84 protein-coding genes, 2 tRNA genes and 2 pseudogenes (1 of these 88 running past the window's edge) are annotated in these 115343 nt (G+C 68.4%); 60 read left to right on the top strand and 28 right to left on the bottom strand.

Annotation, left to right across the window (positions count from 1 at the left end; genetic code table 11):
• The 6 genes from RF646_RS04820 to pyk form a co-directional block, all read left to right on the top strand.
• Positions 1-1088 carry the 3' portion of a bifunctional phosphoribosylanthranilate isomerase/tryptophan synthase subunit beta gene (locus RF646_RS04820; RefSeq protein WP_368835353.1) on the top strand. It extends 1078 nt beyond the left edge of the window, so 1088 of the gene's 2166 nt are visible here — the last part of the coding sequence; its start codon lies beyond the left edge, outside the window; its stop codon occupies positions 1086-1088.
• 38 nt (positions 1089-1126) lie between these two features.
• Positions 1127-1933: a tryptophan synthase subunit alpha gene (trpA, locus tag RF646_RS04815; RefSeq protein ID WP_312797240.1), complete on the top strand. Its 807-nt coding sequence runs from the start codon at positions 1127-1129 to the stop codon at positions 1931-1933.
• Entirely contained in the window at positions 1933-2796 is an 864-nt protein-coding gene (gene lgt, locus RF646_RS04810; RefSeq protein ID WP_368835352.1) for a prolipoprotein diacylglyceryl transferase, read from the top strand. The genes trpA and lgt overlap by 1 nt, the downstream gene beginning before the upstream one ends.
• 327 nt (positions 2797-3123) lie before the next feature.
• The gene (gene gltB / locus RF646_RS04805) at positions 3124-7839 is read left to right on the top strand and encodes a glutamate synthase large subunit (protein ID WP_368835351.1); all 4716 of its coding nucleotides are present in this window, start codon (positions 3124-3126) and stop codon (positions 7837-7839) included.
• Positions 7832-9295, top strand: a complete 1464-nt coding sequence (locus RF646_RS04800; protein WP_035962101.1) for a glutamate synthase subunit beta — start codon at positions 7832-7834, stop codon at positions 9293-9295. Before gltB ends, RF646_RS04800 begins: the two co-directional genes overlap by 8 nt.
• 182 nt (positions 9296-9477) lie before the next feature.
• Positions 9478-10980, top strand: coding sequence for a pyruvate kinase (pyk, locus tag RF646_RS04795; RefSeq protein WP_368835350.1), 1503 nt, complete (start codon positions 9478-9480; stop codon positions 10978-10980).
• A gap of 602 nt (positions 10981-11582) precedes the next feature.
• On the opposite strand, the gene RF646_RS04790 is transcribed toward pyk, so the two are convergent.
• Positions 11583-11664 (bottom strand) — tRNA-Leu (locus RF646_RS04790).
• A 195-nt stretch (positions 11665-11859) separates the two neighbouring features.
• Here RF646_RS04790 and RF646_RS04785 point away from each other — a divergent pair.
• The 4 genes from RF646_RS04785 (at position 11860) to rpsA (ending at position 18801) form a co-directional block, all read left to right on the top strand.
• The gene (locus RF646_RS04785; protein WP_035962094.1) at positions 11860-12594 is read left to right on the top strand and encodes an ANTAR domain-containing response regulator; all 735 of its coding nucleotides are present in this window, start codon (positions 11860-11862) and stop codon (positions 12592-12594) included.
• 136 nt (positions 12595-12730) lie between these two features.
• On the top strand, positions 12731-15619 hold the full coding sequence (gene polA / locus RF646_RS04780; protein WP_368835349.1) for a DNA polymerase I: 2889 nt from the start codon (positions 12731-12733) through the stop codon (positions 15617-15619).
• A 129-nt stretch (positions 15620-15748) separates the two neighbouring features.
• Positions 15749-17146, top strand: a complete 1398-nt coding sequence (locus RF646_RS04775) for a GNAT family N-acetyltransferase (RefSeq protein WP_098054468.1) — start codon at positions 15749-15751, stop codon at positions 17144-17146.
• 185 nt (positions 17147-17331) lie between these two features.
• On the top strand, positions 17332-18801 hold the full coding sequence (gene rpsA / locus RF646_RS04770) for a 30S ribosomal protein S1 (protein ID WP_035962088.1): 1470 nt from the start codon (positions 17332-17334) through the stop codon (positions 18799-18801).
• Positions 18802-18887: 86 nt separating this feature from the next.
• On the opposite strand, the gene RF646_RS04765 is transcribed toward rpsA, so the two are convergent.
• Positions 18888-19610: a YigZ family protein gene (locus RF646_RS04765; protein WP_368835348.1), complete on the bottom strand. Its 723-nt coding sequence runs from the start codon at positions 19608-19610 to the stop codon at positions 18888-18890.
• A 159-nt stretch (positions 19611-19769) separates the two neighbouring features.
• Between RF646_RS04765 and RF646_RS04760 the strand changes: the two genes are divergently transcribed.
• The 5 genes from RF646_RS04760 (at position 19770) to RF646_RS04740 (ending at position 27967) form a co-directional block, all read left to right on the top strand.
• Positions 19770-22142, top strand: coding sequence for a dephospho-CoA kinase (locus RF646_RS04760; RefSeq protein ID WP_368835347.1), 2373 nt, complete (start codon positions 19770-19772; stop codon positions 22140-22142).
• Complete coding sequence (gene coaE, locus RF646_RS04755) at positions 22135-22761, top strand: dephospho-CoA kinase (protein WP_368835346.1); 627 nt, start codon at positions 22135-22137, stop codon at positions 22759-22761. The genes RF646_RS04760 and coaE overlap by 8 nt, the downstream gene beginning before the upstream one ends.
• A 62-nt stretch (positions 22762-22823) precedes the next feature.
• Positions 22824-24971, top strand: coding sequence for an excinuclease ABC subunit UvrB (gene uvrB, locus RF646_RS04750; protein ID WP_368835345.1), 2148 nt, complete (start codon positions 22824-22826; stop codon positions 24969-24971).
• 104 nt (positions 24972-25075) lie between these two features.
• Entirely contained in the window at positions 25076-26287 is a 1212-nt protein-coding gene (locus RF646_RS04745) for a TerC/Alx family metal homeostasis membrane protein (RefSeq protein WP_368835344.1), read from the top strand.
• A 297-nt stretch (positions 26288-26584) separates the two neighbouring features.
• Entirely contained in the window at positions 26585-27967 is a 1383-nt protein-coding gene (locus RF646_RS04740; RefSeq protein ID WP_206478528.1) for a TerC family protein, read from the top strand.
• Between the two features lie 60 nt (positions 27968-28027).
• Here RF646_RS04740 and RF646_RS04735 read toward each other — a convergent pair whose 3' ends face one another.
• From RF646_RS04735 to RF646_RS04715, 5 genes are all read right to left on the bottom strand, one after another.
• Positions 28028-28528 carry a hypothetical protein gene (locus RF646_RS04735; protein ID WP_368835343.1) on the bottom strand — a complete coding sequence of 167 codons (501 nt, stop codon included), beginning with the start codon at positions 28526-28528 and terminating at the stop codon, positions 28028-28030.
• Positions 28525-29253: a sigma factor-like helix-turn-helix DNA-binding protein gene (locus RF646_RS04730; RefSeq protein ID WP_368835342.1), complete on the bottom strand. Its 729-nt coding sequence runs from the start codon at positions 29251-29253 to the stop codon at positions 28525-28527. The genes RF646_RS04735 and RF646_RS04730 overlap by 4 nt, the downstream gene beginning before the upstream one ends.
• Positions 29254-29338: 85 nt before the next feature.
• Complete coding sequence (locus RF646_RS04725; RefSeq protein ID WP_368835341.1) at positions 29339-31951, bottom strand: DEAD/DEAH box helicase; 2613 nt, start codon at positions 31949-31951, stop codon at positions 29339-29341.
• Between the two features lie 198 nt (positions 31952-32149).
• Positions 32150-33130 (bottom strand): bile acid:sodium symporter family protein, encoded by a 981-nt coding sequence (locus RF646_RS04720; RefSeq protein ID WP_368835340.1) that lies wholly within the window; start codon positions 33128-33130, stop codon positions 32150-32152.
• Positions 33127-33783: an MBL fold metallo-hydrolase gene (locus RF646_RS04715; RefSeq protein WP_144931006.1), complete on the bottom strand. Its 657-nt coding sequence runs from the start codon at positions 33781-33783 to the stop codon at positions 33127-33129. Before RF646_RS04715 ends, RF646_RS04720 begins: the two co-directional genes overlap by 4 nt.
• Before the next feature lie 68 nt (positions 33784-33851).
• Here RF646_RS04715 and RF646_RS04710 point away from each other — a divergent pair, with 68 nt between their 5' ends.
• From RF646_RS04710 to secG, 13 genes are all read left to right on the top strand, one after another.
• A complete protein-coding gene (locus RF646_RS04710; RefSeq protein ID WP_368835339.1) occupies positions 33852-34640 on the top strand; it encodes a MarR family winged helix-turn-helix transcriptional regulator in 789 nt (262 codons plus the stop codon).
• Positions 34637-36445: an MDR family MFS transporter gene (locus RF646_RS04705; RefSeq protein WP_368835338.1), complete on the top strand. Its 1809-nt coding sequence runs from the start codon at positions 34637-34639 to the stop codon at positions 36443-36445. Before RF646_RS04710 ends, RF646_RS04705 begins: the two co-directional genes overlap by 4 nt.
• Positions 36446-36660: 215 nt before the next feature.
• Positions 36661-39744, top strand: coding sequence for an excinuclease ABC subunit UvrA (gene uvrA / locus RF646_RS04700; protein WP_368835405.1), 3084 nt, complete (start codon positions 36661-36663; stop codon positions 39742-39744).
• Positions 39741-40427 carry an HAD family hydrolase gene (locus tag RF646_RS04695; RefSeq protein ID WP_368835337.1) on the top strand — a complete coding sequence of 229 codons (687 nt, stop codon included), beginning with the start codon at positions 39741-39743 and terminating at the stop codon, positions 40425-40427. Before uvrA ends, RF646_RS04695 begins: the two co-directional genes overlap by 4 nt.
• 11 nt (positions 40428-40438) lie before the next feature.
• Entirely contained in the window at positions 40439-41128 is a 690-nt protein-coding gene (locus RF646_RS04690) for a lysophospholipid acyltransferase family protein (RefSeq protein WP_368835336.1), read from the top strand.
• Positions 41121-43184: an excinuclease ABC subunit UvrC gene (uvrC, locus tag RF646_RS04685; protein ID WP_368835335.1), complete on the top strand. Its 2064-nt coding sequence runs from the start codon at positions 41121-41123 to the stop codon at positions 43182-43184. The genes RF646_RS04690 and uvrC overlap by 8 nt, the downstream gene beginning before the upstream one ends.
• 58 nt (positions 43185-43242) lie before the next feature.
• On the top strand, positions 43243-44160 hold the full coding sequence (gene rapZ, locus RF646_RS04680; RefSeq protein ID WP_162228980.1) for an RNase adapter RapZ: 918 nt from the start codon (positions 43243-43245) through the stop codon (positions 44158-44160).
• 27 nt (positions 44161-44187) lie between these two features.
• Entirely contained in the window at positions 44188-45261 is a 1074-nt protein-coding gene (gene yvcK / locus RF646_RS04675) for a uridine diphosphate-N-acetylglucosamine-binding protein YvcK (protein ID WP_094067113.1), read from the top strand.
• A gap of 51 nt (positions 45262-45312) precedes the next feature.
• Positions 45313-46302, top strand: coding sequence for a DNA-binding protein WhiA (gene whiA, locus RF646_RS04670; RefSeq protein ID WP_035962064.1), 990 nt, complete (start codon positions 45313-45315; stop codon positions 46300-46302).
• Positions 46303-46539: 237 nt separating this feature from the next.
• The gene (gene gap / locus RF646_RS04665; protein WP_035962062.1) at positions 46540-47547 is read left to right on the top strand and encodes a type I glyceraldehyde-3-phosphate dehydrogenase; all 1008 of its coding nucleotides are present in this window, start codon (positions 46540-46542) and stop codon (positions 47545-47547) included.
• Positions 47548-47632: 85 nt separating this feature from the next.
• Entirely contained in the window at positions 47633-48856 is a 1224-nt protein-coding gene (pgk, locus tag RF646_RS04660) for a phosphoglycerate kinase (protein ID WP_206051972.1), read from the top strand.
• Positions 48857-48952: 96 nt separating this feature from the next.
• A complete protein-coding gene (tpiA, locus tag RF646_RS04655; RefSeq protein ID WP_035962058.1) occupies positions 48953-49771 on the top strand; it encodes a triose-phosphate isomerase in 819 nt (272 codons plus the stop codon).
• Between the two features lie 57 nt (positions 49772-49828).
• The gene (secG, locus tag RF646_RS04650) at positions 49829-50083 is read left to right on the top strand and encodes a preprotein translocase subunit SecG (RefSeq protein WP_035962057.1); all 255 of its coding nucleotides are present in this window, start codon (positions 49829-49831) and stop codon (positions 50081-50083) included.
• A 193-nt stretch (positions 50084-50276) separates the two neighbouring features.
• On the opposite strand, the gene pgl is transcribed toward secG, so the two are convergent.
• From pgl to tkt, 6 genes are all read right to left on the bottom strand, one after another.
• On the bottom strand, positions 50277-51083 hold the full coding sequence (gene pgl / locus RF646_RS04645; protein ID WP_144996623.1) for a 6-phosphogluconolactonase: 807 nt from the start codon (positions 51081-51083) through the stop codon (positions 50277-50279).
• A complete protein-coding gene (locus RF646_RS04640; RefSeq protein ID WP_368835334.1) occupies positions 51076-52098 on the bottom strand; it encodes a glucose-6-phosphate dehydrogenase assembly protein OpcA in 1023 nt (340 codons plus the stop codon). Before RF646_RS04640 ends, pgl begins: the two co-directional genes overlap by 8 nt.
• Positions 52095-53633, bottom strand: a complete 1539-nt coding sequence (gene zwf / locus RF646_RS04635; RefSeq protein WP_064845169.1) for a glucose-6-phosphate dehydrogenase — start codon at positions 53631-53633, stop codon at positions 52095-52097. The genes RF646_RS04640 and zwf overlap by 4 nt, the downstream gene beginning before the upstream one ends.
• A 33-nt stretch (positions 53634-53666) precedes the next feature.
• Entirely contained in the window at positions 53667-55271 is a 1605-nt protein-coding gene (locus RF646_RS04630; RefSeq protein ID WP_368835333.1) for a glucose-6-phosphate isomerase, read from the bottom strand.
• A gap of 120 nt (positions 55272-55391) precedes the next feature.
• A complete protein-coding gene (gene tal / locus RF646_RS04625; RefSeq protein ID WP_131332898.1) occupies positions 55392-56498 on the bottom strand; it encodes a transaldolase in 1107 nt (368 codons plus the stop codon).
• Between the two features lie 78 nt (positions 56499-56576).
• Entirely contained in the window at positions 56577-58688 is a 2112-nt protein-coding gene (gene tkt / locus RF646_RS04620) for a transketolase (protein WP_085107489.1), read from the bottom strand.
• 370 nt (positions 58689-59058) lie between these two features.
• On the opposite strand from tkt, the gene RF646_RS04615 reads away from it, so the two are divergent.
• Both RF646_RS04615 and RF646_RS04610 read left to right on the top strand, forming a co-directional pair.
• Entirely contained in the window at positions 59059-60006 is a 948-nt protein-coding gene (locus tag RF646_RS04615) for a heme o synthase (RefSeq protein ID WP_368835332.1), read from the top strand.
• 174 nt (positions 60007-60180) lie between these two features.
• On the top strand, positions 60181-61104 hold the full coding sequence (locus tag RF646_RS04610; protein WP_085107486.1) for a dihydrodipicolinate synthase family protein: 924 nt from the start codon (positions 60181-60183) through the stop codon (positions 61102-61104).
• 16 nt (positions 61105-61120) lie between these two features.
• On the opposite strand, the gene RF646_RS04605 is transcribed toward RF646_RS04610, so the two are convergent.
• From RF646_RS04605 to RF646_RS04595, 3 genes are all read right to left on the bottom strand, one after another.
• Positions 61121-62146 (bottom strand): heme A synthase, encoded by a 1026-nt coding sequence (locus RF646_RS04605; protein ID WP_368835331.1) that lies wholly within the window; start codon positions 62144-62146, stop codon positions 61121-61123.
• Between the two features lie 95 nt (positions 62147-62241).
• Entirely contained in the window at positions 62242-63042 is an 801-nt protein-coding gene (locus RF646_RS04600) for an ABC transporter permease (protein ID WP_368835330.1), read from the bottom strand.
• Entirely contained in the window at positions 63039-63974 is a 936-nt protein-coding gene (locus RF646_RS04595; RefSeq protein ID WP_094067117.1) for an ABC transporter ATP-binding protein, read from the bottom strand. The genes RF646_RS04600 and RF646_RS04595 overlap by 4 nt, the downstream gene beginning before the upstream one ends.
• 291 nt (positions 63975-64265) lie before the next feature.
• On the opposite strand from RF646_RS04595, the gene RF646_RS04590 reads away from it, so the two are divergent.
• The 6 genes and pseudogenes from RF646_RS04590 to RF646_RS04565 form a co-directional block, all read left to right on the top strand.
• Positions 64266-65027 carry a metalloregulator ArsR/SmtB family transcription factor gene (locus RF646_RS04590; protein WP_064845268.1) on the top strand — a complete coding sequence of 254 codons (762 nt, stop codon included), beginning with the start codon at positions 64266-64268 and terminating at the stop codon, positions 65025-65027.
• Positions 65024-66499 (top strand): Fe-S cluster assembly protein SufB, encoded by a 1476-nt coding sequence (gene sufB, locus RF646_RS04585; RefSeq protein WP_064845266.1) that lies wholly within the window; start codon positions 65024-65026, stop codon positions 66497-66499. The genes RF646_RS04590 and sufB overlap by 4 nt, the downstream gene beginning before the upstream one ends.
• A gap of 1 nt (position 66500) precedes the next feature.
• Entirely contained in the window at positions 66501-67793 is a 1293-nt protein-coding gene (sufD, locus tag RF646_RS04580) for a Fe-S cluster assembly protein SufD (RefSeq protein WP_193519521.1), read from the top strand.
• A gap of 98 nt (positions 67794-67891) precedes the next feature.
• The gene (gene sufC, locus RF646_RS04575; RefSeq protein ID WP_064845264.1) at positions 67892-68656 is read left to right on the top strand and encodes a Fe-S cluster assembly ATPase SufC; all 765 of its coding nucleotides are present in this window, start codon (positions 67892-67894) and stop codon (positions 68654-68656) included.
• Between the two features lie 31 nt (positions 68657-68687).
• The gene (locus tag RF646_RS04570; protein ID WP_035962032.1) at positions 68688-69047 is read left to right on the top strand and encodes a metal-sulfur cluster assembly factor; all 360 of its coding nucleotides are present in this window, start codon (positions 68688-68690) and stop codon (positions 69045-69047) included.
• 322 nt (positions 69048-69369) lie between these two features.
• Positions 69370-69519: pseudogene (locus RF646_RS04565) on the top strand (alpha-hydroxy-acid oxidizing protein); the annotation flags it as partial.
• A gap of 93 nt (positions 69520-69612) precedes the next feature.
• Here the strand turns inward: RF646_RS04565 and RF646_RS04560 are convergent.
• The 4 genes from RF646_RS04560 to RF646_RS04545 all read right to left on the bottom strand — a co-directional run bounded on the left by RF646_RS04560 (position 69613) and on the right by RF646_RS04545 (position 72608).
• On the bottom strand, positions 69613-70518 hold the full coding sequence (locus RF646_RS04560) for a neutral zinc metallopeptidase (RefSeq protein ID WP_144996633.1): 906 nt from the start codon (positions 70516-70518) through the stop codon (positions 69613-69615).
• Between the two features lie 99 nt (positions 70519-70617).
• Positions 70618-71235, bottom strand: a complete 618-nt coding sequence (locus RF646_RS04555; protein WP_368835329.1) for an energy-coupling factor transporter transmembrane protein EcfT — start codon at positions 71233-71235, stop codon at positions 70618-70620.
• Complete coding sequence (locus tag RF646_RS04550; RefSeq protein WP_368835328.1) at positions 71232-71975, bottom strand: energy-coupling factor ABC transporter ATP-binding protein; 744 nt, start codon at positions 71973-71975, stop codon at positions 71232-71234. Before RF646_RS04550 ends, RF646_RS04555 begins: the two co-directional genes overlap by 4 nt.
• Positions 71976-72608: a biotin transporter BioY gene (locus RF646_RS04545; protein ID WP_368835327.1), complete on the bottom strand. Its 633-nt coding sequence runs from the start codon at positions 72606-72608 to the stop codon at positions 71976-71978.
• 347 nt (positions 72609-72955) lie between these two features.
• Here RF646_RS04545 and RF646_RS04540 point away from each other — a divergent pair, with 347 nt between their 5' ends.
• Positions 72956-74554 carry an ABC-F family ATP-binding cassette domain-containing protein gene (locus tag RF646_RS04540; protein WP_098053392.1) on the top strand — a complete coding sequence of 533 codons (1599 nt, stop codon included), beginning with the start codon at positions 72956-72958 and terminating at the stop codon, positions 74552-74554.
• A gap of 116 nt (positions 74555-74670) precedes the next feature.
• Here RF646_RS04540 and RF646_RS04535 read toward each other — a convergent pair whose 3' ends face one another.
• The 4 genes from RF646_RS04535 to RF646_RS04520 form a co-directional block, all read right to left on the bottom strand.
• Complete coding sequence (locus RF646_RS04535) at positions 74671-75780, bottom strand: alcohol dehydrogenase catalytic domain-containing protein (protein ID WP_144931037.1); 1110 nt, start codon at positions 75778-75780, stop codon at positions 74671-74673.
• A 109-nt stretch (positions 75781-75889) separates the two neighbouring features.
• Positions 75890-76864 carry an SURF1 family protein gene (locus tag RF646_RS04530; RefSeq protein WP_064845364.1) on the bottom strand — a complete coding sequence of 325 codons (975 nt, stop codon included), beginning with the start codon at positions 76862-76864 and terminating at the stop codon, positions 75890-75892.
• On the bottom strand, positions 76864-77259 hold the full coding sequence (locus RF646_RS04525) for a hypothetical protein (protein WP_239318668.1): 396 nt from the start codon (positions 77257-77259) through the stop codon (positions 76864-76866). The genes RF646_RS04530 and RF646_RS04525 overlap by 1 nt, the downstream gene beginning before the upstream one ends.
• 56 nt (positions 77260-77315) lie before the next feature.
• Positions 77316-77786: a DUF3099 domain-containing protein gene (locus RF646_RS04520; protein WP_255458084.1), complete on the bottom strand. Its 471-nt coding sequence runs from the start codon at positions 77784-77786 to the stop codon at positions 77316-77318.
• A 160-nt stretch (positions 77787-77946) separates the two neighbouring features.
• Between RF646_RS04520 and fabG the strand changes: the two genes are divergently transcribed.
• The 3 genes from fabG to RF646_RS04505 all read left to right on the top strand — a co-directional run bounded on the left by fabG (position 77947) and on the right by RF646_RS04505 (position 79703).
• The gene (gene fabG / locus RF646_RS04515) at positions 77947-78672 is read left to right on the top strand and encodes a 3-oxoacyl-ACP reductase FabG (RefSeq protein WP_064845278.1); all 726 of its coding nucleotides are present in this window, start codon (positions 77947-77949) and stop codon (positions 78670-78672) included.
• A gap of 43 nt (positions 78673-78715) precedes the next feature.
• Positions 78716-79471 carry an SDR family oxidoreductase gene (locus tag RF646_RS04510; protein ID WP_368835326.1) on the top strand — a complete coding sequence of 252 codons (756 nt, stop codon included), beginning with the start codon at positions 78716-78718 and terminating at the stop codon, positions 79469-79471.
• A 146-nt stretch (positions 79472-79617) separates the two neighbouring features.
• A tRNA-Leu gene (locus RF646_RS04505) sits at positions 79618-79703 on the top strand.
• A 224-nt stretch (positions 79704-79927) separates the two neighbouring features.
• On the opposite strand, the gene RF646_RS04500 is transcribed toward RF646_RS04505, so the two are convergent.
• Positions 79928-80683, bottom strand: a complete 756-nt coding sequence (locus RF646_RS04500) for a TVP38/TMEM64 family protein (RefSeq protein WP_368835325.1) — start codon at positions 80681-80683, stop codon at positions 79928-79930.
• A gap of 178 nt (positions 80684-80861) precedes the next feature.
• Here RF646_RS04500 and RF646_RS04495 point away from each other — a divergent pair, with 178 nt between their 5' ends.
• The 5 genes from RF646_RS04495 (at position 80862) to RF646_RS04475 (ending at position 86820) form a co-directional block, all read left to right on the top strand.
• Positions 80862-83093, top strand: coding sequence for an MMPL family transporter (locus RF646_RS04495; RefSeq protein WP_368835324.1), 2232 nt, complete (start codon positions 80862-80864; stop codon positions 83091-83093).
• Positions 83094-83203: 110 nt separating this feature from the next.
• The gene (gene serB / locus RF646_RS04490; RefSeq protein WP_368835323.1) at positions 83204-84133 is read left to right on the top strand and encodes a phosphoserine phosphatase SerB; all 930 of its coding nucleotides are present in this window, start codon (positions 83204-83206) and stop codon (positions 84131-84133) included.
• 66 nt (positions 84134-84199) lie between these two features.
• Entirely contained in the window at positions 84200-84982 is a 783-nt protein-coding gene (locus RF646_RS04485) for an ABC transporter ATP-binding protein (protein WP_368835322.1), read from the top strand.
• Between the two features lie 9 nt (positions 84983-84991).
• A complete protein-coding gene (locus RF646_RS04480; protein WP_270257335.1) occupies positions 84992-85897 on the top strand; it encodes a sulfite exporter TauE/SafE family protein in 906 nt (301 codons plus the stop codon).
• Between the two features lie 92 nt (positions 85898-85989).
• On the top strand, positions 85990-86820 hold the full coding sequence (locus tag RF646_RS04475) for a TrmH family RNA methyltransferase (RefSeq protein WP_368835321.1): 831 nt from the start codon (positions 85990-85992) through the stop codon (positions 86818-86820).
• A gap of 353 nt (positions 86821-87173) precedes the next feature.
• Here RF646_RS04475 and RF646_RS04470 read toward each other — a convergent pair whose 3' ends face one another.
• Complete coding sequence (locus tag RF646_RS04470; RefSeq protein WP_368835320.1) at positions 87174-89111, bottom strand: S8 family serine peptidase; 1938 nt, start codon at positions 89109-89111, stop codon at positions 87174-87176.
• A 259-nt stretch (positions 89112-89370) separates the two neighbouring features.
• Entirely contained in the window at positions 89371-89631 is a 261-nt protein-coding gene (locus RF646_RS04465; protein WP_035962003.1) for a type B 50S ribosomal protein L31, read from the bottom strand.
• A gap of 150 nt (positions 89632-89781) precedes the next feature.
• Between RF646_RS04465 and RF646_RS04460 the strand changes: the two genes are divergently transcribed.
• The 15 genes from RF646_RS04460 (at position 89782) to RF646_RS04390 (ending at position 114646) form a co-directional block, all read left to right on the top strand.
• On the top strand, positions 89782-91812 hold the full coding sequence (locus RF646_RS04460) for a hypothetical protein (protein WP_368835319.1): 2031 nt from the start codon (positions 89782-89784) through the stop codon (positions 91810-91812).
• The gene (locus RF646_RS04455; RefSeq protein ID WP_145004617.1) at positions 91813-92877 is read left to right on the top strand and encodes a lipoate--protein ligase family protein; all 1065 of its coding nucleotides are present in this window, start codon (positions 91813-91815) and stop codon (positions 92875-92877) included.
• A gap of 145 nt (positions 92878-93022) precedes the next feature.
• The gene (locus RF646_RS04450; RefSeq protein ID WP_368835404.1) at positions 93023-94045 is read left to right on the top strand and encodes an LCP family protein; all 1023 of its coding nucleotides are present in this window, start codon (positions 93023-93025) and stop codon (positions 94043-94045) included.
• 122 nt (positions 94046-94167) lie between these two features.
• On the top strand, positions 94168-95577 hold the full coding sequence (locus tag RF646_RS04445; RefSeq protein ID WP_368835318.1) for a glycosyltransferase family 4 protein: 1410 nt from the start codon (positions 94168-94170) through the stop codon (positions 95575-95577).
• A complete protein-coding gene (locus tag RF646_RS04440) occupies positions 95574-97550 on the top strand; it encodes a glycosyltransferase family 4 protein (RefSeq protein WP_368835317.1) in 1977 nt (658 codons plus the stop codon). The genes RF646_RS04445 and RF646_RS04440 overlap by 4 nt, the downstream gene beginning before the upstream one ends.
• Positions 97543-98445 carry an ABC transporter permease gene (locus tag RF646_RS04435; protein ID WP_368835316.1) on the top strand — a complete coding sequence of 301 codons (903 nt, stop codon included), beginning with the start codon at positions 97543-97545 and terminating at the stop codon, positions 98443-98445. Before RF646_RS04440 ends, RF646_RS04435 begins: the two co-directional genes overlap by 8 nt.
• A complete protein-coding gene (locus RF646_RS04430; protein ID WP_286738246.1) occupies positions 98435-99397 on the top strand; it encodes an ABC transporter ATP-binding protein in 963 nt (320 codons plus the stop codon). The genes RF646_RS04435 and RF646_RS04430 overlap by 11 nt, the downstream gene beginning before the upstream one ends.
• Complete coding sequence (locus RF646_RS04425; protein ID WP_368835315.1) at positions 99394-101319, top strand: glycosyltransferase; 1926 nt, start codon at positions 99394-99396, stop codon at positions 101317-101319. The genes RF646_RS04430 and RF646_RS04425 overlap by 4 nt, the downstream gene beginning before the upstream one ends.
• Positions 101320-101407: 88 nt before the next feature.
• Positions 101408-102655: a UDP-N-acetyl-D-mannosamine dehydrogenase gene (gene wecC, locus RF646_RS04420; RefSeq protein ID WP_368835314.1), complete on the top strand. Its 1248-nt coding sequence runs from the start codon at positions 101408-101410 to the stop codon at positions 102653-102655.
• A 98-nt stretch (positions 102656-102753) separates the two neighbouring features.
• On the top strand, positions 102754-107187 hold the full coding sequence (locus RF646_RS04415; protein ID WP_368835313.1) for a glycosyltransferase: 4434 nt from the start codon (positions 102754-102756) through the stop codon (positions 107185-107187).
• On the top strand, positions 107184-107540 hold the full coding sequence (locus tag RF646_RS04410) for a hypothetical protein (RefSeq protein WP_368835312.1): 357 nt from the start codon (positions 107184-107186) through the stop codon (positions 107538-107540). Before RF646_RS04415 ends, RF646_RS04410 begins: the two co-directional genes overlap by 4 nt.
• Entirely contained in the window at positions 107531-110257 is a 2727-nt protein-coding gene (locus RF646_RS04405; protein WP_368835311.1) for a glycosyltransferase, read from the top strand. The genes RF646_RS04410 and RF646_RS04405 overlap by 10 nt, the downstream gene beginning before the upstream one ends.
• Entirely contained in the window at positions 110251-112179 is a 1929-nt protein-coding gene (locus RF646_RS04400) for a heparinase II/III family protein (RefSeq protein ID WP_368835310.1), read from the top strand. Before RF646_RS04405 ends, RF646_RS04400 begins: the two co-directional genes overlap by 7 nt.
• Positions 112176-113384, top strand: coding sequence for a hypothetical protein (locus tag RF646_RS04395; protein ID WP_368835309.1), 1209 nt, complete (start codon positions 112176-112178; stop codon positions 113382-113384). The genes RF646_RS04400 and RF646_RS04395 overlap by 4 nt, the downstream gene beginning before the upstream one ends.
• Before the next feature lie 11 nt (positions 113385-113395).
• A complete protein-coding gene (locus tag RF646_RS04390; protein WP_368835308.1) occupies positions 113396-114646 on the top strand; it encodes a hypothetical protein in 1251 nt (416 codons plus the stop codon).
• 170 nt (positions 114647-114816) lie between these two features.
• On the opposite strand, the pseudogene RF646_RS04385 reads toward RF646_RS04390, so the two are convergent.
• Positions 114817-115286 (bottom strand): annotated as a pseudogene (locus tag RF646_RS04385) (transposase); the annotation flags it as partial.
• Positions 115287-115343 lie beyond the last annotated feature (57 nt).

Below are 115343 nucleotides of genomic sequence, written 5' to 3'. Positions count from 1 at the left end.
CCTCCCTGCTCACCGAGGCCGAGCGCTTCGGCGCGGAACTCGGGGTGCGCGTGTTCCTCAAGCGTGAGGACCTCAACCACACCGGTTCCCACAAAATCAACAACGTGCTGGGGCAGGCCCTGTTGGCCCGGCGCATGGGCAAGACACGGCTGATCGCCGAGACAGGCGCGGGCCAGCACGGTGTGGCCACGGCCACCGCAGCGGCTCTGTTCGGCATGGAGTGCTGCGTGTACATGGGCGAGGAGGACACGCGCCGCCAAGCGCTCAACGTCGCGCGCATGCGGCTGCTGGGCGCGGAGGTCGTGGCCGTGAAGAACGGTTCCCGCACCCTCAAGGACGCGATCAACGAGGCCCTGCGGGACTGGGTCGCGTCCGTGGAGACCACTCACTACCTGCTCGGCACCGCCGCCGGACCGCACCCGTTCCCGGCTATGGTCCGCTACTTCCACGAACAGATCGGTGAGGAGGCCCGCGCGCAGATCCTCGAGCAGACAGGCCGCCTCCCGGACGCCGTGACCGCGTGCGTGGGCGGCGGGTCCAACGCCATCGGGATCTTCCACGGCTTCCTGGACGATGAGTCCGTGCAGCTCTACGGCAACGAGGCCGGGGGTGACGGCGTGCAGACCGGCCGCCACGCCGCGACCATCACACTGGGCCGACCGGGCGTGCTGCACGGCGCCAAGACGTTCCTCATGCAGGACCCGGACGGGCAGACCGTGGAGTCCCACTCGATCTCCGCCGGCCTGGACTACCCCGCCGTGGGGCCGGAACACTCCTACCTGCACTCGATCGGGCGCGTGAACTACGAAGCGGTCACGGACGTCCAGGCCATGGACGCCTTCCGGCTGCTGTGCCGCACCGAGGGCATCCTCCCGGCCATCGAGTCCTCCCACGCGCTCGCCGGCGCCCGCGAGGTCGCTGCCCGCTGGGTCGCGGAACTCGGGCCCGAGGAAGCGGCGCAGAAGATCATCGTGGTCTCGCTCTCCGGGCGCGGCGACAAGGACGTGGCCACCGCGGGGGAGTGGTTCGACCTCCTCCCGCAGGACAGCCACGAGGAACGCGTGGCGCAGAAAGGCGAACAACTGTGAGCACCACCGAGCACACCCCTGCGGGCTTGACCGAACGCATCGTCCCGCGTGACCTCACGCGCAGCGCGGACTCCGCGCTCTCGCGGCGGATCGAACAGTGCAAGGCCGAGGGCCGCCCGGCCCTCGTGGGCTATCTGCCCGCCGGGTACCCCACCGTCGAGGAGTCCGCCGCCGCCGCCGTGGCCCTGGGTCGCAACGGCGCGGACATCATCGAGATCGGCATCCCCTACTCGGACCCCGTGATGGACGGACCGGTCATCCAGGCGGCGACCACCCAGGCGCTCGCCAACGGTTTCCGGGTCGAGGACGCGTTCACCGTGGTGCGCGCCGTCGCCGAGCAGACGGACGCGGTCCCCGTGGTGATGACGTACTGGAACCCCGTGCTGCAGGCGGGCGTGGACGAGTTCGCGCGCCGGCTCAAGGACGCCGGGGGAGCCGGGATCATCACCCCGGACCTGATCCCGGACGAGGCCACGGAATGGTTCGCGGCCTCCGAGGAGCACGGTCTGGACCGGATCTTCCTGGTGGCCCCGTCCACCACCCGTGAGCGCATGGACATGACTGTGAGCGCGGCCTCCGGCTTCGTGTACGCGGTGTCCGTGATGGGCGTGACCGGGGCCCGGGACCAGGTGTCCTCGGCCGCCGAGGACGTCGTCGCCCGCGCACGCGGGGCCGGTGCGGAGCGGGTGTGCGTGGGCCTGGGGGTGTCCAGCCGCGAGCACGTGCTGGAGATCGGGGCGTACGCGGACGGCGTGATCGTGGGCACGGCTCTCGTGCGCGCGCTCGGTGAGGGCGGGCCGCAGGCCGTGGGTGAGCTCGCCGCGCACCTCGCGGGACGCGACTGATGCCGCCGGTGCTGCCCGCCTCCATCCCGTCCCCGAGCATCAGCAGCATCCACCTGGGGCCGCTCACGGTGCACTTCTACGCGCTGTGCATCCTGCTCGGCATGGCCCTGGCCATCTGGCTCACCATGCGGCGCTGGAAGCAGTGCGGTCAGGACCCGGACGTACTGTGGGACATCGTGTTCTGGGCGGTGCTCGCCGGGATCGTGGGGGCGCGCGCCTACCACGTGCTGATCACGGACCCCGCCGGGTACTTCGGGCCCGGCGCGGACCCCCTGGCCGTCTTCCGGATCTGGGAGGGCGGACTCGGCATCATGGGTGCCGTGCTGTTCGGCGCCGTGGCCGCGTGGTTCGTCTCGCGCATGAACGGGTTGTCGCTCGCCGTGTTCGCGGACTGCGTGGCCCCCGGACTCCTGCTTGCCCAGGCCGTGGGACGGTGGGGCAATTGGTTCAACCAGGAACTGTTCGGCAGACCCACCACACTGCCGTGGGGGCTCGAGATCTCCCCGGCGTCCCCGAACTTCCCCGCGGGGCTGCCCGCGGACACGCTGTTCCACCCCACGTTCCTGTATGAGAGCCTGTGGAACCTGCTGGGTGTGGTGCTGCTGCTCGCCATCGACCGCCGCATGCGGGACCCGCACGGGCGGATCTTCGCGCTGTACATGATCTATTACGGGATCGGGCGACTGCTCATCGAGCTGTTCCTGCGCGTGGACCCGGCCCTGATGATCGCCGGTGTGCGCGTGCACGTGTGGACCTCGCTGCTGATCGTCATCGCGGGCATCATCCTCTTCGCGGTCCTGGGTAGGCGTGCCCGCTCTCGTGCCGGGGCAGCGGCCGAGCCTGCCCGGGCCGTGCGTTCCTGACGCGTCTTCCGGGTCTCCGACCACGACGCCGCACGCGGACCCCGCAGAGCTCTTCACGACTCCGCGGGGCCCGCGTCGTCGTCCGTGCGATCCGTCACGCATGTTCATGTGACATGGCCTACGTGGTAAATTACCCGAGCACCGTGCCTGTCCCGCTCATCCGTGGGACCCGCCGGTTCGATCCACGGCCCACGGGCCGCTTCCTTCCGCAACGGGGCGGACACGCGCGTCACCTGGATCCCGCGTCGCCCGCTGCGCACCCACCGAGTGCTCCCCGGGCCTCGTCCGACGCATTCGACCTGCCGGCCCTTGGTGAGGAGTACCGCCATGAGCAGTGACCAGATAGCAGCCCCGAACTCCCGCGAGCAGCATCGCGTGAGCACCACGGATCCCGTCCACCGGGATGCACCCGAACCACGCGACGCCGCCGAACCGGTGTCCCCGTTCGAGCGTTTCTCGGCGGTGCCCGAGGATCAGGGCCTGTACCGCTCGGAGGACGAGAAGGACGCGTGCGGTCTGGCCGTCGTGGCCACCCTGGACGGCGTGGCCTCCCACGACATCGTGGACGCCGCGCTCACGGCCCTGCGCAACCTCGAGCACCGCGGTGCGGTAGGTGGGGACGAGGGCACCGGGGACGGCGCCGGTCTGCTGACCCAGATCCCGGACGAGTTCCTGCGCGAGGTGGTGGACTTCCCGCTGCCGCCCCAGGGGGCCTACGTGGTGGGCACGGCGTTCATGCCCACCGGCGGTAAGCACCTCGAGGAGCTCAAGCGCTCGCTTGAGGAACTCGCCCGCATGGAACGCCTCACGGTCCTGGGCTGGCGGGACGTCCCCGTGGTCGACGACGCCGTGGGCGCGTCCGCGCGCGCCGTGATGCCAACGTTCGTGCAGTTCTTCGTCTCCGACAGCAGTCACAACGAGCGGGCGGCGTCCCTGTTTGCGCAGGACGCAACGTCCTACGATCCCGTGGCCGCCCAGCTCGAACTGGACCAGAAGGCGTTCCGCGTGCGCAAGCGCGCGCAGAACAAGTTCGGGGTGTACTTCCCGTCCTTCTCGTCCCGCACGCTCGTGTACAAGGGCATGCTCACCACGGCTCAGCTCGAACCGTTCTACCCGGACCTGTCCGATCCGCGGTTCACGACCAAGCTCGCGGTGGTGCACTCGCGCTTCTCCACCAATACGTTCCCGTCCTGGCCGCTCGCCCAGCCCATGCGAACGCTCGCGCACAACGGTGAAATCAACACCGTGGTGGGCAACCGCAACTGGATGCGCGCACGCCAGTCCACGCTGTCCGGGGCCGTGCTGGGCCGCCAGCCCGAGGACCTGTTCCCCATCTGCTCGGAGGGCGCGTCCGACTCGCAGTCGCTCGACGAGGTCGCCGAGCTGCTCCAGCTCGCGGGCCGGCCCGTGACCGAGACCATGCTCATGCTGATCCCGGAGGCGTGGCAGAACCATGAGACCATGGATCCGCAGCTCAAGGCGTTCTACCAGTACCACGCCACGCTCATGGAGCCGTGGGACGGTCCCGCGTGCGTGTCCTTCACGGACGGCGTGCGCGTGGGCTCGGTCCTGGACCGTAACGGGTTGCGCCCGGGGCGGTTCTGGCAGACCGACGACGGTCTGGTGATCTTCGCCTCCGAGGTGGGCGTCGTGGACGTGGGGGAGCGCGTCGTCGTCCGCAAGGGCCGGGTGTCCCCGGGGACCATGTTCCTCGTGGACACGGACGAGGGCCGGATCGTGGAGGACAGCGAGATCAAGGCCGAACTCGCCGCCACCAAGCCGTGGCAGGACTGGGTGCGGGACTCGGTGCTGCCCATCACGGAGCTGCCCGAACGCGAGCACATGACCCACCCGCCGCACTCCATCCGGTTGCGGCAGAAGACCTTCGGCTACACCGAGGAAGAGCTCAAGCTGATCATCGGTCCCATGGCCGTAGCCGGCGCCGAGCCCATCTACGCGATGGGCACGGACACGCCCGTGGCGGTGCTGTCCAACCGCTCGCGGCTGTTGTTCGACTACTTCGTGCAGTCCTTCGCGCAAGTGACCAACCCGCCGCTCGACGCGATCCGCGAGGAACTCGTCACGTCCATGGCCGGTGCCGTGGGGCCCATGGCCAACATGCTCTCCACGCAGCAGACCCGGACGCGCCAGATCCAGCTGAACTTCCCGGTGATCGACAACGACCAGCTGGACCAGTTCGTGCACCTGGACGACGACGGCGTGCCCCTGAGCCTGCGCGTGCGCGGGCTGTACCGCCCCGTGGACGGTGCGGACTCGCTGCGAGCCAGGATCGCGGAGATCTGCGAGAAGGTCTCCGCGGCCGTGAACCGCGGGGTGCAGTTCGTCATCATTTCCGACCGGGATTCCAACGGCGTGTGGGCTCCCATCCCGTCCCTGCTGCTGACTTCCGCCGTGCACCACCACCTGTTGCGCTCGGCGACCCGCACCAAAGTGGCCCTGATCGTGGAATCGGGGGACGTGCGGGAGGTCCACCACGTGGCCCTGCTGCTGGGCTACGGGGCGTCGGCCGTGAACCCCTACCTGGCCATGGAATCCGCCGAGGAACTCGTGCGCCGCGGGGAGATCCGGGGGGTCACGGAAGAACAGGCCGTGGCGAACCTCATCAAGGCGCTGGGCAAGGGCGTGCAGAAGATCATGTCCAAGATGGGCATCTCCACCGTGCAGTCGTACTGCGGTGCGCAGACGTTCGAGGCCCTGGGCCTGTCGAGCGAGCTCGTGGACGACTACTTCGCGGGCACACGGACCCAGATCGAGGGTGTGGGTCTGGACGTGATCGCCGCGGAGATCCAGTCCCGACACCGCCTGGCCTATCCGGAGGACGGCGTCACCGAACCGCACCGGGACCTCGCCACGGGCGGCGAGTACGACTGGCGCCGCGAGGGACCGCGGCACCTGTTCGACCCGCACACGGTCTTCCGGTTGCAGCATGCGACCCGCACGGGCCGCTACGACATCTTCAAGTCCTACACGTCCCGCGTGGACGACCAGGCCAAGGAGCTCGCGACCCTGCGCGGACTCATGAGTTTCGCGTCCACGCGCGAGCCCGTGAACATCGACGAGGTGGAGCCCGTGAGCGAGATCGTCAAGCGGTTCTCCACGGGTGCCATGAGCTACGGCTCGATCTCCGCGGAGGCCCACGAGACGCTCGCGATCGCCATGAACCGTCTGGGCGCCAAGTCCAACACGGGCGAGGGCGGTGAAGACGTCGAGCGGCTGATCGACCCCGAGCGGCGTTCGGCGATCAAGCAGGTGGCCTCTGGCCGGTTCGGGGTCACGAGCCTGTACCTCGCGACCGCGGACGACCTGCAGATCAAGATGGCCCAGGGCGCCAAGCCCGGCGAGGGCGGGCAGCTCATGGCGCAGAAGGTCTACCCATGGATCGCGCGCACGCGCCACGCGACCCCGGGGGTTTCGCTGATCTCCCCGCCGCCGCACCACGACATCTACTCGATCGAGGACCTCGCGCAGCTGATCTACGACCTCAAGCACGCCAACCCTCGCGCTCGCGTGCACGTCAAGCTCGTGTCGGAACGCGGGATTGGCACGGTCGCGGCGGGCGTGACCAAGGCCAAGGCCGACGTCGTACTGGTCTCCGGTCACGACGGCGGCACGGGCGCGGCGCCCCTGAACTCGCTCAAGCACGCGGGCATGCCGTGGGAGCTGGGACTCGCGGAGACGCAGCAGACCCTGCGGCTGAACGGGCTGCGCGAGCGCGTGGTCGTGCAGGCGGACGGCCAGCTCAAGACGGGGCGCGATGTCGTCGTCGCCGCGTTGCTGGGCGCCGAGGAATTCGGCTTCGCCACGGCGCCGCTCGTGGTGGAGGGCTGCATCATGATGCGCAAATGCCATCTGGACACGTGCCCCGTGGGAGTTGCCACGCAGAACCCCGAACTGCGCAAGCGCTTCACGGGCAAGGCCGAGCACGTGGTGAACTTCTTCGAGTTCATTGCTCAAGAGGTGCGCGAGATCCTCGCCGAACTCGGGTTCCGCAGCATCGCGGAGGCCGTGGGGCACGCCGAGGTACTGCGCACGCGGGAGGCCGTGGCGCACTGGAAGGCCAAGGGGCTGGACCTGAGCCCCGTGCTCGATTCGTTCCGCGCAGAAGGGGTCACGGACGGACTGCGCAACACCGGCGTCCAGGACCACGAACTCGAGAAACACTTCGACACGAAGCTCATCCCGCTTGCGCAACCGGCGATCGAACGCGGTGAACCCGTGCGCGTACAGGAACGCGTGATCAACACGGACCGCGCCGTGGGCACGATGCTCGGATACACCGTGACCAGCGCGCTCGGGACCCGGGAACTGCCGGATGACACGATCGACGTGACCCTGACCGGTCAGGCCGGCCAGTCGCTGGGCGCCTTCGTGCCCCGCGGTATCACGCTGCGGCTCGAGGGGGACGCGAACGACTACACGGGCAAGGGCCTTTCCGGCGGACGGATCGTCGTGCGGCCCCCGCGCGACGCCGGATTCGTGGCCCACGAGAACGTGATCGCGGGCAACGTGATCGGTTACGGCGCCACGAGCGGCGAGATGTTCTTCAACGGCACCGTGGGGGAGCGCTTCCTGGTGCGCAATTCCGGGGCCACCGCGGTGGTCGAGGGCATCGGTGACCACGGCTGCGAGTACATGACCGGGGGTGTGGCCGTGGTGCTGGGTGAGACGGGCCGCAACTTCGGGGCCGGGATGTCCGGCGGTGTGGCATACGTGCTGGACCTGGACGAGCGGGACGTGAATAAGCAGGCCCGCGAGAGCGGTGAACTGCACCTCGAGCACCCGGACGCCAACGACCGTGAGTTGCTCGCCGACCTCATCAAGCGCCACGGTGAGGAGACCGGGTCCGAGTTCGCGCGTCAACTGCTCGCGGACCCGGACCGCACGATGTCGCGCTTCACCAAACTGCTGCCGCGGGACTACTCCGCGGTGCTCGCACTGCGCAATGAGGCCGAAGCCGCCGGGGACGACCCGGACGGCGACGGCACCTGGCACAAGATTCTGGAGGTGACCGGCCGTGGCTGATCCCCGTGGTTTTCTCAAGGTCCGCACACGCGAGGACCGTCCCAAGCGCCCCGTCCCGGTGCGCCTCATGGACTGGGCGGAGGTGCAGCAACGCCAGGAGGCGGGGACGCTGCACGAGCAGGCCGGGCGCTGCATGGACTGCGGTGTGCCGTTCTGTCACCAGGGGTGTCCCCTGGGCAACCTCATCCCCGAGTGGAACGACCTCGTGTGGCGTGACCGGTGGGACGAGGCCTCCGAGCGGATGCACGCGACCAACAACTTCCCGGAGTTCACCGGGCGCGTGTGCCCCGCGCCGTGCGAGTCCTCGTGCGTGCTCGGGATCAATCAGGAGCCCGTGACCATCAAGCAGGTCGAGTACGCGATCGGCGAGAAGGCGTTCGACGACGACCTCATCAAGCCCTACGTCCCGCAGCGGCTCGTGGGCAAGACGATCGCGGTGGTCGGTTCCGGTCCCGCCGGACTCGCGGCGGCCCAGCAGCTCACGCAGGCGGGGTTCACGGTGGCCGTGTACGAACGGGACGACCGGATCGGCGGTCTGCTGCGCTACGGCATCCCCGACTTCAAGCTCGAGAAGTCCGTGCTCGAACGCCGGCTCGAGATCATGCGCCAGGAGGGCACCAAGTTTCGCCCGGGCGTGGAGATCGGCACGGACATCACGTGGGACGCGCTGCGCAGGCGTTACGACGCCGTGATCGTGGCCACGGGTGCCACGCGGCCCCGTGAGCTCGCGATCCCCGGCCGTGAGCTCGCGGGGATCCACTACGCCATGGACTTCCTCGTGCGGGCCAACCACCTGGTGGCCGAGGACCACGTCCCCGACCCCATCGACGCGCGCGGCAAGCACGTGATCGTGTTGGGTGGCGGTGACACCGGTTCCGACTGCATCGGCACCGCGCTGCGCCAAGGTGCGGCGTCCGTGACGTCGCTCGCGATCGGTCGCAAGCCTCCCGTGGACCGCGCGGACGAGGAACCGTGGCCCATGATGCCCCGGGTCTTCGAGGTCTCCACGTCCCACGAAGAGGGTGGCGAACGCACGTACCTGGCCTCCACGGTGGAGTTCGTGGGGCAGGACGGCCGGGTCACGGGACTGCGCGTCGCGGAGACCGAGTACCGCGAGGACGGCTCCCGCGGTCCCGTGGCCGGCACCGAGAAGGTGTTGCCTGCGGACCTGATCCTGCTCGCCCTGGGATTCACGGGCAACGAGTCCCGCGAGCTCACCGAGCAGCTACCCGTAGCGCTGGACTCCCGGGACAATGTGGCGCGGGACGAGACCTACATGACCGCCGTGGACGGGGTGTTCTCGTGCGGTGACGCAGGTCGTGGGCAGTCGCTCGTGGTATGGGCCATCGCGGAGGGCCGGGCGTGCGCCGCTCACGTGGAACGCCACCTTACAGGCCAGACCCGGTTGCCAGAACCCGTGACCCCGTCCGAGCGGGCGATCGACCTGAGCCTGTGACCCGCCCGCATCCGTGATCCTCCCGGCACCCGCCATGAGTCCTGCCATATCAATTCCCAGGGCTCGTTGCTAAGGTAGGAACGGACATCGGCGAAGCGGCCGCGGTCGGGCAGCACCAGGCTGCTCAACCCGGCCGCTTCGTCATATGCACCAACCATCCGCCATTCGAAAGGGAGTCACCCATGCGTCGAGCGAAGATCGTGGCCACCATCGGCCCCGCCATCTCCTCGTACGAGAACGTCACCCAGGCGATCCAGGCCGGAATGAACGTGGCTCGCCTCAACATGAGTCACGGTGACCACACCGTGCACAATACGTCCTACGAGAACCTGCGCCGGGCCAGCGAAGAGCTGGGCACCACGGTCGCGATCCTCGCGGATCTGCAGGGGCCCAAGATCCGGCTGGGCAACTTCGCGGACGGCCCCCATGCGCTGGACGTGGGTGACACCTTCACGATCACGATCGAGGACGTCCCCGGCTCCAAGGAGCTGTGCTCCACGACCCACAAGGGCCTGCCCGGCGACGTCAACGTGGGGGACCCGCTGCTGATCGACGACGGCAAGGTCGCCCTGCGCGCCACGGCCGTGTCGGACACCGCCGTCACCACCGAGGTCGTGGTCGCCGGGACCGTGTCCGACCACAAGGGCATCAACCTCCCCGGCGTGGCCGTCAACGTCCCCGCACTGAGCGAGAAGGACGAGGCGGACCTGCGCTGGGCCCTGCAGCGCGGCGTCGACATCATCGCGCTGTCCTTCGTGCGGGACGCCCAGGACATCACCCGGGTGCATGAGATCATGGCGGAGGAGGATCGCAAGATCCCCGTGATCGCCAAGATCGAGAAGCCCCAGGCCGTGGATGCGCTGCACGAGATCATCGACGCGTTCGACGGCATCATGGTCGCCCGTGGCGACCTCGGTGTGGAGCTGCCGCTGGAGGCCGTGCCGATCGTGCAAAAGCGCGCGATCGAGCTCGCCCGCCGCTGGGCGAAACCCGTAATCGTGGCCACCCAGGTGCTCGAGTCCATGATCGACAACCCGCGCCCCACGCGCGCCGAGGCCTCGGACTGCGCGAACGCCGTGCTCGACGGCGCGGACGCCGTGATGCTCTCGGGCGAGACCTCGGTGGGCAAGTACCCCATCAAGACGCTCGAGACCATGTCGAACATCATCCTGGCCACCGAGACGCAGGGCATGGACCGCATGCCCCCGCTGGGCACCGAGCCCCGCACGCGCGGCGGCGCCATCACCCGCGCGGCGGTGACCATCGCCCGGCAGCTGGACGTGAACTACATCTGCACGTTCACCCAGACGGGTGACTCGGCCCGCCGGTTGTCCCGGTTGCGCCCGGAACGCCCGATCCTCGCGTTCACCCCCGAGAAGAGCGTGCAGGCGTGGCTGCAGTTGCTGTGGGGCGTCCAGCCCATCCGGGTGGATCGGGTGGAGCACACCGACGACATGACTCGTCAGGTGGACCACTACCTGCTCCAGCATGATCTCGCCAACACCGAGGACATGGTCATCATCTGCGCCGGTTCGCCCCCGGGCCGCGCCGGGTCCACCAACCTCGTGAAGGTGCACCGCGTGGGCGACCTCCAGGACGCCGGCGAGGCACCCCAGCGCGAACCCCGCGAGCGCGTGGGGCCGTGGGGCGGCATGGCCGGTTCCGCCACGTGGCGGGAGCCGTGATCGGTCGCTGACCCACGCGGGTCGCCCGTATGGCGGATCGCTGCGAGCGGTTCTCGTCGCGGCACCTGCGCGTGGGTGTCGACCCGATGTTCTAGTGGAGTAAAGGCAGTCCGGACGCCGTCCGAGCTGCCTTTACTCCACTCTGCGTGCTGACCGTGGACGCTGATCGATCGCGCGAACAGCGGCTGGGGCCCTACGGTCTCCGAAAGGTTTTGCTACGCGCCTTGATCGGGGAGCCGGTCCCGCATGAGGGATTCGAGCAGCGTGATGGGCAGGGGCCGGTCGTAGGGAAACTTGATGAACCCGGCGCCGTACTCCTCCCCCGCAGCCGCTTCCCGTGACTGGTGGGGTGCGAAGAACTCGGGGGTGAACCGCAGGGAGCAGTGGTGCTTGAAGTTCTACAGCATCCACAGAGTGGTGTTGTCGTCGAGCACGGGCGGGCCTCCCCATTGCTGACAAGTTCCCGACCGGTCCACCCACCCGCCCGACCACGGATGCGGGAAGACCCACGACCCCCGTGCATTCGCCCTGTGTTCGGCCACGAAAAACGGCCCCGCGGGTGCGAGGCCGTTCCAAAGGTGCTCCGACGGAGCGAGTTGTCGTGCCCAAGGTGGGACTCGAACCCACACATGTCTCCATACTGCATTTTGAGTGCAGCGCGTCTGCCAATTCCGCCACTTGGGCATGTCCGGGAAGGGGACCGTAGTGCGGGCCACCGCCGCCGGTGCGGATAACAGCATACATGATGGGTCTAGGCTGGAGACCGGTCCGCCCCTTCCGCGCCCGGGGGTGTGATGTGTCCCATGAGGCGCGTTCGCGGCACTCGTGGTTGGATGCCGTGTCGACACGACCAAGTTGTCCCCAAACCTAGGAGTCCCCGTGACGGATTCGTCGAACACCCCGGAGCCCACTGCGCCCGGGGCACAACGGTCGGGCGCCGCAGACCCTGACGCCGCGCAGCCCGACACCGCCCGCGCCGAGACGACCCACGTCGACGCCGCGCCCGCCCAGGACCACGCCGCCCGTTCCGAGGCGCAGGGTTCCGAAGCCAAGACGGTCGTCGTCGCGGAGGACGAGGCGCTGATCCGCATGGACATCGTCGAGATGCTCGAGGACGCCGGGTACCGCGTGGTGGCGCAGGCGGAGAACGGGGAGCGCGCCGTCGCCCTGGCCTCCGAACACCGCCCGGACCTCGTGCTCATGGACGTGAAGATGCCCGTGATGGACGGGATCACCGCCGCCGAGCAGATCGCGCAGGACCGGATCGCGCCCGTGGTACTGCTCACCGCGTTCAGCCAGCGCGAGCTCGTGGAGCGTGCGCGGGAGGCCGGCGCCATGGCGTACGTGGTCAAGCCGTTCACCGTGGACGACGTGGTGCCCGCGATCGAGATCGCGATGTCTCGTTTCGAGGAGATCACGGCCCTCGAGAGCGAGGTCGCGGACATGAAGGAACAGTTCGCTACGCGCAAGCTCGTGGAACGCGCCAAGTCGCTGCTGCAGACCAAGATGGGTCTGTCCGAGCCCGAGGCGTTCCGCTGGATCCAGAAGACGTCCATGGATCGCAGGCTGTCGATGCGCGAGGTGGCCGAGGCGATCATCAGCCAGGTGGCCTGACGCCCCCGGGGCCCAGCTCGTCCCGGGCCGCACGCGGAACGCGCCCGAAGCTGTCCCTGGCCGTGCGGCGTCCCGCGTCCGAGCCCGTGTTCCGCCGGCGCCTGTGCCTGTCCGGGGGTGGCCCTAGGATGGAGCCGTGACTGAGACGAGCAAGCAGGCCAGCCAGGACGTCCCTGAGACCCGCACCGTGGTGATCGGCGAGAAGACCGAGCACCCGCAGGAGGTCTCGCTGCCCGTTCCGGTGTCCCGGCCCGAGAAGCGCTTGCTACTGATCGACGGCCACTCCCTGGCGTTCCGCGCATTCTTCGCGCTATCCCGCGCTGCCGAGTATGGTGGGGGCCCCGGTTTCGTGACGTCCGACGGCGTCCACACCGAGGGCGTCTACGGATTTGTGAACACCATGGTCAAGCTCGTGCGCGAGGAGAAGCCCACCCACCTGGTCGTCTCCTTCGACCTCGAGGGCCCTACCCTGCGCTCCCAGGAGTACGGGGAGTACAAGGGCGGCCGGGACGAGACCCCGGAGGAGTTCCACGGGCAGGTCCCCAACATCCGACGCATCCTCGAGGCTGTTGGCATTCCGATCGTCACGAGCGAGGGCCACGAGGCGGACGATGTCCTGGCCACGCTCGCCACCACGGCCGCCGCCGAGGACTTCGAGGTGCTCGTGTTCTCGGGTGACCGGGACGCGTTCCAGATGATCACGGACCACGTGACGGTGGTCTACCCGGGCCGCACGCCGTCGGACCTGCGCCGCATGGACGCGCAGGCGGTCTTCGAGAAGTACAAGGTCGCCCCGCAGAACTACCCGGACCTCGCCGCGCTGACGGGGGAGACCGCGGACAACCTACCGGGTGTGCCGGGCGTGGGTCCCGGCTTCGCGGCCAAGTGGATCACGTCCTACGGTCCCGTGGAATCGCTGCTCGAGCACGCGGACCGGATCACCGGCAAGAAGGGCGAGGCCCTGCGCGAGCACGAGGACCTCGTGCGGCGCAACCGCAAACTCAACCGCCTGGTCACGGACCTGCCCCTCGGCGTGGACCTGGATCACGCGGTACTGCCCGAGGCCGATCCCGAGCGGGTCGGCGTAGTCTTCGACGAGCTCGAGTTCGGTGCCCAGTTGCGCGGGCGTCTGCTCGAGGCCTTCGGTTCCCACGCTTCCGACGACGACGCCGCCACGGTTCCCGAGGTCACCGACGTCACCCGGGTGCGCACCGCCCAGGAGTTCAGCGATTGGCTGGACGCGGGGGAGAAGGACGTGCCTATCGTCGTCCGCCGCTTGGCGCACGACCCCAAGGCACCCTCCGGCGCGGAGGTGACCACCCTCATGCTCATGAACCAGCGCGGTGCCGCCGTGGACCTCGTGACCGCGGACCAGGAGCTGACCATCGCCGTCGAGGAATGGCTCGCAGACCCGGCGGCGCCCAAGATCGTGGACGGCCTCAAGGACCTGTACCACGGTCTGATCCAGCGCGGGATCGAGCTCGCCGGTGTCGTGGACGACGTCCAGCTCTCCGGCTACCTCGTGCGGCCCGCGCTGCGTTCCTACGAGCTGGACGCCCAACTGAGCCACCACCTGGAGGTGGAGGTGCCCCGCGCGGACGAGTCCGCGGCGTCGGAGAAAGACGGACAGACCGAACTCGCGCTGGACGCGTCGGACGAACAGGACGAGCTGGCCGGTGTGAGCGACGCCGAACTGCGTCGCCAGGCCACGCTCGGTTCCGCGTGCCGGCAGTTGAGCGAACACCTGCGCGGGCTGCTCGAGGCCGACGGCCAACTGGGGCTGCTCACGGATCTGGAGATGCCCCTCGCCGTGATCCTCGCCCGGATGGAGGCCACGGGGATCGCGATGGACCGCCCAGGTATCGACCGGTTGTTCGACGACCTCCAGCAACCAATCGACCAGGCCTTCGAGCAGGCGCAGGCGCAGATCGACCACGAGATCAACCTGGGTTCCACCAAGCAACTGCAGGTCGTGATGTTCGAGGAACTCGGCCTGCCCAAGACCAAGAAGACCAAGACCGGGTACACCACGGACGCCGCGGCGGTCGCGGACCTGCTCGGACGCGTGGACCCCGAGACCCAGGGTTCGCGGTTCCTCGTGGCGCTCATGAACTGGCGCGAGTACTCCAAGCTCAAGCAGATCGTGGCCGGATTGCGGGACGCGATCGCCGAGGACGGGCGCATCCACACCACGTACCAGCAGACCGTGGCGGCCACCGGACGGCTGTCCTCCACGGGTCCCAACCTGCAGAACATCCCCGTGCGCACCGAGCAGGGCCAGCGCATCCGCGACGTGTTCGTGGTGGGGGAGGATTCCCAGGGCCCGTTCGAATGCCTCATGACCGCGGACTACTCCCAGATCGAGATGCGGATCATGGCCCACCTGTCCGGGGACGAGGGCCTGATCGAGGCGTTCCGTGGCGGGGAGGACCTGCACCGGTTCGTGGGCTCGCGCGTGTTCGACGTGGCCCCGGAGGACGTCACCCCTCAGATGCGTTCCAAGGTCAAGGCCATGAGTTACGGCCTCGTCTACGGGCTGAGCTCCTACGGCCTGTCCCAGCAGCTGAACATCGGCGTGGACGAGGCCCGCACCATGATGAGCGGCTACTTCGAACGCTTCGGCGGCGTGCGGGACTTCCTGCGCGGCGTCGTCGAGGAAGCCCGTTCCAAGGGCTACACCGAAACGATCGACGGGCGACGCCGCTACCTCCCGGACCTCACGAGCGACAACCGCCAGGCCCGCCAGGCCGCCGAGCGCATGGCCCTGAACGCACCCATCCAGGGCTCGGCCGCGGACATCATCAAGAAGGCCATGATCGGCGTGGACCGGGCCCTGCGCGAGGACGACCTGCGCTCGCGGGTGCTGCTGCAGGTCCACGACGAACTCATCGTGGAGGTCGCCCCGGGGGAGACGGAGCGGGTCGAGGAGATCCTGCGCACCGAGATGGCCGGGGCCGCGGAACTGACCGTGCCCCTGGACGTCAACGTGGGTACGGGGCGGACATGGCACCAGGCCGCCCACTGACCGCCTGAGCGCACGGACCACTCAGCCCGCCGCTCGGCGCCGCAGCAGGCCGTGCACCCAGCACCACACCCGCCACCGCGCGGCGGGCCACGGCACACCCGAACCGCCCGAGTCACGACGAGGAGCATCATGAACGCGACACCCCGGCACGAGCAGACCCGCGAGAGCGAGTACAGCGCCCGCGGGAACGACTACGTCCTGCGCCGCTTTCTCGCGAACGAGGGTGGCACGGACGCGAACCCCGAGTTCGTGGAGTGGAACCGGGCGGTCGCCCAGGGGTTCCACGGCCGTGAACCGGGGCAGGAGGCCACCGAGCGCAACCTGCGATCGATGCGCGCCGCTGGCACCCGGTTCCGCGCCGCATACACCGCGGACCCCGTGCCCACAGCCGCGCTGGGGGCCGAGCGACCCGTGGCCACGTTCTGCTCGTGGGACTCGGAGCTGACGCTCGGGGAAGGGCGCAGCGTGCCCGCGTGGTTGGTCTCTGAGGTCACGGTGCGCCCAACCCATGCCCGGCGAGGACTGTTGCGCCGGCTCATGACCACCGACCTGACCGAGGCCCACGAGGCGGGGTTCCCGATTGCGGCGCTCACCGCCTCCGAGGCCACGATCTACGGTCGCTTCGGTTTCGGTGCGGGCACGTTCAACACCGAGATCACGGTGGACGCGCACACGCGGTTGCAGTTGAAGGCCCCGACCGTGGGCACGGTGGAAATGGCCGACAACCACGCCGTGGCCGAGCTGGCGCCGAGCATCTTCGATCGCTTCCACCGCGTGACGGCGGGTTCCCTTACGCGCACTCAGAAGTGGTGGGACATTATCTCCGGTCGGTGGAACTGGGACCAGGAGGGCGCGGATCCTGAGATCCGCACCGCGGTGCACTACGACGCCCGGGGTGAGGCGGACGGCTACGTGAGCTACAAGTTCGTCTCCACCCAGGGGTTCCAGGGGTACCTGAAGGTCGTGGACCTCGTGTCCCCGAGCTCGCAGGTGCGCATCGCCCTGTGGGAGTACCTGTGCAACCTGGACCTCGTCACGGAGGTGCGCTACAACAGCGCCCAGATGGAAGACCCGCTCATGTGGGGCATGGTGGACATGTCCGCCTACACCGTGCGCAAGCGCTACGAGCGACTGTGGTTGCGCGTCCTGGACCCGGTGGCGGCCCTGTCCGCCCGGCACTACACGTCCCACCGCAAGGTCAGGATGTCGGTCGTGGACTCCATGGGCTTCGCGGACGGGATCTACGAGATCGACACCACCGGTGATGCCCCCCGCGTGGAACGCGTAGCGGACCGCCCGCGCACACAGGACGATCTCGCGGGGAAGTCCATGCCCGCCGTGGAACTGCCCGACGGCGCGGACGTCGCCCTGAACGTCGATTCGCTCGGCTCGCTGTACCTTGGGGCCGTCAAGGCGTCCACGCTGCACTACGCGGGCCTGCTGCGCGTGCGCGACGACGCCGCCCTGCGGGACATCCAGGCGCTCATGTCCACGCCCACCCACCCGTACTGTATCTCCCCGTTCTGAGCGCCGCTCGCGCAGCGCGCGGACGCACCCTCCAGGCTTGAACCGGCACGGTTTCGGGCCTAGACTGGAGCGGTGCGTGTATTCGCACGCCCACATCAAGCGTGACGTCGCCAATCCGGTGCGCCCCACAGGGCGGGGTCGGTGACACCAAACCATCACATCAATTTCATCGGAGTCCCTACTACATGACCACCACCACCCAGCAGGTCGCCGTCAACGACATCGGAACCGAAGAGGATTTCCTCGCCGCTGTCGACGCGACCATCAAGTACTTCAACGACGGCGACCTCGTGGAAGGCACCGTCGTCAAGGTCGACCGCGACGAGGTCCTCCTGGACATCGGGTACAAGACCGAAGGTGTCATCCCCTCTCGTGAGTTGTCCATCAAGCACGACATCAACCCCGATGACGTCGTGGCTGTGGGTGACGAGGTGGAGGCTCTGGTCCTCACCAAGGAGGACAAGGAAGGTCGCCTGATCCTCTCCAAGAAGCGCGCTCAGTACGAGCGCGCCTGGGGCGATATCGAGAAGGTCAAGGACGAGGACGGCGTCGTCACCGGCACCGTCATCGAGGTCGTCAAGGGCGGCCTCATCCTGGACATCGGCCTGCGTGGCTTCCTGCCCGCCTCCCTCGTGGAGATGCGCCGCGTCCGCGACCTCGCTCCGTACATCGGTCAGCAGCTCGAGGCCAAGATCATCGAGCTGGACAAGAACCGCAACAACGTGGTGCTCTCCCGCCGTGCATGGCTCGAGCAGACCCAGTCCGAGGTGCGCGCCAACTTCCTGCAGCAGCTGCAGAAGGGCCAGGTCCGCACGGGCACCGTGTCCTCGATCGTCAACTTCGGTGCGTTCGTGGACCTCGGCGGTGTTGACGGTCTGGTGCACGTCTCCGAGCTGTCCTGGAAGCACATCGACCACCCCTCCGAGGTCGTCGAGGTCGGTCAGGAAGTCACCGTCGAGGTGCTGGACGTGGACATGGATCGCGAGCGTGTGTCGCTCTCGCTCAAGGCCACCCAGGAAGATCCGTGGCAGCTGTTCGCCCGCACCCACGCTCTGGGTCAGGTCGTCCCCGGCAAGGTCACCAAGCTGGTTCCCTTCGGTGCGTTTGTTCGCGTCGAGGACGGCATCGAGGGCCTCGTGCACATCTCCGAGCTGGCGCAGCGTCACGTGGACATGGCCGAGCAGGTCGTCTCCGTGAACGAGGAGCTGTTCGTCAAGGTCATCGACATCGACTTGGACCGCCGCCGGATCTCGTTGTCCCTCAAGCAGGCCAACGAGGGTGTGGACCCGGACTCCACCGAGTTCGATCCCGCCCAGTACGGCATGGCCGCCGAGTACGACGAGCAGGGCAACTACAAGTACCCCGAGGGCTTCGATCCCGAGACCAACGAGTGGATCGAGGGTTACGAGGAACAGCGCGCCGCGTGGGAGGAGCAGTACGCTCAGGCCCAGGCCCGCTGGGAGGCTCACAAGGAGCAGGTGCGCAAGCACCTGCAGGAAGACCAGGATGCGGCGACCACCTCGTCCTCCTCGTCCTCCCCGAGCCACTCCTCCGGCCCCACGAGCTACTCCTCCGAGGCTCCGGCCGAGGACGCCGGGACGCTCGCGTCCGACGAGGCCCTCGCCGCTCTGCGCGAGAAGCTCACCGGTCACTGAGTCGCACGCGGCGGCACGTCGGCCCGTGAGCTCGCCGTGAGGTGAATCCGAAAGGTCCCGCTCCCCGTCACGGGGAGCGGGACCTTTCACATGTCGGGGACGTCCTCCCACCGGGCGGGTCCCTCGTGGACGCTCGCGTGGCCCGCGGTGATGCTCGCAAGGGCTGCCCGGGCGTCGTCGATGGCGCCGGGGAGGTCCGCCACGAGCAGGCGCAGGGTCGCGTCCGCGGAGCCGTAACCGGTGGGCAGGACCGTGAACCCGCGGGCGCGCATCTGGGACTCCACGCGGCCGGCCTCGGCGTAGGGGAGCGGCAGGGTCAGTTCGCGGCAGCGCATCCTGCGCACCAGCGGGGCGGTGTCCAGCGCGGCGGTCACGGCACCGGAGTAGGCGCGCACGAGCCCGCCGGCCCCGAGCTTGACCCCGCCGAACCACCGCACGACCACGCCACACACGTCCGAGAGGTCACCGGCCTCGTCCGCGGTGCGTTGCCGGGTCGTGGCGTGCGCGGTCAGCGCCTGCAGCATGGGCGTGCCCGCGGTACCCGCCGGTTCGCCGTCGTCGGACGAGCGCGTCGTGGCGCGCGTGGGTCCGAGCACGAACGCCGAGCAGTGGTGACGGGCGTCCCGGTGCTCGGCGGACACACGGGAGATGAACTCGCGGGCTTCCGCTTCCGTGTCCACGCGGGTGAGTAGTGCCAGGAACCGCGACTTCTTGATCTCAAGCTCCGCGCTGTGCACGATGCCCCGGCGCGGGACGGTGTAGGACACGCGCGAGTCCGCGGCGTCGTGGGAGAGGGATTCGGCGGGCACACCACCAGTGTAGGGACGCGCCGATCCGGGGGCTCGTGGCCGCGCGGGGGGCCCGGGACGGTCCCGGGGCGCCCGCTCTGAGCACGGGAGGGCCACTACAGTGAGACCTGCCGCGCCGATGCGCCCACGTGCCACCGCCTCCCATCGGAAAGCTGACCTGTGCTCAATCGTCTTCACGACCGACTGGGGTTGCGCACGACCCCGTCCATCTTCTTCGTCTCGGCCGCGCTGGTCGTCGTCTTCACGCTCGGCATGAGTCTGTTCCCGGGGCCCGTGCAATCGGTCTTCGGCGTGGTCTCCCATGCGTTGCGCTACCAGACGGGATGGTTCTACACCTTCAGCGTGACCGCTCTCGTGATCTTCGCGATCGGTCTCGCACTGAGCCGCTACGGTCGCGTGAAGATCGGCGACGACGATTCCGTCCCGGAGTACTCCGGGATCGCGTGGTTCGGGATGCTCTTCGCGGCGGGCGTGGGCGCCGTGCTGATGTTCTGGGGTGTGGCTGAACCCATCAACCACTACGCGAACCCACCCATGTACGGCACCGAACCCGCCTCGGACCGCGCCGCGGTGGAGGCCCTGAACATCGCCAACTTCCACTTCGGCGTGCACATGTGGGCGATCCTCGCCGTACCCGGTCTGACGTTCGGGTACTTCACGTACAAGCGCAAACTGCCCCCGCGCGTCTCGTCCGCGTTCCACCCGGTGCTCGGGGACGGGATCCACGGCCCGTGGGGAAAAGCGATCGACGTGCTCTCGATCGTCGCGACCGTGTTCGGGCTCGCGGTGTCCGTGGGGCTCGGGGCGCTGCAGATCAACAGCGGCCTCACGTACGTCTACGGCATCCCGATGGAGGGGTGGATCCAGGCGGCCATCATCGCGCTGATCACGGCGGTGGGCCTGACTTCCGTGCTCGCGGGCATGGAGAAGGGCGTCAAGCGACTGTCGTACGCGAACATCGTCCTGGCCGTGGCCCTGTTGTTGTTCGTGCTCATGGCCGGGGCCACAATGGACACGATGCGCAGCATCGTGGAATCCGTGGGTGGCTACGTGAACCAGTTGCCCACGCTCGCGTTCTTCAACGACACGTTCGGCGGCGGCACGTGGTCCGGTGACTGGACGGTGTTCTACTGGGCCTGGACCGTCACATGGGCGCCGTTCGTGGGGATGTTCGTGGCCAAGATCTCGCGCGGGCGCACGATCCGCCAGTTCGTGGTGGGGGTGCTCGGCGTCCCGTCGTCGTTCGTGGCGGTGTGGATGGCCATCTACGGCTACAGCGCGATCCGCATCGACCGCGCTCCCGAGACGCAGGGCAGTCTCACGGACACCATCGTCACGCAAGGCAACGTGGAGGCCGCTCTGTTCCAGTTGCTCGGATCCATGCCGTGGTTCGCGGTCACCGCGCTCGTGGCGCTCGTGGTCATCACGATCTTCTTCATCACCTCGATCGACTCTGGCGCGCTCGTGATGGACGCGATGGCCAATGGGCACGAGGACGAAGGCCCGCGCCGGCAGCGGATCTTCTGGACGCTCGCCGTGGGCGCGGTGTGTGCGGCGATCATCACGACCTCCGGCGAGAACGGGCTCAACGCCCTGCAGGAGGTCATCATCGTGATCGGTGCTCCCGTGATGGTCCTGGAGGTCATGCAGGCCGGGATGCTGTTGCGGGCGTTACGCCAAGATGCCGGTACCGCGCGTCCCATGCGCACGCGGCAGTGGAAGAAGGTGCTGCCCGCGGAGGAGTACCACCGCAGGGCGCAGCAGGACACCGCCGCGATCGAGGACTACGTCATCCGTCCCGAGTACGAGGTGGGCACCGAACCCGATCACGACACCCATCAGCCCCGCACGTGGCACTGGCAGCGGGAGCAGGAGGGCCGGCCGGTGTTCCAGCTCGCGCTCACCGGTGGGCTGTCGGCGGGCAAGCACACCGTGGCCCGCGAGTTCGAGGCGCTGGGCGCCGTCGTCGTGGACAGCTCAGCGCTGTGGGGCGAGCTCCTGAGCCCGGGCACGGACACGCGCGCGGACGTCGAGCGCGTCTTCGGGGAGCAGTTGCGCGCCCGGGGGGTCTCTTCGCAGGACAAGGCCGCTGCGGCCGAGGAGCTCGACGACCTGATGACTCACAACGACGCCGCCAGGGCCCGCGCCCACGAACTGTTGCTCCCCGCGCTGCGGGAGGCGGCGCGGCGTCGTGCCCGGGACGCGGGACCCGACAGCGTGGTCGTGCAGGTGATCCGGGACCCGCTCGAGGCGGACCAGGGGGACCGGTTTGACCTCGTCGTGGCCGTCGACGCGCCCGTGGAGGACCGGGTGCGGAGGTTGCGCGCGGGTAAGGGCCTGCCCGCCGAGGACGCGTGGGACCGGGTGGACGTGGCCGCCGGGCCGGAGGAGATCCGGGCGGTCGCGGACGAGGTGATCGTCAACGACGGTGACCTCCACGGTCTGCGGGAGCGCTCCCGCGAGATCTGGCGCGACCACGTGCTCCCGGCACTGGGCCGGGACCAGGACACGGAAGGACACCGTCATGACTGAGCTGTTGCGCAGACCCGGCCACACCGAGACCCTGCGGGTCGGGCTGACGGGCGGGATCGCCTCGGGCAAGTCCACCGTCTCGCGGCGGCTGAGCGAGCTCGGGGCGCTCGTCGTGGACGCGGACGCGATCGCCCGGGCCCTGCAGGAACCGGGGGAACTAGGCTACGAGGCCATGGTGGCCCACTTCGGTGAGCGGATCGTGCAGCCGGACTCGGGCGCACTGGACCGCGCGGCGGTCGCGGCCATCGTGTTCGACGACCCCGAGCAGCTCGCGGCCCTGAACGGGATCATCCACCCGCTCGTGCGGCGCGAGACCGCGCGGCTCGTGAGTGAGGTACCGCCGGGGGGAGTGGTGGTCCACGACATCCCGCTGCTCGTGGAGACCGGTCAGTACGGGACGATGGACGAGGTGCTCGTGGTGCAGGCGCCCGAGGACGAGCGGGTGCGGCGGATGGTCGAGGACCGCGGGATGAGCCCGGAGGACGCACGCCGCCGGATCGCGGCCCAGGCCACCGACGAGCAGCGCCGGGCGGTGGCCACGGCAGTCCTCGACAATTCCACGACCATCGAGGACCTGCTCGCGCAGGTGGACGAGTGGTGGCGCACGCGGGTCCTGTGAGCAGTTCCGGAGCGATGCGAGCCGCCCGGATCCGTGTCTGAGTCGGCGCGTACGCTGGGTCCATGTCGCTCGCGCAGAAGATCAATCGTGTGGTCGCCCCGTTCGAGGTCGTGTCCGAGTACCAGCCCGCCGGTGACCAGCCCAAGGCCATCGCGGACCTGTCCCGCCGGATCGAGGGCGGGGAGAAGGACGTGGTACTCATGGGCGCCACGGGCACGGGTAAGTCCGCGACCGCCGCGTGGCTCATCGAGGCCGTCCAGCGGCCCACGCTGTTGCTCGTGCAGAACAAGACCCTGGCCGCCCAGCTGGCCAACGAGCTGCGCGAACTGCTGCCCCACAACGCCGTCGAGTACTTCGTCTCCTACTACGACTACTACCAGCCGGAGGCCTACGTCCCCCAGACGGACACCTTCATCGAGAAGGACTCCTCGATCAACGAGGAGGTCGAGCGGTTGCGGCACTCCGCGACCAATGCCCTGCTGACCCGCCGCGACACCGTGGTGGTCTCCACCGTGTCCTGCATCTACGGTCTGGGTACCCCGGAGGAGTACGTCAAGCAAATGGTCACCCTGGCCGTGGGCCAGGAGATGGACAGGGACACCCTGCTGCGTCAGTTCGTGAACATGCAGTATGTGCGCAACGACCTGGACTTCCACCGCGGGACGTTCCGCGTGCGCGGGGACACCGTGGAGATCATCCCCATGTACGAGGAACTCGCGGTGCGCATCGAGTTCTTCGGGGACGAGATCGAGGCGATCTACACGCTGCACCCGCTCACGGGGGAGATCGTAAACGAGGAGCAGGAGATGTACGTCTTCCCCGCCTCGCACTATGTGGCCGGTGCGGAACGCATGGCCTCGGCGATCGAGTCCATCCAGAAGGAGCTGCAGGAGCGGCTGCAGGAGCTCGAGTCGCAGAACAAGCTCGTGGAGGCCCAGCGGTTGCGCATGCGCACCACGTACGACCTCGAGATGATGGAACAAATGGGCTACTGCAACGGGATCGAGAACTACTCGCTGCACATTGACGGCCGCCCGCGCGGTTCCGCTCCCCACTGTCTGCTGGATTACTTCCCGGACGACTTCCTGCTCATCATCGACGAGTCCCACGTGACCGTGCCGCAGATCGGTGGCATGTACGAGGGGGACATGTCCCGCAAACGCACGCTGGTGGAACACGGCTTCCGGTTGCCGTCCGCCATGGACAACCGCCCGCTGAAATGGGACGAGTTCCTGGAACGAATCGGGCAGACCATGTACATGTCCGCGACCCCGGGGCCGTACGAGATGTCCAAGGTGGACTCCGTAGTGGAGCAGATCATCCGCCCCACGGGACTCGTGGACCCCCAGGTGATCGTCAAACCCACCAAGGGTCAGATCGACGACCTGCTGGAACAGATCGAGTTGCGCGTGGAACGCGACGAACGCGTCCTGGTGACCACGCTGACCAAGCGCATGGCGGAGGACCTCACCGAGTACCTCATGGAACACGGTGTGCGGGTCCAGTACCTGCACTCTGACGTGGACACCCTCAAGCGCGTGGAACTGCTGCGGGACCTGCGCATGGGCACGTTCGACGTCCTCGTGGGCATCAACCTGTTGCGCGAGGGCCTGGACCTGCCCGAGGTCTCCCTCGTGGCCATCCTGGACGCGGACAAGGAAGGCTTCCTGCGTTCCACCACGTCCCTGATCCAGACGATCGGTCGCGCCGCCCGTAACGTCTCGGGTGAGGTCCACATGTACGCGGACAAGATCACCAATTCCATGAACGTTGCGATCGAGGAGACCAACCGCCGCCGGGAGATCCAGGTCGCGTACAACGAGGAACACGGGATCGATCCGCAACCGCTGCGCAAGCGGATCGCGGACATCACCGATCAGTTGGCACGCGAGGACGAGGACACCCGCACCCTGCTGGCCCAGCGCGCCGCCGCCAACAATCACACCGCTCCTGTCAAGGGCGGTAAGGGCAAGGCCACAGGCAAGGCCACGGGTAAGGATCAGGCCGCGGCCGCCGCGGAGTCCAAACTGCTGCGCGACGGTGTCGCGGCCGCACCCGCCGAGGACCTCGTGGATCTGATCGAGGACCTCAGTGAGCAGATGCGCAACGCGGCCGCCGAGCTGAAGTTCGAGCTGGCCGGGCGGCTGCGGGACGAGATCGCGGACCTCAAGAAGGAACTGCGGCGCATGAAGGACGCCGGCCACGCGTGAGCCGATCGCACCCCTCACGGCGAGTTGTTAGTCAGGTAAACTTCCCAAGTTACCCAGCCCGTTCCCGGGCTGCTGCATACGTCGTTCTCGCCTAAGGGGTGCTCGTGGAGGTTTCCGGTCTGCAATGGGGGGTCACCATCGCGGTGATCGTGGGGTTGCTCGCGTACGACTTCATCTTCCACGCGCGCAAACCGCACGAACCCAGCATCAAGGAAGCGGCGCTGTGGACCAGCCTGTATGTGTCCCTGGCCCTGATCTTCGGCCTGCTGATCCTGTTCTGGGACGGCCCGGGCTTCGCGGCGCAGTACTACGCGGGCTTCGTGACCGAGCAGGCCCTGTCCGTGGACAATCTGTTCGTGTTCCTGATCATCATGGCGTCCTTCAAGGTGCCCCGGGCTGACCAGCAAAAGGTGCTCCTGTTCGGCATCGTGGTGGCTCTGATCGCCCGCACGGTGTTCATCTTCATCGGCGCGGCCGCGATCAACCGGTGGTCCGCGCTGTTCTACGTGTTCGGTCTGTTCCTGCTCTACACCGCGGGCAACCTGGTCAAGGGTGAGGTCACGGACAAGGACGAGGGAGACGAGGCCAACAACGTGATGGTTCGTCTGGCCAAGCGCTTCCTCAAGACCACGGACGAGTACGACGGCGACAAGCTGTTCACCGAGGTCGACGGCAAGCGCGTGATGACCCCCATGCTGCTGGTCATGGTGGCCATCGGGCTCACGGACATCATGTTCGCCCTGGACTCCATCCCCGCGATCTTCGGTCTCACCCAGGAGACCTACATCGTGTTCACGGCCACCGCGTTCTCCCTCATGGGTCTGCGTCAGCTGTACTTCCTGATCGACGGTCTGCTGGACCGGTTGATCTACCTCTCGTGGGGTCTCGCGATCATCCTGGGCTTCATCGGCGTGAAGCTCATCCTGCACGCCCTGCACGAGAACACCCTGCCGTTCATCAACGACGGCGAGCCCGTGCACGTGGTCGAGGTGACCACCGGGTTCTCACTGGCCGTGATCCTGGGGGTGTTGATCGTGACCGTGCTCGCATCGCTGTTCAGCCCCAAGGGCCGCGCGGTGCGCATCGTCAACGGCGCGCGCGACTGGGCCGAACGCTACCTGGACCTGCCCGAGGACGCGCCCCGGGACGAGCGGGTCAAGGCCGCGGAGAAGATGACCAGGTACCGGGAACTGCTGCCCACCGTGAAGGAGAAGTACCGGGACGAGCTCATCGAGTCCGAGGCCCGCTACCACGACCTGCTCGAACGGGCCCACGGATTGCGTCAGCACCGGCTCGCCCGGACCGAGAACCGCTGAATTCGCGTCTCGCCCGAGGGCCCGTCCAGGGGCCGCCACCGTGGCCCGCTCACGGATCCGCCACGAGGCCCCGCCGGTGCACCGGCGGGGCCTCGCCCTTCACCGCGTGCCTCCACGCCGGGAAACCGGTACACTCTTACCTGATCAAGGGAGTATCCCACCACTTCCGTGCACGTCAGTACGTCGGGCGCCGTCGCCGGGCCGGGCACGGACCACGCCGCACCCCGTCCTCCGCGCGAGGGCCGGCGCGTGGGGGAGAGACTTGTGCGGTACATCTCACCCACAAGGAGACCCTCCGTGGAGATCACATCCTTCCAATGGGGCATCACGATCGCCCTGATCGTGGGCCTGCTGGCCTACGACTTCATCTTCCACGTGCGTAAGGCGCACGAACCGTCGATCAAGGAAGCGGCCATCTGGTCCGCGGCGTACGTGGGCATCGCGTTGCTGTTCGGCTTCGTGATCCTGTGGCTGGACGGCCCCACGCTCATGGCCGAGTACTACGGCGGCTACGTCACGGAGAAGGCGTTGTCGGTGGACAACCTCTTCGTGTTCCTGATCATCATCGGCTCGTTCGCGGTGCCCCGGGCGGACCAGCAGAAGGTGCTGCTGTTCGGCATCATCTTCGCGTTGATCGCCCGCACGGTGTTCATCTTCATCGGCGCGGCCGCGATCAACACCTTCGCGTGGGTTTTCTACCTCTTCGGCCTGATCCTGATCTTCACCGCGGGCAACCTGATCAAGGGCGAGGTCACGGACGACAAGTCGGACGAGGCCAACAACATCGTGGTGCGCCTGGCCAAGAAGGTCTTCCACACCACGGACTACTACGACGGCGACAAGCTGTTCACGAGGCACAACGGCAAGCGCGCGCTGACCCCCATGCTGCTCGTGATGGTCGCGATCGGTGGCACGGACATCCTCTTTGCCCTGGACTCGATCCCCGCGATCTTCGGCCTCACGCAGGAGCCGTACATCGTGTTCACGGCCACCGCGTTCTCCCTCATGGGTCTGCGCCAGTTGTACTTCCTGATCGACGGTCTGCTGGACCGGTTGATCTACCTCTCGTGGGGCCTGTCCATCATCCTCGCGTTCATCGGTGTGAAGCTCATCCTGCACGCGCTGCACGAGAACACCCTGCCGTTCATCAACGACGGCGAGCACGTGGCCGTCGCCGAGATTGGGATCGGCACGTCCCTCACGGTGATCATCTCCGTGCTCGTGCTCACCGTCCTCATCTCGCTGTACAGCCCCAAGGGCCGCGCGCTGCGCACCATCCAGAAGACGCAGGACCTCACCGAGAAGTACCTGGCTCTCCCGCAGGACGCGGACGCCGAGGAGCGTCACAAGATCGCCGGGGAGCTCGCGCGGCTGCAGAAGCGTTTCCCGCGGATCTCGGAGAAGCACAAGAACGAGCTGATCGATTCCCGCGCTCGGTTCCGTAAGATGCTCGAGACCGCCCGGGGTCAGCACCGCGAGTTCGAAGAGACCGGCCGGGTGCAGACCCCTTCCCCGGACTTCGCCGAGGAGAGCCACCACGACGACACCGCCTCCCCGGCCGCCCCGGGGGCCAACACGGGCAAGGCCGCTCCGGCGGGTGAAACGGCCGCGGACGCCACGCCGGGTGCGGGGACCGCCCGCGGCGACTCCTCGGGCGGGGGCTCCACCGCGGCGCGGTAGCCACCCGGCTGCCCGAGGCGTACGACGACGCCGCTCGAACCGGTCCGCGGGGCCCGTTCCCTATCCTGGGAACGGGCCCCGCGCCGTCGTGCACCACAGCGCAGCACCGGCGAACAACGCGGCCCATAGCAGGGACACGAGGGTGCCGATGATGAACTGTTCGCGCTGCTGGGCGTTGGTGAACTCGCCGTAGCGGGCCAGGCCCTTGATCGCCACGACCACGCCGATCCCGGCGACCATGCCCGTGAGCAGCGAGACGATGGCGCCGGCGCGTTCCAGCGCACCGATGACGAGACCTCCGCGCAGCGGCGGGTCCACGGGTTCCGCCGTGGCCTCGGAGTCGTCCCACGGGCTCTTCGCCGGACGCGGGCGTTCGTGGGAGACGTCCGCGAAGCGGAAGACCCCGCGCACCACAGGGTCGCCGGACAGGGCCCCGGCGATCAGCAGCGCGGGATAGGCCCATTCCCGGGGCACGGTCCCTGCGAACACGGTCCAGATCGCGGTGGTCAGCACCAGGGCTGCGGGGAGGACCGCGGTGGTGAGCGGGCGCAGGAAGCTCACGCGTCACCGCCCGAGGTGGTGTCGCCGCTCGAGGCGACATCCTCCGGCGAGGAGACGTCCTTCAATGGGTGGGCGTCCTTCGAGGAGGTGGCGTCCTGCGCTGAGGGGGCCGCGGCGTCCGGAGCGTGGCCAGAGGGGGAGTGCTCGTCCGCGAGTCGGAACAACGCCTCGAGGGTCTCGTGGACCGTGTGTTCCTCGTGCCACAGCGCTGCGCTGAGCCGCCGGGACACCGAGGACTGGGTGATCCCGAGCCCCTCGGCGATCTCCTGTTGCGTGAGCCCCCGGTCGGCGAGTTCCGTGGCCTGCGCCCCGGCCTCGGAACGCCGGGCCCGCACGGCGCACACCAGATCCACCACGCTGCCCGCGCGCCGCGCCCACTCGTTGCCGGCCACGACCGGACGGCCGCGCTCCTTCGCGGCGTTCACGGCATCCCGCGCGGCCACGAAGGCCTCGCCCGTAGCTTCGCGCACGGACGAGGGCAGGGGGTCGTCCACCGCGCCGATGCCCACGCCCACGTGCCAGTGCCCGGCGTCGGCGAGCGCGAGGACCGCGCGGACGATCGCGGCGGCGTCGTCGTAGAGCGCCTGCATCTCATCGCCCGCGCTGATCTCCCACTCGAGGACCGGGCGGGGGAGTTCCTCTTGCAGAGCCGTGCGCTGCCGTCCCATGTGCAGCTCGGCGGCGCGGCCGCGGGAATCGCGGCGGTCGATCGTCAGGGCGAACACGAACTCCTCCTCACCCTATGCATCCTAAAGTGCATATTATCCGATAATGCGTCTCCAAATGCATGACTTCCGGGATAACCGGTGCTCAGCGTCTCGTGTCGGTGATGGGACCCACGTTGTCCACGAGGACCACGGGGAAGCCGTCCTCGTCCGACGCCGCGAGGTCGACGCGCGCGTTGATACCCCAGTCGTGGTGCCCATCCGGATCGTCGAAGACCTGCATGACGGTCCAGAACCCGGTCATTCCCTCGGGGTCCTCGGTGATGCGGATCAGGGACGGCCCGCGGGACTGGGCGTCCGTGTAGATGTCCTCGTACTCGTCGAAGTACGTGTCCATCGCGTCCGCCCAGCGGTCGCGGTCCCACCCGGTCCTCTCGTCCAGGGCCCCGAGCACCTTGTCCTTCTCCTGCGCGAACAGTTCCACGCGCTGGAACAGGGCATTGCGCACCATCACGCGGAACGCACGGGGGTTCGCGGTGACGCCCTCCGGCTGTTCGGCCACGAGTTCCTTGAGGGAGTCCGCGCCCGTGCCCATGGGGGATTCCTCCCCGGAGGCCAGCTTCTCCCATTCGTCCAGCAGGGAGTTGTCGGTCTGGCGGATGCTCTCCCCGAGCCATTCCACCAGGTCGGTGAGCGACTCGGTCGTGGCGTCCACCGGGACCGTCTGGCGCAGGGCCTTGTACGCGTCCGAGAGGTAGCGCAGCAGGATGCCCTCGGAGCGGGCGAGACCGTAGAACTGCACGTAGTCCCCGAACGTCATGGCGCGCTCGTACATGTCCCGCACCACGGACTTGGGAGAAAGCTCGAACTGTGCGACCCACGGGGCGGAGGTTCGGTAGGTCTCGAACGACTGCTCGAGCAGTTCCCGCAACGGCTGGGGGTACGTGATCTCGTCCAACTCGCGCATGCGTTCCATGTACTCGAGGCCGTCGGCCTTCATGGTCGCGAGCGCCTCGCCCTTGACCTTCTTCTCCTGCAGGTTCAGCACCTGGCGCGGTTTCTCCAGCGTGGCCTCGATGACCGAGACGACGTCGAGCGCGTACGTCTCCGACTCCGGGTCCAGCAGGGTGAGGGCGGCCAGCGCGAACGGGGACAGCGGCTGGTTCAGCGCGAAGTTCTCCTGCAGCTCGACCGTGAGCCGGTAGCGGCGCCCGGTCTCGTCCGGCTCAGGCAGGCGTACGACGACACCCGCGCGCAGCAGTTCCTTGAGGATCGCGAGCGCCTGGCGCAGCAGCAGGCGTTGGCGCGGCCGTGGTTCGTCCACGCTCGTGAGCAAGCGGTACCCGGCGCCGATGTTGTCCCCGGGCCGCTGCAGCATGTTCAGGACCATGGAGTGGGTGATCGCGAAGGAGGACGTGAGCTGTTCGGGCTGGGCGGCCACGAGCGACTCGAACGTCTTGCGGCTCCATGACACGAAGCCCTCCGGCGGCTTCTTCTTGGGCACCTGACGCAGTTTCTTCTGATCGTCCCCGTGCTTGGCCCGGGCCTTGGCCATGGCGCGTTCGTTCTCGATGACGTGCTCGGGGGCCTGGACCACCACGGTCCCCGCGGTGTCGTAGCCGGCGCGGCCCGCGCGGCCCGCGATCTGGTGGAACTCGCGGGCGCTGAGTCGGCGGGTGCGGCGACCGTCGAACTTGGACAGCGCCGTGATCAGCACGGTGCGAATGGGCACGTTGATCCCCACGCCTAGGGTGTCCGTCCCGCAGATCACCTTGAGCAGCCCGGTCTGGGCGAGCTGCTCCACGAGGCGGCGGTACTTGGGCAGCATGCCCGCGTGGTGCACCCCGATCCCGTGCCGCACGAGCCGGTTGAGCGTCTTGCCGAAGCCCGCGGAGAAGCGGAAGTCCTTGATCAGCTCCGCCACGCGCTGCTTCTCGTCCTTGCTGAGGACGTCCACGGACATCAGGTTTTGGGCCTGTTCCGCGGCCTGCAGCTGCGAGAAGTGCACCACGTACACCGGGGCCTGGTGGGTGCTGAGCAGTTCCTCGAGCTCCTCGTGGACGGGGCGCTCGGAGTAGTAGTGGTGCAGGGGGATGGGGCGTTCCGCGGAGGAGACGAGCGCGGTGGAACGGCCCGTGGTCTCGTTCAGGCGGTTCTCGATGCGGGTGACGTCCCCGAGGGTCGCGCTCATGAGCAGGAACTGCGCCTGGGGCAGTTCGATGAGCGGCACCTGCCACGCCCAGCCGCGCTGGGGATCGGAGTAGAAGTGGAACTCGTCCATGATCACCACGCCGAGGTCCGCGTCCGCACCCTCACGCAGGGCCACGTTCGCGAGGATCTCCGCGGTGCAGCACACGATCGGGGCGTTCTGGTTGACCGCGGAATCACCCGTGACCATGCCGACGTTCTCGGCGCCGAAGATCTCGCACAGGTCGAAGAACTTCTCGGACACCAGGGCCTTGATGGGCGCGGTGTAGTACGAGCGAGCCCCGCGAGCGAGCCCCGCGAAGTGCGCGGCCACGGCCACGGTGGACTTACCCGACCCCGTGGGGGTCGCGAGGATCACGTTGGACCCGTTGGCGACCTCCAGCACGGCTTCGTCCTGGGCGGGGTACAGCTCCATGTCCCGTGAGGCGATCCAGCCGAGGAACCCCTCGTAGATCTCGTCCTCGCTCAGGGGGTTGGACGCGAAATCACCGCGCAGGTACCGGTGCCCGGGGGCGGAGAGATCGGGGGCCAGGGAATCCAGGAGTTTCATCCCCATCAGCCTATCGGCCCCCGCGGACACGCATACGGGCGTGTCCTGTGGGGGTGCGCGGGCAACGTCGTCCCCTCACCGCGGTACCGCGGGGCCGGGCCCAACACGACGCCCCGTGGTGCCCGGCGGGTCCGGTCGGCCAAGGGCGGCCCCGGAGGGAAAGAGGCCCGGCGGCACGGGAACGACATCGCGACGTCGTCAGATGTTCGCGCGCCGCGCCGCGGCCGAATCCGCCCGGCGGCACAGCAGCGCGAAGACCGCGCCGGAGAGGTTGTGCCACACCGAGAACACCGCGCCGGGCAGGGCCGCGAGCGGGGACATGTACTGCGCCGCGAGACCCGCGGCGAGTCCGGAGTTCTGCATGCCGACCTCCACCGCGGTGGTCCGGCGCACGGGGGCCGGCTGTCCGGTTACCCGGCCGACCGCGTAACCCAGCAAATACCCGAGCACGTTGTGGATCGCGACGGCGGCGAGCACGAGCATTCCCGCCTGGATGATCTTGTCCGCCGAGCCAGAGACCACGACCGCCACGATCACGGCGATGCCGAGTACCGACACCCACGGCAGGACGGGTAGCAAACGCTCGACCACGCGGGGTAGCGTGAGGCGCACCACGAGTCCCGCGAGCACGGGCAGTAGGACGATCAGGGCGATCGACGTGGCCATGGCGGCGCCGTCGAGCGGCATATACGCGCCCGCGAGCCACAGCGTGAGGAACGGGGTGAGCAGCGGGGCGAGCAGCGTGGAGATGGACGTCATGGTCACGGACACGGCCACGTCACCGCGGGCCAGGTAGGACACCACGTTGGAGGACGTGCCGCCCGGGGCGCAGCCCACGAGGATCACGCCGGCCGCGATCTCCGGGGGCAGTCGCAGCAGCCAGGTCACGAGCAGCGCGATGGTCGGCATGAGGACGTACTGGGCCAACACACCCACGACGATCGGGACCGGGCGCTTGGCCACGAGCGCGAAGTCCACGGGACGCAGAGTGAGTCCCATCCCGAACATCACCAGACCCAGCAGGGGATTCGTCCAGCCCGCGGCCTGGTGCACCGTGGGGGCGAACGCGTATCCGACCACCCCGCCCGCGAGCACCAACAGGGGGAAGGCCAAGACGGCGACGTACGCGGCCCGGTCCGCCGTGTTACGTGCCGCGGCCCCGGACGAGGCGACGCTCACCAGCCGCGTTCTTTCCACTCCTGCAGGTGCGGGCGTTCGGCGCCCAGGGTCGTGGGGTCGCCGTGGCCCGGGTGGATCACGGTGTCGTCCGGGAACTCGTCGAAGATCCGCTCGGTGACGTCCTGGTAGAGCTGCTGGAAGTCCTCGGGGGAGTTCGTCTTGCCGAGACCGCCGGGGAAGAGGGAGTCACCCGAGAAGATGTGGGCGGGCCCGGACGGGTCCCGGTACACCACCGCGATGGAGCCTGGGGTGTGCCCGCGCAGCTCGATGATGTCCAGCTCGAAACCGTCGAGCTCGGCGGTGTCCCCGTTCTCGAACGTGAGGTCCATGGGCACCGAGATGTCGTTCTCGTCCGCGGCACCGCACGCCGTCATGGCCTCCGAGTGCGAGGCCACGGACTCCAGCGCGCGCACGTGGTCCCAGTGCGAGTGGGTCGTGATGATCAACTGCAGGTTCCCCCAGTCGGAGCAGTCCCCGGACCCGGCGGCCACGAGACCGGCGATGGCGCGGGCGTCGTCCGCGGCGTCGATGAGCACCTGCGTGCCGTGCTCCTTGGAGGTGAGGAGGTACACGTTGTTGTCCATCTCGCTCACCGAAATGCGGCGGATGGTGATGTCGGCGAGTTCCGTGATCTCGGTCTGGGTAGCGATCATGCCCACGATTCTAGGCCGCCGAGTCACGCCGGGCTAATACGCGGCCGCGCGCGGGGGAGGTGCGTGTAATGCAGACGACCCGCCCGGTGATGGACTACCGGAGCGTCAAGATATATAGTTGCGCGAAGCAAATAAATAAGCTGGCGGCATCCGAGCGCCGCGTGCTCGCCCGACCGAGCGGCGTCGACCGCCGAGTCCTGCGAACCCAGCGGATCGCCCGGGTGGGCAGCAATGAACTCATGACCGCCCGCACCGGGTGCGGACCGCGCGCTACGGACCCGGCACCCGAGGAACGGGGGGAGTGGATGGGCGTGTCACACGCGACCGCCGAGGAGCTCGTGCGCGACTTGTTCGAGCTGCAACGCGTGACCCGCAAGGTGCTCAAGGCAGCGGCGCTGCACCGGGAACTGTCCATGGTGCACACCAACATCCTGAGCTATCTCGCGTGCGTGCCCGGACGCCGGGCAAAGGACATCGTGGCCGAGTCCGGCCTCGGGGCTTCAGGGATGAGCCGACACCTGAGCGCCCTCGAACACCTCGGGTACGTGACCCGCACACGGGATCTCGAGGACGGACGCGCGCAGATCGTGGAGATCACCGCCGAGGGTCGCAAGGCCCTCGAGGCGAACCTGCGCGCGGACGCCGAGACCCTCGTCGCCCGTCTGGGCGACCTGGGCGAGGACGAGGCAGAACGCACACGCGTGGACCTCAACCGGCTCACCGAACTCTTCCTGACATCACTGGGCATGTCCCGGGTCACGGCGGCCACGATCGCGCCGGAGCCCGGGGCGCAGCCCGGATCCCCGCACCCCACGGCGTCCGGTGACCCCGGTCGCGGAAAGGAGAACAGCCCGTGACGACAGCCCAGGACACGCGCGGTAAGGCGCGTACTACGCGAACGAGCGACCAGGAGCATCGGGACGTCCTGCGGGCGTTGACCGGCATCCTGGCCGCGTTCTTCATGGCCATGGTCACCCTGACCATCATCGGCACGGCACTGCCCGTCATCATGGCGGACCTGGGCGGAGACCAGACGGCACTGTCCTGGACGGTCACGGGCACCCTGTTGGCCAACGCCGTCACGACCCCCATGTGGGGCAAGCTCGCGGACCTTTTCGACAAGAAAAAGCTGCTGCTCATGGCCATCGCGATCTTCGTGATCGGTTCCGCCGCCGCGGGTCTCGCGGGATCCATCACCATGCTCGTGGTGGCGCGCGTGATCCAGGGCGTGGGCATGGGCGGCCTGATGGCGCTGGCCCAGACGATCCTGGGCACGATCATCCCGCCGCGCGAGCGCGGCCGGTACGCCGGGTACATGGGCGCGGTCATGGCCGTGGCCACGTCGGTGGGCCCGCTCCTGGGCGGGCTCATCGTGGACGCGTTCGGGTGGCGCTGGTGCTTCCTGATCCCCGTGCCGCTGTCGATCCTCGCGGCCGTGCTGATCGTGCGCACGCTGCACCTGCCCGAGACCACGCGTGAGACGGCGCCCACAGTGGACTTCCTGGGTATGGCCCTGCTCGCGGTGGCCACGTCCTCCCTGCTCTTGTGGGTGTCCTTCGCGGGCAAGCTCTTCGACTGGGGTTCGTGGGAGTCCATCCTGCTGATCGTGGTGGGCGTGCTCAGCACCTTGGCGTTCATCCTGGTGGAGCGGCGCGCGAACGAACCGACCATGCCCCTGCACGTGGTCACCGAGCGCACCACCGTGCTCGCGATCATCGCGGCGATCGCCACGGGCGGCGCCATGTTCGCGTCCACGACGTACCTGGGTCAGTACTTCCAGCTGGGCCAGGGCTACACGCCCACCGAATCCGGGCTGCTCATGCTCCCGCAGGTCGTGGGATCGTTCCTGGGCTCCATGATCGCAGGCCAGCTCATCACGCGTTTCGGCCGGTGGAAGCGGGTGTTGATCGCGGGCGCGGTAATCCTCGCGATCGGTCTGTTCCTGGCGTCCCAGCTGACCCACGCGACGCCCGCGTGGCTCGTGGGCATCTTCATCTGCCTCGTGGGTCTGGGCGTGGGCACGCTGAACCAGAACCTCGTGCTCGCCGTGCAGAACACCGTGGGCCTGAAGGACATGGGCTCCGCGTCCTCCGCGGTCGCATTCTTCCGCACCGTGGGTGGCGCCGTGGCGGTGTCTCTGTTCGGGGCGCTGCTCACGCGTCACCTCTCGAGCGAGATGTCCCAGTTTGCCGCGGACCACGGTCTGGATGCCCACCAAACGCCCGACGCCGCGTCGATCGACCTCGCGGGGCTGCCCCCGGCAGTGTTGGAGGCCATTCGTGAGGCGTACGGCACCGGGACCGGGTTGCTCTTCCTCGTGGCCGGGATCGCATCGCTGGTGACCCTGGTGTGCGTGCTGCTCATGAAGGAGGTGCCGCTGCGCACCACGGTGGACGTCGCGGAGGTGGACCCGGAGACGGGTGAGATCACCATGGTGACCAAGCGCGTCAACCCCGTGGAAGCGGCCGGGCTACGCATGCAGCACGCGGAGACCGGTGAGCTGCCCGTGGTCGATCCCAGGGCCTCCGGGCTGCGGCGCTCCCACGGCGAGCGCGCCGAGGAGACGGCGCGTTCGGCCCGCGGGGCCCACGCCGCGCCGGTCGAGCCCGACTCCGCGGGGACCGCGCACCCGCATCCCCACCCTAGGCACCGGGCCGAGTAGGGTGCCCCGCTGCCGAGTGAGTTGCCCACTCGCAGGGGACACGACGGACGACGGCGCAGCGCGCGATCCGGCCGGGAGGTCGCATTGCGCGCTGCGCTGATTCGTCCCTGGACCCGCTCGTCGTGTCGGCGGCTAGTAATAGAGTGACTGCCGTGTCTGAGCAAACCCGCCGAACCCCCAGTGACCGTTCGTCGAGCTCCGTGCTCGCGGAACGAGTGGCCCACGACCGTGCCCCGCGCACCCGCGCCTCCGGTGTCTCGGACCTGACCGAGATCGTGGTGCAGGGTGCCCGCGAGCACAACCTCAAGAACGTGGATCTGACCATCCCCCGCGATTCCATGGTCGTGTTCACGGGGCTGTCCGGGTCCGGGAAGTCCTCCCTGGCCTTCGACACCATCTTCGCCGAGGGTCAGCGCCGCTACGTGGAGTCGCTGTCCTCCTACGCCCGGATGTTCCTGGGCCGCGTGGATAAGCCTGACGTGGACTTCATCGAGGGGCTGTCCCCGGCGGTGTCCATCGACCAGAAGTCCACCTCGCGCAACCCGCGCTCCACGGTGGGCACGATCACCGAGATCTACGACTACATGCGTCTGCTGTGGGCGCGGATCGGCCACCCGCACTGCCCGGTGTGCGGTGAGCCCATCACCAAGCAGACGCCCCAGCAGATCGTGGACCAGCTGCTCGAGCTGCCCGAGCGCACCCGGTTCATGGTGCTCGCCCCCGTGGTCAAGGGCCGCAAGGGCGAGTTCCAGGACCTGTTCCAGCAGCTGAGCACCCAGGGATACGCGCGCGCCGTCGTGGACGGCGAGACCGTTCAGCTCGAGAACGCGCCCAAGCTCAAGAAGCAGTACAAGCACACGATCGACGTGGTCGTGGACCGCCTCACGGCCAAGCCGGACGCCCGGCAGCGGCTCACCGACTCGGTCGAGACCGCACTGAACCTCGCGGACGGACGCGTGGTCATCGAGCTCGTGACCCGTGAGGGCGAGCAGTCCCCGTGGCACGAGACCCGCCGCACGTTTTCCGAGAACCTCGCGTGCCCCAACGAGCACGAGCTGCAGACGGACGAGATCGAGCCGCGCTCGTTCTCGTTCAACGCCCCGTTCGGCGCGTGCCCCGAGTGCGACGGCATCGGTTCGCGCCTCGAGGTGGACGAGGACCTCGTGGTTCCCAACCCGGACCTGTCCCTCGTGGAGGGCGCCATCGCGCCGTGGTCCCTGGGCAAAGCCACGAGTGACTACTGGAACCGCTTGCTCGCCGGACTCGGGGAGGAGGCCGGATTCGACCTCGTGACCCCGTGGAAGGACCTGCCGGCCAAGGCACGCAAGGCCATCCTGCACGGCAAGGACTACAAGGTCACCGTGGCCTACCGCAACCGGTGGGGCCGCGAGCGCCGGTATACGCAGGGCTTCGAGGGCGTGTTCGGCTATATCAAGCGCAAGCACGAGGAGACCGAGTCCGATCACGCCAAGGACCGCTACGAGCAGTACATGCGCCAGGTGGCGTGCCCCGAGTGCGGGGGAGCGCGGCTGAACCCCACGATCCTGGGGGTCACCGTGGGCGGGAAGAACATCGCCGAGGCCACCCGCCTGCCCATGCGCGATTCCCTCGCGTTCTTCCAGCAGCTGGACCTTGACACCCGCGAGGCCAGGATCGGTGACCAGGTGCTCAAGGAGATCATCGCGCGCCTGACGTTCCTGATCGACGTCGGGTTGGACTACCTCAACCTGGAGCGGGCCGCGGCCACGCTGTCCGGCGGGGAGGCACAACGCATCCGGCTCGCCACCCAGATCGGTGCGGGGCTCGTGGGCGTGCTCTACGTCCTGGACGAGCCGTCCATCGGGCTGCACCAGCGCGACAACCGCCGACTCATCGACACCCTGCTGCGCTTGCGGGACATGGGCAACACCCTCATCGTGGTCGAGCACGACGAGGACACCATGCGCGAAGCCGACTGGATCGTGGACGTGGGCCCGGGCGCGGGCGTGCACGGTGGGGACGTGGTCCACTCCGGGACCTACGACCAGCTGCTCGAGAACCGCCGGTCCATCACGGCCGATTACCTCACCGGCCGCAAGCTGATCGAAGTCCCCACGACGCGGCGTCCCGTGGACAAGAAGCGGCAGCTCACGGTCGTGGGTGCGCGGGAGAACAACCTGCAGAACCTCACGGTGGACTTCCCGCTCGGGGTCTTCGTGGCCGTCACGGGCGTCTCCGGTTCGGGGAAGTCCACGCTCGTCAACGACATCCTCTACACGAGCCTGGCCAATCAGCTCAACGGCGCCAAGCAGGTGCCCGGTCGGCACAAGCGCATCGACGGTCTGGAGCACCTGGACAAGGTCGTGCACGTGGACCAGAGCCCCATCGGGCGCACCCCGCGCTCCAACCCGGCCACGTACACGGGCGTGTTCGACCGGATCCGCAAGCTGTTTGCGGAGACCCAAGAGGCCAAGGTCCGCGGCTACCAGCAAGGCCGGTTCTCGTTCAACGTCAAGGGCGGGCGCTGCGAGGCATGCTCGGGTGACGGGACGCTGAAGATCGAGATGAACTTCCTGCCGGACGTCTACGTCCCGTGCGAGGTGTGCAAGGGCGCGCGCTACAACCGCGAGACCCTTGAGGTGCACTACAAGGGCAAGAACATCGCGGAGGTCCTGGACATGCCCATCGAGGAGGCGGCGGAGTTCTTCGCGCCGTTCACCGCGATCGCGCGCTACCTCACCACGCTCGTGGAGGTGGGCCTCGGGTACGTGCGGCTGGGTCAGCCCGCCACTACGCTCTCCGGCGGTGAGGCTCAGCGCGTCAAGCTCGCCGCGGAACTGCAGAAGCGTTCCAACGGGCGCACGATCTACGTCCTGGACGAGCCCACCACGGGTTTGCACTTCGAGGACATCCGCAAGCTGCTCATGGTGCTGCAGAGCCTGGTCGACAAGGGCAACAGCGTCATGACCATCGAGCACAACCTGGACGTCGTGAAGTCGGCGGACTGGATCGTGGACCTGGGCCCCAACGGGGGATCCGGCGGTGGCACGGTCGTGGCACAGGGCACCCCGGAGCAGGTCGCTCGCAACAAGGACAGCTTCACGGGGCAGTTCGTACGCGAGGTGCTCGAGCACTCCGCCGCCCGGGAGGCCGCCCACCGCAGCGACGCGGACGGCACTGCGAGTTCCGGCGAGGCCGCGCGCCCGGGGGACGCTGCGGACCCGGGCAACACCGCGGATGCCCCGGAAGACGCGGAACCGGCCGACGGGACGCAGGAGAACCGGCAGCGCGCCGAGGCCGCGGTGGGGGACCGGGCATGAGCGTCCAGAGCCCCATCGTCCTGTGGGACCTGGACGGCACAGTCCTGGATCCCGCCGGGGCCATCACGGACGGGATCGCCGGCGCCCTGCGCTCGTGCGGTTTCGCCGTGCCCGAGAACCTCGGGCGCTTCGTGGGACCGCCGATCGGGGAGTCCCTGCGCCGGTTCACGGACGTCCCCGAGGACCGGATCGCGGAGGTCGCCGCGGTGTACCGCGCTGGGTACCTCGCGGAGGGCCTGGACCGCTCGCGCGTCTATCCGGGTGTCCGCGAGGTGCTGGGGTCGCTGCGCGAGCGCGGCGTGCGTCAGGCCGTGGCCACCCAGAAGCCCGAACACATCGCCGTGGAGGTCGTGTCGCGTTTCGGACTGGACGAGTACTTCGAGACTGTGAGCGGCGCCGCGGACGATCTCGCGCAACCGAGCGGGTCCGGGCGGCTGCACGACAAGCCCGCGATCATCGGGGAGGCACTGCGGCGCATGGGTGCGCTGCCACCGGACCCCGCACGCACCGTGATGATCGGGGACCGCAGCTACGACGCCGACGGTGCCCGCAGCCACGGCATCGACTGCCTGGGCGCAGGATGGGGCTTCGCGCAACCCGGGGAACTGCGGGACGTGTGTGCCGCTGTCGCTCGTGAGCCCGGGGATTTGGCACACTTGCTCCAGCGATATACGGACCGGTAGGGGAGCGAGCAGTGATCACGAAATACGACCTGACCAAGGCCTCGGTGGCGCGCGCCCTGAGGCTGCTGTGTCGTCCCGTGATCACGGGTCTGGAGAACCTCCCGCAGGACGGCCCCGTGATCATCGCGTCCAACCACCTGTCCTTCCTGGACTCGGTCATCATCTCCGCGTTCATGCCCCGCCGGGTCAAGTTCATCGCCAAGGCGGAGTACGTCAACAGCCCCGGGATCAAGGGCAAGCTCATGCGCGAGGCCTTCGAGTTCATCGACATCATCCCCGTGACCCGCGGTCAGCAGAGCGAGTCCGTGGCGGCCCTGGATCCCGCCGTGGAACACCTCAAGCAGGGCAACGTGTTCGGGATCTACCCGGAGGGCACGCGCTCCCGGGACGGTTACCTGTACCGCGGGCACTCCGGCGTGGCCTACCTGGCCTACGTCACGGGCGCCCCGGTGGTGCCCGTGGGGCTGATCGGCACCCAGCGGTTGCAACCGCCCGGGGCTACCATGATCCGCCCCGCCAAGTTCGAGATGCACGTGGGGGAGCCCATCCCCACACCGGAGTCCCACGGGCACCAGACGGGCAAGCTGCGCAAGATTTACGTGGAGCAGATCATGACCACGATCGCGGCACTGTCCGGGCAACCGCGCAAGGACGTGTACAACGTGTCCCCGTCCGTGCAGAGGGACGCCGGGCGTGGCTGACCCGGCGAGCTACAGACCGGCCCGACAGGACATCCCCACCAATCCGGGGGTCTACCGGTTCCGGGACGAACACGGCCGTGTGATCTACGTGGGCAAGGCCAAGAACCTGCGCAACCGGCTCTCGTCCTACTTCGCGCCCCTGCACCAGCTCGCGCCCAAGACCCGCACCATGGTCACCACGGCCGCGGCGGTGCAGTGGACCGTGGTGGGCTCGGAGTTCGAGTCCCTGCAGCTCGAGTACACGTGGATCAAAGAGTTCGCGCCCCGGTTCAACATCGCCTACCGGGACGACAAGTCCTATCCGTACCTGGCGGTCACGATGTCCGAGGACGTCCCGCGGGCCATGGTCACACGCGGGGAGAAGAAACCGGGCAACCGCTACTTCGGCCCCTATTCCCAAGCGTGGGCCATCCGGGACACCCTGGACGCCCTGTTGCGGGTCTTCCCCGTGCGCACGTGCACCAAGGGTGTGTTCCAGCGCGCCGAGCGCAGTGGCCGACCGTGCCTGCTGGGTTACATCGACAAGTGCTCGGCGCCGTGCGTGGGGGAGATCTCCCGCGAGGACCACCGCCGGCTCGCCGACGACCTGTGCCGCTTCATGGCCGGACACGCCAAGCCGTACATCCGGGAGCTCACGCGGCAAATGAACGAGGCCGCCGAGCGTATGGACTTCGAGACCGCTGCGGCACGCCGCGACGACGTCGGCGCGCTCGAGCGGGCTTTCGAGCGCAACACGGTGGTGCTCGCGGACACCACGGACGCGGACTTCTTCGCGATCGCCGAGGACGAGCTCGAGGCCGCGGTCCAGGTGTTCTACGTGCGTGGTGGCCGGATCCGGGGTCAGCGCGGGTGGATCACCGAGAAGGTCGAGGACGTCACGACCGCCCAGCTCATGACCCACCTGTTGCAACAGGTCTACGGCGAGGCGCAATCGGAACTGGCCCCCGCGCCGTCGGCCCGCAGGAAACAGACCGCAGGCGGGAGCACGGACGTGGTCGCCAAGCACCGCCGCACGTCCGAGCTCGCGTACCGTCAGGACACGATCCCGCGCACGGTGTACGTGTCCGCGGAACCGGACGAGGCGGACGAGCTGCGCAACTGGCTCAGTGAGCTGCGCGGTTCCCAGGTGGCCATCCAACGGCCCCAGCGCGGTGACAAGGCGCAGCTGCTCGAGACCGTCGCGGAGAATGCGCGCCAGGCGCTGGCCCTGCACAAGTCCCGCCGCGCGGGGGACCTGACCATGCGCTCGGCGTCCCTGCAGCAGTTGCAGGAGGCCCTGGACCTCCCGGACGCCCTCATGCGCATCGAGTGCTACGACATCTCCCACGTCCAGGGCACCAACGTGGTCGCGTCCATGGTCGTGTTCGAGGACGGTCTGCCGCGCAAGTCGGAGTACCGCAAGTTCTCGATCACTGGCGACGCCGCACGGGACGACACCGCGTCCATGTACGACGTCATCCACCGCCGGTTCTCCCGCCACCTCGAACAGCAGCGCCGCGCCGCGGAGAAGGGCGTGCACAGCGGGGAGGTGGCCCCGGACGCCGACGACGCGCCCGCGCGCGCCTTCGCGTATCCCCCCAATCTCGTGATCGTGGACGGCGGCCCGCCCCAGGTCGCGGCGGCCCAGCGCGCCCTGGACGACCTCGGCGTGGACGATGTCCACGTGGTGGGTCTGGCCAAGCGGCTCGAGGAGGTGTGGGTGCCCGACGACGAGTTCCCGGTCATCCTGCCCCGCGCCTCGGAAGGGTTGTTCCTCATGCAGCGCGTGCGCGACGAGGCCCACCGTTTCGCGATCACGTTCCACCGGCAGAAGCGCTCCAAAGCCATGACGGTCTCCGCGCTCGACGACGTGCCTGGGCTGGGCCCGGCCAAGCAGAAGGCCCTGCTCAAGCACTTCGGCTCGGTCAAGAAATTGCGCGCCGCCACCGCGGAGGAGATCCTTGAGGTCAAGGGCTTCGGGCCCGCGTTGGCCACCAAGGTCGCGCAGGCCCTCGGGGGCGGCACCGAGGCCCGGGAGCCCGCTGTGGATACCGAGACGGGCGAACTGCTCGACTGAAACTGGTCTACCCTGGAAACGAACCCTGCAGTCGGAAGATCAGGCGGTCCGCGACCACATGAGCAGCCCACCCCCGGAAGCCACGCCCTCCACCCTGGAACCGGTGAAGCCCCCCACGGCGGAGTTGCTGATCGTGACCGGGATGTCCGGGGCGGGTCGCTCCACGGCGGCCAACGCGCTCGAGGACCTCGGGTGGTACGTCGTGGACAACCTGCCCCCGCAGATGCTCGGGACGCTGGCGGACCTCGTGTCGCGGACCCCGCAGACCCTGCCCAAGCTCGCCGTGGTGATCGACGTGCGTGGCAAGGCACTGTTCAACGACATGCGTGAGACCCTCGCCGCGCTCGAACGCTCGGGCGTGGAGTTCTCGGTGCTGTTCCTCGAGGCCTCGGACGAGGTGCTCGTCTCGCGCTACGAGCTCCAGCGCCGCCCCCACCCCCTGCAGGCGGGCGGCCGGATCCTGGACGGGATCCGCGCCGAGCGCGAGCTGTTGCGCGATCTGCGCGAGACCGCCGACTCCGTGCTGGACACCTCGTCCTTCAACGTGCACGCGCTGACCAAGGCCGTCGCGGACATGTTCTCCACAAGCGGTCCGGTGATGCTGCGGCTCACAGTCATGAGCTTCGGGTTCAAGTACGGCGTGCCCGCGGACGCGAACTTCCTCGCGGACGTACGTTTCATCCCCAATCCCCACTGGGTCCCCGCGTTGCGCCCGCGCACGGGCAAGGACCCCGAGGTACGGGACTACGTCTTCGGCCACCACGGCACGCCGACCTTCGTGGACCGCTTCGTGGCCATGCTCGAACCGGTGTTCGCCGGCTACCGCACCGAGAACAAGCACTACGCGAGCATCGCCATCGGGTGCACGGGAGGCAAGCACCGTTCCGTGGCGATCACCGAGGAGGTCGCGCGGCGGCTCAGCAAGTCCCCCCGCGTGACCGTCAACATCCAGCACCGGGACCTGGGCCGCGAGTAGTCCCGCCCCCCAGAAATTACGGATTCCATGACTAACTTTCCTACGACGGGTGCGTTGCCCCGGTTGCCGCTGAGCAGCCGACGCGACGTGGACCCCTACCACTCGTTGGACGCCTCCGCGCGCGCGTCCCTGACGGATGCCGATTCCGTGGTCGCCCTGGGTGGCGGTCACGGGTTGTCCGCGAGCCTGTCCGCCCTGCGTCTGTTAGCGCCGGCCCTCACGGCCGTGGTCACGGTCGCGGACGACGGCGGATCGTCCGGTCGACTGCGCAACGACCTGGGCGTCCTGCCGCCCGGCGATCTGCGGATGGCGCTGGCGGCGCTGTGCGACGACTCCCAATGGGGTCGCACGTGGAGCGACGTGATGCAGCACCGGTTCAGCATCAAGACCCACCCGGACGAGGGTCTGGACAACCACGCCCTGGGGAACCTGCTGATCGTGACGTTGTGGGAGCTGCTCGGCGACCCCGTGGAGGGACTGCGCTGGGCCGGTGCGCTGCTGGGTGCGCGCGGCCAGGTGCTGCCCATGAGTTGCCTCCCGCTCGTGATCGAGGGGGATGTCTCGCCCGGGAGCAATCCCACGCAGGAGTGCCCCCCGGAGAAGATTACGCGCACCGTCACGGGCCAGTCACGGCTCGCCAAGGAGGCGGACGTGTGCAACGTGCGCCTGTCCCCGGCGGATGCCCCCGCGTGCCCGGAGGCCGTCACCGCGATCGAGGAGGCCGCGTGGGTCGTGCTCGGTCCCGGGTCATGGCACACCTCCGTACTGCCGCACCTGTTGCTGTCCGAACTGCGGGACGCGATCTGCCGGTCCCCGGCCAAGCGTCTCGTCACGCTGAACCTCTCCCGGGATTCCGAGACCCTCAGCATGGGATCGGGGGACCAGCTGCGCGTGCTCAAGCGCTACGCCCCGGACCTGCGTCTCGACGTGGTGCTCGCGGACCCGTCCGCCGCGGAGTCCCCCAAGGACGTCGAGGCGGCGGCCGCCCAGCTCGGCGCCGTCGTGCACTGGGACTCGCTGCGGGACACGAGCGGCAGTTCGGTGCACAACCCCTTCAAACTGGCCGCGGCCTATCAACAGATCATGAACGCGCAGCGCTGAGCGGGAGCCCCCGCCGCGCAGCACACGTACTCGGCAAGGAGATCGACAACCATGGCATTGACCGCTTCGGTCAAGGAAGAACTCTCGCACCTGCAGGTGCGCAAGTCCGCGGTGCGCGCGGCGGAGCTCTCGGCGCTGTTGCGCTTCGCGGGCGGGCTGCACATCGTGGGCGGGCGGATCGTGGTGCAAGCGGAGCTGGACACCGAATCGGTCGCGCGCCGCGCGGCACGCGCCGTGGGGGAGGTCTTCGGCCACGAGTGCGAGCTCGGGGTGATCAGCGGCGGTGGTCTGCGCCGGGACCGTACGTGGGTCGTGCGGGTTGCCCGCGACGGTGAGGCGCTGGCCCGGCGCACAGGGTTGCTGGACGCCCACGGTCGTCCCGTGCGCGGTCTGCCGCCCACCGTAGTCAACGGCAGCGTCGAGGAGTCCGCCGCCGTGATCCGAGGTGCCTTCCTGGCCCACGGTTCGCTCACCGAACCGGGGCGGGCCGCGGCGATGGAATTCACGTGCCCCGGTCCCGAGGCGGCGCTCGCGCTCGTGGGTTCCGCGCGTCGGCTGGACGTGCTCGCCAAGGCGCGGCAGGTGCGCGGGGCGGACCGCGTCGTCGTGCGCGACGGGGACACGATCGCCACGCTGCTCACGCGCCTGGGCGCGCACCGCGCGCTGCTGCAGTGGGAGGACCGCCGGATGCGCAAGGAGGTGCGCGCCACGGCCAACCGGCTCGCGAACTTCGACGACGCCAACCTGCGCCGCTCCGCGCAGGCCGCGGTCACAGCGGGGGCCAAGGTCGAGCGTGCCCTGGACCTGCTCGGGGACGACGCCCCGGAGCATCTGCGGGCCGCCGGCCGGCTCCGGGTCGCCAACAAGCAGGCGAGCCTGGACGAGCTGGGTCGGTTGTCGGACCCGCCCCTGACCAAGGACGCGATCGCCGGGCGGATCCGCCGACTGCTCGCCATGGCGGACCGCCGTGCCGAGGAACTGGGTGTGGCCACGACCGCCGAGTTCGCCGCGCACGCTGGGTCGGAACAGCGCCGCGCATAGTAGCGCCCGCAGGCAACACGCCGGTGCTGTGGGTTTGTGTGGGGTTTACGGGAGAGTCGCCTGAATCTGCGTCGAGCCCCTGTCGAACCGCGTCAATTCTCGGTAGAATAAAACCGGAAGACCCGGCGGGCCTCGGACAACGTCGAGAACAGAGTGTGGGATTTCTACCGTTTGGTTTGGATCCCACATCTCGACGGACCGGTACCCGCCAACCCCCGACAGACAGAGGAGATCGCAGTGACAGTCAAGGTTGGCATCAACGGTTTCGGACGGATCGGACGCTGCTTCGCGCGGGCCCTGTACAACGAGCACGGCCACGACATCGAGTTGGTCGCGGTGAACGACCTCACGGATCCGGAGACCTTGAAGCACCTGTTCGAGTTCGACTCCGTCATGGGCCGGCTCGGCGCGGACGTCACCCTGGACGGTGACATGATGACCGTGAACGGCCACCAGGTGAAGTTCCTGGCCGAGGCCGATCCCTCCAAGCTGCCCTGGGGCGAGCTCGGCGTGGACATTGTGATCGAGTCCACTGGCAGGTTTACGACCGGCCCCAAGATGCAGGCGCACCTGGACGCCGGTGCCAAGAAGGTCGTGCTCTCCGCACCGGGCAAGGAAGTGGACGGCACGTTCGTCTACGGCGTGAACCACGAATCCTACGACTCGGCCAGCATGAACCTGGTCTCCGCCGCGTCCTGCACCACCAACTGCCTCGCGCCGCTGGCCAAGGTCATCAACGACGAGTTCGGCATCGAGCGCGGTCTCATGACCACGATCCACGCCTACACGGGTGACCAGCGCCTGCACGACGCGCCGCACAAGGACCTGCGCCGCGCCCGCGCCGCCGCGCTGAGCATGATCCCCACGACCACCGGTGCCGCCGCCGCCGTGGGCCTCGTGCTGCCCGAGCTCAAGGGCAAGCTGGACGGCTTCGCCGTGCGCGTCCCGGTTCCCACCGGCTCGCTCGTGGACCTCACCGTGGACGTGGAGAAGGACGTCACGGTCGAGTCCGTGAACGCCGCGATCAAGCAGGCCGCCGAGGGCCCCTACAAGGGCATCATCGAGTACTCCGAGGAAGCGCTCGTCTCCAAGGACATCGAGGGCTACGACGTCTCCACCGTGTTCGACGCGCCCCTGACCAAGGTCATCGACAACCAGGTCAAGGTCATCGCGTGGTACGACAACGAGTGGGGCTACACCCTGCGTCTCGTGGACTTCGTCTCCCACGTAGCGGATAAGCTCTGAGTCAGACCGCTCAGTGGCGCCGGTGCCCGCGGGTACCGGCGCCATTGTCATCAGTACGGCATCACCACAGGAAGGGATGACGGATATGGCCAAGTCACTGGACGATCTCATGGCGGAGGGGGTCGCGGGTCGCCGCGTGCTCGTGCGCTCGGACCTCAACGTTCCACTTGACGGTTCCACCGTGACCGACGACGGTCGCGTGCGCGCGTCCTTACCGGTGCTCACCAAGCTCGCCGACGCCGGCGCACGCCTGATCGTCATGGCGCACCTCGGGCGCCCCAAGGGCACCGTGGACCCCAAGTACTCGATCGAGCCGGCCGCCGCGCGCCTGGCCGAGCTCGCGGACGCGGACGTCGTCGTCGCTTCGGACGTGGTGGGTCAGGACGCCCACGAGAAGGCCGAGGCCTTGCAGGACGGACAGATCCTCGTGCTCGAGAACGTGCGCTTCGACCCGCGCGAGACGTCCAAGGACGACGCCGAGCGGGAGGAGTTCGCGGCCGAGCTCGCGTCCCTGGCGGGGGAGAACGGTGCGTACGTGGATGACGCCTTCGGGGCCGTGCACCGCAAGCACGCCTCCGTGTACGACATCGCGCGCGCGCTGCCCGGTTACCTGGGTGACCTGGTCAAGACCGAGGTGGACGTCCTGCGCAAGGTTATCTCCGATCCCGAGCGCCCGTTCGTGGTGGTCATGGGTGGGTCCAAGGTCTCCGACAAGCTGGCCGTGATCGACAACCTGATCGGTAAGGCGGACTCGCTGCTCATCGGCGGCGGCATGGTCTTCACGTTCCTCGCGGCCCAGGGTCACGCGGTGGGTTCGTCCCTGCTCGAGAAGGACCAGATCGACACCGTCAAGGGTTACCTGGACCGCGCCGCCGAGGCGGGCACCGAGATCGTGCTGCCCGTGGACGTTGTGTACGCCTCCGAGTTCTCCAAGGACGCCGAGCACGAGGTCCGCCCGGTCTCGGACATCGAGGGTGGGAAGATCGGTGACTCCGGCCTGGGCCTGGACATCGGCCCCGAGTCCGCCGAACTGTTCGCGCGCACGATCGCCGAGGCGAAGACCGTGTTCTGGAACGGCCCCGTGGGCGTGTTCGAGATGCCGGCGTTCGCCAACGGCACCAAGACCGTGGCGCAGGCCCTCGTGGACTCCGACGCCATGAGCGTGATCGGCGGCGGCGACTCCGCCTCCGCCGTGCGCAACCTGGGATACCGGGACGACCAGTTCGGCCACATCTCCACGGGGGGTGGCGCGTCGCTCGAGTACATCGAGGGTAAGGAACTGCCGGGCCTCGTGGCGCTGGGCGCCTGAGCCGCCACACACCGTGATGCGTGGGGCCCGCCGCCGCGGACCCCACGTGCCCGCCCCCGTCCACAGCCACGCCGCACGACCGAAGGAGATCCAGCCATGACCACCCAGACCAACGGTGTCTTCGACCGCACGCCCCTGATCGCGGGCAACTGGAAGATGAACATGGACCACACGCAGGGCATCGCCCTGCTGCAGAAGCTCGCGTGGACGCTCAAGGACGCCAAGCACGACTTCTCCCGCGTGGAGGTCGCGGTGTTCCCCCCGTTCACCGGCCTGCGCTCCGTGCAGTCCCTCGTGGACGGCGACGGACTGCAGATCGCCTACGGCGCCCAGGACCTCTCCGACCAGGACTCCGGGGCATACACGGGAGACATCTCAGGCCAGTTCCTGGCCAAGCTTGGGTGCCGTTACGCGCTCGTGGGGCACTCCGAACGGCGGAGCATCCACGCCGAATCCGATGAGCAGTGCCGCGACAAGGTCCGCGCCGCGATCCGTCACGGCCTGACCCCCATGCTGTGCATCGGCGAGGGTCTCGAGCAGCGCCAGGCCGGTGAGCACGTGCAGTACACGCTCGAGCAGTTGCGCGGGAGCCTCGCGGAGCTCAACGCCGGCGAGCTCGAGGGCCTCGTGGTGGCCTACGAACCGGTGTGGGCCATCGGCACGGGGGAGGTGGCCGGACCCGAGGACGCCCAGGAGATGGCGCACGCGATCCGCGCGGAACTCGAATCGCTGTACGGCGAGGACTTCGCGAAGGCCACGCGGGTGCTCTACGGCGGTTCGGTGAAGTCCTCGAACGTCGCGAACATCCTCGGGGGAGCGGACGTGGACGGCGCCTTGGTGGGCGGTGCCAGTCTGGACGCGGAGGAATTTGCTAAGATTACCCGGTTCGAGCAGCACCTGGTCACCGACCAGTGATCCCCTCCGATCACTGACGGTTGACCCGCCCCCGAGATTCGTGAATCGAGGCTATTCGTGGAGATCCTCCAGATCGCCCTCCAGGTGATCATCGTGGTCACCGGCATCCTGTGCATCATGTTCGTCCTGCTCAACAAGGGCAAGGGCGGCGGTCTGTCGGACATGTTCGGTGGCGGGATGACCCAGTCGCTGAACACCTCCGGCGCCGCCCAGAAGAACGTGGTGCGGATCACCACCGTTCTGGCGATCGTGTGGGTCCTGGCCATCGTGAGCTACGGCCTGCTGATGCGCTTCAGCGGCCCGGGGGTCTGAGACCCGCCGCACGCCCACCGGCTAATCCGGTCGCCACGACTCGGCACAGCACAAGAACTCGGCACAGCAGAAGAACTCAGTAGAGCAGACGACGTCGGCCCGGACCGTGAAGGTCCGGGCCGACGTCGTCGTATCCGGGGTGCGGTGTCGTCCCGTACGTGCCGGGTGACGGGCCGGGCCCGGGATCATGGGCTCAGCCCGCGGTCCCGCCCGGGGCCGGGTCGGGGTCCTCGGGCATGCCCGGGAGGGCGTCCTCCGTGACGAGCCACAGGGTCTCCCGGGTCCCGCGTACCGCGCTGGCCGGGGCCTCGGTCGCGGTGATCTCCGGCCGTCGGATCGTGGCGAGGGCCCCGGCCTTCGCGGCACCGGCGACCAGCAACCAGACCCGCTGCGCGGAATTGATCGCTGGTAGGGACATGGTGACGCGGGTGGGCGGCGGTTTGGGGGAATCCTCGACCGCGAACACCGGGGCGTCCGTGCGCAAGACGTCCTCGCGGCCCGGGAACAGGGATGCCACGTGGGTGTCCGGGCCTAGGCTCAGCAGGGCCAGATCGAAGACCGGCAGGCCCGTGTCGGATCCCTCGTTCTCGGCCGCCGCGGCGAGTTCCTCGGCGTAGTCCTCGGCCGCGGCATCGGCCGACGCGATCTCGTCCGAGCCCGCCACGGGGTGCACGCGGTCCCACGTCAGCTCGTGGGTCTCGCCCCACGCGTCCGCGGCCTGGACACCGTTGCGTTCGCCGTCCGCACCGGGAAGGAACCGCTCGTCCGACCACCACACGTTCACGCGCGACCAGTCGATCACGGCGGCGTCCGGGTGGCCGGCCAGCTCACCGATCACGCGGGTCCCCATGCTCCCGCCGGTCAGTACGAGGGTGGCCTCCCCGCGTTCGTCCTGGGCGTGCTCGAGCACCTCGAGGACGCGCCGGGCGGTGTCCCAGGCAAGGCGTTCGTCACCCTCGTGCGGGACGAGTCGCGGTTCCGGGCGGGACGGCTCACTCATCGCCGGCTCCCTCGGCCGATGCGGAAGTTGAGGCATCGTGGCCCTGCACCGCGGTGTTCTCGGAAGGCTCCGCGGCCTCCTCACCGACGGTGCGGGTCGTGATCCGGGCACTCGCGAGCCCCGAGGTGATGACCTCGCCGTAGACCTCGTCCGCGTCCAACCGTCGCAGTTCCTCCGCGAGGCACGCGTTGAGATCCCGCACGGGCATGGCGATCTGCTGATCCGGCTGACCCGGCTGGGAGAGCACGGCCACGGTGCGGCCGGGGCGGTGCAGCTGCACCGATCCGTCGTCGGTGACCAGGCACACGCGGTCGAGACCCCGCCGGGTGTCGTCGGTGATGATGGTCGCCGGGGCATCGAGCTTGCTGGACAGCCACACCCCCAACAGCACCATGGACGGGGCCACCGTGGAACCCTCGAGCACGATCTCGCGCACCTTCACGGGCCCCACCTGGTCCAGGACCGCAGCGAGCTGGATGCGCCAGTTGGTGATCCGCGTCCAGGACAGGTCCGTGTCCCCGGGGCGGTACTGCTGGGACAGTTGTGCCAGGGACTCGAAGGAGGCGGGCGCACGCGAGGAGTCGGTGATCCTGCGGTGGGCGATGCACCCGATCGAGCTCGTGCTGGGATTCTCGGGGAAGTCGTGCGGCCACCACGCCACGATGGGTGCGTCCGGCAGCAACAGCGCGGAGACCAGGGTCTCAGTGGGTTCGGCGAGCTCGCCGTAGCCGTGCAGCAGGATCACCTCGGACGCGCCGGCGTCCCCGCCCACGCGTAATTGCGCGTCCAAGCGGGTCTCGTCGGTGCGGGAGTGCGCTACGTGCACGATGATCCGGCACGGGTGCTCGTGACTCGCGTAGTTCGCGGCCTCGACCGCGACCTCCGAGTGACCGGCCTGCGCCAGGACCACGAGCGTCAGCACGCGGCCCAGCGTCACCACGCCGTTCTCGTCCCGCAACTGATTGAGTTTCTTCTCAATCTTCGCCGCGGTGGTGTTCTCCATCTGAACGATCACGGTCGCCTCCAAACTCGCCCGTCACGGGCCATCAACTCGTGCGCCGAATCCGGTCCCCACGAACCCGGCGCGTACGGCTCGGGCATGACGCGCTGCTCGGCCCAGTGCTCCTCGAACGGGTCCAGGATCTTCCAGGACAGCTCCACCTCGGAGTGGTCCGGGAACAGCGGGGGCTCACCCAGCAGGACGTCGAAGATCAACCGCTCGTAGGCCTCGGGGCTCGACTCCGTGAACGCGTGGCCGTAACCGAAGTCCATGGTCACGTCCCGGATCTCGGACTGGGTGCCCGGGACCTTGGAGCCGAAGCGGATGGTCACGCCCTCGTCCGGTTGGATCCGGATCACGATCGCGTTCTGACCGAACTCGTCGTTGTCCATGTCCCGGAACAGCAGGTTGGGCGACTTCTTGAACGCCACCGCGATCTCGGTGACCCGCCGGCCCAGTCGCTTCCCCGCGCGCAGGTAGAACGGCACGCCCGCCCAGCGGCGGTTGTTGATGTCCACGCGCAGTGCGGCGAAGGTCTCCGTGCGGGAATCCGCGGGGATGTCCTTCTCCTCGTGGAAGCCCTTGACGTAGTCCCCGCCCTGCAGCCCGGACGTGTACTGGCCCAGCGCGGAATGCTTCCCGAGGTCCTCGGGCAGCACCACGGATTCGAGTACCTTGGCCTTCTCGCGGCGCAGGTTGTGCGCCGTGAAGGACGCGGGTTCCTCCATGGCGGTGAACGCGAGCAACTGCAGCAAGTGGTTCTGGATCACGTCCCGGGCCGCGCCCACGCCGTCGTAGTAGCCGGCGCGCGAACCGATCCCGATCTCCTCGGCCATGGTGATCTGCACGTGGTCCACGTAGCGGGCGTCCCACAAGGGCTCGAACATCTGGTTCGCGAAGCGCAGCGCCAGGATGTTCTGCACCGTCTCCTTGCCCAGGTAGTGGTCGATGCGGAACACGCTGTCCGCGCGGAACACGCGTTCCACGATCGCGTTGAGCTCCCGCGCGGATTCAAGGTCGTGCCCGAAGGGCTTCTCGATGACCACGCGTCGCCAGCCCGTGCTGTCCTCGCTGTCGGCGAGGTCGTGGTCCGCGAGCTGTTGGCACACCACCTCGAACGTCTTGGGCGGAATCGAGAGGTAGAACGCGTGGTTGCCGCGGGTGCCCCGGTCCCGGTCGAGCTCGTCGAGGGTCTGCGCGAGCCGGTGGTACGCGTCGTCGTCGTCGAACTCGCCGTGGACGAAACGCAGACCCGAGGCGAACTGGTTCCAGAGGTCCTCGTTGTAGGGCGTGCGCGCGTGCTCGGCGACGTGTTCCTTGACGTACTCGGCGAACTGGGCGTCGTCCCAGTCCCGCCGGCCGAACCCCACGAGGGAGAAGGCCGGCGGGAGCAGGCTACGGTTGGCCAGGTCGTACATGGCCGGCAGCAGCTTCTTCTTGGCGAGGTCACCCGTGACGCCGAACAACACGAGGGCCGACGGCGCGGCGACCCGGGTCAGGCGCCGGTCGCGGGGATCGCGTAGCGGGTTGCAGTTCTTGTTGTCAGGCACGCGTGTTCCTGTTCGTTAGCGGTTGGTGGCGGGTCACAGCTCCGATGCCACCCTGAGCAGCTGTGCGACACCCTCGGCCCGGTCCGTGAGCCGCAGCCGCACGACGGGACGGTGGTGATCGCTCAGCACACCAGCGTCGCCGTCGGCCTGCGCGCCGATGAGCTCACCGAACGTGAACGGGATCCCGGGGATGTCCACGTCAGTGCCCGTGGCCGCAGTGATCTGCAGGTAGACACCCTGCTCGGGGCCGCCCTTGTGGTACTGACCCGTGGAGTGCAGGAACCGGGGTCCCCAACCGAAGGTCACGGGACGGCCCGTGTGCCGTGCGAGCAGATCGCGGATCGACTCGAGCTGCGCCCACTCGAGACGGTCGAAGTACGCCTGCACGCTCACGTAGCCGTTCTCGGGCAGCTGGGCGAGCAGTGCGGCGAGCGCCTCGGGCACGGTCGTGGCGCCGTCGAGCAGCTGTTCATTGCCACGGATCTCGATCGCGCCGTCCGTGGCGGCGGCGGGGGAGGGCTCGGGCTTGGTGGCCAGCAGCTCGCGGGTGGCCACCTTGGCGGATTCCACGTCCGGCTGGTTGAACGGGTCGATGCGCAGCAACTGTCCCACCACCGCGATCGCGACCTCGAACGCCATCATGAGCCCGGCCAGCGAACCGGCCACGCGCACGCCCTCGCTCTGCTCCTCCGTGACGGCCTCGTCGTCCACGAGCGAGACCACCAGGACGTCGGGGGCGCCCGACGTCACTTCGGGAGCGGCGTCGTTCACGACTACGGGCAGCACACCGGTTCCGGACTTGCCCGTGGACTCGGCGATCAGCTGCTCGGCCCAGTCCGCGAAGCCCACGAACGGTGCGCCCTGGTTCACGAGCACGATCTTGTCGCGCAGCGGGGACGTCCCGCCCAGGGCGGCGCCGAGCTGCAGACCGATGTTGTTCTCGTCATCCTCGCGCAGCATCTCGGTGGCCTCTTCGGCGTCGTCGAGCAGCGCCGCGACGTCCACGCCGGCGAGCCCGGACGGCACGAGGCCGAACGCGGTGAGCGCCGAGAAGCGACCGCCCACGTTCGGGTCCGCGGTGAAGACCTTGCGGTAGCCGGCCTCACGGGACGCGGAGTCCATGGGGGAGCCCGGATCCGTCACGACCACCACGCGCGACGGTGCATCGATGCCCGCGCGCTCGAACGCGTTCACGAACACGCGCCGGGCGGAGTCCGTCTCGACGGTGGACCCGGACTTGGAGGAGACCACGAGCGCGGTGTGCTCGAGGTCCTTGAGTGCTTTGGTGACCATCTCCGGGTCGGTGGAGTCCAGCACGAATAAGTCCACCCCCGCGCTGCGCGTGATCACCTCGGGGGCCAGCGACGAGCCGCCCATGCCCGCGAGCACGAAACGGGTCACGCCCTCCCGGGCGAAGTCGTGGCGCAATTGTTCGATCTCGGGCACCAGGGGGCGCGAGACGCGCACGGCGTCGGTCCACCCGAGCCGTATCGCGGCTTCCTCCTGCGCGGCGGAGCCCCACAGCGCGGGGTCCTGGTCGAAGAGTTTGGACGCGAAGTTCTCGGCGACCAGACGCGGGACGTGCGTGTCGATCGCCTCACGCGCGGCGCCGGCCGCCTGCAATGACAATGAGCTCACGGGGAGCCTCCTCGGAACGTGGTTTTCGGACAACGACGCCGCGGCGCGGCTCCGACCCTATGCTCACCGGGCGGGTGCCCGGCGCGGGATCGCAGCCGCGACGCAGTGGCTGGGTTCGGCTCAGCGGGCCTCGTCGAGGGCAGTGCGCACCGTGGCGAGCAGCTCGTCCCAGGACTTGTCGAACTTCTTCAGCCCCTCGGTCTCGAGCTGGTCCACGACCTCCTCGTAGGAAATCCCCTGCTCGGCCACGGCATTGAGCACGTCCGTGGCCTGTTGGTAGGTCCCCGTCACGGTGTCACCGGTGATCTCGGCGTGGTCGTAGGTCGCGTCCAGGGTCTTCTCCGGCATGGTGTTCACGGTGTTCGGGGCCACGAGTTCGCTCACGTACAGCGTGTCCGGCAGCGACGGGTCCTTGACACCCGTGGACGCCCACAGGGGACGCTGCGGGTTGGCCCCGGCCGCGGCCAGGCGCTTCCAACGCTCGGTCTCGAGCTGCTCCTCGTAGACCTGGTAGGCCAGGCGCGCGTTGGCGAGACCCGCCTTACCCTTCAGGGCCTTGGCCTCGTCCGTGCCCACGGCGTCCAGACGCTTGTCGATCTCGGTGTCCACGCGGGAGACGAAGAAGGACGCGACGGAGTGGATCGTGGAGAGGTCCTTGCCGTTCTCGAGCGCTTCCTCGAGGCCCTGCATGTACGCGTTGATGACCCCGCGGTAGCGGTCCAGCGAAAAGATCAGGGTCACGTTCACTGAGATGCCCTCCGCGATCGTGGCCGCGATCGAGGGCAGGCCCTTCTCGGTGGCGGGGATCTTGATCAGCGCGTTGGGCCGGTCGATGGTCTGCGAGAGCTTCTGGGCCATTGCGGACGTGGCGTCGGCGTCCTGGGCCAGTCGAGGATCCACCTCGATGGACACGCGGCCGTCCACGCCCTGGGTGGCCTGGGCGATGGGGGTGAACAGGTCGCACGCATCGCGCACGTCGTCGGTGGTGATCCGGAACACGGCGTCGTCCACGGAGGCGCCGGCCTTGGCGAGCTCCGCGACCTGTTCGCGGTAGGACTCACCGTCCGCGAGTGCCGCGGCGAAGATCGTGGGGTTGGTGGTCACGCCCACCACGTTCTTGGTGTCGATCAGTTCCTGGAGGTTCCCGCTCGTCAGGCGCTGGCGGGAGAGGTCGTCGAGCCAGATGGAGACGCCGGCGTCGGAGAGTTTCTGGGTGGGAGTCGTCATGATGTCCTCACTTCACGTCGAAGGGTTTTGGGGCGTCGCAGGCGGCCCGAGCGGGCCGCCTGCGACGTGGGACGGGGTTCAGCGAGCGGCGGCGATGGACTCCTCGGCGGCCTGGGCCACGGCCTCGGCGGTGATGCCGAACTCGCGGTACAGGGTCTGGTAGTCGGCGGACTCGCCGAAGTGCTCGAGGGACACGGCGCGTCCGGCATCGCCCAGCAGGTCGTTCCAGGACATCCGGATCCCGGCCTCCACGCTCACGCGGGCCTTGACGTCGGACGGGATCACGGAGTTGCGGTAGTCCTCGTCCTGGGCGTCGAACCACTCGCGGCACGGCATGGACACCACGCGGGCGGCCACGCCCTTGGCCTTGAGCTGTTCACGGGCCTCGACGGCAAGCTGGACCTCGGAACCGGTGCCGATGAGCACTACGTCCGGGGCGCCCTCGGTGTCCGCGAGGACGTACCCGCCGCGGGCTACGCCCTCGGCGGAGGCGAACTTCTCGCCGTCGTGATCCGGGTGAAGGTCCTCCCGCGCGAACGTGGGCAGGTCCTGGCGTGTGAGGGCGATCCCGGCCGGGTGCTCGTGGTGCTCGAGGATGGTTCGCCATGCCACGGAGGTCTCGTTGGCGTCCGCGGGGCGCACGACGTCGAGCCCCGGGATCGCGCGCAGCGCGGAGAGCTGCTCCACGGGCTGGTGCGTGGGACCGTCCTCACCCAGGCCGATCGAGTCGTGCGTCCACACGTAGATCGAAGGTACGCGCATGAGCGCACCCAGGCGCACCGCGGGACGCTGGTAGTCCGAGAAGATCAGGAACGTGCCGGAGTAGGCGCGCGTCTGGCTGCTCATCACGATGCCATTGACGATCGCTGCGGCAGCGTGCTCACGGATGCCGAAGTGCAGCACCCGGCCGTACGGGGAACCGGACCACTGGGCCGTGGAGCGGGCCTCGGGGATGAAGGACTTGGCGTCGTCGATCGTGGTGTTGTTCGACCCCGCGAGGTCCGCCGAACCGCCCCACAGCTCGGGGAAGGTGTCCGCGATGGCGTTGATGACCTGACCGGAGGCCTTGCGGGAGGCCACGGCCTTGCCCGCCGGGAACGTGGGGAACGCGTCCTCGTAGTTCTCGGGCAGTTCCTCGTTCTTGATCCGGTCGTACAGCGCGGCCTTGTCCGGGTGGGCCTCACGCCATTCGGCGAAGGACTTCTCCCATTGCGCGCGCTCCTGCTTACCGCGTTCGCCGACCTCGCGCACGTGCTCGAAGATCTCGGGCTCGATCTGGAAGGACTTCTCCGGGTCGAAGCCCAGGATCTTCTTGGTCGCGGCGACCTCGTCCTCGCCCAGCGCGGAACCGTGCACGCCACCGGTGTTCTGCTTGGTGGGGGCGGGCCAGCCGATGATGGTGTTCAGGGCGATGATCGAGGGCTTGTCCGTGACCTTGGTGGCCGCGACGATCGCGTCGTACAGCCCCTGCACGTCCTCCTGGTACTCGCCGCCGTTGCGCCAGTCCACGCGCGTGGTGTCCCAGCCGTAGGCCTCGTAGCGCTTGAGGACGTCCTCGTTGAACGCCACGTTGGTGTCGTCCTCGATGGAGATCTTGTTGTCGTCGTAGATCACCACGAGGTTGCCGAGCTCCTGGGTGCCCGCCAGCGACGACGCCTCGGAGGTGATGCCCTCCTGCAGGTCACCGTCGGACGCGATCACGAACACGGTGTGGTCGAACGGGGAGGTGCCCTGAGCGGCGTCGGCGTCGAACAGACCGCGCGTGTAGCGCTGCGCGTACGCGAAACCCACGGAGGACGCGAGCCCCTGGCCCAGCGGACCCGTGGTGATCTCGACACCCGTGGTGTGGCGGTACTCGGGGTGGCCCGGGACCTTGGAACCCCACGTGCGCAGGGACTCGAGATCCTCCATCTCCAGGCCGTAGCCGGAGAAGTACAGCTGCAGGTACAGGGTCAGGGACGTGTGACCGGGGGAGAGGATGAACCGGTCACGCCCGGTCCAGCGGTCGTCGGAGGGGTCGTGCCGCATGATCTTCTGGAACAACAGGTACGCGACCGGGGCCAGGGACATGGCGGTGCCGGGGTGGCCGTTGCCCACCTTCTGCACGGCGTCCGCGGCGAGCACACGCGCGGTGTCCACCGCACGGGCGTCCTTCTCGGTCCAGTTCAACGGTTGATCGAGGTTCGGCACGGTGACGCGCCCCTTTCCTAGACGGGTTGTGCGGTCACGATCCGGAACACTCCGCCGCGGACTCGGCCGCGACGATCGGCCCGGAACGCATGTTCCGGGATCAACCTTAGTCCGGTGGGACGCTGCGTGGCAGGGACGACCGCGGCCCGCGCCACGGGCACAAGCGCGTGCCGGACATCACCCCGGCGTGGGCCGGGACCGGCGGCTATACTGATGACCGGGTATCGGTGCGCGTGCGGCGCACCCGCCCCAGGCACTCCCGGCGCACGGCCGGGCCACCCACGTTCTTTGGAGCATTGATTCCGTGAATCACCTTGACACCGCGACGCACCCGGAATCCCACGGATCCCACGCGCCGCACGGACACGGAGTGACCGGGACCCGCATCGGGACCGTGGAGCCCGTGGGGTATCAGGGCCGGATGACCTTGGGTCGTAAGCTCAAAGCGTACGTGGCGCTCACGAAGCCCCGGATCATCGAACTGCTCCTCGTGGCCACCGTGCCCACCATGTTCTTCGCCCAGCAGGGTGTCCCCGATTTCTTGCTCGTGCTCAACACCCTGGTCGGCGGCGCGCTCGCGGCCGGTGCGGCGGGTGCGTTCAACTGTTACATCGACCGCAACGAGGACCGGCTCATGCGGCGCACCGCCAAGCGCCCACTCGTGACCGGTGAGGTGGGGGAGCGTGAGGCCCTGATCTTCGCGTGGGTGCTTTCGGTCGTGTCCGTCGCGTGGCTGACCCTGGGGGTCAGCGTCTTGTGCGGTGTGCTCGGCGTGGTGGCCATCGCCCTGTACGCGGTGTTCTACTCGATTGTGCTCAAGCGCCGCACCGCGCAGAACATCGTGTGGGGCGGGATCGCCGGGTGCATGCCCGTACTGATCGGCTGGGCCGCGGTGCGCGGGACCCTTGAGTGGCCCGCATTCGTGCTCTTCGCGTTCATCTTCCTGTGGACCCCGCCGCACTACTGGCCGCTGTCCATGAAGTACGCGGAGGACTATTCCCGCGCCGGCGTGCCCATGCTCGGTGCGGTGGACACCGCGCGCACCGTGGGCGCCCAGGTGGTGCTCTACGCGTGGGCCACCGTGATCTGCTCGCTGCTGTTGATCCCCGTGGGTGACGCCGGGTGGGTCTACGGTGTGATCGCCCTGATCTCCGGCGGCTGGTTCACGTACCACTGCCACAAGCTCTACGGCCTGGCCCGCGTCGGCAAGCCCACGCTCAAGCAGGCCATGTACGTGTTCCACGGCTCGATCGCCTACATCACCTTCGTGTTCGTAGGCGTGGCCCTGGACCCGTTCGTGGGTGGGCCCATTTTCTGACCCGGGCCGTTACCGTCGGAGCCCTTCGGGCTTGCGTCTCGCCCGGCCCGCTCCAGCGCGCGGGATCCCGTCCGGGCGTTACCACGGACGACGACGCCGTCCGCCCTTCGTTCTCGACGTCACGCACGGGCTGGGTGTCCTGGAAAGCTGGTTAGGGTCACCTAAAATGGGTCCATGTTCTCGATGACCTTCTCCGGTGTGATCGCCTACCCCGTGACCCCCTTGCTCCCCGGTGGCGGGCTGGACCTGGATTCCCTCGAACGTAGTGTCGCGCGGCTCGCGCGCAGCGGAGTGTCCGGGATCGTGGTACTCGGGACCTCCGGTCTGTTCGCCTACCTGGGCCCCCAGGAACGGGCGCAGGTGGTCCGCACGGCTGTGGACGCGGCGTCGGGCTCGGGGACGCCCGTGGGCGTGGGGATCTCCGCTATCACCACGCGGGAGGTCATGCAGTTCGCGTACTCCGCCGAGAACAACGGTGCCGACGGCCTGGTGTTGAGCCCCGTGAGTTACATCCCGTTGGTATCCCAGGAGATCGCGGACCAGGTGGAGACGGTCGCCTCCGCTATGTCCCTGCCGTTGTGCCTGTACAACAACCCGACCACCACCGGGTTCACCTACCCCGTGGAACTGGCCTCGGAGCTGTCGTGGCTGGACAACGTGGTCGCGTTCAAGGACACCGCGGCGTCCGGTCGGCTCTTCCACTCCCGCCAGCTGCTCTTCGCGCAGCAGGCCGAACCGGGCACCGTACACGGTGTGAGCCGCGATCAACTCATCGTGGACGAGTACCCGAGCGCGGCGTGGCACAGCGGCATGGCGGCGTTGCTCGCGCCCGAGTTCGTGGCCTTCCACCGCGCCGTCGCGGAGGGCCGCGCGGACGACGCCGCAGCCTGGAGCGCCGCGCTGCATCCCCTCATGCACCTCATGAGTCAGGAACGGCCCCTGTCGGTGCTCTACGCGTTGGCGGAGGTGTGCGGCGTGCGAACGAGCGCTCCCCGCCGTCCCCTGCTGCCCATCCCGTCCCACAGCAAGCGGCTGCTCTCGGACGCCGTGGAGCGGCTGCGCTCGTCCGCACCCTCGGCGACCTTCGTCGCAGAATAAGCTTGGTGCCTCGCGATCAGCGCACGGGGTGCGCGGGTGTGGCGCGAGCGGCGTCGTCGGCGGGCTCGTCGATGGGTGCCGCGTACTCGTGGGTGTCCTGTGCGAGGTAGACGCTGAACGAGACCACCCGCGTGGCCGCCCAGATCAGCACGGCCGAGAGCACCATGTGCAGGGCCACGGCGGGAACCGGGACCCCGTTGAAGTACTGGTAGTACCCCAGCAGCGCCTGGGCCACGATGACGACCGCCATGATGAGGTACGCGTTACGCAGGATCCGCGGCAGGGACTTCACGACGGTGAGGGCGATGCCCGCGATCACCGTGAACGTCAGGAGGTAGACGGGGATGGCGTGCGCCCGGGCGATCATCACGGAGTCGAACGCGAGCCGCGCACTGTCCTCGTCCCCGGCGTGGGGGCCTGTGCCCGTGACGAGCGTCCCGAGGTAGAGGATCACGGCGGTGAGCACACCGGTCAGCGCCCCCAGCACGCGTGCGGCGGAGCGGGAGCCGTGCAACTGCCCCGGTCGCTGCTCGTATGCGACCACCGACAACCCGTCCCGGCGGGTGTTGAGCACGAGCAGAGTGGCCAGGCTGATCATGATGGCCGAGATCAGGTAGTGCACCCCCACCACGAGCGGGTGCAGGTCCGCGTGGACGGTGATGCCGCCGATCGCGGCCTGTAGGGGAATGCCGATCAGCAGGAACAGCGCCAGGCGGAAGAGCTTGGGGTGCTCGTGACGCAATTTGAGCACCGAGAGGAACGTGAGCACCGCGACCACGGTGAGCACGAACGTCAGCAGGCGGTTGCCGAACTCGATCAGCCCGTGCACGCCCATCTCCTGGGTGCTGGTCCACGAGTCGGCGGTGCAGCGCGGCCACGTGGGGCAGCCCAACCCGGAACCCGTCAGGCGCACGAGCCCGCCCGTGAGGATTAACAGCGAGTTGGTCAGCAGGGATGCGACCGCGAGTCCCCGCACCCACGGGGTCACGGTGGCGGGCCACCAGAACGAATCGGTGGCGGTGCGGCGGGCGACATCAGACATGACGGAGCATCCAAGGGCAGAGGGGATGGGACCCCTCCAGTGTAGCGAGAACACCGTGGGAAACCCCTGGGCGCAGCGGGCTCACGCGGGTGAGCTCACACCCACTTGAACCAGGCGACCGTGGCCGCCCAGCTGAGCGCGGCCCACGCGGCGAGCACGAGCAGCGGCACGGGGGAGACACTACCCATCAGGAAGCATTCCCGCAGCGCCTCACCGGCCGCGGAGGACGGCAGCCACGCCACGAGCCACGAGAGCCACCCGGGCAGCACGCTCACCGGGAAGAGGACGCCGCCGGCGGCCGCGAGCGCGACCCATACGACGTTGAGCACGGCCAGGGTCGCCTCGGCCCGCAGGGTCCCCGCAATCAGCATGCCGAGCCCGGTGAACGCGAGTGCCACGAGGATCAGCAGGGGAACGGACCCCAGCACGGCCTCCCAGGACGGCCGCCAGCCCAGGGGCACGGCCACGGCCGCAATCACCGCGTACTGCACCGCGAGCACGGCCAGGATGGCCAGTAGCTTGCCCGCGATCAGCCCGGCGCGACCCAGGGGAGTGGTCGAGAGGTAGCGCAGCACCCCGTAGCGACGGTCGAAACCGGTCTGGATCCCCTGTCCGGAGAACGCGCTCGAGATCACGCACAGCACCAGGATCCCGGGCACGGCCACGTCCACGCGGGATGCGTCCCCCACGCGGTAGCCGTCCAACAGGTCGGTCACGGTCAGGGCCACGAGTGCCATGACGGGCAGGATCAGCAGAAGCAGCAACTGTTCGCCGTTGCGGATCATGGTCATGGTCTCGAAGCGCGCCTGAGCGAGCACGCGCCGGGGCAGGGATGCGGCCCCGGCGGGGGACGACGGCGCTGCGGTCACCGAGGACTCGTGGGTCGAGGTGCTCACGAGGCATTCCCCCCGGAGACTTCCAGGAAGACGTCTTCGAGGGATCGGGGTTGCACGCTCAGCGCCTCCGGCAAGGTGTCGTTCTGTGTGGCCCACGCAGTCAGTTCGCGGATCCGTGGCGCGTCCAGCGGGCCCGTCAGCGTCACGGTGCGGTCCTGGACGCTCCATTCGACGTCGTCGAACCGCGGGGTGCGCCACGGCGGGTCCGCGCGCAGCAGACCGGCGTGCTCCTTGGCGAGCGTGATGCTCATCACGAGCGGTGCGTGGCGTTCGGCGCTGACCAGTTCCGCAACGGTTCCCTGCGCGGCGATCGTGCCCCGGTCCACGATGTAGACGTAGTCGGCCAGGCGGGCGGCGTCGTCCATGAGGTGCGTGGTCAGGATGATGCACACCCCGCTGTCCCGCAGGCGCCGGATCAAGTCGAAGACGATGTGGCGCGAGCGGGGGTCCAACCCCGCCGAAGGTTCGTCCAGGAACAGCACGTCCGGGCGGCCCACGAGGGCCGCGGCCAGGGCCACGCGTTGCTTCTGCCCGCCGGACAGGCGCCGGATCCCCGTGGTCAGGAACGATTCGATGCCCAGCAGCTCCACGAGTTCGGCCACGGGCACGGGGTCCGCGTAGAGCCGGCTGACGTGGCGCAACAGTTCCCCGGGGCGCACTGACGGCGGTAGACCCCCGTCCTGGAGCATCACGCCCACGCGCGCCCGCAATGCGGGGGAGGCGTGCCACGGGTCCTCCCCGAGCAACCGGACGCTGCCGGAGGTGGGGCGCTGCAGCCCCTGGGCGCACTGCAGTGTGGTGGTCTTGCCGGCCCCGTTGGCCCCGAGCAGGGCGGTGATTTTCCCGTGCTCCGCGGCCAGGCTCAGACCGCGCACGGCCCGGACGGGCTCACCCCGGCCCTCGAAGGTCTTCACGAGGTTCTCGATGTGCAGGGCGGGACCGGTGTCGGTCGCGGTCGCCGGGGACGTGGGAGCGGGGTCGGGGTGGATCTGCACCCGGACAGTCTAGAACGTCCGTCCCGGTACTGGCTGGAGGGTTCGCCGAAGGGTCTTGGGCCCCGGTTCCCCTATCGGAGCCGTTTGGCCGGGAATGGATTAGGACATACCCTCGTTATGTATTGCGTGTCCCACCATGAAGGTTTTTACACTGCATGGCGCTCACCCGGTGGGATGGACGCCGCGCCCCGAGCCAACCGTCATCACTCGAAGGATGTTGCACCGAGCATGAGTTCACCTGCCACGGACCGCGGTGCGGTCCGCACGGACCAGGATGACACCACCCGTTCCCGGGTGCTCTCGTTGGTGCTCGCCCACGGTCCCATCTCCGCCGCACAGATCGCCAAGGACCTGGGGTTGACCCCCGCCGCCGTCCGGCGCCATCTGGACGCGCTCGAGGCCGAACAGTTCATCGAGGTCTCCGCCCTGCGCAGCGCGCAATCGGGCGCGGGGCGCCCGGCCCGGCGCTACGTCGTCGCCCCCGGAGGCCACGAACAGCTCGGCCACGACTACCTCGGACTCGCACACCGTGCGCTGGAGACCATGCAGCGCGTGGGCGGTGAGAAGCTCGTGCAAGCGTTCGTCGCCGAGCAGATCGAGCGCATGCGCGAACGCTACCGCCCGCAGGTCGAGGCGGCCGGGCCCGACGTCGACGACCGCCTCAACGCCCTAACCGCGGCCATGAGCCGCGACGGCTTCGTGGCCTCGCACACCACCGTGACCCCACGGGGACCCAAGGGCGTTACGCTGCGCTCGGCGCAACTGTGCCAGGGCCACTGCCCCATCCAGGACATCGCGAGCGAGTACCCCGAGTTCTGCGAACAGGAAACCGCACTGATCTCCGAACTGTTGGACGTGGACGTCCGCAGGCTGTCCACCATGGCGGCCGGCGCCCACGTCTGCACCACACACGTCCCGCTGCAACTGCGCACTGCGGGTCACTCGAATTCCACCAACCACACAACCGCACGACAGGGAGGGTTGTCATGACCGAGCGCATTGTGCCCGCGGAGACCGCGGGCAACACGTCAGGTGACACCACGATTTCCGAGATCCTGGAGATGAACCCGGAGCTCGAGGGGATCGGTCAGTACCAGTACGGCTGGGCCGACAAGAACGACGCCGGTGCCTCCGCGCGCCGCGGCGTCAACGAAGAAGTGGTCCGGGACATCTCGGCCAAGAAGAGCGAACCGGACTGGATGACCCAGCTGCGGCTCAAGGGTCTGAAGTTCTTCGACCGCAAGCCCATGCCCACGTGGGGTGCGGACCTGTCCGGGATCGACTTCGACAACATCAAGTACTTCGTGCGCTCCACCGAGCAGCAGGCCGGCTCCTGGGAGGAGCTGCCCGATGACATCCGCAACACGTACGAAAGGCTCGGCATCCCCGAGGCGGAGCGCAACCGTCTGGTGGCCGGTGTGGCCGCGCAGTACGAGTCCGAGGTCGTGTACCACCAGATCCGCGAGGACCTGGAGCGCCAGGGCGTGATCTTCATGGACACGGACACCGCGCTGAAGGAGCACCCCGAGTTCTTCGAGGAGTACTTCGGCACCGTGATCCCGGTGGGCGACAACAAGTTCGCCGCACTGAACACGGCCGTGTGGTCCGGCGGGTCGTTCGTGTACGTGCCCAAGGGCGTGCACGTGGACATCCCGCTGCAGGCCTACTTCCGCATCAACACGGAGAACATGGGCCAGTTCGAGCGCACGCTGATCATCGCGGACGAGGACTCCTACGTCCACTACATCGAGGGTTGCACCGCGCCGATCTACAAGACGGATTCGTTGCACTCCGCCGTGGTGGAGATCATCTGCAAGAAGAACGCCCGGGTTCGCTACACGACCATCCAGAACTGGTCGAACAACGTGTACAACCTGGTGACCAAGCGCGCGATCGCCCACGAGGGCGCCACCATGGAATGGGTGGACGGCAACATCGGCTCCAAGGTCACCCAGAAGTACCCCGCGGTCTACATGACCGGTGAGCACGCCCGCGGTGAGACGCTGTCGATCGCGTTCGCGGGTGAGGGCCAGCATCAGGACACCGGCTCCAAGATGGTGCACATCGCCCCGAACACGTCCTCGTCGATCGTGTCCAAGTCCGTGGCCCGTAACGGCGGTCGTTCCGCGTACCGCGGTCTGGTGCAGGTGCGCGAGGGCGCCAAGCACTCCAAGTCCAACGTGGTGTGCGACGCCCTGCTCGTGGACACGATCTCCCGCTCGGACACCTACCCGTACGTGGACATCCGCGAGGACGACGTCACCATGGGTCACGAGGCCACGGTCTCCCGGGTCTCCGAGGAGCAGCTGTTCTACCTCATGCAGCGCGGTCTGCCCGAGGACGAGGCCATGGCCATGATCGTGCGCGGCTTCGTGGAGCCGATCGCCCGCGAGCTGCCCATGGAGTACGCGCTCGAGCTGAACCGTCTCATCGAACTGCAAATGGAAGGATCCGTTGGCTGATATGTCCACCACTGATCAGACCGCCCAGGACACCACCGAACAGGTGAACGGGGTCCCCACCGGTGAGGACCGCGTGGCGATTCCCGGGATGAGCCAGGAGGGCGAGACCCTCCAGGAGGGTCGTAACCAGGCCGGTGAGCCCGAGATCAGGCACACGGAGCACGGTGACATCTCCGGTGTCCCGGATTCCTCGCGCGCGGGCCGTTTCACCTCCTACGACGTCGCGGACTTCCCGCCGCTGAGCACCAAGCTTGAGGACTGGCGATTCACCCCGATCAAGCGCCTGCGCGGGCTCGACGACTCCGCCCTGGACGGGCCAGCCCCGGCCGTGTCGGTCTCCGGCGGCGATGGTGTGGAACTCACCACGGTCTCCCGCGAGGACTCCCGCATCGGCTCGGTGGGCATCCCCGAGGACCGGGTCTCCGCCAACGCGTGGTCCAACTTCCGCGAGGCCACCGTGCTCAGCGTCCCGCGCGACGCGCAGGTCACCGAGCCGGTCATCGTCACGATCACGGGTGAGTCGGCCGAGCCCGCAGCCCAGCACATCGTGATCGAGGCCGGGACGAACTCCCGCGCGCTCGTGGTGCTGCGCCACGTGGGCTCCGCCGTGCTGTCCCAGAACGTGGAGTTCTCGGTCGCGGACGGTGCCAACCTCACGGTCGTCTCGCTCCAGGAATGGGACGACGACTCCGTGCATGCCTCTTCGCAGCAAGCGAGCCTGGGTCGCGACGCGACCTTCAAGCACGTGCTCGTCAGCCTCGGTGGGGACCTCGTGCGGGTCACCCCGTCCACCCGCTTCACCGCTCCCGGTGGTGACGTGGAGATGTACGGTCTCACGTTCGTGGACGACGGCCAGCACCTGGAATCCCGGTTGTTCGTGGACCACTCCGTGCCCCGGTGCCGTTCCCGCGTGACCTACAAGTCCGCGCTGCAGGGCGAGAACGCCCACGGCGTGTGGGTCGGGGACGTGCTGATCCGCGCGGAAGCGGAAGGCACGGACACCTACGAGCTCAACCGCAACCTGATCCTCAACGACGGCCCCCGCATGGACTCCGTGCCGAACCTCGAGATCGAGACCGGCTTGATCGCCGGCGCCGGTCACGCCTCGACCACGGGTCAGCTGGACGACGAGCACCTGTACTACCTGATGTCCCGCGGGATCCCCGAGCAGGACGCGCGGCGCCTCGTGGTGCGCGGGTTCCTGTTCGAGATCATCCAGCAGGTGGGCGTCGAGTCCCTCGAGGAACAGCTGCGCGCGTCCCTCGAGGACGAACTGGCCCGCACCGAGAACTGAGCGCCCGGCCCACGCGCCGCGGCAGTTCCCATCCACGACCTTCCCGCATCCGGCTCGCGAACCGATCGGGTGCGCACGAACACTAGGAGAATCGCTTCATGTCAACTCTGGAGATCAAGGACCTCCACGCGTCCGTCATCCTGGACGACGAGACCACCAAGCCCATCCTCAAGGGCGTGAACCTGACCATTAATTCCGGTGAGGTGCACGCGATCATGGGCCCCAACGGTTCCGGGAAGTCCACGCTCGCCTCCACGATCGCCGGTCACCCCAAGTACCAGGTGGACTCCGGTTCCGTGACCCTGGACGGTCAGGACGTACTGGAGATGTCCGTGGACGAGCGCGCCCGCGCCGGGCTCTTCCTGGCCATGCAGTACCCCGTGGAGATCCCGGGCGTGACCACCTCCAACTTCCTGCGTTCGGCCAAGACGGCGATCGAGGGCGAGGCCCCGTCCCTGCGCACGTGGACCAAGGACGTGCGCACCGCCATGGACAAGCTGAAGATCGACAACGACATGTTGCAGCGCAACGTGAACGAGGGCTTCTCCGGTGGCGAGAAGAAGCGTCACGAGATCCTGCAACTCGAGATCCTCAAGCCCAAGATCGCGCTGCTGGACGAGACCGACTCCGGTCTGGACGTGGACGCCCTGAAGATCGTCTCCGAGGGTGTCAACCGCGCCCTGCAGGAGGACAACACGGGCATCATGCTCATCACCCACTACACGCGGATCCTGCGCTACATCAAGCCGCAGTTCGTGCACGTGTTCTCGGACGGGCGCGTGGTGGACCAGGGTGGTCCCGAGCTCGCCGACCAGCTCGAGAACGAGGGCTACGACCGCTACGTGCGGGCCCCCGCCAAGTAAGTCCCCGCACACCACTTCAGAGGAGGTCGCGATGAGCGATTCCACCGAGACCGTCACGGCGGAGACCCCAGGTCCCAATGGCCAGGCGTCGCTTGCCGAGATCACGGATCTGTTGAAAAACGTGATCGACCCCGAGCTGGGTGTCAACATCGTGGACCTGGGGCTGCTCTACGGGCTGGCCTACCAGGATGACGACTCCCTGCGTCTGGACATGACGCTCACCACGGCCGCGTGCCCGCTGCAGGACGTAATCGAGGAACAGGTCGCCCAGAACCTGGCCCCCACCGTGGACGAGTGGCACGTGAACTGGATCTGGATGCCCCCGTGGGGTCCCGAGCGGATCACGGAGGACGGACGCGATCAGATGCGGGCTTTGGGCTTCAACATCTGAGTCGATGCGTGTCGTGAGGGCGCGGGGTGAATCACCCCGCGCCCTCACGCGTACCCGGACCCCTCCCGCAAGACTCGGATGCGCAGAGCCCCGGGCAGCCATGTGCTCGTCCCCCATCCGAGGGTTCCATGGCGCGGGCGGTGCTACGTTCGGATCCGACGTCCATGTCGGGCCCGCGGCCCACGTCCGGATCGGGAGATGCTCCCTGCAACGCCAACTACCCCAGCTGTCCGAATTGAAACCCCTCATGCGCCTCGGCTCCTTCACCCGGATCGCCCCCACGGGGTTCACGCGGTTCATGCATGCGGGGGGTGAGACCGGGGGCGTGCTCACCGCCGACGACGCCCGCCGGGCCCTGAGCGTGGGCGCCGACGGGCTGGTGGTCTCGAACCACGGCGGCCGGCAACTGGGCCGGGCCCCGGTGTCCCTGACCGCGCTGGCCGAGGTACGCGACGAAGTGGGCCCGGACGTGCCGCCCGGACCCGACACCGGGGCGCCGGCCACCTGTGCTGCCCCGGTGCGGCTCGTCCGGGACGTGCCGCACCGGATGACGATGTGTGAACGGTTACTTCAGGGCCGCAGGACGGTTCAGGTCCGAGGCGGTGAACGTGTTGCACGCGCGGATGTCCCCGGTCTGGTAGCCGGTGAGGAACCACGCCTGGCGCTGCGCCGAGGTGCCGTGGGTGAAGGACTCCGGGTTCGCGCGACCCTGGGTGGTCTCCTGGATCCGGTCGTCACCGATCGCCCCGGCCGCCTCGATCGCGTCGGCGAGCTGCGTCCGGGTGATCGGCTCCAATTGGACGGCCCCGCCGGGCTCGGTCGCGTGATGCGCCCACATCCCCGCATAGCAGTCGGCCTGCAGCTCGGTGCGCACGGCGGCCGACGTCGCGCCGTGCGGGTCCTGCTGCGCCCGGCCCAGGGTGCCCTGCAGGTTCTGCACGTGGTGCCCCACCTCGTGCGCCATGACGTACTCCTGGGCCAGGGCGTCGGCGTCGGCGCCGAACTGGCTGCGCATCTGGTCGAAGAAGCCGGTGTCCAGGTAGACCGTGGAATCCGGCGGGCAGTAGAACGGGCCGGTCGCGGAGGACGCTTGGCCGCAGGACGTGGAATCGGTCCCGCGGAACAGTTCCACCTGCGGCAACGAGTACTTCTTGCCCGTGGCCTCGGGGAAGTACCCTCCCCAGAACTGGTCCAGGGACTGGACCGTGGCCACCATGCGGCACTCGGTGTCCCGGTTGGCGTCCTCGCCCGTTCGGCAGCGGTCCGCGAGCCCGGAGTCCACCTGTTGCGTGCTCTGGGTGTCGTCCTGATTGCCGCCAGTGAGCGCATCGATGCCGTCCTGGCCGAAGAACAGTCCCGCGAGCAGCAGCAGGACGGCGCCGCCCAGCCCGCCTCCCACAGCGATCCCGCGGCCACCGCCGCCCGAACCCACGCGGCCGCCGTTGAGCTGGGAGTTGTCATTGAAACTCATGGGGGAAGCATAGGGCCCCACCGGGGCAACCGCGCGGTACGGGGCCGTGGCGCAGCGTCGCGGCGCGTCGGACGGCCTCCGCGTGGCGTGCGCGGGGGCTCACTCGAGTCCGCGCGCGGCGAGCGCCTCCCCGGTGCGGTGCGCGTAGTCCACGGTCGCGATCACGGCCGGTGTCACGAGCTGCACTGGGGACGGGCGCACGGTGCGTGCCGCGGCGGCGTCGCGCAGCCCGGAGAGCACGCCGAACAACCAGGGCACCGAACGGATCATGAGTGAGACCGCGAGCCCCACCCGCTCGGGGTCCACACCCAGCCGGCGCAGCGGTGTGCACAGGGTGACAAGGCCGTCGATGAGTCGGGGCAGCGGTGTGGTGGTGATGAGCAACCGGGTGATCCCCACGACGGCCAGCAGGGAGAGCACGACGTCCGCCGCGCGGGCCGGACCGTTGGCCACGAGGTGGTAGAGACTCAGCACGCCCACGAGGAGCAGGAGTGGGCGCAGGGAGCGGGCCCACCGCCGTAACCCCAAACCACAGGCCGCGGACACCACCGCGCTGAGCGCGAATGCCGCGAGGGACACCGGCCACGCGCGCACGGCCATGATCGCCACGCACGCGCCGAGCAGCACCACGGTCTTGAGCCACAGGGGACTGCGATGCAGGATCGAGGTCCCGGGGACGTACGTGCCCAGCAGGTCGTCGGCGCGCGACCTCCTCACGCAGCCTCCCCGGGGAAACCGTGCGCGCACCACGCGCGGTACCGGGGGAGCACGAGCTCGGGCGGACCCTGATCGAGGATCCGCGCCTCGTGGACCACGACCACGTGCTCGGCGCTCTCGGCGAGGTCGAGGTCGTGAGTGCTCACAAGTTGCTGCTGGGGTAATCCGTCCAGCAGCTCTCGCAGCTTGAGGCGATTGCGCAGGTCCAGCAACGTGGTGGGTTCGTCCAGGATGAGCACCCGGGGTTCCACGGCGAGCACGGCGGCCAGCGCCACGAGCTGGCGTTCCCCGCCGGAGAGGTCGAACACGCTGTGGTGTGCGCGGTGCTCAAGCCCCATGCGGCGCAGCCAAGACAGGGCCTGCTCAGCGCGTTGCACCCGGTCCGGGACACGACGCCGCAGGGACAGTTCGATGTCCTCGAGCGGTGTGGGCATCAGGATCTGGGAGGCCGGATCGGTGAACACGAACCCCACGAGCGAGCGGGCCTCCCGGGGGAAGGCCACGGGGTCCACGCTGCCCGTGAGCACCACGCCCGAGGTTGGTGTCACGAGCCCGTTGAACAGCCGCAGCAGCGTGGACTTGCCGGAGCCGTTGAGCCCGACCACCGCGGTGCGCGGCGCGGTGAACTCACACGTGACCCGGTCCAGGACGGTCACGGGACCCGCGGGTCCCTCCGCCGTGACGGTGACGTCCGCGCAGTACAGGGGCTCGGAGGAGCCCGGTCGTAGTGCGGGTTGCACTCAGAGGACCGCCCCGGCCATCCGGGGGAAGGCACGGTGCACGGCCACCGCGATCAGGGCCGCCACGAGTGCCTTAACCAGGTCACCGGGGACGAACGCGAGATCGGTGAGCAGCGCCGCCCGAAGGGACAGTCCCGCGGTGAGCATCATGCCCGCGATGCCCATGACGTGGGAGAGCACGAGGCCAGCGAGCGCCGCACCGAAGAGTGTGATCACCAGCCCGCTACGGCGTTCGGGGGCTGCGGAGGTGGAGCCCGCGCGGCGTCGTACGCGTTCGGCGCGCACGCTGCGGTGGGCGAGTGCACCCACGAGGGCGGCGGCGAACGGGAAGGAGAGCAAATAGCCCACGCTGGGCCCACCCAGGACGGCCGGTCCGCCCACGAAGCCGGCGAACACCGGGACGCCGAGCAGACCCACGATCACGTACAGCGCCAGGGCGGCGAAGCCGCGGCGGCTCCCGAGGATCATGCCGGTCAGGTACACCCCGAGGGTCTGCAGTGTGATGGGCACCCCGAGCGCACCCACGGGGATGGCGGGAGCGAGCGCGAGCACGCACGTCAGCGCGGCGAACACGGCGATGTTGGCCAGGTCGAATGAGGTCACGGTGCGGGTGTCGCGCGCGGGTGCTGTCATGGTCCGCAGTCTAGTGGAGCCCGGTGGAGTGGGCCCTCGGCACCCGCCCACCCTCGCTCGCCCGACCGCTCCTGCTCATCCGGCGGATCACACGGCCCGTGCACCGCGCCGGCACCTCACGGCACGACGCCGCACGGGTCGCGGGTGCCCCGCGCGCCGGCCGCGCCCGCTCGTCGAGTGGATTTGCGACCGCGAGTAGACTGGTGCAGGACCCCGCAGCCACGGGGTTTCTGTCTGTCCCGGGCGCCTCCATCCAGCGCGATCCACGAAGCGCCGCACGCCGAGCACGGTGTGCGGCCTCGTCCCGGGAGCACTCGCTCGACCGCCCCACGAAAGGCCCTGCACCGTTGATCACCGTCACGAACCTCGAACTGCGCGCCGGCGCGCGATTGCTCATGGACGAGGTGAACTTCCGGGTGGACAAGGGCGACAAGGTGGGCCTGGTCGGGCGCAACGGGGCCGGCAAGACCACCATGACCAAGGTGCTCGCGGGGCTCACGCTCCCCGCCGCGGGTGAGGTCACACGGTCGGGATCGATCGGGTACCTGCCGCAGGACCCCAAGGTCGATGACATGGACCAGCTGGCCCGGGACCGCATCCTGTCCGCGCGTAACCTCGCCGGTGTGATCACCAAGCTGCGCCGCGCGGAGGAGGAGATGGCCTCCGAGGACGACGCCGTGCGGGCCAAGGCCATGCGCCGCTACGACCGCCTCGAGTCGGAGTTCCTGGCCGGCGGTGGCTACGCCGCGGAGTCCGAGGCCGCGACCATCACGAGCAACCTCAACCTGCCCCAGCGCGTGCTTGACCAGCCCCTGCACACGCTCTCCGGTGGGCAGCGTCGCCGTGTGGAGCTCGCCCGGATCCTGTTCTCGGACGCGGACACCATGCTCCTCGACGAGCCCACCAACCACCTGGACCACGACTCGATCGTGTGGCTGCGCGAGTTCCTGCGTTCCTACCAGGGCGGGGTCCTCATGATCTCCCACGACGTGGACCTCATGGAAATGGTCGTGAACAAGGTGTTGTACCTGGACGCCAACCGCTGCGTGGTGGATGTGTACAACATGACGTGGAAGAACTACCTCCAGCAGCGCGACCAGGACCAGGCCCGCCGCAAGCGTGAACGCGCCAACGCGGAGAAGAAGGCCGGGGTGCTCATGGACCAGGCCAACAAGATGCGCGCCAAGGCCACCAAGGCCGTGGCCGCCCAGCAGATGATCCGCCGAGCCGAACGGCTCATGGCCGGGATCGAGGGTGAACGCGTGCAGGACAAGGTCGCGGCCATCCGCTTCCCCAAGCCCGCCGATTGCGGCAAGACCCCGCTCATGGCCAAGGGCCTGTCCAAGTCCTACGGCTCACTCGAGATTTTCACCGATGTGGACCTCGCGATCGACCGCGGTTCCCGCGTGGTCGTGCTCGGGCTCAACGGCGCGGGCAAGACCACGCTGCTGCGCATGCTCGCGGGCCAGGCGGACCCGGACACCGGCGAGGTGGTCGCGGGTCACGGCCTGAAACTCGGCTACTTCGCGCAGGAACACGACACCCTGGACACCGAGCGCACCGTCCTCGAGAACATGAAGAGCGCCGCACCGGACCTGCAGGACACCCAGGTGCGCACGATCCTCGGCTCGTTCCTGTTCCAGGGCGACGACGTGGACAAGCCCGCCGGGGTGCTCTCCGGCGGCGAGAAGACGCGACTCGCACTCGCGACGCTCGTAGCGTCGTCGGCGAACGTGCTGCTGCTGGACGAGCCCACCAACAACCTGGACCCCGCGTCCCGGCGGGAGATCCTCAACGCGCTGCACAGTTACGAGGGCGCCGTGGTCCTGGTCTCCCACGACGAGGGCGCCGTGGAGGCGCTCGAACCCGAGCGCGTGGTCATGCTCCCGGACGGCGTGGAGGACCTCTGGAGCCAGGACTACCAGGACCTCATCACCCTCGCGTAGCACGGGGCATCCTGCCGCGGCCGCTGGAGGACCAACGGGCCTGGCGCGCCGCGGGACTCTTCGCGGCGCGTACGGTGCGGGGACGTACGCCGCTCCCGCACCCGGCGCGGCGGGGCTCAGTTCTCGAACAGTACGACCTGGCGCACTGCCCGGCCCTCGGCGAGGGCGTCGAGACCCTCGTTGATCTGCTCGAAACCGATCCGCTGGGAGATCAGCTCCTCGATGGGTAGCTTCCCCTCCCGCCACAGTCCCAGGTACACGGGGATATCCCGCGCGGGGACCGCCGAACCCAGGTAGGAACCCACGATCGTGCGCGCCTGCGCGGTGAGCCCCAGCGGGGAGATCGTGGACCGGGCGTCCGGCGAGGGCAACCCCACCGTCACCGTGATGCCCCCGGGCGAGGTCGCCGCGACCGCCGTCTCGAACGCGCGGGGGTGGCCCGCGGCCTCGATCACCACGGCCGCCGTCACCCCCTGCTCGGCGAGCTCCTCGGGGGAGTACACCGCGCTTGCTCCGAGTTCGACGGCGCGCGCGAGCTTCTCCGGGTTCGCGTCCACCCCGATCACCGGGCCCTTCTCGAGCGAGACCGCGGTCAGCAGCGCAGCCATGCCCACGCCGCCCAGACCCACGATGAGCACCGTGTCACCGTCGTCTGGACGGCCCGCATTGATCACGGCGCCGCCGCCCGTGAGCACCGCGCAGCCCACCACGGCGGCGATCTCCGGGGGCACGTCCTTGTCCACGGGCACCACCGATTGGCGGTTGACCACCGCGTGGGTCGCGAAACCCGAAACCCCCAGGTGGTGGAACAGCTCCTCCTCACCGCGGTGCAATCGGCGCTCACCACCGGGCAACAGCCCGGCGTCGTTACTGCGGGAACCGGGACCGCACGGCAGCTTCCCGTCCGTGGCGCATTGGTCGCACTCCTCGCAGCGGGGCAGGAACACGGTCGTGACCTGGTCACCCACGGCGATGTCCGTAACACCCTCACCCACCGCCTCCACGATCCCGGAGGCCTCGTGTCCCAGCACCATGGGCGTGGGACGCACCCGGTTGCCGTCCACCACGGACAGGTCCGAGTGACACAGTCCCGCCGCCCGGACCTGGATCAGCAGCTCGCCCGGACCGGGGTCCGCGAGCTCCACCTCCTGGAGGCGCAACGGATGGGACTCGGCGTACGGGCGCGGCAGCCCGATCTCCTCGAGCACGGCGGCGGTGATCTTCACGGCGACTCCTTCATCACGGGTGACCCGTCCGACAAGGCAACGTCCGCTCGGGCGGACCGCCCGCCTGGACGGCTCCCTCGGGTGCCGTAAGCGGGCGCGGGTCTGCGTCTCAGTGTCGCCTGTCGGCCTCGAGGGCGTCCAGTAGGGCGTCCTCCTCGTCTTCGTTGCTCACGCCGGTGGAGGCCCGACGGCGCTTGGGCCGGTACAGCGACTTCAGATGCGCGGGCATGTCGTCGGCCATCTGCAACTGACGGATGATCAGCGACTCGTCCATCTCCCCGATGTAGTTGCCCTCGGCGTCGTAGTACTGCGCCAACCGGCGTTCCACCTCCGCGGCGTACGCGCGATCCCACTCGAGGTTCTTCACGTGCTGGCGCGCCGAGTACCCGTAGGCCACGAACACCAGCACCGCGAACGCGTACCACTGCAGCGAGTAGGACAGGTGCGGACCGTACTCGATGGCCGGTCGTTCACCGGCCTGCGGGGTCACGCTCGAGGGCGGGTCCTCGGAGACCAGTTCTCCGTATCCGCCCGTGGCCAGCGCGCCACCCCAGCGTTCGGCGAACGCGGGCAGGTCGATCGAGGCGGACTGACCCTCGGGTGCCCCGCGGTCCACGGTGCCCTCGGTGGGGCGCAGCCGGGCGGTCACGGTCACGGTCCCGGACCGGGGAGGGGGCACCGCGGACGGCATCCCGTTCGCGGAGTCGTCCGTGGGGATCCAGCCGCGGTCGATCGCGATCACGGGTCCCTCCACGGTGCGGAACGGGACCAGGACGTCGTATCCCACGCGCCCGTCGTGCGGACGGTTGCGGATCAGCACGGTCTCCTCGGGCACGTACGTGCCGCGCAGTTCCACGGGGTGCCAGGTCTGCGAGTCGTCGTAGTCCTGGAACAGGGGGATGCCGCGGGCGGAGTCATAGGCCGGGGCGTCGTAGTTCTTGCTGATCTTGGCGTTCTCCGCGACCAGGTAGTCGTTGCGGGACATCTGCCAGTGGGCCAGGTAGAGGCACAGCACCGCAGCTACGCAGCACAGCGCGAACCAGCCGAGCCACGTGGGGGTGCCCAGGAACTTGTACTTGCGCATCAGGGTGTGCGCCCCGATTCCTCGGGTCGGACGACGCCGCCGTCCCCGACCTCGGCGCGGCCGTCACCCGCGCCGGGCTCGTGCGGGATGTCCTGGCTCGCAGCGGCGTCGGGCGTCGCGTCCTCGGGGGCCTCGAACGGTGTGATGGTCTTGAGGAAGCCACGCTGGCCCAGGAAGTCGGCCAGGTGCTCCCGGTGCTCGTCGCACGCGAGCCACGCCTTGCGGCGCTCGGGGGTGTGCACGCGGGGGTTGTTCCACAGCAGGGTCCACTGCGCGGGACGCGAACAGCCCCGGCGAGAGCACACGGCCTCGGGTGCCGCCGCGCGGGGTCGGGGTGCGGCGTCGTCGGGCGCGGGGCGTTGCGGGTCCAGAGAGCCGAGCAGATCGAATCCCACGGTGAAAAATCCTCCCAGAAATCGTGCGGTGCGGTGGGCGCGGGGGCGGACCCGCTTCAGTTGCGGCGCGTGACCGCGCGGGGCGGGGGCAGTTCGCGCTGCGGGGGCGGGGCGGTGTACTCCCCGTCCACGACCACGGTCTCCGGATCCGGTGCCCGCTCCTGCGACTCGGCGCTCGTGGGCAACTCGGTGCGCGTGGGCGGGCGGTACGCGGAACCCGAGCGTTCGGAGCGGTCCGCGCCGCGGTTGGCCATCATGACCGCGAGCCACGGCAGGATCGCAGCGCCCAGCACGAGCAGGATCCGCGCGATCAGGTTGTCGATCAGCACCACTCCGATGATGCACACCACGCGCAGCGCCATCTGGAAGGAATAGACCTTCATGCGGTGTGCCATGTCGGTGGTGTGCGGATCCGCCGCCGAGGTGATCGAATGAACCTCGGTGGAACCATGCGACTGCGGCTGGGAACGTGAGATGGGAACCGGTCCTTCGGCGAACGATCTGGGGGTGTACCCGCGGGGCAACACTGCCACGGCTGACTGTGAGCGTTCTGAGCATTATCTCACCGTTGTGTGTGGCGCCCAAGCGGGGGATGTCCGCCGGTCAGAGGCCGGTTAGGATGCTGTGAGGTCTTGATACGAGGGTGGGCTTGCCCGCCGCGCCCGCCCCTCCACGGAAGGTTCCATCATGTCTGACCAGTCCTCCGCCGCTCGCACCGTGCTCGTCACCGGAGGCAATCGAGGTATCGGCCGCGCGATCGCGGAACGGTTCATCGCCGCCGGGGACAACGTGGTGGTCACCTCGCGCTCCGGTGGGGACGGGCCCGACGGCGCGTACACCGTGCAGGCGGACGTCACCGACACCGCCTCCGTGAACGCGGCCTTCCGGGAGATCGAGGGGAAGTTCGGTCCCGTGGAGGTACTCGTGGCGAACGCCGGGGTCACCAAGGACACCCTGTTGGTGCGCATGAAGGACGCCGATTTCCAGGACGTGATCGACACCAACCTCACCGGCGCGTTCCGGGTGGTGCAGCGCGCGACCAAGGGGTTCATGCGACTGAAGCACGGCCGGATCATCTTCATCTCGTCCGTGGTGGGGTACACGGGCGCGCCGGGTCAGGTGAACTACGCGTCCTCCAAGGCCGGCCTGGTCGGCATGGCCCGCGCCATCACCCGCGAACTCGGTTCCCGCGGGATCACCGCCAACGTGGTGGCCCCCGGCTACATCGACACCGCCATGACCCATGAGCTCTCCGACGAGGTCAAGGACAACTACCTCTCCATGATCCCGGCCCAGCGTTTCGGGCACGTGGAAGAGGTCGCCGGAGCGGTGGAATACCTTGCCTCCGACGCCGCGGCCTACGTCTCCGGCGCTATCATCCCCGTAGACGGCGGGTTGGGCCTGGGGCACTGATACCGCCGATTCCCGCACCCGCACCCCTCGAAGGAGAAACCGCATGAGTTCAGTGGCAGGCAAGACCGTGGTCATCACCGGATCCTCGCGAGGCGTGGGCGCGGACACCGCCAAGATCCTCGCCGGTGAGGGCGCCAACGTGGTGGTCAACTACCGTCAGAAGGCCCCCCGGGCCAACAAGGTGGTCAAGGAGATCACGGAGGCCGGCGGCCACGCGATCGCCGTGCAGGCGGACATCACGGACGCCGAGTCTCGCGCGGGTCTGTTCCGTGCCGCCGTGGACGAGTTCGGTGGCGTAGACGTGCTGATCCTCAACGCCTCCGGGGGCATGGAGACCGAGATGGGTGAGGACTACGCCCTGCGGTTGAACCGTGACGCCCAGAACGACACCCTGACCGAGGCCCTGCGGACGCTTCCCCAGGGTGGCCGCGTGGTGTTCGTCACGAGCCACCAGGCACACTTCATCAACGACGTGGAGACGATGCCCGAGTACGAGGCCGTGGCCAAGTCCAAGCGCGCCGGGGAAGACACCCTGACGGCTCGCGTGCCCGAGCTGCAGGACAAGGGCATCGGCTTCGTGGTGGTCTCCGCGGACATGATCGAGGGCACCGTCACGGCCACGCTGCTCAACCGGGCCCGCCCGGGAGCACTCGATGAGCGCCGCGAGGCCGCCGGGAAGCTCTACACCGTCCATGAGTTCGCCCAGGAAATCGCCGCGATGGTCACTGCGGACGTCCCCGCCGGTCACGTGGAACTCGTGGGTGGCGCGGAGGACTTCCTCGCGCAGGCAGGTCGGTAGCACCCACACCGGGCCGTGCTCCCGCGGAGTGCGGGGTCCGGCCCCGGTCGAGTTCGAACGGACCGCGCAACTGTGGTAGGTTTCTTGTCGTTGCCACGGGCCGAGAAGGTTTCCGGGAGATCGGAAACGCCGCGGTTCGGACACCTGCGCGGGTGGCGGAATAGGCAGACGCGCTAGCTTGAGGTGCTAGTCCTCGTATTAGAGGGTGGGGGTTCAAGTCCCCCCTCGCGCACACGATTCGGGAAGCCCCCAATCCGGAGACATGAGTTCCGGGTCGGGGGTTTTTCGCATGCCCGCCCGAACGCCCGGGGCGGGATGCGTCTCGGGGGCGGCGTGCGCTAAGTACATCTGAGGCCCGAAACCGCACCAGATCAGCCGTGGAGCCTGCCGTATCGGGGCACAGATGTATGTGGGCCGGGGCGGACCCGGTCAGGCGTCGGCGGTGCCCTCCGCCGGCTAGTGCCCTCTGCGGTTCTGCGCGGCCACCGAGCGCCAGCGGCGAAACGCGATGATCGTTGTCACGACACTCACCAGGCACGCCACACCGAACACGATCAGGTGTGCCCACGTGGGATCCGTGGCCAGCGCCCCCAGCCCCACGAGGGCCACCTGTCCGGGGATCACGGTCAGGGCACTCGCGGAGAGGAACACGCTCTGGGAGATTCCCAACGCGCCGCATCCGTAATTGACCGGCCAATAGGGGATCCCGGGGGCCAATCGCAGCGTGGCCACAGCCTCGAAGCCCGCCCCGGCGAGGTAGTTCTCCACGGTGTCCGCGTGCTTGCCCATGATCTTGCGGGTCGTCTGCTTCCCGAGTCCCCGCGCGAGCCAATAGCCACCCCAGCCGCCGATCAGCGCGGCCACGACGGAGAACACGCTGCCCAGGGTCGCACCGAAGAGCACGCCGGCCGTGACCGCCATGATCGTCACGGGGATCGGGGTCATTGCCACGATCGCGTAGATGAGGATGAACACGAGCCAGCCGGCCCAGCCGTAGCCGTCAATCGTGGCCTCGAGTTCGGCCTGGCTCGGCAGGTGCACGGTGAACGCGAGCCACACCATGAGCACGAGCACCAGGATCAGTGCGGCGTTACGGGCCCACGTGACCCAGCTGCTCATCGAGTCGCCGTCGTCCGGGCCGGAGGATGCGCTCGACGCCTCCCCGGTCGAGGAGTCGTCCGGGGAGGGTTCGGGCTGGAAACGGGTGGCCACGGGCACCCACTGTACGACCAGCATCCACGGGCGGGCGTTTGTGGCCCCCGATGACCGCGAAGGTGACGGGTGTAACCCCTACGATGGGAGCAGCTGCCCGCAGCGCAGCGTCGTCGGAGTCGGCCCCGCGGGGGCACGACCGGTGACCACCCCCGCGCCGAGACCCCACAGGTGAGACATGCCCAGTAGCCCCACCCGCCCCGTCCCCGAGCACGCGGAGGACACCAAGAACGCCGAACCGGACGCGGGCGGAAAGCGGCCGGGGTGGGTGCGCAGGCTGATCCCCGTGGTGCTCGTGCTTGCGTGGCTGGGGGTCATGGGCGTGGGCGGACCCACGTTCGGCAAGCTCTCGGACGTGGTGTCCAACTCGCAGACGGACTTCCTGCCCGTGGACTCGCAGGCCACACAGGTCCAGGACCGGCTCGGGGAGTTCCAGGACTCGGACGGTGTGCCGGCCATCGTGGTCATGGAGTCCGAGAACGAGATCACGCCGCGGCAACTACGCGCGATCGGGACGAACGCGCAGGCCCTGGGTGAGATCCAGGACGTCCTGGAGGTCTCCCCGCCCATCCCGAGCGAGGACGGCAAGGCCGTGGAGATCATCGCCCTGGTGAGCTCGGAGGCGGACACCGGCACCGTGGTCGAACACCTGCGCGAGCGACTGGCCGAGGACACCCCCGAGGGACTGTCGGTGGCCGTGACCGGTCCGGCGGGACTCGTGGCGGACCTCTCGGCGGCGTTCGCGGGTATCGACGGGCTGCTGCTGATCGTGGCCCTCGTGGCGGTGCTCGTGATCCTGGTGATCGTCTACCGCTCGCCGCTGTTGCCGTTCCTAGTGTTGCTCACGAGCGTGGGCGCGCTGTGCGGGGCGATCATCACCGTCTACTTCCTGGCCCAGCAGGGCTGGATCGATCTCAGCGGGCAGACGCAGGGGATCATGTCGATCGTGGTGATCGGTGCGGCCACCGACTACGGGCTGCTCTACACCGCGCGGTTCCGCGAGGCCCTGCACCACACGCCGTCGCGCTGGACCGCGACCCGTATGGCCTGGAAGGGCACCGTGCCCGCCGTGCTGGCGTCCGGGACCACGGTCATCGCGGGTCTGTTGTGCCTGCTGTTCTCCGCCCTGACCTCCAACCGCGGCGTGGGCCCGGCCACCGCCATGGGCGTGGTCTTCGCGATCCTCGCCGGTCTCACGCTGCTGCCGGCGCTGCTCGCCCTGTTCGGTCGGGTGGCCCTGTGGCCCCAGATGCCGCGCGTGGAGGAGAACCCCGAGACCCACGAGCAGGCCATGAACCCCTACGACCACAAGGGGCTGTGGCCCTCCGTGGCGCGCCTCGTGGACCGGAGGTCGCGCGCGGTATGGCTCGTGTGCGCCGTCGTGCTGGGCGCCGCCGCCGTGGGCGCGAGCCAGCTCGACGCGGACGGCGTCCCGCAGTCCGAATTCGTGCTGGGGGAGTCCGAGGCCCGCGATGGTCTGGCGGTCATCGAGCGTCACTTCCCGGGCGGCGCGGGGGATCCCGTGTACGTCCTGGCCCCGCAGGAGGACGCCCAGGCGGTTGCCGAGCGGTTGTCCCAGGACGACGACGTCGCGTCCGTCGCGTTCACCGCCCAGGACTGCCCGAACGGGACCCTGCCATATCCCACGCCGCAGGGCGGACCCCTGGCGAACGCGGAACCCACCGTGAGCAACGGGGACGTGCTGATCCAGGCGACCCTCACCTACGCGTCCGACTCCGAGGAGGCCCAGGCCACGGTCACCCGCTTACGCGACGATCTCGCCGGGATCACCCCCGACGCGAAGATCGGCGGGACCACCGCCGTGCAGGTGGACACGATCGCCGCGTCCGAACGTGACCGCGCGCTGATCATCCCCATCATCCTGGCGGTGATCCTGCTCATCCTCATGGTGTTGCTGCGCAGCATCCTGATGCCCGTGCTGTTGATCGCCACCACCGTGCTGTCCTTCTTCTCCGCGCTCGGCGTGGCCACCCTGGTGTTCCACCTCATGGGCATCAACCAGGCAGACCCCACCGTGCCACTGTTCAGCTTCGTGTTCCTCGTGGCGCTGGGGATCGACTACAACATCTTCCTCATGAGCCGCGTGCGCGAGGAAGTCGTCACCGCGGGCCACCGCAAGGGCGTGCTGGCCGGACTCATCACCACCGGCGGGGTCATCACCTCCGCGGGCATCGTGCTGGCCGCGACGTTCGCCGCGCTGGCCGTGCTGCCCATCCTGTTCCTGGTGCAGCTGGCCATCATCGTGACGATCGGCGTGCTCATGGACACGATCATCGTGCGCTCGCTGCTGGTGCCCGCCCTGGCCCTGGACATCGGCCCCCGCTCGTGGTGGCCCTCGCGCGTGGGCACCCCCGGGAAGCACCGCGCCCTGCCGACGACGCCGCGCTGAGCCTTCCTAACGCCGCACGGCTTACGTGCCCGCGGCCCGGGAACGGGCCGAGCGGCGTCGTGCCGGTGCCTTCTTTGTGCGCGCTTCCGCGGGGCCGATAAACTGCGACCATGTCCCAGAACTGTGCTGTCGTCGCCCTGGCCGTGTCCCCGGAGGACGGTGCCACCGAAGCCGTCCTCGACGCCGTGGAACGTGCCGGTGCCGTGGTCGAGACGCACAACTGGGTGCGGGTCACGGGGACCGCGTCGGACGGGCAGGCTGCGGACGTGGAGGGCTACAACGCCCTGACCGTGCGCGTGCAGACCGAGGACCCGCAACAGTTGCGCCGCGCCTTGCAACCGGACCCGCAGCGGCAGTTGCTGCCTGGGATCGACCTCAACGTGGTGCCGCACACCTGGTTCGACCAATCCCGCAAGAAGCTCGTGGTGCTGGACGTGGATTCCACGCTCATCCGCCAGGAGGTCATCGAACTGCTCGCCGCCCACGTGGGCCGCGAGGCGGAGGTCGCCGCGGTCACGGAACGCGCGATGCGCGGTGAGATCGACTTCGCGGCGTCCCTGCGCGAGCGCGTGGCCGTCCTGGAGGGACTGCCCGCCTCGGCGATCAACGACGTCGCTGCCGCCGTACGGCTCTCACCCGGAGCCAAGGTGCTCGTGCAGACCCTGCTGCGCGAGGGACACGCGGTGGCCGCGGTCTCGGGCGGCTTCAGCCAGGTGCTGGACCCGCTCGCGGCGCACCTGGAACTCACCCGCGCGGCCGCCAACGAGCTCGAGATCCAGGACGGTGTGCTCACGGGACGCGTGGCCGGGCGCATCGTGGACCGCGCCATGAAGGCGGAGGTCATGGGGCAATGGGCCCAGGAATTGGGCGTGGCACCGGAGGACGTCATGGCCGTGGGGGACGGCGCCAACGACATCGACATGGCCCGCGCAGCCGGGCTGTCCGTGGCGTACCGGGCCAAGCCCGCGCTGCGGGAGGTCGCGGACACCCAAGTGAGCATCCCCAACCTGGACGCCCTGCGCTTCTTCCTGGATCTGTGACCGAGCCGGGCTGCCACGGAGCGCCGGACCGCGAACCGGCGCGCGCGGGGCACTAGAGTTGCCGTCATGAGTTCAGTGCTTGATCTGGTGGACGTCACGGTGGTCCGCGGCGAGAAGACCCTGTTGGACGGCGTGAACTGGACCGTGCGGGACGGGGAACGGTGGGTCATCCTGGGCCCCAACGGCGCGGGTAAGTCCACGCTGTTGTCGATCGCCGCCGCCCGGTTGCACCCCACGCGCGGCATGGTGGACATCCTCGACGAGATCCTCGGCGCGGTGGACGTCTTCGAGCTGCGCCCGCGGATCGGTGTGAGCTCCGCACCCCTGGCCGGTCAGATCCCGCATGCGGAGACCGTGGCCAATGTGGTGCTCACCGCGGCCTACGGCGTCACGGGGCGCTGGCGTGAGGAGTACGACGACGCCGACATCCAGCGCAGTGAGGAACTGCTCGAGGCCTGGGGCTTGGGGGCCCTGCGCGAGCGCACGTACGGCACCTTGTCCGAGGGCGAGCGCAAGCGTGTTCTGATCGCCCGCGCCCTGATGACCGACCCCGAACTGTTGTTGCTCGACGAACCCGCCGCCGGTCTGGATGTGGGCGGGCGCGAGAAGCTCGTGCAGCGCCTCGATGAACTCGCCCGGGACGAGGCCGCCCCGGCCACGGTCATGGTGACCCACCACCTCGAGGAGGTCCCGGACGGGTTCACCCACGCGCTGTTGCTGCGTGAGGGTGCCATCGTGGCAGCCGGTCCGGTGGCGCAGGTGATGACGCAGAAGAATCTCTCCCACACCTTCGACATGCCCCTCAAGCTCGTGCGCGTGTCCGATCGTTACGCGGCGTTCGCCCGCTGATCCGCCTCCATGCTGACACTGTCCTCCGCCATGGTCCCCACGGAGTTCTTCGGTTCCGGCGGGACCGTGGGCTTCGAGTGGTGGCAGGTGCTGCTGATCCTCGTGGCCGGGTTATGGGCCGGGACGATCAACACCATCGTGGGGTCCGGCACGCTCGTGACGTTCCCGGTGCTCGTGACCATGGGGGTTCCCCCGGTCACGGCGTCCATGTCCAACGCCATGGGGCTGATCGCCGGTAACCTCACCGGCGCGTGGAGCTACCGCAGTGAACTGCGTGGGCTGACCCGCACGCTGGTGAAACTGCTGCCGTGCTCGATCCTGGGCGGTGTGATCGGCGCTTCCCTGCTGCTGCACCTGCCCGAGGAAGTCTTCGGTGTGGCCGCGCCCGTGCTGATCGTGGTCGCGCTGCTGTTCGTGGTGTTCCAACCCACGCTCCAGGCCAGGGTCCGCGAGCGCAAGGAACGTCAGGCCCGGGACGCCGCGGCCGGCGGCCTGGATGCCCCGCAGGCGGGGGAGACGGCCACGGACACCGAGGCCGTGGACCGGTCCAAGCAACCCTTGATGTTGTACGTGCTCGTGTTCTTCGCGGGCATCTACGGCGGGTACTTCGTGGCCGCGCAGGGCGTGTTGCTCGTGGGCATCCTGGGTGTGTTCCTGCTGGCCCCGCTGCAATCGGCGAACGCGGTCAAGAACGCCCTGGTCGCGGCGGTCAACATCGTGGCGGCGCTGTCCTACGTGCTGCTCGCATTCGACCGGATCAACTGGTGGGTCGTGGTGTTCATCGCCCTGAGCTCCACTCTGGGGTCGTGGCTGGGCGCCAAGATCGGTAAGCGGCTGTCCCCGGTGGCGCTGCGCGCCGTGATCGTGGTCCTCGGTCTCGTGGCGCTGACCAACATGGTTTCTCAGGTGTTCTGACCCTTCTTCGCCCCCTCCTGTCGTCCGACGGGTCCCGTTCTTCCGAAACCCAGTCCGTTCAAAGCCTTGATCCTCCGATTCCCAGGATGTCCGTGAGCACTCCCGCGCCCCTGTCCGAACGCATCGTCCCGCTGACCGACCCCGCGGACCCGCGCGTGGCCGACTACACGAGTCTCACGGACGTGGCCCTGCGGCGTCGGCTGGAACCCGAGCGCGGGCTCTACCTCGCGGAATCGTCCAAGGTGCTGCGGAGAGCGCTCGACGCCGGCCACCGGCCGCGCTCGTTCTTCATGGCCGAGAAGTGGGTTGAGGGGCTGCGCGACGTGCTCGAACGCCATGACGTGCCCGTGTACGTGGGCTCCGACGAGGTGCTCGAGCAGATCACCGGGTTCCACCTGCATCGCGGCGCGATCGCGGCCATGCAGCGCCCCGAGCCCCTCGAGCTCACCGAGGTCCTCGCACGGTCACGGCGCGTGGCGATTCTCGAGGACATCGTGGACCACACCAACGTGGGCGCGATCTTCCGTTCCGCCGCGGCCCTGGACGTCGACGCCGTTCTGGTCACCCCGCGCTGCGCCGACCCGCTCTACCGCCGTGCCGTGCGGGTGTCCATGGGAACCGTGTTCCAGGTCCCGTGGGTGCGCCTGGAGCACTGGACCGCGGATCTGCAGCAGGTCAAGGATGCAGGGTTCCTCACGGCGGCCCTCGCCCTGTCCGACGACGCCGTCACGGTGGACGAGCTCGCGGCCGAGCACCCGGAGAAGTTGGCGCTGATCCTCGGGACCGAGGGCCAGGGGCTGAGCGCGGCCACGCTGCATCACGCCGAGCGGCACGTGATCATCCCCATGAGCCACGGCGTGGACTCGCTCAACGTGGCCGCGGCGAGCGCGGTGGCGTTCTGGGAGACCCGCCCGCAAGGGTGACCGTCGCGATTTCGTCCGGGTGCCACCCTGGCCCATCTTGCTGCCCCGCACCGCATGCCCGCCCATGAACTTCCAGGCACCCTAAGGCCAGCCACGAGTTTCTGGGCACCCCGAGGCCATTCGCGGGGGTCTTTCGTGACCTCGGAGTGCCGAGGAGTTGCCCAGGTGTCCTCGGAGTGCCTCGGAGTTGCTGGATGGCGCGGCGGTAGCTGGGAGCTGCGCGAGGCGCAGAGGTGGCAGTGCGCCGTCGGCGGATACGGGCCGGGAATGACCGCAGGGCGGTTCCCCGGGAAGGGAACCGCCCTGCGGCGTTGTCGATGTCCCTCACGTGGGAGGGGCGACCGGGGGAGGGGTCAGCGGGTGGTCCACACGCCGCGCTGGGGGGTCCAGTGGGCGGTCACGCCGTTGGAGAAGCGCTGGAGCACCTCGCCGCCGCTGCGGTACTCGTCCGTGACGGGCCAACCCCATCCGCGTTCGAAGCCCGCGCGTTTCCACGCGCCACCGATCCCGCCGGTCTCCTTCACGGCCTGAGGGCCCGTGGCGGGGGTCCACAGCACCTTGGTGAGCGAGGACCCGTTGCGGAAGAGCTGGTAGGCGCCGCCGGGGACCCGGCGCTCGTCCGAGCTGGGGTACCCGTAACCGCGCTCGCGGCCGGCGGAGATGAACCTGGAACCGATGGCCGTGGGGTTCTCCACCACGTAGGCGCCCGTGGAGCGGCTCCAGTAAATGGTGGTCTTGCGTCCGTTCTTCACGAACTCCTGGTAGCGACCACCGTTGGCGGCGTTGGCCTCGTTCATCACGGGGTTGCCCCACTTGGCGGCGCCACCGGTGGCACGCCACTTGGAACCGATCCCACCCGCGGCGGTGTAGGACGCCTGGACGGTGGTGCGAGGCGTGACGGCGCGCACGGCGGCGGCGGGGTCCAGGTTGAGCGAACCCAGCGGGCCGCTCGCGGTGGAGGTCAGCAGCTGCTCGATCCGCGCAGGGGTGAGCCCGGGGTCCCGCTGCTTCATGAGCGCCACGGTGCCGGAGACCAGTGGGGTGGCCATCGAGGTCCCGTAGAGGTTGCCGTACGTAGGAGCACCCGGGACCGTGGTGCCGGAGTTGAACGTGGAGAGCATGGGGTTGGCGGCGGTCCCGCCCGGGGCCAGGATGTCCACGACCGCGCCGGTGTTGGAGTAGCCGGCGGTGTAGCCCGTGGTGTCCGAGGCGCCTACCACGATGGTGTTCGCGCAGTTGGCGGGAGCCGTGCCACCGGCGTTGACCGAGTTGTTGCCTGCGGCCACGACCACGGGGACCTTACGGCTGACCGCGGTGTTGATCGCGTTTTGCATCGTGGTGCCGCACTGGCCCGGGTAGTTCAGGGACAGGTTGATCACGGACGCGGGATTGCGGTTGGCCGACTGTCCGGCCACGGGAGCACCCGCGGACCACGAGATGCCGTCCGCGATGTCCGAGACCCACCCGTTGGTGCACTTGCCGAGCACGCGCACGGGGAGGATCTTGGCGCCGGGTGCCGCGCCGCTGATCCCCGCCCCGTTGTGGGTCACACCGGCGGCGAGACCGGCCACGTGGGTCCCGTGCCACGAGGAGTTGCGGGCTCCAGCGGAGCACTCGCCGGGAGCACTCCAGTCGCCCTCGTCGCGGGGGTTGGCGTCACGCAGGTCGTAGTCTCGGGAGAGGTTCGTGTCGTTGATGAAGTCCCGTCCGGGCACCACCTTGGAGTCCAGGTCCCCGTGCGGGGTGATCCCGGTGTCCAGCACGGCGATGGTCTGTCCGTTGCCGCGGGACATGTCCCACGCGGCGGGGAAGTTCACGCCGCCCTGCTGGGGGAGCAGGCTCCACTGGAACTGGGTATAGGTGTCGTTGGGCACCCAGGACACGGAGGCGAGCCGGTCCGCTTCCGCGTATTCGACGGCGGGGTTGGCCTCGATCTCGCGCACGAGGTCCTTCTGCTCGGACTCGTCCAACTCGCGGTCCAGTTTGATGACGTCCGCTCGCGTGGTGGTCTGCTTGACGTGTTCCTCGACCTCGGGGGTCTTGGTGTCACCCAGCGCCTGGTGGGCGGCGGTGTCCACGACCTTCTCCTTGGCGGCTTCCGGGGCCGCGGTGTCCCGGAACTTCACGATCACGCGATCGGATTCGGTGGGCGGATCGGAGGGCACCGTGGCGGCGGGGGCGTCCGGGCCGGCGGCCGGGTTGGTGGGCGCGGCCACGGCGGGTTGTGCGGTCAGTGCCAATGCGGCGGTGACCGCGAGAGGCAGGACCGCGCGGCGAACCAAGGCGCCCATGGAACCAGTCGACGGGGGAGTTGTGGCAGGGGGCAGGGGGGAGTGCAGGTGTGCAGAACTCATAGGTGGGGGAGACCTTTCGGTGGTCCCGGCACGAAAGAGGGGGGAGCACCGGAACCTGGGGGGATAGAGCCTCGACCATCCTAGGGGAGAGATCACATTTTGATGACGATTACATGTTTCATGTCGTCACGTGCCCGCACACGACAACGCCCGGCCCACCGAAGGGTGGACCGGGCGTCAGGGGGAGAAGTCGGACTTACTTGCCGGACTTCCCGAAGTTCGCGAACCGCTGGTTGAAGCGCTCCACACGGCCGGCGGAGTCCATGATGCGCTGCTTGCCGGTGTAGAACGGGTGCGACTCGGAGGAGATCTCCACCTCGATGATGGGGTACTCGTTGCCGTCCTCCCACGTCTCCGTCTTGGAGGAGGTGGCGGTGGAACGGGTCAGCACGACCTTGCCGGACGCGAGATCGCGGAACAGGACCGGGTGGTAATCCGGGTGAATGTCAGCCTTCATGGTGTCAACCTTCTGTAGGTGTCTGGATTTTGCCAGGCACGGCGTTGCTCGGATGCGGCGCACCCGAACGTGGGCACACCAACGCACCATGATACGCCCGCGGCGACGCACAGTCGATCCGGGCCGCGCGCATCCCGGTACGCTGGGCCCGTGAGGACCTCCCCCCGCCCTCCCGTCACCCCGGGGCGCACCGCACCGTCACCCAATCCGTCCCGTTCGTCGCAGGCCCCCGCGCGCTCCGGGTCGAGCGCATCGTCCCTCCCACACCGCACGCTCCCGGTACGACGCCGCGCGCTCGCCATTCTGAGCACCGTCCTGTTGTGCGCGACCGCCTGCGCGGGACCGCAGCCCGACCCGTCCGCGTCGTCGGCGCCCGAGCCCACCGGGCCCGTTCCCGGGGTGGCCCGTAATGCGCCGTTGCATGCCGTGGACCCGGGTCTCGTGGTGGCCGCCCGGGACATCCCCGAGACCTATCCGGGGAGTGCACCCCGCACGAACGATCCCACCGTGCGGGTGACCCTGGGCCGGACGAGTCCCGGGGACGAGGACTACCGGCACGGTTCCGTGGGGCTGTCCTTGGAGTCCACGGATCTGGCGGACCCTCGGCTGGAGGAGGACAATCACGACCTCGTCTCGATCCTGCAGTCCCTCCATGAACCGACCCTGCGCTTCGGTGGCAACTCCACGGACCGGCGCTTTTTCTTCACCTCGACCGACGAACCGATCCCCACCGACTGGCCCCTGGCCAAGGGGGAGAAGATCACGAAGGTCACCCCGACGGACCTGGAACGCGTCGCGGTCCTCGCCCGCCGTACGGGGACGTCCGTGATCCTGAGTGCCAACCTGGCCCGCTACGACCCGGACCGGGCGGCAGATCTGGCGGCGCACGCGCGTGCGGCGTTCGGGGACCGGCTCGTGGGGCTGATGATCGGTAACGAGCCCAACGGGTTTCACCGGGGCTCGGACGATCCCCTCAACGTCAAGGGACCGGAGTGGAACCGGACGGTCTACGCTCGTCAACTCACCGCCTACGCCCGCGCGGTGCACCGGAAGGTTCCGCACCTGCGCATCGTGGCACCGGGGGCCTATTCCGATCCGTGGTGGGAAGTCGCCGCCGGGGCCCCGGGCACGGCTCCCTTCGCGCTCGCACTGCACCAATACCCACTCTCCGAGTGCGGGACGCGGTGGACCCGGCAGAAGCCCACGGTGACCAACGCGGTGGCCCCGCAGACCCGCGAGCGCGTGGACGCCCTGGTCTCCCGCGCCCGCTCCGTGGCGGACGAGCACCGCGTACCGCTGTGGATCACCGAGACCTCGCTGTCCTCGTGCCCCGGCGGGAACCAGATCACGGAGACCCTGGCCGCCGCCGTCTACCAGGCCGACTACTCCGTCCGGGTCCAGGCGCTCGCCGCGGAACGGGTCACCGCGCACTCGTCCCTGGGCCCGTGCCACGGTGGCCCGCCCATGTCCCCGCTGTGCTCGGACGGCACCGTGGGCTCGCCCGGCGAACGCTTCGGGCTGCGCGCCAACGGCCTCGCGCTCGCGTTGATCGCGAGCATTCCGCAGGGCACCATGACTCCGGCGCGCACCGGGTCCGAGGACCTCACGGCGTTCGCGGTGACCCACGCGGACGGGAGCACCTCGCTCGTGCTCTCCGACTTCCGGGACCCGGCCACCGCGGGCCCCCGCACCACCACGGTCACCACGCCCGGGCCGGTGCAGCGCGTCACGCAGTCCCAGTTGCGCGGCGGCTCGTGGCGCGCCACCGCTCCGGTGGGCGACGCCGCAGACGCCCCGGGCTCACCCGACGGCACTACAGCCGGGGAGCAGGCGACGGACGACGCCGCACCGGGGGCGACGTCGTCGTACCCCGCGGACCCGCGCGTGCAGCTGAGCGTGGAGAACGCACTACGCTCCTCGGCCGACGGCGCGGTGAGCGTGGACGGCTACGGCCTGCCCATCACCCCGCCCGCCGACCGACCCGAGGTCGCTGGGGTGCGGTCGGGAGCGACGTCGTTCGCGGTCTCGCTGCCCGCCGGCACCACCACAGTGCTTACCATCGAGACGGAACACGCCACGGCCCGGCCGAGCGCCACCGCGTCGCCCTCCGGTGACGGGACCCCCACCCCGAAGGCCACACCGGGGGTGCCCCGGGCCACCACACGCAGCGGAGGTCAGTGAATGAACACGACGAGCGCACACGGGGAGTACAAGGTCCCCGGCGGGAAACTGGTGGTCGCGGACTTCGACGTCACGGACGGACACCTGGAGAACGTGTCCATCAACGGGGACTTCTTCCTGGAACCGGACGAGGCGCTCGCGGACATCAATGCGGCTCTGACCGGTCTGGCCGAGGACACGTCGCCGCAGGACATGGTCAAGCGGATCGAGGCGGCCGTGCCGCGCGACGCTGTGCTGTTCGGCTTCGACGCGCGCGCCGTGGTGATCGCGGTGCGCCGCGCGCTGGACCGGGCCACGAGCTGGTCCGATCACGCGTGGGAGGTGATCCCCGCGCAGGTGCGCCCCACCCTCGAGAACCTCGCGCTGGACGAGGTTCTCGCCAAGGAGGTGGGCGCGGGACACCGCCATCCCACGCTGCGGATCTGGGACTGGGACGAGCCCGCCGTGGTCATCGGATCGTTCCAGTCCGTGCGCAACGAGGTGGACCCGGAGGGGGCCGCGCGTCACGGGATACAGGTGGTACGCCGGGTCTCCGGGGGTGGAGCCATGTTCATGGAGGCCGGTAACTGCATCACGTACTCGCTGTACGTGCCGCAGACCCTGGTGGATGGGATGAGTTTCGCGGATTCCTACCCGTTCCTGGACGCGTGGGTCATGCAGGCCTTCGCGGATCTGGGGGTCGAGGCGTTCTATGTACCACTCAATGACATCGCCACGCCCCAGGGCAAGATCGGGGGAGCGGCGCAGAAGCGCTTCGCCAACGGCGGGATGGTGCATCACGTGACCATGAGTTACGACATCGACGCCGAGAAGATGACGGACGTGTTGCGCATCGGCAAGGAGAAGCTCTCGGACAAGGGCACCCGCTCCGCGAAGAAGCGCGTGGACCCGCTGCGACGCCAGACGGGGCTGGCCCGCCGGGACGTGATCTCGGCGCTGACCCGCACGTTCACGCAACGCTACTCGGCCGGTGTTGGTAAGGTCTCAGACAGCGAACTCGCCGCCGCCCGGGAGCTGGTGGAGCACAAATTCGGGACCGAAGGATGGATTCACCGCGTGCCGTAGGTACTATGTGCGATAGCAATCAACGGCTCCGCTGACCGACGGCCCGCCCCCCCCGGGACGTGATCTCCAGCGTCGCCGTGGCGGCAGCGTTGTCCGGTGAGTGTCGCTCGATTCCGACCCCCCACCCACGGAGTGCCACGTGTCCATGAACCAGTTCGAGTTCGACGAAGAACAGTCCCGCCCGCGCGGAAAACACACCGGACGCAACATCCTGCTCACGGTGCTGGCCCTCCTGCTGGTGGTGGGCGTGGTCGCCGGTCTGTTCGTGTGGAACCTGGGTCGCAACTTCGATCGTGGGGCCTCGACCCTGGAATCGGCGTTCCCCGAGGAGTCGGCCCGCCCGGCCAAGGGCTCCGCCCAGGACGCCGGCACCACCGTGTTGCTCCTGGGTTCGGACAAGCGCCCCGACGGTGTGGACCCCAACGTCACCGGCTCCCGCGCGGACTCCATCATGCTGCTGCACATCCCCGAGGACGGGGGGCAGATGTACGTCATGTCCATCATGCGCGACACGTGGGTGGACATCCCCGGGGTGGGGGAGTCCAAGATCAACGCCGCCTTGGACCACGGCGGGATGCCTCTCATGGTCGAGACCATCGAGCAGAACTTCGGGACCCGCGTGGACGAGGTCGCGCTCGTGGACTTCGCGGGCTTCGAGGGCCTCACCGACGCCCTGGGCGGGGTGACGGTCGACGTCCCCGAGGCCTTCACCTCCCAGGACGGACACCGCTTCGAGGCCGGGCCCCAGGAGCTGAGCGGGGAACAGGCGCTCGCGTTCGTGCGGGAGCGCTATGCGTTCTCGGACGGTGACTACCAGCGGGTGCGCAATCAGCGCGCGTACCTGCAGGCCATGATCGACAAGCTGGTCAGCGCCGGCACCCTGACCAATCCGCTGAAACTCAACGAGGTGGTCAAGGAGATCTCCCCGTACCTGACCGTGAGTGACGGCCTCACCTCCGGGTGGATCGCCCAACAGGCCCCCAAGCTCGTGGGCCTGAGCAGCAGTGACATCCACATGTTCACGGTGCCCAACAACGGCGTGGGCACCTCCGCGGACGGCCAGTCGATCATCGTCGCGGACACCGACGCCATGCAACGGATCGGCAAGGCCATCTCCGACGGCACCCTGGACCAGTACGCCACGTCCCTGGACCAGCAAGGCCAGTAACCGCTCGACCACCCCCACCCATCCCGACTCGTGACCCCCCCCGCGAGAGGCCCATGAACCGCACACAACCCCCCGCAACCGGTACCTCACCGGGTGACCAGCCTCCGTTGAGGGTGCTGCTCATGGCCAGTTCCTACTGGCCCGAGCATTCGCCGCCCCAGCGGCGGTGGTACTCGCTCGTGAGCCACCTGCGGGAGCGGGGGTGGACCGTGTCCGTGGTGTGTCCCGTGGCGCACTACGGGGCGGGCCCGGACTACTCGACGCAGACGCGCGGTCGGGCGTGGCGGCGGCAGGCGGGATTCCTGGGTGAACACATCTACCGGGTGCCCTACGTGTTCCTCGGGGACAATCGTGCCGGGAAGTTGCTGGACCAGCTCGTGAGCGCGGCCGCGTCCGTGGCGCGCGGGCTGTTCACGGGCCGCCAAAACGTCGTGGTGGTCACGGCGCCGTCGTTACCGTTGCTGGCGTCCGCGTTGCTCGTGGCGCGCGTCAAGGGGATTCCCCTGGTCGTGGAGATGCGGGACGCGTGGCCCAACCTGGCCGAGGACGCCTCCCTGGTGCGGGGCGGGTCCAAGTCCGTGGTCAACCGCGCCGTGGTGTACGTGCAGAACCGCGCGGACCTCGTGGTCACGGTGACCCAGGGCTTCGCGCGCACCCTGCGCGAACGAGGGGTGCACAACGTGGTCACGGTGCGCAACGGCATCCCCCTGGAGCGCACACCGCAGCTGCCCCCGCCTCCGGCACGACGGCGCGGGCTGCGGGTGCTGTACCTGGGCAACCACGGCGAGTCCCAGTCCCTGGACCGGCTCATCCGCGCCGCCCACCTGGCCGGGGACTCGGTCCGTCTCACACTCGTGGGTCACGGCAGCCGCAAGCCCGCACTGCAGCAGCTGGCGCACCGGCTCGGCGCCAACGTGGAGTTCCTGCCCCCGGAGTACCGCGAGCGCGTGTTCGAGCGTTATCGCGACGCGGACTCGGTCGTGATCTCCCTGCGTGACGACTGGAAGTCGTTCGAGGACACCATCCCCTCCAAGACCTACGAGGTGCTCGCCGTGGGCCGGCACATCACCGCGGTCGTTCGCGGCGAGGCCGCCCACGTGCTCACCGACGCGGGCGAGGGGGACATCGTGGCCTCCGATCCCGAGCAGATCGCCGCGCTGTGGCGCGCGCTCGAGGCCGACCGTTCGCGACTGGTCCCCAGTGGGTCCGGCCGGGAATGGGTGCGGTACAACGCGGACTACGCGGACCTGTCCGTGCAGTACGACCAGCACCTGCGCGCGACCGTCCGCGAGTATTCCCGCGCGTGCGGTCAGGGCGTGCTGCCCCGCCTGGGCAGGGTGCTGCGTGCCGTCACGCGCGGCGTCGCGGGTTCGCGCGAGTCGCCGTTCACCGCCCGTACGGCCGACGGCGGCGCTGCGCAGGGTCGTCCCGCCGCCGAGGCGGATTCCGGCACCCCTGATACCGACCACGCCTCGCGACGCCAGGGCGTCGCGGGCGGGAGCCTCGGTGGCGTCGAGCGGATGGCCTCATGAGCTCACGGCGCCGCGAACGGTCCCGTGAACTCGCGGTCAACGCGTGGCTCACGGCTCGCACGATCGGCCAGCACGTCACCGACGACCCCGTGGTCTTCTGGTTGCAGGTCTCCCGCCGGTTGCCGCGGCGCTGGGTCACCCCCGCGGCCCGCATCCTCTCACGGGTCCCCGGCCCGCGTGGTCTCGCCGCCCGGGCCACCGCCCTGCATGTCCTGGGGGACGACGACGCCGCTCGCGCCGCCCTCTCCCGCGCCCTCGCCTCTGCAGGGGATTCGGAGCTCACGACGCAGGACCCGGGTCACGAGCACCGGGAACACGCAGGGCCGGACCAGACGCGTCCAGGCCCGCCGCGGCCGAGAACGGCGCTGAGCTCCCTGGCGCGGGGGAGCAGGAACGGGGACACATCGGCGTCGTTACGCGGCGGGGCAGAAGTAGCCCTGAGCATGGGGGACACCGGCCTCACCGCGAGCTTGCTCGCCGCACTCCCCGCCGACCATCCGGGAGCGGCTGCGACCCGCGCGCGCCTCGAGTGGTACCACGGCAACGTGGACCGCGCCGTGGAGGTGCTGGGCGACGCCGAGGCCCTCCGGCGGGCCACCCGCGGTGAACGAGCCCTCGCGCGCCGCCTGGCCGCCGAGCGGGACCTGCTGGGCGACTTCTTCCCGCGGCTGGAACCTGTCCGCGATTACCGGCCCAGGGACCGCACCGTGCTCTACGTCGTGACCAACTCCCTGCCGCACACCGCGAGCGGCTACGCGCAGCGCTCGCACTCGTACCTCACCGCACTGCGGGACGAGGGGTGGGACGTCCACGCCATGACCCGCCCGGGGTACCCCGTGCAGGTGGGCAAGGTGCTCGCCCGCCACACAGACGTTGTGGACGGCATCCCGTACCACCGCGTGCTCACGCGGCGGCTGTCCGCGACCGCCACGGGACGTGTGCAGCAACACGCGCACGCGCTGCTGGAGCTCGCGCTGCGCACGCGGCCCGCTGTCCTGCACGCCACGAGCCACTATGTCAACGCGTTGGCCGTACACGCGGTGGCCCAGGCTTTGGGTATCCCGTGGGTCTACGAGGTTCGCGGACTCCTCGCGGACACGTGGGCCGCGACCCGTCCGCCGGAGGCCCTCACGTCCGAGCGCTACGAGCGCTTCCAGGCTCGCGAGGCGTGGGCCGTGACCACCGCGGACCGCACCGTGACGCTGGGCACGGAAATGGCCCGGCGACTCGAGGAGCTGCCCACACCGGCATCCGCCTCCGAAAACCCCCTGCGCGTGGACCTCGCCCCCAACGCCGTGGGCGGGGCCCTCGTGGAGAACGCACCCTCCCGACACGACGCCCGCGCCGCCCTGGGCCTCGCCCAGGAGACGTTTCTGATCGGCACCGTGACCTCCGTGGTGGACTACGAGGGCATTGATGACCTGGTGCGCGCCGCGGCCCAACTGCGCCCGCACCTACCGTCCCTGGCGGTGCTCGTGGTGGGGGACGGCGTGGCCCGCCCCACCCTGCAGCGGTTGGCCCGCGAGCTCGGTCTCGAGGACGTCGTGACCTTCACCGGCCGCGTGGACCGAGCCCTCGCGCCGCAGTACACCGCGGCCTTGGACGTCTTTGTGATTCCGCGCAAGGACCGCTCCGTGACCCGCGCGGTGACCCCGCTGAAGCCGGTCGAGGCCATGGCTGCGCGCACCGCCGTGGTCGCAAGTGATCTGCCCGCCCTGCGCGAGAGCGTGCGCCACGACGAGACCGGGCTGCTCACACCGCCCGAGGACCCGGACACCCTTGCCGAGACACTGTTCGGCCTGGCCCGGGACCCCGAGCGCCGCGAACGCCTCGCGAACGCCGGACGGGACTGGGTGGTCGTACACAGGACGTGGCGGGTGATCGCCCAGCAGGCATCCACGCGATATGGTGAATTGAATGAAGACGTCCCCCGGACGGCTACCCACCCCCCGAGGAGACCGACGCATGACTAGCAGCACCGCCCAGGTCAGCGGGGGACACGGGCAACCGGAGGACCGCACCGTCGAGACCTTCGACCCCACCGCGATGCACGCCGTGGGCGCCCGCCCGCCCCTGCGTAAGTACCTCCAGGACCTGTGGGGCTCCCGTCACTTCATCCTCTACGACGCCCGTGTCCGCCTGGCCGTGAGCCAGGACCACACCCTGCTGGGCAAGGTGTGGATCGTGCTCAACCCGCTGTTGCTGGGCTTCACGTTCTACGTGATCTTCGGACTGCTGCTGCGTACCGGACGCGGGATCGACAACTTCGTGGCGTTCATCGTGCTCGGTCTGACGATGTTCATGTACAGCTCCCGCTCCGTGGTCTCGGTCTCCCGCTCCATGACCTCCGCCAAGGCGCTCGTGCGTGGCTTCATGTTCCCGCGTGCCGCGCTCACGCTGTCCATCGTGGTGCGGGATGCCATGACCCAGCTCTACGCTCTCGCGGCGATCCTGGTGTTCCTGCTGATCGTCCCGCCCCTGGAGCCCATCTCGTGGACGTGGCTGCTGCTGATCCCCGTCTTCGTACTGCAGAGCATCTTCAACTGGGGACTGGGCATGCTCCTGGCCCCGGCGGTGCACCGGATCCCGGACGTCTCCAACATCCTGTCCTTCTTCATGCGGCTGTGGATGTACTCGTCCGGCATCTTCTACGACCCTTCCCGCTTCGTGGACGACGAGCGCATTCTGGCCCTGTTCCACTTCAACCCCCTGTACCAGGTGCTCTACATCAGCCGCGATCTGGTGCTGCGCGCACAGGTTCCCAGCTGGTCCTCGTGGGCCGTGTTGGTCACGGCATCCCTCGGGATCCTGATCCTCGGTTTCCTCGTGTTCTGGCGCAACGAGGAGAGCTACGCGGATGAACGCTAGTCACGACGACGTCGCGTCGCACGCCCCGGGTATGTCGGGCGTTTCCGCGCAGCGCCTCAGCGGAGTGCCCGCCCCCGGCGACGGCGCTCCCGCACCTGCGCGGGAACCCGGCGCCGGGCCTGCCGTGGTGATCGACCACGTGAGCATGATCTACAACGTCACGTCCACGGGCGGTGGGGACGAGGTCCCGGTCTCCGCGCCGGTGCGATGGGCCCGGCGAGCGCTCGGGCGGCCCCCGATCGTGCGTAACCTGGCCGTCCACGACGTCACGCTCGCGGTGCACCAGGGCGAGTTCGTGGGCTTCATCGGGCGCAACGGGTCCGGGAAGTCCACGCTCATGAACATCGTGGCCGGGCAGATGAATCCTACGTCGGGGCGGGTCTATTCGGTGGACACCCCCGTGAAACTGGGGGTCAACGTCTCCCTGGTCCCGGCGCTGTCCGGGGAGAAGAACATCCGCCTGGGCTGCCTGGCGCAAGGTATGCACCCGCGCCGGGTGGACGAATTGTTGCCCGAGCTCGTGGAGGTAGCTGCGCTGGGCAAAGCCATCCACTGGCCCATGAAGGCGTACTCCTCCGGGATGGCCGCGCGCTTACGGTTCGCCGTGGCCACCGCCACAGACCCGCACATCCTCATCCTGGACGAGGCTCTGTCCACCGGGGACGCCCAGTTCCGCGAACGCGGGCAGGCCCGCATGGCCCAGATCCGCGAACAAGCCGGGTGTGTGCTGTTCGTGTCCCACTCGATGAACGAGGTACGGGAGATGTGCACCCGGGTGGTGTGGCTGGACCAGGGGGACACACTCATGGATGGGGACCCCGAGACCGTCACGGAGGAGTACGAGCAGTTCATGAAGCAGCTCGCCGCCGGCAACAACCTGGCCGCCCACAAACGTAAGTTCGAGCTGATGGATCGGCTCGTGCGCACCGAACTGCGGGAGGTGCACGCGTGAGTCCCCGCTCGCTGACCGGTGATCTGCGCACCCAGTTGTGGCACCTGCGCCACGGCGGGGTGTCCCAGTGGCGGACCTACCGGCGCCGGGCGGGACTGCCCGCGGGACCGTCCGCGAGCGCCGTCGTCACCGGAGCCGGCCGCGACGCCGCCTCCGCCGGGAACGACGGCGCGCAGCGCACGGTCTCGTTCGCGGCACAGGAGTGGCCCGAGCGCGCACCGGTGCGCGGGGACCTCACCGCCGCGGTGATCCTGGACGACTTCTCCTTGCGTGCCTTCCACTACGAGTGGCACCAGGTAGTGCTCACGCGGCGGGACTGGCGCGCCGAACTGGCTGCGCAGCCCGTGGACCTGCTGTTCGTGGAGTCCGCGTGGCACGGCAACGCGGACGAGTGGCAGTACCAACTCACCGGGACCTCGGGCGTGAAGGAGTCGATGCGCGAGCTCGTGGCCCACTGCCGCGAGCAGGGGATCCCCACGGTGTTCTGGAACAAGGAGGACCCGCCGCACTACGACGACTTCCTGGAGTGCGCGCGACTGTTCGACACCGTGTTCACCACGGACGTCAACAAGATCCCCGACTACCACCGGGACCTGGGCCACGACCGCGTGGGGGTGCTGCCCTTCGCCGCGCAACCCGCCGTGCACAACCCCGCGCGGCCCCGCAACGGGTTCCACGAGCGGGACGTGGCCTTCGGGGGGATGTACTTCGCCCACAAGTTCCCCGAGCGGCGCGAGCAGATGGACGTGCTGCTCGGCGGCGCACATGATGCCTCGGCGAAACTTGACAGGGGGCTCGAGATCTTCTCCCGCTACCTGGGCCAGGACGAGCGCTACCAGTTCCCCGAGCCCCTGGACCAGCATGTGGTGGGCTCGCTGGGTTACGACCAGATGCTCACCGCCTACAAGGCGTACCGGGTCTTCCTCAACGTGAACTCGGTCGTGGATTCCCCGTCCATGTGCGCGCGGAGGATCTTCGAGATCACCGCGTGCGGCACCCCCGTGGTCTCCACACCGTCCGAGGCCGTGCGACGGTATTTCTCCCACGACCAACTGTCCGTTGTGGCGGACCGCGAGCACGCCGCGGACGTCATCCGTGCCCTCGTACGCAGCCCGGAACTGGCAGATCGCATGGTACACCGCGCACAGCGCGAGATCTGGGCGCAGCACACCTACACGCACCGCGTGGAGACGATCGTGGAACGCGCCGTCCCGCAGCTCGCCGTCGCCCGCACCCGGCCCAGCGTCACCGTGTTGCTGTGCACCAACCGCCCGCATCGACTCCCGGACGCCCTGCGCGGGATCGCGGCCCAGGTGGACGTGGAGCTGGACGTGGTGCTCGTGGCCCACGGCTTCGACCCGCGGGCGCGGGACGTCCAGCGCGTCGTCGAGGACTGCGGGATCCAGCGCGTGACCACCGTGGCCGCGGACGCGTCCCTCACGCTGGGGGAGTGCCTCAACCTCGCGGTCGAGCACGCCACCGGGGACGTGCTGTCCAAGATGGACGACGACGACTACTACGCCCCGCGCTACCTCGCCGACCTCCTGGACGCCCTGCGCTATGCGAACGCGGACGTGGTGGGCAAGCAGGGGCACTACATGTACGTGGAGTCTCAGGACGCCACCCTGGTGCGCTTCCCACACCGCGAGCACCGATACACGGACTTCGTCATGGGGCCCACGATCACGGGCTACCGCGAGGTCTTCCGGCAGATCCCGTTCCAGCGGCGCAGCACGGGGGAGGACACGTCCTTCCTGGCCGCGGTGCGCGAAGCCGGCTACGTCATCTACTCGGCAGACCGCTTCAATTTCGTCCAGTTCCGCGGCTCGGACAGCCACACGTGGCAGGTGTCCGACGCCGCTGCGCTGGCCTCGGGACGTGTCGTCATGTTCGGGGACAGCACCCGTCATGTGACGATATGATCCTAAGGATTCTGCATGTTTACGTTGAAAATGAATGGAAGTTCCGGTCAACCGGAACGAACCAGCAAACGCGTGGTGAGGTGCGTCAATGAGTGAGCCGTTGGAAGTCGTGTTCGTGGGGCTGGGATACATCGGGTTACCCACCGCCGTAGTCATGGCGAATCACGGGGTGCGGGTCCACGGCGTGGACGTGAACGCCTCCGCGGTGGAGCGGATCCAGCGCGGCGAGGTCACGATCGTGGAGCCGGGGCTCGAGGAGCAGCTCAAGAAGGCGATCGACAGCGGCCAGCTCACCGCGACGACCGAGATGCAGCACGGTGACGCGTTCGTGATCGCGGTGCCCACCCCGTTCAAGGAGAACTACGAGGGCGACCTGTCCTACATCCTCTCCGCCGCGGAATCCATCGCCCCGCAGCTGCGCGGGGACGAGACCGTGATCCTCGAATCCACCTCCCCGCCGCGCACCACCCAGACGCTCGCCCGTAAGATCATGGAGCTGCGGCCGGACCTGTCCCTGGACGGCGAGGACGGCAAGCCCGTGGTGTACTTCGCGTACTGCCCCGAGCGCATCCTGCCGGGCAAAGCACTCGAGGAACTGATCAGCAACGACCGCATCATCGGCGGCAGCACCCCCGAGGCCGCGCGCCGCGCCAAGGAGGTCTACGCGTCCTTCTGTCAGGGTGAACTGCTCGCCACGGACGACGTCACGGCGGAGTTGTCCAAGCTCACGGAGAACTCGTTCCGTGACGTGAACATCGCGTTCGCCAACGAGCTGTCCCTGATCGCGGACAAGCTGGGCATCGACGTGTGGGAGCTCATCGAGCTGGCCAACCACCACCCCCGTGTGAACATTCTGCAGCCGGGCCCCGGCGTGGGCGGGCACTGCATCGCGGTGGACCCCTGGTTCATCGTGGCCGCCGACCGGGAGGACTCACGCCTGATCCGCACCGCCCGCGAGGTCAACGACGGGAAGCCGAAGTGGGTCATCTCCAAGGTGGAGGAAGCCTGCTCCCACGTGGAGTCCCCGGTGATCGCGGCCCTGGGCCTCGCGTTCAAGGCCAACATCGACGACCTGCGTGAATCCCCGGCCATGAACATCACCAAGGACCTGGCCGAGCACGTGAGCCACGCGACGGTCCTGGCCGTGGAGCCGAATGTCTCCGAGCTGCCGAAGGGTCTGCAAGGCCTGGCGAATGTGGAGTTCGCGGACTACCAGGACGCCATCGAGCGCGCGGACGTGGTCCTGCTGCTCGTGGACCACGACGAGTTCAAGACCCTGCCGGCCACCGCGCTCAAGGGGAAGGCCGTGGTGGACACGAAGGGGCTGTGGCGCTGAGTCACTGAGGCGGGGGCGGTGGGAACACCGTCCCCGCCGCCCCCGCATCGTCTTCTCGCGCGCACCCCCGGCGCGCCGTATCCCCCAGGAGCACCCCCATGCATCCAGACGAACGCCGCGATCCGGTCCGGTTGCGGGAACTGGTGTACCGCCAGGTCGCCCGGGACCCGCGTGGCACGTTCGATCAGCTGGAAGCAGCACAACGCAGGATCCGGTCCTTGGAGGCCGCGGCCGCCACGGCCCGGTCTCGGATCGAGAAGCTCACCGCGCAGAACCGCACACTGGCCGCCTCGTCGACGACTACGGGGGAACGGGCATCGGAGTTTGCCGCGGAACCCGCCGGCGACGAAACCGGGGCCCCGGTCGACGACGGTACGTCGGCGGCCGCCACGAGCCCGGCAACCCGGGTTCACGACGACGCCGCGGCCACCGGCCCGTCGAACCAGACGCCCCACGCGTCGTCGGCCGGTACCGAACCGACCGCAGAGGTCGAGCCCTCCCTCGAGGACGTCCTGGCCATCCTGGAGGCCGAGCCCATCGCGGCGCACTTGTCCGCTGCCCTCAACCGGCTGTGGTACCGCGAAGGGGACATCACCCGTGCGGCGGAACTGGTCGACCGCCACCGCGGCCTGCTGCCGGATCTCACCGAGAAACAGCGCTACTTGACCGACCGCATCCTGGGCACCGTGGCACTGGACCGCACTGCGGCGCGACTCGTGCCCCCGCGCTCCCGCGGTGCGGCGTACCTGCCCGAGCGGCAACGCGTCCTGTACTGCGCGTACTCCACGCCGATCTTCCATTCGAACGGGTACAGCGTGCGCACCGAGGGAGTGGTGGCCGGGCTGAAGGCCGCCGGCGCTGACGTGACCGTGATGGGGCGCTCGGGCTATCCGTGGGACATCTCGACCGCGCGCGTCAAGCCTCGCAAGCGGCGCCACGTGGAAACGCGCAACGGCGTGGACTGGGTGCACGTGCCGGAAGGCAACATCAACCACCTCGCGCCGGACGTCTACGTCAATGTCGCGGCCGATGCCGTGGTGCGGCAGGCCCGGTTGCTGCGCCCGTCCGTGATCCACGCGGCGTCGAACTACCTCAACGCGCTTCCGGCGCTGGTCGCCGCCCGGCGGCTCGGTGTGCCGTTCGTGTACGAGGTGAGGGGTTTGTGGGAGGTCACGGAGGCCTCTCTGAAACCGGGATGGGACGAGACGCAGCGGTATGTGAACCAGGCAGCCATGGAGACCCTGGTCGCTCGTGAGGCGGATGCCGTGCTGGCCATCACGCAAGAGGTCGCGGACGAGCTCGTGCGCCGTGGGGTGTCCGAGAACAAGATCACGCTGCTGCCCAATGGTGTGAACACGGATGAATTCCTGCCGCTGCCCCGGGACACCGGCTACGCCGCGAAACGCGGGATCCGCACGGATGTGCCCGTGATCGGGTTTGCGGGCTCGCTCGTGGCCTACGAGGGTCTGGACACGCTGCTGCAAGCGGCCAACATCCTGCGCGGGCGCAAGGTGGACTTCCAGGTGGTGATCGCCGGCTCCGGTGGGGTGTACCCCGACCTGAAGAGTTATCAGGTCCGCAATAAGCTGCAGTCGCGAGTGAAATTCGTGGGCCGGCGGCCCGCGAGTGAGATCGCCCGGTTCATGAGCTGCGTGGATATCGTGGCGTGCCCCCGCACCAGCTTGCCCGTGACGGAGATGGTTTCGCCGCTCAAGCCACTCGAGGCGTTCAGCGCAGCCAAACCGGTGGTGCTCTCGGACGTCTCACCGCACCGTGCACTCGTGGGTGCCGTGGAGGGAGAGAGCGCCGGGCCGCGCGGTCTGCTGAGCCGAGCCGGGAACCCCAAGTCCCTCGCGAACGCGCTGCAGAAGCTCATCGAGGATCCTGAACTGCGCGTGTCGCAGGGGCAAGCCGGCCGTCTGTGGGCCGTGGACGAGCGGCAGTGGAGGAACCTCGGCCCGGTGGTCCGCCGGGTCTATGCCCAGGCCACGGCGGACCACGACGCCCTGGCACACGGTGGCCGGTCCCTTAAGGATCTGCGGATCGGTCTGATCGCGGACGAGTTCACCACGGAGACCCTGCGCCGCTCGGCCACGATCATCCCGCTCGGCCCGGCCGATTACGCCGAGCAACTGGCCGGCGAGAACCTGGACCTGGTGTTCGTCGAATCGGCGTGGTCGGGCAACGGCGGTGCGTGGCATCACAGGGTGGGGTACTACTCGGACGAGGAGCACACGCAGCTGCGGGACCTCCTGGCGCGGTGCCGCCACGCCGGGATTCCCACCGTGTTCTGGAACAAAGAGGATCCGGTGCACATCAACCGGTTCCGCAGGACCGGGGCGCTGTGCGATCACGTGTTCACCACGGACGCGGACATGATCCCGGAGTATTTTCACACAGCGCGTTTCCTGAGCGGCGGTCGCGCCGTTACGTCCTCTTCCCTGCCCTTCTATGCCCAACCCGCGATCCACAACCCCCTCCCGGGTGCACGGGCGCCGGAGGACACCATTGCCTATGCCGGGACCTACTACGGGCAGCGATACCCCGAGCGCTCCCAGCAGCTCGAGCAATTGCTCGGCACGGCCAAGCCGTACGGGCTGGCTATTTACGACCGGCAATTGGCCATCCCGGACTCACCGTACCGATTCCCACCCGGGTTCAGGCAATGGGTGCGGGGGGCATTGCCCTACGACGAGGTGATCGACAGCTACCGCGCGCACGTGGCCAGCCTCAACGTCAATTCCGCCCCGTACTCACCCACCATGTTCTCCCGCCGGGTCGTGGAGATCGCGGCGTGTGGGGGAGCGGTCCTCTCGAGCTGGGCGCGGGGCATCACCGAGACGTTCGACGGTGGCATTCCCTGCACCAACAACGCGGCATACGCCAAGGCTCTTCTGGGGGCATGGAGCGCCGATCCGGAAGAGCGGTTGCGCGAGGTGTGGCTGCAGCTGCGCACGGTCTTGCGCGCGCACACGGTGGACACAGCCCTGGTGATCCTCGCACGTACCGCGGGTCTACCGGTCGAGGCGTTCTCGCTGCCACGGTGGGGTCTCACCGCGCGCCCCGAACAGGTCCCGGGGATCCTGCGTCAATCCGTCCTGCCCAGCATGGTGCGGTTGACGGACGACGATGCCGCTGCCCGCGCCGTGCTCGAGTCGCACGACGTGCGCGTGCTCGGCTATCGCGAACCCTATCCCCACGACGTCGAGTTCTGGGCGTACCCGCCCGAGGATCCTGCCCGGACGTGGGCGGAGGACCTGCTGCAGACCACACGCTGGGGGCACTGGGACAAGATCGTTGCGCACTCGCGCGGGGCGGACGAGGATGCTCGAGTGTTCGCGGTTCCCGGTACGAACACGCACGATGCCTGGGGAATGCTTCGGGCGACCCTCGTGAAAGACCCGGACACGTCGTTCCGTGCCGTGGACTCGGCCGCCACCCTCACGGTGACGCTTCCGCCATCGGACGAGCCCACGCGTCAGCTCGTGGCCACCCCGTCCGGTGAGAGTGCGGTGGAGCGTGCCGGCACGATCCTCGTGGCGGGACACGACCTGAAGTTCATCTCCTCGTGGCTGAATCACCTTCGTGCCACAGGGGCACGAGTGCTGGTGGATCAGTGGGACAACCACGCGCATCACGATGAACAGCGCTCCGCGGAGCTGCTCGCGGAAGCGGACGTGGTGTTCTGCGAATGGGGTCTGGGCAATGCGATCTGGTACTCGGAACACGTGAACGACCACCAGCGGCTGATCGTGCGGGTTCACGCGCAGGAATTGCGCGGGCCCTACCTGCGCCGGATCCGGCACGAGCAGGTGTCCCAGTACGTGTTCGTGAGTGATCTCATGCGCGAGGCCGCGATCACGAGTCACGGGCTTCCTCGCGCCACGTGCACGGTGATCCCCAACGTGGTCCGCACGGCGGACCTGGCCCGTGACAAGCACGAGAGCGCGCTGAAGACCGTGGGGTTCGTGGGGATCGTCCCTCAGTTGAAACGGCTCGACCGCGCCGTGGATCTCATGGAGCAGCTCGTAGCCGTGGATCCCGAGTTCTCGTTGCGGGTCAAGGGTAAGCGTCCCGAGGACTACGAGTGGATGCACAAGCGACCCGAGGAACTCGAGTGGTACCGGGCGTGCTACCGCCGCGTCGACGAGCTCAATCAACGCGCCGGCCGGGAGGTCATCCGCTTCGACCCGCACGGCAACGACATGGCCGAGTGGTACCGGGGTGTGGGATACGGCATCTCGGTGAGCGACCACGAGTCATTCCACCTGACCCTCCCGGATGTCGCAGCATCCGGCGGTGTTCCCGTGTCCCTGGACTGGCCCGGTGCGGATCTCATCTATCCCAGGGAATGGCTGGTCCCGTCCGTCCACGAGATGGCGCAACGCATCCTGGATCTCTCGCGAGACCCGGAGACGCGCCGTTCGTTCAGCCACAACGCACACGACTTCACGACATCCACGTTCGACGCCGCCGCCGTCCATGAGCAGTTGGACCGCGCCCTAGCCCCCATCGGAGGCCCACGATCATGAATGCGCACCCGACCCCAGTGGGCGCCGCCGCCGACCACGCCGACGCGGTCGATGTCCTCAGTGACCTTCTGGTCCAACAAGCGCAGGAAATTCGCCGACTGAGCGAGGAACTGGTGGCCAGTTACGAGAAGGAGATCCGGTTCTTCCAGAACCTCGAGTCCCGGGACGAGCAACTGAAGACGCAGGAACGGACCTACCTAAAGAAGGTGTGGTGGTTGGAGTCCGAACTCCGTAAAACGCGTGAGGAGCGGGACACTGCCCGCGAACAGTGGGAGCGCACCAGGGCCTCGCGCACCTTCAGGCTGCAACGACGCGTGTGGAAGCTGCGGAAGGCGGTGCGGTCATGGCGATGAACATGGACCAGGTGAAGCGACGGCGTGCCAAGGTTCGCACCCGGATCGAGGAACTCCAGTTGAGGGAAGCCACGGCTGCAACGGACCGGCACTGGTTCCGCTCCCGGGCGTTCAAGGACTACGCGCGCCGTAACCGCGCGGACCGGTTGAATCCGGTGATCACGCAGGAGCAGTATCCCGAGTGGTTGTCACACAACGGGCGAGCGGAGCAGGTCCGCGACCTCGTGGAATCCGTGGCGGGGCTGCCCGATCACGCCGGTACCCGTGTCTTGACCCCGCACCCGGCCCGGGTGGCCATGATCGCGGACACGTTCCTGTACGAGACGTACGAGGGCACGGCGAACATCACGTACGTGACACCGGAGAACTTCCGGGACGTGGCTCGCACCAGCGATGTGCTCATCCTGACATCCACGTGGCGGGGCCGGTTCGAGGACTGGCACGGCACCACGGCGTCCGCGGGGCTCGTGCGCTCCGAGGTCATCCCGGCCTTCCGCGCACGCGATGTGCCCGTGATCTTCTATTCCAAAGAAGACCCGCCCAATTACGCCCGGTTCCGTCCCCTCGCCCAGGAAGCGGACGTGATCTTCACCTCCGCACAGGAAATGATCCCGAGCTACGCCGCGGATTGCCCCGAGGTGGGGGACATCCGCCCCCTGACCTTCGGTGTCAACCCCCTACTGCACACGCCCGTGGGATCCCGGCGGGTACGCCACTCCGAAATCTTGTTCGCCGGGTCCTGGCTCTCTCACAAGTACCCCGCAAGACAATCGGCGGCGCGGTTCCTGTTCTCGGGCGTCCTGGATGCCGGACGGGATCTGTTGATCGTGGATCGGAACTCGTCCCTGGGCGACCCCAAGTACTTCTACCCCCAGGAGTTCGTCGACCACGTGGGCCCAGGGCTGGGCCACCGTGAACTCATGAAGGTCCAACGCAGCGTGGACGTCCATCTCAACCTCAACTCGGTCACCAATTCCGGGACCATGTACGCCAACCGAGTGGTGGAGCTGCAGGCGATGGGCGCGTTCGTTCTCTCCAACTACTCACTCGCCGTCAACGATCGTTACCCCGAGGTCCAGCTGATCGACCGACCGCGGGAGGTACCCCTCATCCTGGACGGCATGACGGGGGAGCGGCTCTACCGCGCACAGTCCGACGGTTTGCGGCGCGTGTGGGAACACGACACGGCGTGGCAGCGCATGTCGGACATGCTCTCCGCCGTGGGTGCCCCCGTCGCGTCCTTGCACGAACGAGTGGCGGTCGTTCCGGACGGTGACACCACGATCGACCACGCGCGTGAGATCGCCGACACGCAGACAGCACTCGTGAGCGTCCTCACTCGGGGCGAGTTGGCGCAGCGCCGGGACGACTTCGACGTCGTCGTGCCCGTGTCCGCCGATCATGACTACGCGAGCGGCCACGTGCGCGACCTGCTCAACGTGTTCCGGTACGCGGACGTGGACGTGGCCACGAAGAACGGCTTCGAGACGAACGGCGGGATCACGAGCCTCGACGATCACGAGCTCACGGGCCGGGTTCGCAGCAGTGCTCGCAGCGGCCTCCGCGTCCAGGCGGACACCCCGGTGCTGCAGACGTGGCTCGACTCCGGGCGGATCGAGGGGCGGGCCTACAGCACCGCGCCGTTCGGCGCGGGGCCCCGGGTTGGCGAGCGCATCGAGGTCACGCTCACCGACGCCCCACAGTTGACCGTGGTGGTCCCGGTGTTCAACAACGGCAAACACCTGGTCTCCAAGTGCTTCCGCTCCCTGGAACGCTCCACGATCTTCAGGGACATGGAGATCCTGCTCATCGACGACGGCTCCACCGATCACGACACGGTGCTCGCGGTGCGCGAACTCGCGGCGCGGTACGACAACGTGCGCGCCCACTTCTTCGAGACAGGCGGATCGGGCAGCGCGTCCCGGCCGCGAAACGAGGGACTGAAACTCGCGACGGCGCCCTACATCACGTACTTGGACCCGGACAACGAAGCGCTCAACGATGGGTTCCGCGTGTTGCTGGAGACCGCCCGCGAGCTCGGGGTGCAATTCGCGATCGGGGACATGATCAAGCTCTCCTCGTACCGCCGGCACGTCCCGAACGTCAAAATCCTGACGAAGAACCTACCGGAGGATCCCACGGGCGGTCTGATGGTCCCGGAGGACGCCCTGCAGCGGATCAACTTCCAGCCCATGAGCATCCAGGCACTCGTGGCGGACACGCAATGGTTGCGCGCCATCGGTCTGCATCAACCGGTGGGTGCCCTGGGCCAGGATTCCCTGGCGTTCCAGCAGATGCTCCACGGGGCCAGGCGGATCGCTACGGTCCGCCTGCCCATCCACGTCTATTACGGGGCCGTGTCCAACTCGATGATCAACACGGTGGGGCCGAGCCTATTCCGCAAATACCTACCCCTGGAGCACTACCGGGTGGAGTGGCTCCGACGGGAGGGGCTGTACGACGCCTATTGCCATACCCGGGTGGACGCATTCTTCGACGGGTGGCTCGTGAACAAGTTCAACCGTTTCGTGCCCACGGAGCAGAAGGCCGAGTGTCGCGCGTTGCTGGACGAATTGTGCGCGCTCTACGACGTGGAACTTGCACGTGACGACCCGCAGAGTCCGACGTCGCCACTGCGCGTCGTCGCCCGGCCCGTCAAGCAAGAAATCATGTCCGAGGCCACCCTCATGGATGTGGGGATCGAACGCGCATGGTGAATTTCGACGCGGCCCGACGACAGGCGCTGGGCACCCACTTCCGTCCCTCGGCCGACGAGGAAGCTAAGGTCAATGATCTCAAGGCGGGCCGTCTCACCATGGCGCCGCACAAATCATGGTCGCTCCCGGAAGAGCCCACCTGGCGCGAAAACCCATTCCAGGACAACAACTGGCAGTTCCAGTACCACATGCTGCGTTGGCTGGATCCGCTGCGGCGCGCTGCCAACCGCGGAGATGTCGAGGCGGCGCAACGGTGGGAATTCTTGGCGCATTCGTGGATCACCGCCAACCCACCGGGCGCTGGACAGACGCGGTGGTCGTGGATCGACATGAGCGACGGCATTCGAGCCATGGAACTATGTCATGGTCTCACGGTGGTGGGGGAGCAAGACTGGCTACTTGATTCGCTCCACGACCACGTGGCCTGGCTGTCTGAGCCCTCTCATTTGACACGCGGTAACCACGGATTTCACCAGCACGTGGGGTTGTTCGTACTGGGCGTGGTACTGGAAGATCCTGAGGTGACCGAACTCGCGCTCGAGCGGCTCTTCGACCAGCTCGCGGCGGCCTACGACGAACAGGGCGCGAATGAAGAGGGTTCCCTCGGCTACCACTTGCAGAACTACGAGTGGTGGAACGATGCTCTGACACGACTGGATCTGGAGGGGATTCCCCGCCCGGAACTCTCGCATCGACTCGACCTGGCACCGCAGCTGTTGGCCCACGCGACGAGTCCGCTGGGACGGTTCGCCCGGATCGGGGACACCGACGGCGGCAATCCCCGCAGGATCAACCACCCGCTCACTCGTTTCGTGGTCACTCAAGGGCGAGAGGGAATCAAGCCCAATTCGACCACTGCCATCTATGACGCCGGCTACGCCTTCCTTCGCAGCGGCTGGGGTGAAGAACGCGCGTATGAGGACGAGACGTTCGTCACGGCGACGTGGGGCAGGCAGGACAAAGTCCACGGCCACCGCGACGGTGGCTCGGTGACCTTTGCTGCCGACGGTGTGCAGTGGATCGATGACTCCGGCAAGTACTACTACGGAAAAAGCCCCATGCGGGACTACGTGGTGGGCAGGGAAAGCCACAATGCCGTCGTAATGCCTGGAAGAACGTATCGAAAAGATACCGAGGTCCCCTTGCTGGACCGCGTGGAGACCGGTGAGTACGTGGACCTGAGCTTTGGAGACCCCGGGTATGACGACGTCGGAATCCGTCGGCGGGTCATTTATCTCAAAGCCCGGCGGCAGCTTCTCGTTCTCGACTCGGTGGCAGCGCCGGACGCCACCGCGGTGGAACAGCGTTGGAACTGCGGCCGCGACGTGCGCGCCCAGCGTCTGAGCACGGGTTTCATTCTGCGCCACCAGGACAAGAGCATTCACGTGAGTACCTTGAGCGGTGGCACAACGGAAATTCGACGCGGCGTGAAGGGTCCCATGGCGGGTTGGACGTCAACGGGATGGCGGAAAGCTGCGCCCGTGGATCAGGTGGCCGTCACCGGGCAAGGACCTTCGTGTTTCTTTGCGACCCTGGTCGGGCCGTGGGACGAGGCAGCGGTTGACGTGCTCGGCTCCCGCATGACGCCTGATGCATTGCACGGACGGGTCGAAGACGTGATCCCGTCCGCGCTACTGGCACGGGATCACACGGTTTCAGTCGTCGAACACGCCCAGGACAACACCGGGATGGCGGTCACCGTATCCCGCACGGAACGCGGTTTGGTACGGGCCGTCGTCAGAGGTGGCGGTCCATTTTACGCGTTCTACCTCGTGCGGTCGGATGGCTCCGTCGAACGGGCGCCCTACAGCCGACGTGCGTCTCGCACGTTCCACACCCAGGACACGGGATCGTGCCGTATTCGCGTGTTCTCCCGGGATGAGGCGAAGACGATCAACGCCAGGATGGTGACAGCGGCATGACCCTGATTTCCACGACCGATCCCATGTCGCCGGCCTCTCCCGACCATACCTCCACCCTGGTGACGATCGAGACGGTGTTCTGTGACGTGGAGACGGTGACTGGGCGCATCGAGGAATACTTCCAGCGCTACCGTTCCACTCTCCGCAGCATCCTCGCCCAGGACATACCGGACGGGGTGGACGTCATCCACACCGTTTACGTCTCCTCGGACAAGTTGCACATCGCCCGCCGGATCGAGGCAGAAGTCGCGGCGGTGGGGGCGCCAGCGGGTCTGCGGGTGAGCGTATTCATTTATACCCATCCCACCGGCGGCTACGGACATCTCTCCACCTCGCACGTGGACATGGCAATGGCGCCCAACAAACAATGGCCTCGCCGCGAGGCCATGTCCCGCCGGGCCCACGAGAACGTGGATCTCGCCGGATACGATCTGGTGGTGCGGATGGGCATCGATGACGACGACGTGTTCGCGCCGTGGCACATCCGCAATGTCCTGGGGGTGGCCACCGATCTCTTAGACCGATCGACCGACCCGGCCGAGGTCCTGGCGGTGGGCCTTGAACGCTGCTACCTGATTCGCGCGGATCCGGACGGTTATCTGGTTCGTGACGTCGACTTCATCCGCTGCATGAGCGGTAACAAGTTCTTTGCCCACCGAGGCGGCGCGGTGTTCGACCCCTGGCAGCAATCCGTATGGTCTCTCCCGGAGACTTTCGACACCGGGCGTGCCGAAACCTTCCGGCGCATGGGAACCACCCTGACCCGGGTGCGCGGCAACCAACCGAGTTTCGGCTACGTCCGACGAGGCCGCAACTTATCCGTCTCCGATAAGGAGGCATACGTCCAGCTCGAGCATGGCCGGTTCGTGACGACTCGCGGCGTCGACTTCATCGGACAATGCCCACAGCCGTCGTCTGTGGGCACCACCACGGGTACTGAGCTGTTGCCGGCGGAACTCACCGTGACGGCCCGACGACTTGAGTCGGGCGCAATCAAGTATGCGACGAACGCCCGGTATACCCACGGGCCCGACGCCGCGGTTGCGTACTACTTCCTCAAAGGCAATGACCGTGTGCACGCCGTGCCGTATTCCCGCACTCACATCGGTGAAGTGCAACTCGATGACGAACGAGTGCGGGTCAAGGTCTTCGTTCGATTAGGGGACCGTGTGGTGGCAACGAAGACGACCGGGTACACGGTGTGAGGAGAAAATCCATGCTCGAAGAATTCGACTACTCATATTTCAAGGCGGACGTGCACGAGTGGTCAGGCACTGACGAGTTCTTCTCCGCTCCGAGATGGGCCGACGGGATCCATCGCGTCGGTCTTCCTACGCACCACATGGACCTCCTCTTCAAAAATGACGTCCTGGGAAGCAACCAGGACTACATCCTCGTCACCTTCAATGGCGCGGTATCCAAACGAGGGGAGCGCAAGCCCCCGTTCTTCTCGGGCATGAACCTCGGCCGTGAACTCGACGGTCCGTTCGTGGCCGTAGCCGACACGTCCTTGGCGCTCTCCCCGGATTTGAACATCGGGTGGTACGCGGGATACCAGGACGGCCAGTTTCAAGATGCGATTCTGCGAGCACTGCGGACGATCGCCGAGCGGACCGGCAAGCACCTGTGGTTGGTCGGGGGCTCGGCCGGCGGTTTCGCCGCCCTGTATTACGGTCATCTTCTCGGCGACGACGCCTCGGTCCTCGTCTGGAACCCCCAAACGGATTTTCTGGAGTACTCGCCCCCACTCGTCAGGCCCTACCTCGAACAGGCGTTCCCACAACTGGTGGCCACCGGCGACCCAGCTGACCATCCACGCGCATGGGCAGGCGCGCTGGAACGAGCCGGAGTGCAGCATTCCATCATGGCGCAGGTACGCAAGGGTCACCGGCCGCGTCGCATGCTGGTACTGCAGAACTGGAACGACTGGCATGTGGAGGCTCATCTGGCACCACTCATGCGCGCCTACGGAGCCTCTCCCGTCCGTCGCAATCTCTATGAGGCGGGGCCCGAGCACGTCTTCTGGATCCGCAATTTGGGCGAGGGCCATGTGCCGCCCACGCCGGCGCACATCGTCGAGCTTCTAGGGGCACTGTGGGCGGAGGGCGGTACCCTACGGCAGACGGTCGGCACACTGGAGGATCTCGGACTGACTTCCGAGAAGGACATCAGCGCGTTCCCCTTCTGGGGGCAGGGACGTGAGACGGCCGTCGCCCGGGCCCTGGACTGGGGCGCGGGCGACAGCGGGTCGTTATGTCCGGCCGTCCACGGGATACCGGCGAAGTCCAAGGCGTTGATGTTCCGCTACCGAGTGCGCGCAGGCGAGCACACGGTCAAAGAGACCTCCGCCCTGCTCGGCAGCCGATTGGTCCTGTCCTTGATTCCTGACTGGAGCGATGTCGAGGTCAGCGTGAACGACGGGTTCGGCAACCGGCTCTTCACAACAACTTTTTTTCGTGAGGCATGAACTCATCGGGTAACGCCCCGCGGTTTGTTATAGCTGTTTGGGTTCAAAGCTTTGCTCTGGCGCGGTGAAATGCCATCATGCGAAGATCAACAGGGTGCCCCCTTAGGTGTTTAAGGGTCCAATCTCGAACCTAGGCGGGGGACTGATGCGCGATCAGGTGTCAGCTGGGGTTAGGCCGCCAGGCTGACGGTCGGGTTCATGATGGTCTCGTATTCGATGGGGGTCAATCGGCCCAGGCGGGCCTGTCGGCGGCGTCGAGGATAGGTCCGCTCGATCCAGGTGACGATCGCGATCCGCAGCTCTTCTCGAGTCCGCCAGCGATTGCGGTCCAGGACGTTCTACTGGAGCAGGGCGAAGGAGGATTCCATCGCGGCGTTCTCGCCGGGGGCACCGACCTGGCCCATCGATCCGAAGAGGTGATGGCGGTTCAACGCGTGGACGAATTTTTGGTGATCTGAACTGGGATCCGCGCTCCGAACACACTATGCAGCCGGCCGCGTCGCCACGCCGAGATACTGCGCTGTTCCAGGGCGTTCACCGCCAGGCGAGCTTTCCTCCGGGAGTCTATGGAGTAGCCGAGGATACGACCGGAGAACGCGTCCTTGATCGCGCAGAGGTAGAGCTTGCCCTCGTCGGCTTGAGTTCCAGCCATCGTCGCAACACTCTGATCGAGAGGTGCGTGCGATGGTTATTCGGC

Source organism: Kocuria sp. CPCC 205261, from assembly GCF_040981025.1.
Lineage (GTDB): Bacteria > Actinomycetota > Actinomycetes > Actinomycetales > Micrococcaceae > Kocuria > Kocuria marina.
Note: the sequence above shows the minus strand (reverse complement) of the source record. Positions and strands in the feature narration are given on the sequence as shown.

What these genes read in the sequence shown, in the direction of transcription:
- RF646_RS04530 (WP_064845364.1), bottom strand. Translation starts at nt 76,864, where the DNA reads ATGCGCAAGTACAAGTTCCTGGGCACCCCCACGTGGCTCGGCTGGTTC.
- RF646_RS04710 (WP_368835339.1), top strand. Translation starts at nt 33,852, where the DNA reads ATGCAGACGACCCGCCCGGTGATGGACTACCGGAGCGTCAAGATATAT.
- RF646_RS04435 (WP_368835316.1), top strand. Translation starts at nt 97,543, where the DNA reads ATGACTAGCAGCACCGCCCAGGTCAGCGGGGGACACGGGCAACCGGAG.
- whiA (WP_035962064.1), top strand. Translation starts at nt 45,313, where the DNA reads ATGGCATTGACCGCTTCGGTCAAGGAAGAACTCTCGCACCTGCAGGTG.
- RF646_RS04405 (WP_368835311.1), top strand. Translation starts at nt 107,531, where the DNA reads ATGGCGATGAACATGGACCAGGTGAAGCGACGGCGTGCCAAGGTTCGC.
- RF646_RS04590 (WP_064845268.1), top strand. Translation starts at nt 64,266, where the DNA reads ATGAGTTCACCTGCCACGGACCGCGGTGCGGTCCGCACGGACCAGGAT.
- fabG (WP_064845278.1), top strand. Translation starts at nt 77,947, where the DNA reads ATGTCTGACCAGTCCTCCGCCGCTCGCACCGTGCTCGTCACCGGAGGC.
- RF646_RS04605 (WP_368835331.1), bottom strand. Translation starts at nt 62,146, where the DNA reads ATGTCTGATGTCGCCCGCCGCACCGCCACCGATTCGTTCTGGTGGCCC.
- wecC (WP_368835314.1), top strand. Translation starts at nt 101,408, where the DNA reads ATGAGTGAGCCGTTGGAAGTCGTGTTCGTGGGGCTGGGATACATCGGG.
- sufC (WP_064845264.1), top strand. Translation starts at nt 67,892, where the DNA reads ATGTCAACTCTGGAGATCAAGGACCTCCACGCGTCCGTCATCCTGGAC.
- RF646_RS04470 (WP_368835320.1), bottom strand. Translation starts at nt 89,111, where the DNA reads ATGGGCGCCTTGGTTCGCCGCGCGGTCCTGCCTCTCGCGGTCACCGCC.
- RF646_RS04445 (WP_368835318.1), top strand. Translation starts at nt 94,168, where the DNA reads ATGGCCAGTTCCTACTGGCCCGAGCATTCGCCGCCCCAGCGGCGGTGG.
- uvrB (WP_368835345.1), top strand. Translation starts at nt 22,824, where the DNA reads ATGTCGCTCGCGCAGAAGATCAATCGTGTGGTCGCCCCGTTCGAGGTC.
- lgt (WP_368835352.1), top strand. Translation starts at nt 1,933, where the DNA reads ATGCCGCCGGTGCTGCCCGCCTCCATCCCGTCCCCGAGCATCAGCAGC.
- RF646_RS04715 (WP_144931006.1), bottom strand. Translation starts at nt 33,783, where the DNA reads ATGATCGCTACCCAGACCGAGATCACGGAACTCGCCGACATCACCATC.
- RF646_RS04570 (WP_035962032.1), top strand. Translation starts at nt 68,688, where the DNA reads ATGAGCGATTCCACCGAGACCGTCACGGCGGAGACCCCAGGTCCCAAT.
- RF646_RS04510 (WP_368835326.1), top strand. Translation starts at nt 78,716, where the DNA reads ATGAGTTCAGTGGCAGGCAAGACCGTGGTCATCACCGGATCCTCGCGA.
- serB (WP_368835323.1), top strand. Translation starts at nt 83,204, where the DNA reads ATGTCCCAGAACTGTGCTGTCGTCGCCCTGGCCGTGTCCCCGGAGGAC.
- RF646_RS04610 (WP_085107486.1), top strand. Translation starts at nt 60,181, where the DNA reads ATGTTCTCGATGACCTTCTCCGGTGTGATCGCCTACCCCGTGACCCCC.
- tpiA (WP_035962058.1), top strand. Translation starts at nt 48,953, where the DNA reads ATGACCACCCAGACCAACGGTGTCTTCGACCGCACGCCCCTGATCGCG.
- sufB (WP_064845266.1), top strand. Translation starts at nt 65,024, where the DNA reads ATGACCGAGCGCATTGTGCCCGCGGAGACCGCGGGCAACACGTCAGGT.
- RF646_RS04485 (WP_368835322.1), top strand. Translation starts at nt 84,200, where the DNA reads ATGAGTTCAGTGCTTGATCTGGTGGACGTCACGGTGGTCCGCGGCGAG.
- RF646_RS04480 (WP_270257335.1), top strand. Translation starts at nt 84,992, where the DNA reads ATGCTGACACTGTCCTCCGCCATGGTCCCCACGGAGTTCTTCGGTTCC.
- pyk (WP_368835350.1), top strand. Translation starts at nt 9,478, where the DNA reads ATGCGTCGAGCGAAGATCGTGGCCACCATCGGCCCCGCCATCTCCTCG.
- rapZ (WP_162228980.1), top strand. Translation starts at nt 43,243, where the DNA reads ATGAGCAGCCCACCCCCGGAAGCCACGCCCTCCACCCTGGAACCGGTG.
- RF646_RS04695 (WP_368835337.1), top strand. Translation starts at nt 39,741, where the DNA reads ATGAGCGTCCAGAGCCCCATCGTCCTGTGGGACCTGGACGGCACAGTC.
- RF646_RS04560 (WP_144996633.1), bottom strand. Translation starts at nt 70,518, where the DNA reads ATGAGTTTCAATGACAACTCCCAGCTCAACGGCGGCCGCGTGGGTTCG.
- RF646_RS04440 (WP_368835317.1), top strand. Translation starts at nt 95,574, where the DNA reads ATGAGCTCACGGCGCCGCGAACGGTCCCGTGAACTCGCGGTCAACGCG.
- RF646_RS04415 (WP_368835313.1), top strand. Translation starts at nt 102,754, where the DNA reads ATGCATCCAGACGAACGCCGCGATCCGGTCCGGTTGCGGGAACTGGTG.
- tal (WP_131332898.1), bottom strand. Translation starts at nt 56,498, where the DNA reads ATGACGACTCCCACCCAGAAACTCTCCGACGCCGGCGTCTCCATCTGG.
- RF646_RS04775 (WP_098054468.1), top strand. Translation starts at nt 15,749, where the DNA reads ATGAACGCGACACCCCGGCACGAGCAGACCCGCGAGAGCGAGTACAGC.
- yvcK (WP_094067113.1), top strand. Translation starts at nt 44,188, where the DNA reads ATGACTAACTTTCCTACGACGGGTGCGTTGCCCCGGTTGCCGCTGAGC.
- RF646_RS04450 (WP_368835404.1), top strand. Translation starts at nt 93,023, where the DNA reads ATGAACCAGTTCGAGTTCGACGAAGAACAGTCCCGCCCGCGCGGAAAA.
- RF646_RS04455 (WP_145004617.1), top strand. Translation starts at nt 91,813, where the DNA reads ATGAACACGACGAGCGCACACGGGGAGTACAAGGTCCCCGGCGGGAAA.
- sufD (WP_193519521.1), top strand. Translation starts at nt 66,501, where the DNA reads ATGTCCACCACTGATCAGACCGCCCAGGACACCACCGAACAGGTGAAC.
- pgl (WP_144996623.1), bottom strand. Translation starts at nt 51,083, where the DNA reads ATGAGTGAGCCGTCCCGCCCGGAACCGCGACTCGTCCCGCACGAGGGT.
- RF646_RS04410 (WP_368835312.1), top strand. Translation starts at nt 107,184, where the DNA reads ATGAATGCGCACCCGACCCCAGTGGGCGCCGCCGCCGACCACGCCGAC.
- pgk (WP_206051972.1), top strand. Translation starts at nt 47,633, where the DNA reads ATGGCCAAGTCACTGGACGATCTCATGGCGGAGGGGGTCGCGGGTCGC.
- RF646_RS04545 (WP_368835327.1), bottom strand. Translation starts at nt 72,608, where the DNA reads ATGACAGCACCCGCGCGCGACACCCGCACCGTGACCTCATTCGACCTG.
- RF646_RS04400 (WP_368835310.1), top strand. Translation starts at nt 110,251, where the DNA reads ATGGTGAATTTCGACGCGGCCCGACGACAGGCGCTGGGCACCCACTTC.
- gltB (WP_368835351.1), top strand. Translation starts at nt 3,124, where the DNA reads ATGAGCAGTGACCAGATAGCAGCCCCGAACTCCCGCGAGCAGCATCGC.
- RF646_RS04395 (WP_368835309.1), top strand. Translation starts at nt 112,176, where the DNA reads ATGACCCTGATTTCCACGACCGATCCCATGTCGCCGGCCTCTCCCGAC.
- RF646_RS04495 (WP_368835324.1), top strand. Translation starts at nt 80,862, where the DNA reads ATGCCCAGTAGCCCCACCCGCCCCGTCCCCGAGCACGCGGAGGACACC.
- RF646_RS04725 (WP_368835341.1), bottom strand. Translation starts at nt 31,951, where the DNA reads ATGAAACTCCTGGATTCCCTGGCCCCCGATCTCTCCGCCCCCGGGCAC.
- RF646_RS04465 (WP_035962003.1), bottom strand. Translation starts at nt 89,631, where the DNA reads ATGAAGGCTGACATTCACCCGGATTACCACCCGGTCCTGTTCCGCGAT.
- RF646_RS04390 (WP_368835308.1), top strand. Translation starts at nt 113,396, where the DNA reads ATGCTCGAAGAATTCGACTACTCATATTTCAAGGCGGACGTGCACGAG.
- RF646_RS04430 (WP_286738246.1), top strand. Translation starts at nt 98,435, where the DNA reads ATGAACGCTAGTCACGACGACGTCGCGTCGCACGCCCCGGGTATGTCG.
- rpsA (WP_035962088.1), top strand. Translation starts at nt 17,332, where the DNA reads ATGACCACCACCACCCAGCAGGTCGCCGTCAACGACATCGGAACCGAA.
- coaE (WP_368835346.1), top strand. Translation starts at nt 22,135, where the DNA reads ATGACTGAGCTGTTGCGCAGACCCGGCCACACCGAGACCCTGCGGGTC.